The sequence below is a fragment of the Megasphaera hexanoica genome, from assembly GCF_043520715.1.
GTDB lineage: Bacteria > Bacillota > Negativicutes > Veillonellales > Megasphaeraceae > Megasphaera > Megasphaera hexanoica.
Genome location: NZ_CP171361.1, coordinates 2,476,087 through 2,591,429, shown reverse-complemented (window position 1 = coordinate 2,591,429; position 115,343 = coordinate 2,476,087). Strand labels below are relative to the sequence as shown.

The following is a 115,343-nucleotide window of genomic DNA, read 5'->3' as shown; positions in this document are numbered from 1 at the left end:
CAGCCGAAAAAGTGGCTGATTCGCTGACCATAACCTTGACAATGGATGCAGAACGTGTTTCACAGCAGTCCCGCCATACGGCTTTGTATCACCGCCCCTGGGAAGTGTATCAGAGTCTTCTCCGCATTTTTCCCCATTTGGAAACAGAGAACCTGCCCAATCCGCCATGCAAGGGAATACGACAGTTTACCAGGCATTTCTTTCAGTCCGTTCCGGATACACAGGACGTACCGGTTAAGGAACTCATTGTTTCAGAATGTTCTGATCGCGCGGCTGAAATGGACGCCATTGCCAGACGCATTGCCCGTCTCGTGCAATACGGATACCGGTACAGGGATTTTCTGATACTCACCCGGACTAGCAATATGTATGATGCGCTGGGAGAACGGATATGCAAGTCTTATGGTATACCGTGCTTTACTGATTATCGGCGTCCCATGGCATCTCACCCTGCCGCAGAGGCTGTTGCCGCTTTTCTGGCACTGCTACGGTCCCACTGGTCACACGAGACAGTGTTCCGCCTTCTCAAAACGGATTTATTTCCTCTGGACCGGCATGAAGTGGATATCCTGGAAAATTACTGTCTGGCCAGCGGTATCAGCAGCCGGCAGTGGCTGAGCAGCCGGGAATGGACCTATTACCCACAAAAATATATGAGCGATGATGTAAGTCAGCATCCGGAAATACAGGAACGACTGCATCAGGTCAATGAAGTGCGGCAGCGTGTTCAGCAGTATATACTTCCTTTCTGGCAGAAGGCACAGGGAGAAAAAAATTTGCGTGACTGGTGTACCCTTTTATTTACTTTTCTCCAGTCTATCCATGTTCCCGATACGCTGCGGCGTTGGAAGGAAGAAGATGAAGCAGTCCAGCGTATGACAGAAAGTAAAGAACATGAGCAGGTATGGAAAAAAATGCTGGCATTCATGGAAGAAATGACGGCCTTGTGCGGAGATGATGTGGTCAGTCTGGAAGAATTTTCCCAGATGGTGGAAGACGGCCTGAAGACGATGACGTTCAGCATTATTCCGCCGACACTGGATCATGTGACGATTACGTCAATCGAACGGGGGTATACCGGCAGTGGACGCATTGTGTTTTTATGTGGCATCAATGATGGGATTTTTCCTCAGCACAGCGGCGATGAGGGACTTCTAAGTGACGTAGAACGGCAAAGCCTGACAGAGGCCGGCGTGACGTTGGGGCCGGGGAGCCGGTTCCGTTCCCTGCAGGAAAAATTCCTGTTTTATCTGGCGGCCACCCGGGCCAGAGAACGGCTATATATCAGTTACGCGCTGGCTGATGAGCAGGGCGAGGAGCTGACGCCGTCTTTGTGGATCCAGCAGTTGATAGATAAAGGATATATTGCTGGCCTTCGAAAGGAAAGTGGAGAAGCTTCTCCGGCATCGGCTGCGGAGTATATCGTCTCTATGCCAGCAGCGTTGAAATATCTGCCAGTTATGCTGCGTCCGGCTGTAGAAAATAAAAAAATAGATTCCGTATGGTGGTCCTTGTATGACTGGGCGTTGCTCCATGGATGGAAACAGGTAACCGTACGGGCTGTGCAGGGCTTGTTTTATCATAACCGGCCGGATAGGCTTCCCTATGAAACCGTACGCCGCCTCTATGCTCCGGAAGGGAGGATTGTCGGTTCCGTTACCCGGTTTGAAAGTTACCGTCAGTGCCCGTTTGCGTATTTTTCGCAATATGGGCTGGGCCTTGCCGAACGGCCGGTGCAGCATTTTTCGGCACCAGATCTGGGAATGCTCGTCCATGAAGCACTGCGCCGTATTGGAGAAAAACTGCTCACCGAAGGACGGCAGTGGCAGCATTTGCAGGATGAGGAAATAGGGCCGCTGTGTACGTCCATTGTAGAAGAGTTATCGCCGAAGATACAAAACGATATTCTCATGTCCAATGCGTATTTTATTCAAATCCAGGGAAGACTGATCCAGGTTCTCATCCGGACAGTGCGGCGTTTGTGTGAATTCAATAAGTCTTCTGATTTTCATACGACTGCCGTGGAAAAGGGATTTGGACAGGGGAAAAATGCCTGGAAGGCTTTGCAATTTACGCTGGACAATGGGCTGGAGGTCATCGTGACCGGGCAGATTGACCGCATTGACACACTTCATGCAGACGATACGGATTTTGTCGTTGTCATCGATTATAAATCGGGCAGCACCGTACTGGATTTGCAGAAAATTTACATGGGACTGGAATTACAGCTCCTGACGTATATGGATATCGCCTTGAAAAACATAGGACCTCAGGCCGCCCCGGCAGCTGTACTGTATTGCTATGTGCGAAGCCGGAAACTTTCAGAAAATCATTTGCTCAGCCAGGAGGAAAAAATCCGGCTATACAATAAAGAAAACAAATTGAAGGGCTTTTATCTGGACAGTCCTGACGTTATCCGGTATATGGATACGGCTATGGACGCATCTTCGTCATTTCTTAATGTGCGGCTCAATAAGAACGGTAATCTGAGTACAGCCGGATATAATGTATTTCCCTATTCCTGGTGGCAGAAAGTGCTGAAAGTGGCTGAAAACAGGATTCATGCCATTGCTGAACAGATGGGAAGCGGCGATATTTCCATCCATCCGGTCCTCTTTGGAACGCAGAGCCATTGCCAGTATTGTCCGTATCATCCGTTCTGCGCCTTTGATCCTCATACGCAGGACAACGCCTATGATGCGGCCGGGAAATTGAAAAAAAGTGATATTATTGTCCGCATCAGCCAGGAAGGAGACGATACGCATGGCATGGACTCATGAACAGCAGGAAGCAATCGACAGCCGGGGACAGACACTTTTATTGTCGGCAGCTGCCGGGAGCGGCAAGACGGCTGTCCTTGTAGAACGTATCATACGCCGTCTTCTGGATCAGATAGCCCCGGTGGACATAACGGAAATGCTGGTCGTCACGTTTACCAAAGCAGCTGCTGCCGAAATGAGGGAACGGATTGCAGCGGCACTGGCCAGTAAGCTGACTGAAGAAGATTCAGAAAGGGCGGAACGGCAGCTGGCACTCATGCCTTCTGCCCATATTTCTACTCTTCATTCTTTTTGTCAGGCCGTTATCCGGAGATATTTTTATAAAATCGATATCGATCCCCGATTTACCATTGCCGGAACGGAAGAATTAATCCTGCTGCAGCATCAGGTATTGGAGGATGTCTTTTTGTCTTATTATGAAGATCCGGATAAGGCTCAAATCCTCTATCCACTGGCGGAAATGTTTGGCGATGAACACGGCGATGACATCCTGATGGAAGAAATCATCCGTATATATCACTTTTCCCGCAGCCTGCCCTGGCCGGATGCCTGGCTGGACAAGGCTGTGGCCGATTATGCCGTGGCCGATGATGCCAGACTGGATGATCTTCCCTGGTGCCAGCCCATCAAAAAAAAGGCCCATAGTCAGATCAGCAGCATCCTGGAACGGTTACGGCAGATTTTACCCGGACTGGAGGCCCGGCCGGCACTGGAAAAAGGATATCAGCAAATACAAAATGAATATGTTATGTTGCAGTCGATTCAGGATAAGACTTCGTGGGAAGAACTGCGGCAGGCTGTACGGGCTGTCAATTATGACCGCCTTGCCAGTCTGCGTAAGCTGGACGAAGACGATAAAGAATTTTGGGAACAATGCAAAAAGGTACGCACGTCATGCAAGAAGCAGTTTACGGCCATGCGGGATATGTGGTTTGTGCCATCGGGCAGAGACTGGCTGGATGGATTGCGCAGCATGGAGCCGTATATTACAGGGCTGGTGCAGCTGACAAAAGATTTTGCCGAAGCTTACGGACAGGCAAAGAAGGAAAAAAGCTGGGTCGATTTCAATGACCTGGAACATTTTTGCCTGCAGATACTCCTGGACCCGGTTTCAACGCCGGAACATATTATCCGGTCTGATGCGGCAGAGGAATTGCGCCACACGTTTAAAGAAATCCTCATGGATGAATACCAGGATACAAACGGCGTCCAGGAAATGATAGCACGGCTGATAGCCTGCCCGGATAACCGTTTTATGGTTGGGGATATCAAACAGAGTATATACCGGTTCCGCCTGGCAGATCCTACATTATTTCTGGAAAAATACCGGGCGTACAGTCGGGATGACCGGGCGGAGCAGCGCTGCATTGACCTGGCCCGTAATTTCCGTAGCGACAGGCATATCCTGGAAGCCATCAACGACGTATTCAGCCGCATTATGACGACAGAGACAGTCGGTATGCCTTATGGTGAACGGGAACGGCTGTACGCCGGTCGTAAGGAATGCATCGACGATTCCTGGCTGGGCGGTACGGTAGAAGTCCGGTTACTCGATACAGGAGGAAGTGATGATACCGGTGCAGAGGATGACCAGCCATCAGAATTGGTTTCTGATGAGCTGGCCGGGGACGGGGAGGACGAACGTACGGCATTTGAAAAAGAGTGCCAGATGGTGGCCCGATGCCTGATAGACATGAAACATTCCGGTCAGTGTATCCAACGTAAAGATAGTTCCATGGAGCCCGTTTCCTGGCGCCATATGGTTGTGCTGCTCCGTTCACTGAAAAATAAAGCACAAGTCATGGCCCGGATTTTTCAGGAAGCGGGCATCCCCGTATATGCCGATGAAAGCGGCGGGTATTTTGCCGCTATAGAAGTACAGGTCATGCTGGCTTTGCTGCGATGCATCGATAACCCGGAACAGGATCTTCCCATGGCGGCCGTCCTCCGGTCACCGCTGGTCAAAATGGATGAGTCGGCCCTGGCCTGCCTTCATCTGACAGGAGACGGAACATTGTGGCAGAAACTGCCTGCATATGTACAAACGTTATCCGATGAGGATGCCACTCCATTACGGGATTTTATGCGGCATCTGGAACAGTGGCGGACGTTCAGCCGGCGCGCCAGTGTTGCCGAATTATTGCAGCGGCTGTATGAGGACACGGGGTATATCCATTTTGTCGGAGGTATGCCCGGCGGTGCCGTCCGGCAGGCTAATCTCCGGGCTCTGTATGAACGGGCCCGGCAATATGAAGAAGCGGGATATCGCGGATTATTCCGCTATCTGCAGCTCATCGACAAGATGCAGGAAGACGAGCTCGATCTGGCTCCGGCCAAAGTACTGGGAGAAGGGGAAGATGTTGTACGCATCATTTCCATCCACAAAAGTAAAGGATTGGAATTTCCTGTTGTCGTCGTAGCCGATATGGGGAAACAGTTCAATGAAACAGACCTTTCCAAGGACATACTGCTCCATAAATCTTTAGGGATCGGCCTGCGGCAATTTGATACGGAATGGCGGATTTCTTATCCTGACTTCATTTGGAGCGGTCTGAGGGAACAACTAGCCTGGGAAGGACGGGCAGAAGAACAGCGCGTACTCTACGTTGCGATGACCCGGGCACGGGATAAACTGATCCTGACAGGTACTGTCAAAGATATGGGAAAAGCCTGGAAACACTGGCAAAAAGAAGGCAGTCCATCGGAAGGAAAGTCATATCTCGATTGGCTCATGCCTCTTTTTGCAGGGGCGGATCAGTGGAAACAGACCAATGAAAAGGTTATGGCGGGACTGGAAAGTGACGAAATGCACGGCCTTTGGCGCCTGGCTTTATATCACCAGATTCCGACTTTGGAAGAAGTGGCACCGGATATATCCCTTGATTCACCGTTGCAGCAGGTGCGCCGCGGTGAACCGGTAGGAGCCCTGATTCCCGGCTGGATGGAGCAAACCTTATCCTGGCACTATCCGTGGCCTAAAGCGACGGGGACAGCAGCCAAGTATTCTGTCTCTGAAATCAAAAGACAGTATCAGCTCCAACACCAGGATGAATGGGAAGAAGAACGGGAACTGGCAGCGACGGGGGCCGGGGCAGACCGTGAGGAAGACGTGTTTGGCCGGCTGCCGGCATGGATGGATGGAAGGGAAGAGGAAGAAACGGGCGCCCGCCGTGGTACGATTGTTCATAAAATCATGCAGTATCTGGATATCAGGGCTGACATGAACCGGAACGATATAGATGCACAGCTCCGGTCCTGGCAGGCTCAGGAATTATTTACAGCAGAAGAAGTATCAATGGCCTATCTGCCGCCAATCCTTGCGTTTTGTCATTCGCCGCTCAGCCGGCGCATGGCGTCGTCAGACCGCATACTCCGGGAATATCCGTTCAGCATCCTCCTTCCTGCCGGCGGTCTCCTGCCGGACGCAGAACCGGGAGAGGAAATACTGGTGCAGGGCGTTATCGACTGTTTATTCCGGGAGGGTGATGGATGGGTATTGATTGATTATAAGACAGACCGTCTCGATGATGCGGACGCCTTTATCAAACGGTATGGCGTACAGATTTCTCTCTACAGGCAGGCTGTAGAAAAGATCAGTGGCCGTCCCGTACGGGAGGCCTATATGTATAGTTTCCGCCTGGGAACGGCGATTCGTGTAGAATAGGAGTATATCATGAGTGTATTTGATATTGTAGGGCCTGTCATGATTGGCCCTTCCAGCTCGCATACGGCCGGTGCTGCGCGTATCGGTCTCATGGCGAGGAATATATTAAAGGACGAACCGGTAAAGGCCATGATTACCGTATATGGGTCGTTTGCCAAGACTTATAAAGGCCATGGGACAGATAAGGCGCTGGTCGCCGGCCTCCTGGGTTTTTCAGCGGATGATACCCGGCTCCGGGACTCCTTTTCCATAGCGGCCGGAAAAGGGCTGGAAATTACCCTGCGGCGATCTGATGAAGAAGTAGATCATCCGAATACAGTCCGCATTGCCATGACAGGCAAAAATGGCAATCAGGCAGAAATATTGGGCGTTTCCCTGGGTGGTGGTAAGATTGAAATCCGCGAAATCAATGGATTTGAGGTCTCTCTCAATGGGGAAGAACATACCCTGATTACGCTGCATCGTGATCAGCCGGGAATCATCGCCCAGGCGACGACGATTATGGCAATCGGGCATATCAATGTTTCGACGATGAAGGTGTTCCGCAGCGGCAAACACGCCAATGCGGTCATGATTGTCTGCACAGACAGTCCGGTACCGGCAGAAATGGTCAGCCTGATTGGCAATATTTCAGCTATCGAGAGCGTCATTACGCTGGCACCGTTATAGGAGGTACAGGAGAGATGTACGAATACGAATATAAAACGCTGGAAGAACTTTCTCACAGGGCAGCCCAGCATGATATACGGATAGCGGACGTCGTTATCCGCCACGAAATGGAAACCTCTGAACAGACGGAAAAGGTGGTGCGGCAGCGCATGGTTTCCCGGCTGGAGGTATTTCGTGAATCCATAGAGGCCGGTCTTACCGATACGGGAACTTCTGTAAGCGGACTCGTCGGGGGAGATGCAAATAAACTGTCCCATAGCAGTGGCCGGCTGCTGGGGAGCCTGCCACGCAAGGCAGAGATGTATGCGCTGGCTGTCAGTGAAGCCAATGCCAAGATGTTCAAAATCGTCGCTTGCCCGACGGCAGGTTCTTGTGGTATCGTTCCAGCTGTTCTTATGGCAGTCAGTGAAGAACTGGGAACGAGTCCGGATGAAAATGTAGAAGCTCTTTTTACGGCCGCAGGAATTGGGGCTGTCGTATCCCGCAATGCGTCAGTTGCCGGAGCTGTCGGCGGTTGTCAGGCCGAATGCGGGACAGCTGCTGCCATGGCTGCCGCGGCGGCTGCCCAACTGGCGGGTGGTTCTGATGATGCAATCCTGCAGGCTATGGCACTGTGCATGAAAAACACACTGGGGCTGGCCTGTGATCCCGTAGCCGGTCTGGTAGAAGTGCCCTGTGTCAAGCGGAATGCCTGCCTGGCTGTAATGGCTGTCGGTGCAGCTGAAATGGCCCTGGCCGGTATCCGCAGTGTCATTCCGCCTGATGAAGTCATCAGTGCTATGGCTGAAATCGGCCGTATGATGCCCGTTGCCCTTAAAGAAACATCCGATGGCGGCCTTGCCAGAACGGAAACGGGAAAGGCCGTTGCCCGGAGGCTGGAACAGGAAATGAACGAAGGCTGATGCTGGGACACGACATAGAAAAAGGACTTATGGCATAAAGATTTTTTATCTTTATGCCATAAGTCCTTTCTTTGTGTATCCGTATTTATTTTTCAGCAATAGCCGGGCGGATTACCGGGCCGCTTTGTTTGCTGTAAACTGTGACATTGTTTCTGGCAAAAGCCGGCTGGCCTTCCAGACGACGATAAATTGCACGGCACAACCCCGTCGAGACAGGTGCCGCTTTCGGTTGTCGTGAGAATGCGAGAATCAGATCGGATTCAAACTGGCTTAATTCGACGCATTTTATTTTCATCTGGTAATCATCCCTTTAAGTGTAAATTTACATACGCTGACCCGGAACAGTCAATTAATATATATATTCTACTATAAAGACCTATCTTTGACAAGAAGGGATGCGGCTAGTAAAATAAAAGATACGTTATGATGTGCAGGAAGGAGAAGCATATGGGCTGGCAACTGGAAAAAGCATTAAATGAACGACTGGCGAGGGAAACGGGGTATGTCGTGCATCCATTTGGCAGCCGTCATACGATGGCTGTCTGTTACCCTAATACCTATGAGACGGGTATGAGCAATCTGGGAATGCAGATTATTTACCGGGAGGTAAACAGTCGTAATGATTTTCAATGCGAACGGGCATTTCTGCCAGATAAGAAATTGAAGAAAATCTATGAAAAAGAACATTCCCCAATTCTGACACTGGAAAATAAGCGGCCACTGTGTGATTTTGAAATTCTTGGCTTTTCTGTCAATTTCGAGATGGACTATTTTAACATCCCGGATATTCTCGAAGCTGGTCATATTCCTGTCCGGGCTGCAGACCGGACAGAAACCGATCCGCTGGTAGTCATGGGTGGTCCTGTCGCTTTCTTTAATCCCGAGCCGCTGGCGTTGTTTATGGATGTCTGCCTGATTGGAGAAGGAGAAGAACTGATTCATGCATTTCTCGACGCCTGGCTTCAGGCAAAGGCCGACGGAGCCGGAAGGCAGGAGTTGCTGCGCCGTCTGGCAAGGGTTGAAGGCGTATACGTTCCTTCCCTGTATCATCACGTGTATGATGATAGGGGAAATTTGATGCGCATCGATGCCGAACCAGGTATACCCCATCGCGTACGCCGGCAATGGCATGAACTGACCCGGCCAGGGGAAACGGTCGTCGCTACGCCAGATACGGAATTTGGATCCATGTATCTCATTGAAATTGCCCGTGGATGTGGCCGTCACTGCCGGTTCTGCATGGCTGGGTATTGTTACCGCCGTCCCCGTGTGCGTCCGCTGGAATATGTCAAAGCTGCCGTTCTCCGGGGGAAGAAGCTGGGTAAAAAGATAGGCCTCATGGGTGCTGCCATTTCCGATTATCCGTACATTGACGAATTAGTCACATTCATCCGTCAGCAGGGACTGGCTTTTTCCTGTGCGTCTCTGCGTGCAGATTCCATTACGCCTGTTATTGTCAAAGGCATTGCGGAAAGCGGGCAGAAGACGATTACCCTGGCACCGGAAGCTGGCAGTGAGCATATGCGGAACATTATCAATAAAGGAATTACAGAAGAACATCTCCTCCAATCCATCGATTTATGTACAGCTGCGGGAATCCGTAAGGTGCGGATGTATATCATGATAGGTCTCCCCATGGAAACGGATGAAGATATACAGGGAATTGTGGATATGACACGCCGGGTACGGGAACACATGGACCGCATTGGCAACAAAAGCAGTATTACCCTGAGCATCAATCCTTTTATTCCAAAACCGATGACGCCCTTTCAGTGGATGGCCATGACGGAACAAAAAGTCGTGGAACGGAGACTGGCATATATAAAAAAAGAGGCAGGGCGCATACGGCAGACGGAAGTTTTGGCTGAACCACTGCGGCAGTGCTATATCCAGGGGGTCCTTTCCCGGGGGGACCGCCGCGTGGGGGAACTGCTTCTGAAAGCCCATTCTTACGGAGGTGTCAGGGGCTGGAAACGGGCTGTCCGGGAAACAGGATTTGATGTAGAATCATTTTTATATACGCCACGGCAGACCGACGAACTCCTTCCCTGGAGTGTACTCGATAATGGTCTGGCAGAGGATTACCTGATCCGGGAACGGGAGAAGGCTGAAAAAGGTGAGTTCACCATACCATGCTTTGAAGGATGCCGGCGATGTCATGTATGTGGAGGTACAAATGGGGACACAGTGGATTAAACATAAGGACGGGATTGCCTGGGAAGAAAGCGGGCAGCTGCATCGTGCCGGCCTGTGCCATGGCGTTACTGGCCGCACGGGCGGGGTAAGTCCGGCTCCGTATCATTCTCTAAACCTGGCACTGCACGTAGGAGATTCCGTATCATGCGTCCTGGAAAACCGGCGCCGTCTCTGTGCCCATCTGGGCTGCCGCCTCGATGTACTGACTACACCGCAGCAGACTCATGAAGATCACGTAATCGCCGTCGGAGACAGCGAGATAGGACGGGGGGCCGGCAGTTATCACGATGCCTTTCCCCATACGGATGCGCTTATGACCAGCCGGCCTGGAGTGCTGCTCCTGATCTGTATTGCCGACTGTGTGCCGGTTATCCTGTATGATCCGGTAAAAAAAGCCTGTGCAGTCATTCATGATGGCTGGCGTGGTACGGCTTCCCGGCTGGCTTCCAAGACGGTTTTTGCCATGCAGACCGTATATGGATCACAGCCACGGGATATTCTCGCCTTTATCGGGCCGTCTATTTCCCGGGAGCATTTCGAGGTCAGTGAAGCGACGTCAGATATCTTCCGCCATATGGGACCGGCCTATGACCAATGTGTCTATAAAACAGCGGATACGGTCTGCGTTGATTTATGGCAGGCAAATCAGCAGCTGTTGCTGCATGCGGGGCTGCTGCCACAGCACATCGATACGACAACCCATTGCGCGTATCAGGATGAACAAGCCTTTTATTCATATCGTCGCGATGGCGGTCATACCGGACGGATGGCAGCCTTCGCCATGATTCCGGCAATATGACGATTGGGGCAGATTTTTTCCAAAAATACTAGCATTTATAAGGCGTAATATATATAATAGAGTAAGTGCCAAGTTTTTTGTAGGTACCACGGAGGGATTTTATTTGATAAAGGAAAACATAGAGGCCATAGAAAAACGCATGGCTGATGCGGCAGCCCGTGCCGGCCGGAGTGATACGGTTACCCTGATTGCCGTCACGAAAAATCATCCTGTAGAATGCATGAAAGAAGCCGCAGCAGACGGCATTGTGAACGTTGGTGAAAACCGCGTACAGGAAGCGATGGAAAAGATAAAGGAATTTCCAGAAAACCACCTTGTCTGGCATTTAATCGGTCATCTCCAGACGAATAAGGCTAAACAGGCAGTGGCTCATTTTGACCTGATTCATTCCATTGATTCGGAACATCTCCTGAAAGCCGTCGATAAAGAAGCTGGCAAGATAGGAAAAGTACAGGATATTCTTCTGCAGGTCAACGTAGCGCGGGAAGAAAGCAAATTCGGCATGGAAGTAGAAGATTTTCCGCGCATCAGCGCGCTGGCAAAAGAACTGACTCATGTCCGCGTCTGCGGTCTTATGTGTATGGCTCCGAATTTTGATAACGTGGAAGACACGCGCCCAATCTTCCGGATTGCCCACGCTTTATATGAAGATATGAAACCTCAGTTTCCAGAAGGTCAAGTCCGTTACCTGTCTATGGGCATGACTCATGATTTTGAAATAGCCATTGAAGAAGGGGCAAATATGGTACGCGTCGGTACTGCCATATTTGGACCGCGCCAATACTAAGGAGGATAATAAAACCATGGGATTGAAAAAATTTTGGAACAATGTAGTAGGCAAGGTCAGCGGTGTAGATGAAGATGATATCTATGAAACAGACGAAGACTTTGAAGATGATGACGATGAAATAGAAGACGCACCGCGTCAGAACCAGCGTCCAGTGGCAGCTGCCCGCCGGCCTGCACTCGGAGCGGCCCAGGTAGACCGCCCGCTCAAAATGATGATCGTAGAACCAGAAAGCTTCGACGATTCTCAGAGCATTGCTGATTTTCTCCGGGACCGCAAACCGGTTGTCATCAATTTTGAAAACACGGAACCGGATATTTCCAAACGGGTTGTCGATTTTGTCAGTGGGGCAACGTATGCACTGGATGGCAATATTCAGAAAGTGGGCAAGGATATTTTCCTTTGCGTACCCAGCAATGTAACAGTGGACCGGAGTAAACACGATTACGGTGATTTCACGGCACAGCTGGCCTGGAAAAACGGCGAAGGTAATAAACAGCAGTAAGATAAATGAGGCATTTTTGTGAAAAACAGAGATAGAATTATACGTTATTATAAGGGAACGGATAACGGCGAGCTGGCTGCCCGGCTGATTGATCTGGCAGACAGTACGGCCAAAGGCCGTCCCTATGCCGTCAGTGAATTTGTATCACCCGGTGCCGTACAGATAGGCGAAACGATACAGGCGTCCGCCCCTGGCCTGATCCTGAAGACCTTTGGCGGGTATGAGGGAGCAGAACGGGTGCGTCTTGCCTTTGTCAAGGAAAGTTATGATGGACCTGTTGATTTTGCCATTACCGCCTGCCATGTGAGCTGGGATGCCCGTTATCGCCTTCTCAGTCATCGTGATGTGCTGGGATCGCTCATGGGACTGGGAATCGACCGCAGCCGCTTTGGCGATATCATCATGGAGGAAACGGGAGCAGTCATCCTGACCGATGCACCCCTTCTTGCCTATCTGAAGCAGAATTTTTTAAAGATTGCCATGGTTCATGTTACGGTAGAAGACATGGCCTTGTCGGATATTGCGCCTAAACAGGAAAAGGTGAAAGAAATCAAGACGACCGTAGCGTCCCTTCGCCTGGATGCCGTCGCTTCTTCCGGGTTTGGTATTTCCCGTACCAAAGCGGCGGAAGCAATCAAGGGTGACCGGGTACAAGTTAATTGGCAGCCGGCTAAAGGGCCGAGCCAGGAAGTACAGGAGGGCGATGTCATTTCTCTCCGGGGAAAGGGCCGGATGGAACTGGCCCAGATTACTGGTACTTCACGCAAAGGGCGTACAGGTGTTTTATTGAGACGATACATGTGAGAATTTTTGGAGGAATGTACCCATGCTTACACCAATGGATATACATAACAAAGAGTTTAAACGGGGCTTCCGCGGTTATAGTGAAGAAGATGTCGATGCCTTTATGGACAATATTGCCGATGACTATGAAAAAGTATACCGGGAATATTGTGAAATAAAGGAAAAATGCGAAAAGTTACAGGATAAGCTGTCGCAGTATGAAAAAATGGAATCTACCATGAATAGTACGCTTATGCTGGCCCAGCAGACGGCAGAAAATGTCAAGGTGTCTGCCCGCAAAGAAGCCGATCTCATCCTGCAGGAAGCAGAAAATAAAAAGAAAAAAATGCTCGATGAAACGACACTGAACATGCAGACGACACAGCAGAATATGGAAAAAATGAAAACCCAGGTTAGTGCTTTCCGGGCTAAATGCCGGGCGCTGCTTACCAGCCAGATGCGTCTGCTCGATGATATGGTCATCGATGAAGAAACGGCAGTCAGTGATGGCAATACTCCGGCAGAACAGCCGGAAGCTGGCGATAACACAGCGAAATAACAGAACGTACAGAGATATGCTCTCTTCCCGGTATGACTCATGGCTGCCGGATAGAGAGCGTATTTGTTTATAATGCGGTAATACAGAAAGGGAGCTGCTGCTATGAAACGACTGGGACTTATGCTGTTGACATTGGCCTTATTGGCCTGTGGTACGGCCTCTGCGTATAATCCGTACGCCCCGAATCCATTCGATGCGATTGAACAGAATAGCTGGGAATACAAGTATCTTCTGGATTTGACAAAGGCGGGCCTCACCGGTACAGATATGGCCAGATTTTCACCTTCTTATGCTCTGACCCGTGTGGAAATGCGTGATATGCTGGTTACGGCACTCAAAAACCGCAGCCGGGCAACGGCATCCCAGCAGAAAGAAATGGACCAACTGGCTTCGGAGTATGCCGAGGACCTGACCTACGCCAGGGATGGAGAGACATTAAAGACAGAGACGGAAAAGCCGGCTGGCGACCCGTTTGATTGGAAACAGGGGGATAAAACGAAATGATACAACAACCAGAATACCCGATAAAAATGATAGCGATAGATCTCGATGATACGCTCATCCGGGACGATACGACCGTCTCTGATTATACGAAAGATACGATACGCCGGGCACAACAGAAGGGAATCCACATCATGATTGCAACTGGCCGTATGTATGCGACGGCCAGTCCCTATGGCCGCATGCTCGGGCTGGGGGATATCCCCATGATGTTGTTTGGCGGCGGACTGATCCAGACGCTGGAATCGAAGAAGATACTGTACAGTCATCCTATTCCACAGGAAGATGCGGCACAACTGCTCTCGCTGGCCAAAGAAAAAGGATGGATGATGCAATCGTATATTGATGACGTGCTGCGTGTTGCCGAGTATAATCACTGGGTTGCCGATTACGAACGGATTACTCATTCCCACGCTGTCGTATGCGGTGATGATTTTTATACTCCCTGTGGTGCGCCAGATAAATTATTATCCTGTGATGAACATGAAGTCCTGTTGCAACGGGCAAAGGAAATAGAAGAAGCGATGCCGGGCAGATTCGATATCATGTGTTCCAAGCCGACATTCCTGGAAATTACGCCCAAAGGAATTTCAAAAGGTGTCTGCCTGAAACGTCTTTGTGATATTTATGGCATTTCGCTGCAGAACGTCATGAGCTTTGGAAACGGAATGAATGATTTATCCATGCTGAAAGCTGCCGGATTCGGCGTAGCTGTGGCCAACGCCGTACCCGAAGTAAGAGAACAGGTTCCGTATGTTACGGCATCCAATAATGAAGACGGAGTAGCCAGAGCTATTGAAAAATTTATCTTGTAAGGAGGGACCACGATGGATCAATTCCACTTGATCATTGTCACCGGCATGTCGGGTGCAGGTAAGAGCCAGGCTGTCAAAGTGTTGGAGGACATTGGTTATTTTTGTATAGACAATCTGCCGCCAGTGCTGATTCCAAAATTTGCCGAGCTTTGCGTCAAAGGCGGTGAACGGGTGCGTCATGTGGCCCTCATTGCCGATATCCGCGGCGGGCAGTTTTTTGATGCTATGAGCCAGGCTTTACAGGAATTGCGCAAGCAGGGCGTTTCCTATGAAATCGTCTTTATGGAAGCATCAGACAAGGTCCTTATAAACCGCTATAAAGAAACGAGGCGTGTCCATCCTCTGGCACTTCATGGGCGCATCAGTCAGGGAATCGCGGAAGAGCGGAAGCGGCTGGCCACGCTCCGGGAACAGGCTGATTTTATTATTGATACGAGCTCACTCAAGACGAGCCAGCTGCGGGATATCCTGCGCAAGCGCTATGCGCTGAATACAGGCCGCAAGGGACTGACCGTTACGGTCGTATCCTTTGGCTTCAAACATGGCATGCCCATTGATGCGGATATTGTCGATGATGTGCGTTTTCTGCCCAACCCGTATTATGTTGAGGAATACCGCCATAAGTCGGGCCGGGTTCCCGTAGTACGGGATTATGTCCAAAGTTTTCAGGTCACTCAGACGTTTAAAGAAAAATGGTTCGATATGATAGATTTTCTCCTTCCCAATTATGAGCGGGAAGGAAAAAGCCAGCTGGTCATTGCCGTAGGGTGTACCGGCGGGATGCACCGCAGTGTCTGCATGGCAGAAGAAATGTACCGTCATCTCAAAGAAACAGGTGTCGATGTATCTATTGAACACCGGGATCTTGCTAAAAATGATGTCGAAGAAGATGCTCCCGGTTATGAAGGAGAAGATGCATAAGGAGGGGGCAGAACATGCGCTTTTTTAAATGGCTTCATCCGGGATTGCACATCAAGCGATGGCTCTTCCTGTTTGGCCTGGGCATGATGTGTACCAGTTTTGGTATTGTCCTGACGTTTAATTACCAATGGATCGGCCAGGTAGAAGAATGGACCTTCCGCCTGCTCTATGAAGCGACAGGCCATTATAACTATACGGTCCTGGCTTCTCTTGGCATTGTCATTCTCCTGGCAGGCATCCTGATCATGGGATGGTCTACCCGGCGTCTGATCCGTACCATGCTGGGCGTTATCATGCCGAATGAGTCGGAAAATCTCAGTGAACTCATCTTATCTAATATGAAATTGTCCAAGGGTCCCAAAGTCGTCGTTATCGGCGGGGGGACAGGACTTTCGGTTATGCTCCGGGGATTGAAGACAAAAACATATAATCTGACGGCCGTCGTCACCGTTGCCGATGATGGCGGGTCGTCCGGGCGGATCCGTCAGGATCTGGACATTATAGCGCCGGGGGATTTGCGTAACTGTCTGGTTGCCCTGGCTGATAAAGAAGGGCTGATGGAAAAACTATTTGCCCACCGCTTTGGCGGATCGGGTAATTTGTCCGGGCACAGTTTTGGCAACCTGTTTATTGCCGCGCTGATTGAAGTCCTGGGAGACGTAGAAGGGGCTATGGATGCGACAAGCAAAGTCCTGAAAGTCCGTGGGAAAGTCATTCCCTCTTCGGCAGATAAAATCCTCCTCAATGCGGAAATGGTGGACGGGACTATCGTACAGGGGGAATCGCAGATCCCCAAGGCCCATGGCAAAATTAAGCGGGTCTTTACGACACCGGAACATCCCCGTGCCGTGCAATCTGCTGTAGATGCAATCCGCGATGCCGATGCCATCGTACTGGGGCCGGGCAGCCTCTATACGAGTATTATGCCTAATTTGTGCATTCCTGATATTGCGGCTGCCGTGCGCGACAGCAAGGCGAAAAAGATCTACATCTGTAACGTCATGACACAGCCGGGGGAAACGGACGGGTACAGCGTAGCCGATCATGTCAAGGCAATCGAACGACAGGCCGGAGCACCAGTCATTGATTTTGTCATGGCTAATAATGGCAATGTAGATCCGGCGATTTTACAGAAATATGCTGCTGCCGGCCAGTATCCTGTGCAGATTGACAAAAAAGAAATACATAAGACCGGCGCAACACTGATTCAGGCTGATCTGGTCAACAGAGAAACGGGAGCTACCCATGATACGAATAAACTGGCAGATGTCCTTTTTGATTTGATTAATGCGCTGCGGACGGATTTATCCCCTGAATTGCTGCATTATTATTTAAAGAGATATAATTTGAAACATCCCAGGAGGTGAGCTGTTTGTCGTTTGCAGAAGAAGTGAAAAACGAGGCCGCTCATATTCCCGTTGAAGACGCCGCCTGTCGCACTGCGGAACTGGCGGCGTTGCTGTGTATGGGAGGTTCGCTCCTTCCCGGTTCCGATGGATGCGCCGGATTGGAATTCAGTACGTCCAATAACGCCGTGGCAAGAAAAGCTCTGTCCATGTGGCGCCATTCTTTCTCCATACGGCCGGAAGTACTCGTGCGGCGGGGGCGCAGGCTGCGCAAAAAAAACTATTATATCCTCCGGATTCCGCCGGCAGTGGAAAGTACGGCCGCCTTACGTTCCCTGACGTTGTTTCCTGCAGAGGAAGCCTTTCAGGGGCTGGAACTACGCCGTGATGACTGCCGCCGGTCTTTTCTGCGTGGCGCCTTTATGGGCGGGGGATCGGTCAATCAGCCCCAGGGAGATTACCATCTGGAACTGATGACAGGGAATAAAGAATTTGCCCGCCTGCTTTTGAAATTAATGCACCATTTTCACTTGTCTGCCAAGATGACAGACCGTAAAGGAGACTATCTGGTCTATGTGAAGGAAGGAAATGGCGTATCTTCTTTTTTGCAGCAGATCGGGGCCGTACAAGCGTATCTGAAATTTGAAAGTGTGCGGGTCGTCAAAGACATGCGTAACAATGTGAACCGCGTGGTTAATTGCGAAACGGCCAACCTTCAAAAAACCGTTAATGCGGCAGTACGTCAGACTGCGGATATTGAACGCATACGTGATTCGGGCCGGTATCACCTCCTGAGTCCCAGACTGCAGGAAGCGGCCGAATTACGTCTGGCCCATCCGGAGGCGACAATGGGAGAAATCGCAGCTTTGTCAGGTATTACGAAATCGGGATTATCCCACCGGTTTAAAAAAATCGCGACGATAGCGAAGGAAATAGAAGGTATGGAACATCATGAAATTACGAATACTCAGTAAATGTCTGATTGCAGGTCTTTTATGTGTGCTGCCACTGGTGTCGCTGGAGGCAGCGGATACAGAATACGGGGCAGATAATCCCGAAGTCATGGATAAAATCGTACGCAGCCGGATGCTTCCCGTGGCGATGACAGCACCTCATGATACGGGAACGCTGCTGTTCTCGGATAGTCCGGAATATGCCGATAAAGACGGAATTTTATATGTCGATAAAGTAAAGGGTGATACGCGGCTATATTTTTATCATGTCAATCAGGCAAATTATCCGCGCAAGATTGTCGCCATGGCATACAACCCTTCAGACCATGAAGTTATGGCAGGGGTCAGCGGTGTCTATTATGCCAAGCCAAGTACGTCTTATTACGATGTGGGCAAGGATTTGTCTACCTTATATTATGAAGGAAATACGACCTATAACCGGGTCAGCGTTCCACCGCTCGGCTATGCCGTACTCAGCGATCGGCTGAACCGCGTCATCGTAGCTCCAGATCAGCTGTTTTCTGGTATTGTCAACATGAATCTGCCGGATGATATGTATGTTTCAGCCGTTATTATGCCAGCTGCGGCAGATCCGGTAGCTTTTATGAAAAAACAGCAGTATCTGGCCAGTGATGACGTTAAACTGCGGGGAACCTTCCCGGGGATGGACCGCTCTCTCAAAAATCTGATTCCCTTTACGGCAGATGAAGGTATTGGCTATATTCTTATCGCCGACGGCATACAAGACCGGTTTTTACGGGGTTATGACGTGATTGACGACCGCCTTTCGGAGGACGTGGGCAATTATGGCCTCGATTACCTTATACAGATAAAAACCAGAGGAACGGGACTTCTCCACTACTATTTCAACACCCAGGGAGGGGAATATGCCGGCGTGGCTGAAATCAGTTATGATGACGGAAAAGGCGGAACAGCCAGTAAAATTGTAGAGCTGCCCCGTAAAGGACTGAGCATGGGATTTGATAATGCCTATGCGATGGAATACCTCGATTCTGTGGCGGCGGGTACGACTGTCACGATACATCTTATGCCACCGGGAGCAGCCAACCTCCCTGTGCGGATTATCATCGTTCCCGATGCATCGGTGCAGCAGGCGGCTGATGCCGTACGTGAAGGAGCACAGCGCCGACTGGAAGAACAGAAGAAACAGCAGCAGGAGAGTATCGGAGACGATTGGGCCCGGATTGAAAAGAAATTACATGCGGGCCGTACTGAAGAACAGACGGAGCTTTCGGGGAAAAAGACAAAAAGTAATGCCAAAAAAGATAAGAAAACGAAAGCAAAAACAAATAAGAGACCTGTTCAGGAAGATTTGGGACAGGGAGCATAATATAAGAGAAAAGGGAGCACGATGCAAAAATCTGCATCGTGCTCCCTTTTTCCATATAGATGATGGATTATAAGTCTTGATCTTTCGGTTCTTCGCCAAACCACTTCTTGTAAATCTTGGCATACGTACCGTCTTTTTTAATCTGACTCAGTGCATCATTAAATTGTTTCAACAATTCCGGTTTATCCTTGCTGATAGCCATGGCTGTACCGCGGGACAGAATCGGATCGCCGACGATTTTTGCTTTTTCATTGCCACCGTGGGTCATGTAATCCTGGGCGACGGCTTTATCGATAGAAATTGCATCGACTGTACCGGCTTCCAGTTCCATCCAGCCCTGACTGTTGGTATCAAATTCCTTGACGGTTGCCCCATGTTCCTTTGCATGGTCGCCGGCTTTGGAAGCTACCTGTGCGCCGACTGTCTTGCCGGTAATGGTGTCATAGCCGGTAATGTCGGTATTATCCTTGCGGACGACGATTGTATAGCCGCCTTTGTAATAGACATCGGTAAAGGCTACCTGTTTCTTGCGTTCCGGTGTAGCGTCCATGCCGGCAGCGATGACGTCAATCTGACCGCTCTTGAGGGCAGGGATGAGGGCATCGAAGCCAATGTTTTTGATTTCCATCTTGTAGCCCAGTTTATCACAGATAGCCTGGGTGAGGTCCATATCAAACCCGACAACTTTATCATTTTCTACGGATTCAAAAGGCGGGAATGTGGCTTCTGTGCCGACGACGAGAGTTTTCTGTTCCTTGGCGGCATCTTTCTTGTCACCGCTCTGGGAACCACCGCAGCCGGTAATCAGCGTAACGGCTGCCAGGGAAGCAGCAAGCATAGTTACATATTTTTTGTTCATCATGAGTCACTCCTTCAAACGGAATTACTTTTTCCTCATATATAATTCACTCAGATCAGACATGATCCGGGTGTGAGGGCGTGTTGCAAACGCTGATGCCGGTGTGGCACCGGTGGTAACGGCAGCAAAATCGACGCCGCCATTTTGAGCAGTATCAGCATCGATAAGACTATCGCCAACGTACAGGATATCTGCCGGGACAAGATGAAAACAATCTTGTATGAGCCGGAGTCCATCGGGGGCAGGCTTGGCATGCTCTACATCTTCAATGCCGATAACGCGGTCGATAAGGGGCTCCATCTGTTCACGACGGATGGTTTCCATGATGCGGCTCCTCGTTTTGGTAGAAACGATGCAGCAAATGGCACCGGCTTCTTTCAGATAAGTAAGGGCCGGTTTCGTTTCCGGATACAGATGGGTATTGGGCGTCATGTAGAAATCGGAATACCGGACTTTATAGAGCCGGATGAGCCGGGCCAGTTTCCCTTTTTCTGTTTCTCCTGTAATAATCGACATGGCATCGTACATTGTCTTGCCGATGGTACTGCAGATGACATCCCGGGAAACGGGAGCATATCCTTCATCATGGAGAAGCATTTCAAAACACATGACGATGCCTTGTTCGGAATTTACCAGAGTATAATCAAAATCAAATACGTATGCTTTATACATTCTTATTCCTTATTATTCTTTCGGTTCCGTACCAAACCATTTTTTGTAGAGCTGGGCGTAGGTACCGTCTGCCTTTAATTCATCAATGGCTTTGTTGACTTTTTCCAGCATTTCCGGCTTGTCTTTGCTGACGGCCATGGCAATGCCATCGGGGGCCATCTGAGGTTCACCAGCCAGCTTCAGGTCATTTTCACCGCCGTGGCTGAGGTAATACATTGCTACGGACGTATTGATGATGACGGCGTCACTGTTATTGCTGTTCAGCTCCATCCAGCATTGGTTATTGGCGTCTACCTGTTTGATAACCGCGCCGGCCTGCTGTCCCAGTTCAACGCCTTTTGTACCGACCTGGGTGCAGACATTCTTACCGGATAAATCCTGGAATCCATTGATTGTCGTATTATCTTTGCGGACGACGACGGAATATCCGTCATGGAAATACGGTTTTGTAAACGATACCTGTTTTGCCCGTTCCGGTGTAGCATCCATGCCTGAGGCGATGAGATCAATCTGGCCACTTTTGAGAGCCGGAATCAGAGCGTCGAAGCCCAGACTTTTGACTTCGGCTTTCATTCCCAGTTTGTCAGCAACGGCTTTGGCAAAATCGATATCAAAGCCGACATACTGATCGTTTTCTGTGAATTCAAACGGGGGAAATGTCGGTTCCATACCGATGACCAGCGTATCACTGGATTTCTTGCTGCTTTCACTCTGAGAACCGCCGCAGCCGGTCAATACAGTCATGGCTGCCAATGAAACAGCCGTCAGTGTAGCCCATTTTTTTTTCATTCCTATATCTCCTTATATAGATAGTATGGTATAACGCATCCCAAAACGTTACCAAAAGATTACATTCATAATTATACATATTCAGAAAAAATAATACAAGCCATTTGATTACATATTCGTGCATACGTTGTATAATATATGATAAAAAAGAAAGTGGTGACCAATATGACAAATGAAACATTAAAAAAAGCAATAGAACAGACGGCAGTGGCAGTCAGGCAGATGAACCCGCTGGTTCCATCCATTACCAATACGGTAACCATTAATTTTGTAGCGAATGCCCAGCTGGCAGTGGGAGGATCGGCTGCCATGGTATATCTTCCCGACGAAGGGGAAGGGTTGGCGCATATTTGCCAGGCTATGTATATCAACGTGGGTACTTTATTCCCTGTTTATGCAGAAACACTGCCTCTTACGGCAAAGGTACTTCACGAAGAACGGAAACCCTGGGTCCTCGACCCTGTAGCTATCGGTCTTGGGAAGATGCGAACTGATTTGCTGACTCAGTTTAAAGAATACAAGCCATCTATTATCAGGGGAAATGCCTCGGAAATTATTGCGCTGGCAGGATTATGGAATTTATCTGGTGGCTCGGCCGTTTCGGAAGTACGTGGTGTCGATTCGACGGATACGGTGCGTGCTGCGAGAGATGCAGCTATGGCACTGGCTTCATGGACGGGTGGAGCCGTTGCCGTGTCCGGAGCGGAAGATTTGATTACCGATGGGAAACAGGTAATCATCTCAAAAGGAGGATCGCCTATGATGCCCTGTATTACCGGGACGGGATGCTCCCTCGGTGGAGTCATGGCCGTTTATGCAGCTGCAGCCGATCCGTTTGTAGCCGCAATTACTGGCGCTGCCGTATATAATCTGGCGGGAAGCCGGGCAGAAACCTATGTAAAGGGGACGGGTTCATTCCAGACGGCATTTATTGATGAATTGTATACGGCCCAGCCGTCAGATATTGCGGGAAATCCCTTTATATTAGAGTAAAGCAGAATCATTCATCGGCGTATATGAAAGGCAGGACTGTCATGATAGTATACGTATCAAAAGAGGGTTAACAAGCCTTAGAATAGAGACGTTTGTCGCAGACCGCAGGACGTTGGTCGAAGTGATTCGATAAACGGTTAACGAACTGTGATGAACGTCATTTTTTTTTAGCGGTGTAAAAAAATTCCTTGACAAGAAGGGAAGAGTGGGATATACTAAACAAGCTGTTGAGCGGACGGGAAGGTTCCCTTCCTCCTCTCAAAAGTATTTCAAAAAAAGTGCTTGACAAACTCCTGTGAGTTTGTTAAGATATACAAGTCGCCGCGATGAGCGATGAACTTCCTTCATCTCAATCATGCGGCTGGCAGATGACCTTTGAAAACTGAACAATGCAACATACGAATGAACGCCAGATAAGTAGAGAGCCATGTTTGAAGGAGCCGAAAGGCGACGCGCAAACATGAGCGAATCACTTATACCGAGATTAACTCGGTAGTGCGAGGTTCTAGAGATAGAACGTCAAACAATGAGTAACAAACCAACAATAGTAAGAATGAGCTAGCGCTCTTCACATATCATGGAGAGTTTGATCCTGGCTCAGGACGAACGCTGGCGGCGTGCTTAACACATGCAAGTCGAACGAGAGGACATGGAAAGCTTGCTTTTTGTGGAATCGAGTGGCAAACGGGTGAGTAACGCGTAAGCAACCTGCCCTGCAGATGGGGACAACAGCTGGAAACGGCTGCTAATACCGAATACGAAGCAGCTCCCGCATGGGGGCAGCTTGAAAGGATGGCCTCTGAATATGCTATCGCTGCAGGAGGGGCTTGCGTCTGATTAGCTGGTTGGAGGGGTAACGGCCCACCAAGGCGACGATCAGTAGCCGGTCTGAGAGGATGAACGGCCACATTGGGACTGAGACACGGCCCAGACTCCTACGGGAGGCAGCAGTGGGGAATCTTCCGCAATGGACGAAAGTCTGACGGAGCAACGCCGCGTGAGTGAAGACGGCCTTCGGGTTGTAAAGCTCTGTTATACGGGACGAACGGGCGGGATGCTAATACCATCCTGTTGTGACGGTACCGTAAGAGAAAGCCACGGCTAACTACGTGCCAGCAGCCGCGGTAATACGTAGGTGGCAAGCGTTGTCCGGAATTATTGGGCGTAAAGGGTGCGCAGGCGGTCTCTTAAGTCTGTCTTAAAAGTGCGGGGCTCAACCCCGTGAGGGGACGGAAACTGGGAGACTGGAGTATCGGAGAGGAAAGCAGAATTCCTAGTGTAGCGGTGAAATGCGTAGATATTAGGAGGAATACCAGTGGCGAAAGCGGCTTTCTGGACGACAACTGACGCTGAGGCACGAAAGCCAGGGGAGCGAACGGGATTAGATACCCCGGTAGTCCTGGCCGTAAACGATGGGTACTAGGTGTAGGAGGTATCGACCCCTTCTGTGCCGGAGTTAACGCAATAAGTACCCCGCCTGGGGAGTACGGCCGCAAGGCTGAAACTCAAAGGAATTGACGGGGGCCCGCACAAGCGGTGGAGTATGTGGTTTAATTCGACGCAACGCGAAGAACCTTACCAAGCCTTGACATTGATCGCAATGGATAGAGATATCCAGTTCCTCTTCGGAGGACGAGAAAACAGGTGGTGCACGGCTGTCGTCAGCTCGTGTCGTGAGATGTTGGGTTAAGTCCCGCAACGAGCGCAACCCCTATCTTCTGTTACCAGCACGTGATGGTGGGGACTCAGGAGAGACTGCCGCAGACAATGCGGAGGAAGGCGGGGATGACGTCAAGTCATCATGCCCCTTATGGCTTGGGCTACACACGTACTACAATGGCTCTTAATAGAGGGAAGCGAAAGGGCGACCTGGAGCAAACCCCAAAAACAGAGTCCCAGTTCGGATTGCAGGCTGCAACCCGCCTGCATGAAGGAGGAATCGCTAGTAATCGCAGGTCAGCATACTGCGGTGAATACGTTCCCGGGCCTTGTACACACCGCCCGTCACACCACGAAAGTCATTCACACCCGAAGCCGGTGAGGCAACCGCAAGGAACCAGCCGTCGAAGGTGGGGGCGATGATTGGGGTGAAGTCGTAACAAGGTAGCCGTATCGGAAGGTGCGGCTGGATCACCTCCTTTCTAGGGATAGAGGCCGGAAGGAAGACGAAAGTCAGACTTCTGACGATTCTTAGGTCGGCATTCTGGCAGAGTATGAAGCATTGTTTAGTTTTGAGAGGCCATCCTCTCAGACGTACCTTGACAACTGTATAGAAAACGAAGAAATACCTCTTTTTTGAAAAGAAAAGAGACTTAACGAACCTTAGAAAAAAGAGCAAGTCAAGTAAGTAAGGGCGTACGGCGGATGCCTTGGCTATATCAGCCGAAGAAGGACGCGATAAGCTGCGATAAGCTGCGGTGAGGTGCAAGTGACCATTGACCCGCAGATGTCCGAATGGGGAAACCCGGCGTGAGGAGTCACGTCATCCTCTCAGGAGGAAGGGCACCCGGTGAACTGAAACATCTAAGTAGCCGGAGGAAAAGGAATCAAAAGAGATACCCTGAGTAGCGGCGAGCGAAAGGGGCAGAGCCCAAACCGGGATGGGAAACCAATCCGGGGTTGCGGACTGCGGAAAACTGCACGAGCGAAGCAGAATGAGCTGGGAAGCTCAGCCAGAGAGAGTGAGAGCCTCGTAAGCGTAAGCAGATGCAGGGAGCAGGATCCAGAGTACCACGAGACACGAGGAACCTTGTGGGAAGCAGGGGGGACCACCCTCCAAGGCGAAACACTGATATAGACCGATAGCGCATAGTACCGTGAGGGAAAGGTGAAAAGAACCCCGGGAGGGGAATGAAAGAGAACCTGAAACCGTATGTCTACAAGCAGTCGGAGCACTATATACGTGCGACGGCGTGCCTATTGAAGAATGAACCGGCGAGTTACTTCGTCCAGCGAGGTTAAGCAGGAAATGCGGAGCCGCAGCGAAAGCGAGTCTGAAGAGGGCGATGAGTTGGAGGGAGTAGACCCGAAACCACAGTGATCTACCCATGTCCAGGTTGAAGCACAGGTAAAAATGTGTGGAGGACCGAACCAGTGAGCGTTGAAAAGCTTTTGGATGAGATGTGGGTAGGGGTGAAATGCCAATCGAACGTGGAGATAGCTGGTTCTCCCCGAAATAGCTTTAGGGCTAGCCTCATGGAGAGAGTACAGGCGGTAGAGCACTGAACAGGGTAGGGGCCTATCCGGCTACTGAACCTAATCAAACTGCGAATGGCTGTACTTATACATGGGAGTCAGACTGCGAGTAATAAGACCCGTAGTCAAGAGGGAAACAGCCCAGACCAACAGCTAAGGTCCCCAATGCCGTACTAAGTGGTGAAGGATGTGGAATTTCGAAAACAACCAGGATGTTGGCTCAGAAGCAGCCACCATTAAAAGAGTGCGTAATAGCTCACTGGTCGAGAGACTCTGCGCCGAAGATGACCGGGGCTGAAGTACGGAACCGAAGCTTTGGCATGTATGTAGATACATGGGTAGGGGAGCGTTCCTGCATGGGAGAAGCGGTACCGGAAGGAGCCGTGGACAGGCAGGAAGAGAGAATGCCGGTATGAGTAGCGAAAAGGAAGGTGAGAATCCTTTCCACCGAAAGCCTAAGGGTTCCTGGGCAACGCTCGTCGACCCAGGGTAAGTCGGGACCTAATCCGAGGCGGAGACGCGTAGGAGATGGACAACAGGTTGAGATTCCTGTACTGCAGCCGTTTGTTTGAGCGACGGAGTGACGCAAGAAGGAAAGCGCGCGTGCGACTGGAAGAGCACGTCCAAGCAGGTAGGTCGGGAGACAGGCAAATCCGTCTTCCATAAGGCCGAGATGTGATGGGGAGCTTCTGGAGACAGAAGCGAAGGGGCCGGCACTATATTGCCAAGAAAAGCTTCTAGTGAGAACGGCAGCACCCGTACCGAAACCGACACAGGTAGGCAGGAAGAGAATTCTAAGGTGCGCGGGACAACCCTCGTTAAGGAACTCGGCAAAATATATCCGTAACTTCGGGAAAAGGATAGCCTGTAGTCAGTGAAGTGCAGAAGCGCACGGAGCTAAGGCAGGCGGCAGAAGAGAGGCCCAAGCGACTGTTTACCACAAACACAGGCGTCTGCTAAAGGGAAACCTGACGTATAGATGCTGACACCTGCCCGGTGCTGGAAGGTTAAGAGGACTTGTTAGCGCAAGCGAAGCAGAGAATTGAAGCCCCAGTAAACGGCGGCCGTAACTATAACGGTCCTAAGGTAGCGAAATTCCTTGTCGGGTAAGTTCCGACCCGCACGAAAGGTGTAACGATTTGGGCACTGTCTCAACGAGGGACCCGGTGAAATTGAAGTACCTGTGAAGATGCAGGTTACCCGCGACTGGACAGAAAGACCCCATGGAGCTTTACTGTAACCTGAGATTGAATTCTGGTAGGAGATGTACAGGATAGTTGGGAGGCGGAGAAGCGAGTACGCCAGTATTCGCGGAGCCGATGGTGGGATACCAACCTTGTTTTATTGGAATTCTAACGAGAAGCGTAACGAGCTTGCGGACAGTCTCAGGCGGGCAGTTTGACTGGGGCGGTCGCCTCCGAAAGAGCAACGGAGGCGCCCAAAGGTTCCCTCAGTGCGGACGGAAACCGCACGAAGAGTGCAAAGGCAGAAGGGAGCTTGACTGCGAGACGGACAGGTCGAGCAGGGACGAAAGTCGGGCTTAGTGATCCGGTGGCATAGAGTGGAATAGCCATCGCTCAACGGATAAAAGCTACCCTGGGGATAACAGGCTTATCTCTCCCAAGAGTCCATATCGACGGGGAGGTTTGGCACCTCGATGTCGGCTCATCACATCCTGGGGCTGAAGTAGGTCCCAAGGGTTGGGCTGTTCGCCCATTAAAGTGGTACGCGAGCTGGGTTCAGAACGTCGTGAGACAGTTCGGTCCCTATCCATCGCGGGCGGAAGAAACTTGAAAGGGGCTGCTCCTAGTACGAGAGGACCGGAGTGGACCGACCAATGGTGTACCAGTCATGACGCCAGTTGTGCAGCTGGGTAGCTACGTCGGGGACGGATAAACGCTGAAAGCATCTAAGCGTGAAACCAGCCTAGAGATGAGGTTTCTCATTACGCAAGTAAGTAAGGTCCCACAGAGACGATGTGGTAGATAGGCCGGGAGTGGAAGTACAGTGATGTACGGAGCGGACCGGTACTAATAGACCGAGGACTTGACTTAAAAGGTAAGGTAAGGGATACGTTTTCTATACAGTTGTCAGGGCACGGCCCTGACAAGAGAATTCAGTGGCGACAGCTGCGGGGATCCACCTGTTCCCATGCCGAACACAGCAGTTAAGCCCGCAAACGCCGAAAGTACTTGGGGGGAAGCCCCCTGGGAGGATAGGAAGCCGCTGATTAGGGAAAAAAGCACTAGCTTATGCTAGTGCTTTTTTTGTGTGGTTAGTGATTAGTGGGAAGTGAAGAAAACAGGACACCAGCCCAATACGGCTGGTGTCCTGTTCATTAGATGGCTGCCTGCTAGTGGATAGACGCTGACTGCAATCTTCCTTTAGCGAAGCGGATTCCCAGGTCAACGGCACTGAACATGCTGTCTTCTTTGGCAATTCCCTTGCCGGCTATGTCAAAGGCCGTACCGTGGTCTACGGAAGTACGGATAATAGGCAGTCCCAGTGTGACGTTGACTCCCGTATCGAAAGCCATCATTTTCATGGGGATGTGACCCTGGTCATGGTACATGGCCACGACGATATCGTATATTCCTTTATACGCTTTCAGGAAGACCGTATCAGGCGGTACTGGTCCGTCAACGTACAGTCCTTCTGCCTGGGCTTCCCCGATAGCCGGGATGATTTCTTCTATTTCTTCCCGGCCAAACAGCCCATGTTCCCCACTGTGCGGATTGAGGCCGGCGACAGCGATATGAGGATTGTCCAGGCCCAGACGTTTCATGGCATTATGGGCGAGGTGGATACATTCCAGAACACGTACCTTTTTGGCACGGTCGCAGGCTTCACGAAGAGAACAGTGAGTAGAAACGTGTACGACAGACATATTCTGACTCCAGAGCATCATCGTATAGTGTTTCGTCCCCGTAAGGGTAGCGAAAATTTCCGTATGCCCGTCAAAATTGTGCCCTCCTTTATGCAGAGCTTCCTTATTAAGTGGTGCCGTCGTTACGACCTGTATCTGACTTTCCATTGCATCGTGAATGGCGCGGGCAATGTACTGATAGGCAGCATCACCAGCAACGGGCGATACTTTTCCAATTTCAATATCTTTTCCTATTTCCAGATCGACGACGGAAATAATATTGATATGGCCGGGCTGGAATTCGGATGGCGATGAAATGACAGATAGTGGTGTTTTGAGGTGAAGTAACTGATGATAATACTGAAGCACGCCGTAACTTCCGTAAATCAGGACGGATTCCTGATATTCCGGCCTGGCGTCAATGGCTTTCAACGATACTTCCGGGCCGATTCCGGCGGGATCCCCCATAGTAATACCGACAAATTGATTCATATGATTTCCTCCTGTTTCTCCGCCTATGCGTTGCGGGGAATTTTTTTCAAACACTGAAGTGCTTTCCATATATCCGGTGCAGCTCCAAAGGCTCCGGCTTTGGTCACTACAGGCAACTGTGGGCAGACCCCTTCGAGAAGGCGCCCTTGTACAAATCCGGGAAGGATTTCCCGTTCAATCTGGAATCCGCAGGCCTGGAGTTGTTCAACGACGGCGATGGCCGTGTCACCGCCTGTGAGAAAGAGCCCACAAAGGGAACTGTTGGCAGTGATAGCCATGGCGGTCTGGCTGAGAATACGTTTGGTAAATGCGGCCAGTTCGTCTGAAGAAATACTGCGTTCCTTTCCATAGTCCAGAAAGGTTTCATAGTCTTCCCGTGTTGCCGCTGCCGTAACCAGGACATCCGTTCCTTCGTCAAGGGAAGCAATGGCTGCGTGAATATACGGTGCAAGGGAAGCCCCTTCATAGAGCTGCTCCATGGGAAGCTTGTGGATGACAGCGCCCTGTTTCTGACAAAAGGCCAGCTGTTCCATCGTGCGGGTGCTGACACTGCCGACGATAGCCAGGGCCGGACAGGGGGCATAGCAGATTTGGAGAAGGGCATTGGCAAGGCCGGCCGAACCAATCCAGAGAATCTTCTGTTTCTGGGCCAGTCCCTGACGGGCAATGGCATACAGGTCGTCATCCGTTCTGGCATCAAAGATATAACCGCCCGGTTCCCAATCGGATTTTGGTATTTCTCTATGTATAGGCGTATCCAGACAGGGACTGAGTAGTTCGGATAACGTATCTGTTTTCAGCGGATTGCGGGGATCACAGGCAATTTCCGTTTCCATCAGAGGAACGCCGTGTACGTGGAGGCGTCCGTCCTGTACGGTCCGGCCCTGTGATGGTAGCGATGGAGCAAAGACGATAATATCCGGGTGGCAGGCGGCAATGACGGCTTTGATTTCTGCCGTGATATTACCGCGCAGTGTAGAATCCACTTTTTTATACAAAAAGCGGCAGCTGCCAGTCTGTTCTACTGCTGAGGCCATGGCATAAACCCGTTTATAGGCATCGGTTCCACTGATAACGCGGCTTTCACTATCAATGACAATGCTTTCAGATCCCGGTCGGATGTCTTCGGCACGGAGTATGACGGAAACGGGGAGTCCTCGTTTGGCAACCTGTACTCCTGTGTCGTTGGCTCCGGTAAAATCATCAGCCAGAATGACAAATTCGTGCATGTGTATTTCCTCCTTCAGACATGATAAAAAGTAACACCGTGTTTTTGTAATATATCCTGTTCCTGGCGGGTAGGAAGATAATCACTAATGATGGCAGCCATATCGAAAATACTGGCAATGGTATATATTTTATGCTTCCTGAACTTTGAATGGTCTGCCAGCAGGATGACTTTGTCCGAAACATTCATACAAATTTTTTTTATGGAAATTTTTTCGGCGTTAGCTGTCATGATATGCCAGTCGGGTGTGATGGCCTGCGTTCCCAGGAAAGAAATATCAAAATGAAACTGCCCGGCCATCTGGGCCGCCAGAGGCCCGCAGACGGCACAGGAAGATGCATCTATTTTCCCTCCTAACAGTATGACAGTAATGCCCTGGGCCGGTGTCAGTGTCTGGGCGATAGCCAGATCATTCGTAACGACGGTAAGAGAACTCCACCTTTTCCCGCTTATGAGGACAGCCAGCTCGTAATTGGTTGTTCCTGCATCCAGATAGAGGCACATGGCATCGTCTACTTTTGCCAGCGCGGCAGCGGCTATCTGCTGTTTTTCTTTCCGATGGACTTGCTGGCGGTTGTGGTAGGCCGCTTCCTGTACAGAAGACTCCGCCAGGACAGCTCCGCCATGACTCTTTTTTATCAGCCCTTGTTGTTCTAATAGATGTAAATCCCGGCGTATGGTCATGGGAGCGACTTGTAATTTTTCTGCCAGTGCCTGCACGGTTACGACCTGCTGGGCATACAATTCATCCATGATGCACTGACGGCGTTGAACCGGTACTATTTTTACACACCTCCTTGTTGTATTAACAAAAACAAACAATAAATATGGTAATTAATGTTCTTTTATGTTTGTATATTATAACAAAAGCAGAAAATATCGTCAATAATGAATCTATTAACACGTATTGAACTATTTATTATGCTATAAATATGAATAAATATAAAAACAGAAATAGAAATAATTTCGATTTGAAATAAAAAGAGAACATGAAGCGGATAGATTTTTTTACATGTCATTTGTGGAATAAAATGGTCAATATATCTATAGTATGATGAAATTATAAGTATATATGGCAGATTCTTGGTTTTAATGAAAAAATAATATTGATTTTTTATTGATAACATGTACAATAACATTAATGCGTATGCTACCTGCATATGTTGTATATATATGTTTGATTTACGAATAAATAAAACTGTTTGCTGTATAACAAGGGGGATTATGATGAATCGAGTATACAAAGTAATCTGGAATCGGACGAAGCAGTGTTATATGGTCGTTTCTGAATTTGCCAAGCAGGCTGGTAAAGTGAAGAGTACCCATCTTTTCGCTGCTATGGGCAAGACGACGGCTGCTGTAGGGTTAGGGGCTGTTTTATTATTGGGGCCCGGTTTAGATGTATCTGCGGCAACAGGAAAAGTTATTGGCGGCACTTCAACCAACCAGGCTCAAGGCACAGATGCGACCGTCAGTGGCGGTGGCGATAATGAAGCTATTGGCGAAGGATCCAGCGTTAGCGGCGGCTCTCAGGGAAAGGCTACCGGCCAGCGGTCCAGTGTAACTGGCGGCGCACAGAACCAGGCGGCCGGTCAGTATGCGACAGTTAATGGTGGTACCGGCAATAAAGCTTTTGGTTTTGGATCATCTGTCATTGGTGGTACCGGTAATGTCGTTGGTAAAATGGCTGTAGATGAAAATGGGAATCCCAAGTTTAAAGACAGCAAAGGAAATGAGGTTACTGGGACAATAACTATAGACAACCAGGGAAACCAAATTCTTGTAGACAGTAACGGAAAACAGATTAAGGATGCCAATCCGTATCCGGATCCTAATTCGTTTGCAGGTTCAGTTGCTGTAGCAATTGGGGGTTATTCCTCTTCTGTACAAGGAAGTTATTCTGTTGGTATTGCCGGCGGCAGTACCAGCGAACTTGCATCTAATAGCTTAGCGGCAGGCCGTCAGGCTACAGCTACCGTAGCTAATGGTGTCGCTATCGGTTATGAATCTACGGCCTCTGTCATCAACTCATCGCGCGCAGCGGATAAAGAAGGGCGAATTGTATCCTTTGGTCATCAAAAGGGTGATGCCTATTATGATGTAGATTATCAGAACCATACTGTTACAGAGCACAAATATGACTCTGCCGCCTACAATCGTCTCGTCAATGTCGCCGATGGTATTGATGACCACGATGTTGTTGTCATGGAACAGCTCAAGAACGCAAAAGCGGAAGCTGTGGCGGATGCCAAGACGAATATCAAAGTCAAGGGTGATGAAGTCAACGTCCATGCCGAAGATAGCACGGACAAAGATGGCGTGCGAACCACGACCATCAGCCTGAAGCCGAAGGTCACCTTGCAGGACAGCACAGATGCCACGGGCAGCCAAGCCGTAGTCCTGGATGGCACTGCCGGGACCATTTCCGCTGGTCTTAGCACGGATCAGGAACATTTCGTTTCTCTGGATGGGACTGCAGGTCTGGCCCAAATCGGGGCCGTTTCCATTGGCAAACAGAATGATTATACCTACACCTATCTGGCTCCTGCCTATGATGCCAAGGGAAATATGAGTCTGACCTCTGCGCGCGCTACGGAAAGCGGTACATACATCACCGGCCTGTCCAATAAAACCTGGACTCCGGGGAAATATGCCTCCGGCCGGGCGGCCACGGAAGACCAGCTGGAACAGGCAGGACGCCATTTCCTGAGCATCAAGGCAACTAATAATAGCGGAGCTGTGGCAGAAAATACACTGGCCAACTATTACAACGATGGAGCTACAGGGGCCAATTCCATGGCTTTTGGGGTCGCTGCCAAGGCCAGTGGAAATCTTTCTACGGCCATGGGTATCAATTCTACTGCCGGTGGTTTGGGGGCTTTGGCGGTAGGCTATGGCAACAAGGCTACAGGAACTGAATCTGTTTCCGTAGGGACGGAAAACATGGCTGCCGGGAATTTCTCTGTGGCTCTGGGGGTGAGTGCCAATGCCGGTACTGCCAATACAGATGCCTATTCTACGGCCAATGGGGCTGCGGTAGCTGTAGGGTTTGCCACCCAGGCTACCAGGACAGGAAGCTCTGCCTACGGCTACAATGCCAAGGCAACGGCTGATGAAGCCACGGCTCTTGGTGTCTCCTCCAAAGCCAGTGAAGAAGGCGCGGTGGCTCTGGGCGCCCATTCGGTAGCCAATACAGCTAAGGGGGCTGTGGGGTATCTTGCCGGAGACAGTGATACTTCCACCATCTGGAAATCGACGGCCGGTGCTGTTTCCTTAGGCGGCAGTACAAGAGATGAAAAGGGCAACGCCATTACCGTTTCCCGCCAGATCACCAACCTGGCGGCTGGTACCAATGATTCCGATGCCGTCAATGTGGCCCAGCTGAAGGCGGTGGAGAGCAAGGGCCTGAACTTCCAGGGAAACAATACGGATACCACCGTCCATGTCAATCAGGGCGGCACGCTTCAGATCCAGGGCAGTGGTGTCAAAGAGACCGCAGAATACTCTGGAGAAAATATCCGGGTTACGGGTGTCAGCACCACTGCTGATGACGGGAAAACCGTTACCACGAAACTGAATATCGGCCTGGACAAGAACATCCGGGTGGATAGTGTAACGGCTGGCTTGGCTACGACCGGTACAATCCAGGGCTATGCAGGCGCTGTGAAAATCGTAGGACCCAGTGCGGACAGCACCAAATATGAAACCACCTCTCTGACCACGGCCTATGATTCCAATGCCAAGGCAGTAGACGGGACGGCTGTGAATCGACTTCAGTATACCGATGGAAACGGCACCACCAAACATACTGTTGCCACGTTGGAAGATGGTTTGAAACTGGCCGGGGATACGGGCACGGGCATGGTGAAACTGGACAGCACCCTCAGTGTCACCGGCGGGGAAACGGATGGGGCCAAACTGGCTTCCGGGAACAACATCGGTGTCACAGCCAGTGATGGGAAGCTTCAGCTCCAGCTGGCCAAAGACGTCAAAGGGCTGAATTCCATTGCTGCCGGTACGGTGGTCATGGGAAGTCAGGCTGACGGTGCTGATGCCACAAAGACCGGGAATTATGTCACCGGTCTGGACAACAGGGCCTGGACCGTAGGGACTACCCAAGCCGTCAGCGGCCGGGCTGCCACGGAAGACCAGCTGCAAAGTGTGGCTGATGTGGTGGACACCAACCGGAGCGATATTGCTGCCAACAAAATCAATATTGCCAAAGGATTGAACTTCTCCACCAATACCGCCGATACCGGCAGCTCCACCGGCTACAAAGTGGTGAACAAGGCACTGGGGGATACGGTGTCTATTAAAGCCCATGATACCCAGAAAAACCATACCTACAAGACGGACAACCTGACCACCGCTTTTGATGAAAATGGGAACATTGTGGTGAAAATGGATACTCAGCTGACCGCGGATAAGGTCACCGTGGGTACGGGGAGCAATGCCCTGACCCTGGATGGATCCAACGGTAGCCTGACCACCGGTTCTTCCACATTAAACGGAAGCGGGCTCACAATCACCAATGGACCCAGTCTTACCACCAGCGGCATCAGCGGCGGCAGCCAACAGATTACCAGCGTAGCCAGTGGCGCCACCGGTGTGGACACAGCCAACAAACCGGTTTATGGAAAGACGGATAACGCTGCCAACATCGGAGATGTGAGGACCATTGCGGCCCAGATGGTGACGGTGAGCAAGGACAGCGCCAAGAACAATACGAAAGTCACCAAGACCACCAAGACGGATGGCACCGTGGATTATGAAGTGGCCCTGAACGATACCCTGACAGTAGGGGATCATGCCGTACTGAACGGCAACGCCGGGACCCTGTCTTTGGGGAACCTGCTGTTCATGGACGGAAGCAATGGATATGGCACCATCGGGAGCCTCCATCTGGGGAATTATACCGGGACGGACAGCGCCTGGACCCTGACGGACAATAAGAATGGAACAGTGGCTGCAGGGACCTATCTCACCGGTCTCACTAACACCGCATGGAACACCTCAGATCCCACCTATGTAAGCGGCCGGGCGGCTACGGAAGATGAACTGGCGGCTGTTTCCAATACGGTGAATACGGGATGGAATGCCCAAGTGGATGGGACTACCCTAAAAACCGTCACTCCTGCCAGCAATCTGAACTTTGCTGCCGGGGACAATATGGCACTGACCGGCAGCGGCAGCGGCAGCACCATCACCATCGCCACCCAGCCGGATGTCCAGTTCAATACGGTGGCAGTGAAAGGAAAAGACGGTACCTATACCGGAGGTATCAATATTGGTGTTCAGGCTGGTGGTGGTGCCAATGGGAGTGCTACGGATACCATTGCTTCTATTACCGGACTGAAAAATACAGAATGGACCACTAACAGTTATATGTCTGGCCGGGCGGCTACGGAAGATCAGTTGAATGCAGTCGCTCAGCAGATTAAAGGTGAAGTCAGTGCTTCGGATATTTATGCTACCGGAGCCAGTGTTTCTTATGCAGATAACGGCACTGGTACCGGTACACTCAAGATGTCCAACCCTAATAAAACGGGGACTATCAGTGGACTCCATGATTTCTACGTAAAGAGCGGCAGTGTCAGCGATGACGGAAAGACTATGACGTTAACCAGGAATGGAGGACCTGATAACAATTCTACGGTTACAGTAGACCTGACTCCTGTTTATAATAACGACGACCGTCTTGTTGCATCTGATGCGGCGGATGGGGTGTATGTCGTAGATGCTGATGGAAAAGTGACTCTCCACGTGACCAATGCTGCTGATGAAAGTACAGGAAAAGATCCCACAAACATCGTGATTTCCGGTTTGGCCAGCAAGGCAGAGCTGGATCAAGGCATTAATTTTACTGCCAGTGCTAAGGCAGATGGGGCGACCAAGGATAGTTATAATGCCAAATTAGGTAGCACTATTGGTGTTTTCGGTAAGAATCAGGATGGACATACGTACAACAGCAATAACATCAATACCACTATTGATGACAAGGGAAATATCCGGGTACTCCTGGATGATAACCTGACGGCCACCAGCCTCACCGCCGGGTCCAAGACCACGGCAGATGCCACCGGAGTGGATGGCATTGTCAAGGCTACCGGACAGGGTGGAGCCTACCTGCAGCTGAACGGGGCGGACGGTTCCCTGCGCATGGGGGATTCCAGTGGGAATTTTGCCGCTCTGGTCCAGAATTATGGAGGCCCCAAATTCTTGGACAGGACAACGGCTGGTTCTCCCCGGCTCCAGTACTGGGCGGCCAATTCCACCCAGACGGAAGGGGAAGCTTCCAAGACCCTCTATACTTTGGCCACCCTCAGCGACGGGCTCCAGCTGGCCGGGGACAGCGGTACCGGGTCTGTTGCTTTGAACAAGATTCTGACCGTAACCGGCGGAGCCAAGACTTCTTCTGACTTGGCTACCGACAGCAATATCGGAGTAACCGCCTCCGGCAGTACCCTTCAGCTCCAACTGGCAAAACAGCTGAAGGGCCTGACTTCCATTTCTTTGGGAAATGACATGGTACTGGGGAACCAGACCAGCAGCTCTGCCACCGGGGATTATCTCACCGGGCTGGATAACACTACCTGGAACGGGAACCCTGTCTCCGGCCGGGCGGCGACGGAGGACCAGCTGAAACAGGTCAGTGACAGCCTCAGTGATGGCACAAAAGCTACAGGCGGTTTTGGACTCACGGCGGACAGCGGTGATGCTTCGGTGAAACAGAGTCTGGGCAATACCATCAAGATCACCGCAAAAGACGATGACAATCTGACCACCACGGCCGATGCTGCCAATACAGCCATCAAACTGGCCCTAAGTAAAAACCTGAAACTGACTTCCACTACCTACACGGATGCAGCTGGAAACAATACGGTAGTCAACGGCAGTGGGATTACCGTGGCCAAACCGGGCGCCACCAATGAAGAAAAAGTGTCTCTGACCACTTCCGGACTGGACAACGGGGGCAACCAGATTGTGGATGTGGCCAGTGGTCTGGGGACTACGGAACTGGCTGCCGCCACCGGGGATACCCTGAACCATGCGGCTACCATCGGCGATTTGAAGACGGTGGCCAAAGGGGTAACGGACAGCTCCGATGCCAAGGGACTGAACTTCCTGGGAAACAGCAACCCCAAGGATGGGGCCGGCAACCCCACGGCTCTCCATGCCAACCTGGGCGGCACCATTTCCATCCTGGGTACCGGGAGTGATGCGGATGACAACTATTCCGGCCGGAATGTGAAGGTCATTCAAAAGAACAATGCCCTTTATGTGGAACTGGACAAGGATTTGGAAGCCCGGTCCATGCAGGTGGGCTATGGAGAAAATGGCAACAATGTCCAGGGGCAGCTCTTGCTCTACGGACCCAACAGCGACAACTCCTATTCCAACCTGATTGTGGAAAGCCAGTATATGGAAGGCAAGCCCTATCTGACCAACACCACCACGAATGGAAACAAGCGGCTGATTTACAAAAATGGGGAAAACGATGCGCCCCATACGGTAGCCACCATGAGTGATGGACTGAAATTCAGTGGCGACAAAGGCACAGCAGCCGTAACTCTGGGCAGTACCCTGGCGGTTACTGGCGGTGCTTCCAACGACAAGCTGGCTAAGGATGCCAACGGAAATCTGGTCAACGGAAACATCGGCGTGGTGGCCACGGAAAATTCCGACGGTACCAGCGGCAGCCTGACCCTGGCTCTGGCCAAGGACATCAACCTGGGCAGCCATGGCAGCCTGACGGCGGATAGTACCAAAATGGGATACCAGACTGTCACCACCAAAGTGGGCCAGACCAATGAAACCGGGAATTATGTTGCCGGTCTGACCAATACCCAATGGAACGGAACAGACTACGTTTCCGGCCGGGCGGCTACGGAAGACCAGCTGTACACCGTCAGCAAATCCATTCAGGATACCGTAAATGGCGCCACCTTCGCCATCACTGCCGGAGGCCAGGGAGAATCTACCGATGCCACCATTACCAAGAAGGTGGGTGAATCCATCCGAATCTTCGGCGATGCGCCTAAGGTATCCGGTGGAGGTGACGGAGACGGTTGGGATCGCAAACAGGCTAATATCCTGACGAAGGTGAAAAAAGACAATAATCAACAGGACTACATTTCCGTAGAACTCCAGGATCATCTGGAAGTGGGTGTCCATGCAGGGACTGATACGGACGGCAAAACCATCACCGGTGTAGACGGCAGCATGCAGTTCAAAGGGGCTACGTCGAAGGAAGTCAAGGTTACCGGTGATCATGGGGTTGTCCTGACGGATACGCAGAACAATCAGGCTGGTGCGTTCTACCAGAAAGATGGCGCAGGCTATCTGGACCTGACGGGAACCACGGGAACCCAGGCCACTGTGTCCGTCCAAACGGGAGCCAGGAACCTGGCCCAGCAGGACCAGACTCGTCTCGCCTATACGGATCAGGACAACAAGGTCCATAATGTGGCTACCATGGATGATGGCATGATCTTTGCCGGAGATACTGGGGACAATGTAAGCCGGACTTTGAACGGCACTGTGAAGATTTCCGGCGGTGTGACGGATAAAAACAGTCTGTCCACTGGTTCCAATATCGGCGTGGTGGCTTCTTCCGACGGTCTGCAGCTGAAACTGGCCAAGGATCTCACCGGCATCGACAGCATCACCGGTCTGACTAATACAACACTGGATGTGGCAGGGTTCGGCACCAGCCAGCGGGCGGCCACAGAAGAACAGTTGGTTCTGATGAAAGGGAGCATCATCAATTCCCAGCAGGGCGGCGGCTTCGGGCTCACCGCTGACGGCGACAGCACCAAAGCGGCCAAGGCCGACCTGGGCAGCACCATTGGCATCCATGGGGACAGCAATATTACTACTTCTGTGTCTGAAGATGGTAAATCTATTGATATCAAACTGAACAATCAGGTGAATCTGGGTGACAATGGTTCTATTTCTGCCGGCGGCGTGACCATCAGCAACTCTGGCATTGATGCGGGCAACAAGAACATCACCAATGTAAAGAGTGGTATCGTCAATGGGGATGATAGCGACAACACTAATGCCGCCAACATCGGCGATGTGAAGAAGCTGGCCGGAGATGCAGCTAAAGGGGCTGTGGACAGCCTGGGCAAACGGGAATTTGCCGGGGATGACGGAAAAACGGTCTCCAGAGGCTTGGGCGAAACCATGAAATTGTCTGGCGGTGCTGATACATCTAAACTTACAGATGGCAATATCGGTGTCGTGAAAAATGCTAATGGCGATGGACTGGACATCAAGCTGTCCCAGGAACTGTCCGGCCTTAGCAGCGTCACGACTGGCAACAGCACCTTGAATAATGATGGCCTCGCCATCAACAACAGTGACGGTACGGCAGGAACTACCGTAACCAGCAGCGGCATCAAGATTGCCGTTAACGGCGACAATACCCGCGCTGTGGAAATCACAGGCAGCAACGTTTCTATGGGCGGCCAGCAGGTTCATGATGTAGCTGCCGGGACGGCAGCTACGGATGCGGTCAATGTCAGTCAGCTCAGTATGTTTGCTAATAATGTTGGCAGTGCCATCAACAAGCTGGACAACCGTATGAACCGTGTCGGCGCCGGTGCATCGGCACTGGCGGCACTGCATCCGCTAGATTTCGATCCTGATGAAAAGTGGGATTTTGCAGCTGGATTCGGACATTATAAGAATGCTAACGCCGCAGCAGTCGGCGCATTCTACCGCCCCAATGAAGACACGATGGTCAGCATTGGTGGCAGCTTTGGTGGTGGAGAAAACATGCTTAATGCCGGAGTCAGCTTTAAACTCGGCCAGGGCAGCCACGTCACGACATCACGGGTAGCGATGGCAAAAGAAATAGAAAAATTAAAAGCCGTCGTTCAACAGCAGAATGAAAAACTGCAGGAAAATGATACCCTTCGTGCCCAAGTAGAAAAACAAGATAAAGAAATCGCTGAATTAAAGGCTATGGTGCAGCAATTAGCGGCAAAACAATAAGATAACCAAGTCTTAAACAGGGCTGTTGTACCTACGGGTGTGACAGCCCTGTTTTATATTTTTGCATACTATTGTCACCGTGATATAATACTAGGTGGAATAGTAATTAGCTATTACTAATCATGCATAACATGCATGTACACGTCACAACTTTTTGCGCCAGGTACTGGCGTGAAATAGAAAGATAGAAGGAGATACAAAATGGAAACAAATGGTTATTACAAGGGTGAGAAAAAAAATACCTGTCAGAAAGGAAGTATACTAGCTTTGCTCGTATGTCTGAGCCTGTCGGGGAGTGTATCTCTGGCGGCGGATCCTTCCGCCCAGACTGCTGAACACCACTATGAATGGGTAAACAAATGGAGCGGCGATGCCAAAGAAGGGGACCCCATCACGGTCCATTACCTCCAGGGCTGGGATCAGGATAAGGTAACGGTAGGAACGGATGAAACCAGTCAGGTGACCATCGCCGATTACGGCGGCAGCAACGGGGGAGAGGCCACCGTCAAGGGGAAAAATATTTCCTTTACCGGCAATTTCATCACCGGCGGCAAGATCACGGCCGGCAATGGTGCCACGGACCGCTTGACATTCCGGAGCATCCAGGCTGCCAGGATGGTGGGAGAAAAAGAAGCTGGGAGCATTGCCCTGGATGCCAGGGATATATCGGCTGCGTCGGTCAGTGCCACGGAAGGCGGGACCATCCATCTGGGGAACCAGCACATGAGGAGTGGACTGGACCTGAAGGATTTGAACGTATCCAACTCCAGCACTGTGGAAATCGGCAATGCCAAGGCAGGGAATCTGTCCATTGGCCGCTTCAGCGTGGGAGGAGCCATGTGGTCGGATGATGATGATGAGCGGATCCTGAATCATGTGACTCTCTCCGGGAACGATATCGACATTGAACAATTTGGAGGTGTATCGGCTGCGGACATCGGACTCAATGCCCGGGGCAGCGTGACAAGCCATTCCCAATGGATGGTGACTGGTGACGGCTACCACACCACAGAGGAACCCTATACGGCCCTGACGGTGAAGGCCGGGGGCGATGTCAGCGTGGGCGGTGACTATACTTCTATCGAAGCACACAACCATGCCAAGATCGATGTGACCGCCGGGGGAAAGATGACGGCTTCAGGGGATTTCCTGGCCGTGGGGGACGGCCATATCCATGTCAAAGCGGCCAATATTACCACAGGAGGGATACTCCATGCCACCGGGGAAAAGGCAGACATCACCCTGACCGCGGAAGACGCAGAAGGCAGCAAAGGGGATATCCAGGCCCAGGAACTGCAGCTGGACAGCCAGGGGACGGCATCCCTGACAGGGAAGACCATCACTCTGGCTCCCGATGGCAAGCACTATGGCGCCTACCGGTCCCTCCAGGTGCAGGACTGCCATTTGACCATGGATGCAGATGAGATCAACCTGCCTTCGGGCATCGGCTTCAACGGATCGGCAAGACTGGATCTGAAGGCCGCCCATCAGCTGACCATCGGGAATGTCCTGCACGAAAATGCCTATGATACCAGTGCAATCCGTCTAACCTTCGGCAGTTATGGGGAAACCCGTACCGGTCAATTATACGGTGGGAGCAGCCAGGCAGAGGTGACGGTAAACGGTTCCACCGCTGTGGTAGGAAGCTCCAATGAAGATGAAATGGTCTGGTTCAACGGGAAGAATCTGGAATACAATGCTTCAAAAACCCCGTTTCTCACCGATTCCTCTTCCGATATGTACAAAGCCGTTGCTTTGGATTTCACCGATTCCCAGTTCTGGTCCGGCAATCCTGATACCACGGAGACAACTACGGTAAACGGCCATATCCTCACCAACAGCTCCAATGCCTTTGTCTTGAACGGCAGCAAAGCGGTCACCCTGAACGGACTGAAAGGGGATTTCGAACACAACCAGAACGCTTTTTCCCTGATCGACCGGGGCAATTCTTCCATTCAGATCGGCGATGCAGATACCGCCCAGACCACGGTGAATGGGGAAATCCTGACGGGTGTGAATACAATCCTGTATGTGGGCGGAAAAAATATCCTCCTGGACAATGACGGCCATACGGCTCTCTATGCCAATGCCAACAGTAAGTCTGTGGAAATCGGCCGGACGACTCCCGAAGGAAGCACGTCTGATTCCGTTGCTATCAAAGGGCGGCTGCTGGTCAACGGTGTTTCCCGCATGGACGTAGTGGGGAAGAACGTTACCCTCAGTGACGGAGCTGCTCCCGACAGCGGGACTCTGGGGACCACGGTGAAGACCAATGAGGACGGCACTTCCACGGGCCCGGACAGTAATACTCACGATGCATTGGTAATCCAGAGTGCGGCAGATAATGCTCTGGTCATCGGGCAAGCCGATTCCAACGTGAACATCGACGGCCGGCTGGTTGGGCTGAACGGAGGGTACTCCGTGGATGGCGATATCATCCACATCTATGAAGGAACTAATAAAAATCAGAACCTGATCCTCACCACCGGCGGTGCCGTGAACCTGGGCCATGACGGGACCAGCCTGCTTCAGATTGATGGCGGAATCTGGGCATTGGGGGATAGTACCAATGCCGTGAACCTTCAGGGACGGAACATCATCATCGACCCGGCCAGCGGCATGCGGGCCGTACAGGCCAATGCCATGCCCGTGACCATCGGCGACAGTGCTACGGAAAATGCCGTAGTGAATGGAGAAATCTGGTCCGTTTCCAATAAGGCACCTATTACCTTGGATGCCAACCACTATGCCCTCTCGGCCAACGGCAGCACTTATGCGGCCCATTCTTCCGGAGGCGGTTCCATTACTATCGGTCATGACGGCAGCACCGGGGGTATCGATGGGGACCTGACCGCCGATGCCGGCAGCTCTCTGGGAGCGTATCTGAAAGGCAGCGGCTCTCGGCTGGATGGCAAAGTGTTGGATGAAAATCTCGATTATGGCATCAGTTCTGATGTAGGGATTACTCTTCATCTCAACGACGGTGCCGTCTGGAATCTGGATGGCGATTCCAAAGTTACCAGCCTTCAGGCCGATAAGGGGATTATCCATCTGAATCAGAATACGACTGATCAGAGCCTGTATACGGGGAATTTCGCCGGCGATGGGACGGCTGTCCTTATGGGCCACCAGGGGGATTCTCGGGTGAATGACCGTCTCTATGTAAAAGGGAACCATACAGGGACCACCCAGCTGCAGCTCCATGCCGTGAATGGCGTCTGGACCGACGGCGCTATCGGGTCCGTCCTAGCCAGTGTAGGGGACGAACAGGGGAGATTTTATGTGCCCGATACGGAAGATCGGTTGTTCTTCCACCGCACTCTCCTGGACACGCATGAAACGAGCCGGGGAGACGATGTGACGGATGGATATAACACCGACTGGTACATCAAAGGATTCCAGAAACTACCTACTGATGACAATGGAAATTATACTCATACCGTACGGGGAATTATGGGAGCCGACGGAATTAATTATCATATCTGGCGAACGGAGCAGGATACGCTCTTCCGCCGTTTGGGTGACCTGCGTAAAGGAGAACCGGGACAGGAAGGTATCTGGGCCCGGGTAAAAGGGACGTCTATCCGTCGTAATGGGCAATTCCCCTTTGAAGACCGGTATAAAACGTATGAAGTAGGATATGATCAGCTGGCAGGCCACAGCGATACACAGGACCACTATCAGGGTATCGGGTTTGGCTATACGGAAGGCAAGGCTTCCTATTTTGGCGGCCGCAGTGATACGAACAGTTATGCTCTGGGATGGTATGATACGCATATCCGCAAAGACGGGACCTATCTCGATCTGGCCCTGCGTCTGCACCGGCTGACCAACAAACTGATTGCCCATGATGGAATCAGCGGCCACGGCGATAATACAGGACTTTCCTTCGGGGCTGAATACGGATATAAAAAACAGTTGGGGCATGGCTGGTTTGTCGAACCACAAGTTCAGGGCACTCTTGGCTGGCTGAGTGGAGCATTGTGGACTATGGAAGATGGTGTGACCGTTGATGAACAAGATATCCGCAGCGCTGTCGGCCGGGTTGGATTCAAGGCTGGATACGAAGGGCGCAGGTCCCAGGTTTTCCTCAAGGCCAACTGGTACCATGAATTCGGTGGTTCCGGACAGGTACATCTCAGCGATGAGGAAGGCGATTTGTTCCTGAACCGGGATTATGGCGATACGTGGTTTGAATACGGAATGGGAATGTCTGCGCAGATTGGTTCGGCAACACAGTTCTATGCAGATGCAGAACGGAGCAGTGGCAGCCGGTTCCGTAAAGACTGGTCCTGGGATGTGGGCATCCGCTGGAATTTCTGATGCTGTTTTTTCATAGGTGATACATGTATTTGGGGCATACGGATAGACATTATCCGTATGCCTATTTTGGTATAGAGAAACGATATGGTAGCCCTTTAACAACAAAAAATTTGTTGATATACTGATTGTTGTAATCATGTCAGATTTTTTTACATTATATTTATTAGTTTTGCCCAGAGAGGAGCTTTTATGATTCAACGACGAAACAAAACACTTATCGCGGCTATCATCATGGCCTGTATCAGTGGGGGTATGCTATTTCCCGCCTATGGGGCGGAACGTCCGGCTGAAAGCTATACCCGGATGCACCGGGAGTCGTCGTCATCGACGGTGACAGTAGAAGAGACACATGAAAAAAGCAATCGCACGACAACTCATTCTGATATAAGTGTACAGACGCCGTCCGCTTCAGGGATGGGAGCGGTTCTTTTTCCCTATATGGCAAAAAATAAACTGCCTGCACCCGTACAGTCTTTGCGGAAAACCGTCCGCAGTGAATACAATGTCAATTATGAACAGGGCGTTCTGGCACTCTATAAAGAAAATGGAAAATGGGGGTTGTTAGGAACGGATGGTGCAGTATTGCTGCCTGCATCTTATAAGAAATTATCCTATGCCGGGCAGGGCGTTTTTTTATCGGTAAAAGGGAATAAAACAGCTTATATTGATAAGACGGGGACTGCCGTGACCTTGCCAGTATCAGAAAACGAAAGCGGTGGGTCCGTATTTTTTCAGGAAAAAGGCCGGTATGGTATCCGTGACGCCAATGGTATCGTGGTGTCTGAGCCGGTATATAAGGAAATTCTGACACCTTTTAGCGAAGGCATTGCCTTTGTACGGGATGAAAATGGCCGTAAGATTGCCATTGACCGCTCCGGTAAGGAACTATTTGCCGTGCCCTATGACAGGATATTCCCGTATCATGACGGACTAGCAGAATACCAGCGTAAAATCAATCATTTTAACTGGGGACTCCTGGCAGGAGCGCTCGTCGGCTCAGCCGTAAACCGTGGTTATTATGGTGGCGAAATAGAACCGCTGACCTATGACGGCGTGAAACGGGGATATATTGACCGGACCGGCCGGATAGTTATCGACAGCCGGTTAGATGAAGTTTATCCTATGACAGCCTGGGGGACATTTGTCAAAGATAAGGGACTGCTGGCTTTTATTGGCAGAGATGGAAAGTATATCATTGAACCGGGCCGGTACGAAGTAGGGCCAGGAATGATGGATGACTGGAATGGCATGGTGTCATTAAAAGATAAAGAATCAGGTGGACTAGGCGTATTCAGCCTGTCTGATGGACGACAAATCCTTCCTTTCCAATACGAAAAGGTTGATTTTTTAGGGGCTGACCGTATGTTTCTGCAGCGGGGGAATCAGTGTTTCCTGGTAAACCAGGAAACAGGTCAGGTAGTTCACTACTGGCAGGAAACGGTGAAAATCGTGCCGTATCTGGCGGAGCCCTATGCCTGGTGTCAGATAGGTAAGAAGTACGAAATTATTGATGCGGAAGGGAAGACGGTATATACGGCTCCTGAAGGGGGAATAAAGGTCGTTTCGTCCTTCCGCCATGGTGTCAGTGCCGTCAAGTCAGGTGATGTCTGGGGCATCATGAACAGTAAAGGAGAATGGCTGATCCGGCCGCAGTATAAAGAAATAGAAATTTTATAAGGTCATATATAAATAGCAGGGGCTGCCTTTTTAAGACAGCCCCTGCTGATTGTCAGGATGAAAATTATTTATCAGTGTCTTTTTTCGTTTCATAATGACGGGGAAAGATAGCCGTTACCGTCGTTCCTTTATGGAGCTCACTGGTCAGTTCCAGACGGGCATTGTTTCCCTTGGCAATGTATTTGGCGATAGAAAGGCCCAAACCGGAACCTCCCGTTTCTTTGGTACGAGAGGAATCAACCCGGTAGAATCGTTCAAAGACCCGTTCCAGATCTTTTTTGGGAATTCCGATACCCGTATCCTGGACTTTAAAACATACCTGCTTTTCATCGGCTTCGCAGGATAAATAGATATAGCCGCCGGACGGTGTATATTTTATGGCGTTGTCGATAAAGATACGGAGCATCTGCTTGACACTGCCCGGTTCGGCGTAGATGGAAGCCTTATCGTTGCGGCCGAGGAGAATTTCCCGCTCTTCGGCAATGAGCAGAACGCCGTTATACACTTCTTCCAGTAATTCCGATGCGTCGATGACCATGAAATGTGCTTCCAGGGTACCTGTCGTCGAACGGGCAAAAAACAGGAGCCGTTCAATGAGCTGACGCATATATTCCGTTTCAGACTGGATAGCCTGAATGCTTTCATCGAGGACTTTCGGGTCTTCTTTTCCCCAGCGGTCCAGGAGATTGATATAGCCGCTGATGACGGTAAGGGGAGTGCGAAGCTCATGTGATGCATTGCTGATGAATTGCTGCTGCTGCTTGTATCCGTATTCAATGCGGTCCAGCGCCTGGTTGATAGATTGGGCCAGGTTATGGATTTCGATGCCGTTTTCCGCTTCTTTCGGAATGACGATACGCTGGCTCAGTTTATGGACTTCAATACTTTTCAACGTTTCATTGATCAGCTTCAGGGGAGCCAGGGACTTGCGCATGAGATACATACCGGAAAAGATGGTCAGAATCAGACTGACAAGCACGGAAGCGACGAGCTGCTTGGATAATAAGGATATAAAAGCATTTTCCTTGTCGGGCACGCGGGAAAAGCGGAGATAGTACAGTTTATTGTCGGCACTGTACCATTTTTTATAATAGGCATAGGAACTCGTTTCGTTTCCCTGAATGGATTCGGGAAGGGGTATTTCGTTATTGCTCCGGACTGTATCATCAATGTACCGGTCACTCAGATTTTTGATGGTATGAGCCGGTCCGTTATCCAGAATCAACCGGCCGGCAGCATCATATACCTGGAGATTGACAAACGGCTGAAGGTTGGACCGGGTAAAGACTGAAGAGTCAATCTGTCCGCTCTTATCGAGATATTCCATAGCCGACTGGGCGCTGGAGTATAAATCCCGTTCAATGGAACGCCCCATGATAAAATGCACACTCGTGACGGTGATGACCGACACGATGAGCAGGATGATGAAGACGATAAACGAATAGAGGAGTACCATTTTTGCAAAAAGCGGCAGTGTAAATAGCGGCAGCCGGTGTATTTTTTCTTTAATCTTTTGCCACATAACCTACCCCACGTACGGTATGAATATATTTTTTGCTGTCCGTCTGCCCTATTTTACCGCGGATATACCGGATATAGACATCGACGACGTTGGTGTCACCGGCATAGTCATACCCCCAGACTTCTTCCAGTATTTTTTCCCGCGTCAGGACGATGTTTTTGTTGCGCAGGAGATACGTGAGCAGTTCAAATTCCTTTTTCGTCAATAGTAGTTTGCGGCCGGCAACTTCCACCTCATGGCGATCCAGATACAGAGTCATATCCTGGAGATGGAGGAAGTTTTCTGACGATTTGTCTGTGTTTCGGTCGCGGAGCAGGACGCGGATGCGGGCTAGTAGTTCTTTACTGTTGAAAGGCTTGGTCAGATAATCATTACCACCCATGTCGAGGCCGGCGACTTTGGTTTCCACATCGTCTTTGGCTGACAGGAACATGATGGGGACATTGGAGATTTCCCACGTACGCTGACACAGTGTCAGACCGTCTACATCGGGCAGCATGATATCTAGCAGGATGAGGTCGAAATGGTTCTGGCCGATGCGTTCCATGGCCTTGGTGCCATTATATTCGATATCACACTCATATCCTTCATGCTCCAGCTCCATCTGGATGAAGCGGGCGATTTGTTTTTCATCTTCAACGATTAATATATGAGATCTTCCGCTCATTCTATCAGCTCCTTTCAGGCGAACATCTCTGCTTTCTATATTATACATTACATATGCCGCTTTTTGTACTATAATTTGACATTAACTCATATATAGAATGTTTACAATTAGAATGGGAAATAAAAAAAGTAAAATTTAATCTAATTTTAATCTTATTTTCATTTACTTTTAAAAAATACTTGGTATTATATACATGTAGAAAGAATCTACGACTTGTTGAAGATATAAGTTGTTCATATACCCCTCGAACACCCCTATCTTATATCTTTGACCATAAAGTATCGTCTTCCCCCGATGATGCTTTACCAGAAGAGAACCGGCTCCCCTCGCCGGTTCTTTTTCTACATATGAGCGAAATAAGCAGAAAAAATTTTTAAATGCCTGCCAGGCTTAATCTGTCCGAAATGGCAGGAAACTGCACTGTTACGGTCTTGATTGACATTTTAAATCATTCGTGTAATAATGGACGAGATGAAGGGAGTTACTCCCTGCTCATAATTTTCTGGAGGTGAAAAACATGCATGTAATTTCTGATGAATGCGTAAAATGCGGTTCCTGCGCAGGCGCTTGCCCGACCGGTGCTATCGAAGAAGGCGAAACGAAGTACGTTGTTACTGACGCCTGCATCGACTGCGGTTCTTGCGAATCCGTATGTCCGACCGGTGCTATCTCCGCTGAATAAGCCGATAGCTCGTTTAAAAGACCGCCGCGCCCATGTGCGGCGGTCTTTTTCTGTACGGGGGAGGAGCGAAGCCGGAAAGCCGCTTCTTGCTAGCGGGACATTTCTATGATAGGATAATGTCGGTCAGATTTTATATATTGCCTGCAGTTTTGCGGCAGGAGGGTGTTTGTGTACGTTTTTGCTATTGCACTGCTGGTAACCCTGTTAGATCAGGGCAGCAAAGTATGGATCCGCCAGTGCATGGAACTTCACGAATCGATTCCGGTTCTGCCGGGATTTTTTCATATTACGTATATATTGAATAAAGGGGCAGCTTTTGGCATTTTAGAAAATCAGCGCTGGGTTTTTCTCGCTATTGCCCTGTTGTTATTTGTGCTGTATGGCCTGTTCCGGAAAAAACTGCCTCAAAATGGCTGGGTGTATACAGGCGCCGGCCTGCTGTTGGGCGGTGCCCTGGGAAATGCCCTGGACCGGTTTTTACGGGGGGCAGTCACTGATTTCTTTGATTTCCGTATCTGGCCTGTCTTTAATGTGGCAGATATAGGTATCGTTGCCGGAGTGGCTTTGTTATTGTGGTATTGCTGGACTCATCATTCAGATTGACGGAGGAACTCATGGAAACACGGTTGTTGGAAGCATCGGCTGCTGATGCGGGTAAGCGGTTTGATGCCTATTTGTCGAAAGAACTTTCTCTTTCCCGCAGCTTTTCCCGCCAGCTCATTGAAGACGGAGACGGGACCGTCAATGGTCGGCCGGTCAAACCGAATTACCGCCTCTGTCCCGGTGACGCCATAGCCGTGCGGCTAGTCGTTCAGGAAGAACTGAAAGCAGAGCCGCAGGATATTCCCCTCGATATTCTTTACGAAGATTCCCATATCATCGTCGTCAATAAAGCCCGGGGCATGGTTGTGCATCCGGCAGCGGGCAATCCGGATGGGACGCTGGTCAATGCGCTCCTGTTCCATTGCAAAGGGGAATTATCCGGTATTAACGGCGTCATCCGGCCGGGTATCGTACACCGGCTGGATAAGGACACGTCTGGTGTCATGGTAGCGGCCAAGACGGATGAAGCACATCGTGGACTGGCAGAGCAAATCAAAGCTCATACGGCACACCGGACATACTGGGCACTCGTGCATGGCAATATCGTAGAAGAACGGGGGACTATCGATGCGCCTATCGGGCGTCATCCCAAAGACCGGATTAAGATGGCCGTAATCGTTAAAGGCGGCCGGGAAGCGGTGACCCATTTCCGGGTATTGAAACGGTTTGGAGATTATACATGGGTAGAATGCAAATTGGAAACGGGGCGGACTCATCAGATCCGTGTCCACATGGCATATATCCATCATCCCGTAGTCAATGACCCGTTGTATGGATTTAAAAAAGACCATTTTCCCATTGAAGGGCAGGCACTGCATTCTCATTGTCTGGATCTGGTTCATCCGGTTACGGGAGAGACTATGCATTTTGAAGCACCGGCACCGGCTGATTTTATGGCCTGCCTGCAGCAGGCGGAACGTCGTTAAAGTGAGGGAATATCCATGTGGAAGGTAAAGACGATTTTAATGGACGAAAAGGCTATGAGCCGGGCCATCCGCCGCATAGCTCATGAAATCATTGAACGCAATAAGGGCCTGGATAATATGCTCCTCGTCGGAATCCATACGCGGGGCGTTCCGCTGGCCAAGCGGCTGGCGGTGGAACTGGCTGCTATTGAAGGAATTCCCGTTCCCGTCTATGATCTTGATATTTCCGCGTACCGGGATGATCACCGCAAGAACAGTATCAATACGGTCAGCAGCGGACAGAACCGGTTCGATGCCGATGGCAGGACGATTGTCCTCGTCGATGATGTCCTGTTTACAGGTCGGACCGTGCGTTCGGCCCTTAACGCCATCATGGAACTGGGGCGGCCCCGTTTTATCGAACTGGCGGTCCTGGTGGACCGGGGACACAGGGAACTTCCTATCCGGGCTGATTATGTAGGGAAAAATGTTCCTACGTCGCGTCATGAAGATATTTCGGTGCAGTTATCAGAGGTCGATGGCTGCAATCAGGTGGTATTGCGGGAAGAAGTGCGCAGCTGAGTCTGCGCCTTTTTTGACGACATGTCCTTGACCTGAAGTGAACTCCATGGCGTATGATAAAGGCCATAACGGAGGGGCGATGCCTCTGTCGTCAGAAGGAGGAATGACTCATGATACGCAGTATACTAAAAGGGATAGCCGGCCTGGCAGCTGTCCTTATCGTACTCGCCACTGCAGCCGGTGCCTATGCGGGCAATCTGGCATATAATGAATTCCGTGAAGCCCCCTGGGACCAGATTCTGGGAATACGGAATAATTCACGGCATGTAGCGCCCATACGCGTCCTGGAGAAAGAACGGCAATGGGAAGCTGTCCGTGTCAATGCCCCGGATGGGACCATTTTACGGGGAACCTACATTGCCAGCACCAGTCATTCTCATAAAACGGTTATCCTTCTCCATGGCCTGTATCAGAACCGTTCCATGTGTCTTGGGTATGTTCCCATATATCAGAACCTGGGATATAATGTCCTGCTCATTGACCAGCGGGGCCATGGAGAAAGTGAAGGAGCCCATACCGATTGGGGGTTGTCCGAACCGGAGGATATGGAAATGTGGATGCAGTGGCTCCGCAGAAAAGATCCTCAGGCTGTCATCGGCCTGCACGGCATTTCCCTGGGGGCGGCTATGGCGTTGTTGTATGCCGGCAGTGACCGTCAGCAGCAGGTGGCTTTTGTCATTGCCGACAGTTCCTATGGAAATATCATTTCTATGGGCAGAGAAAAGCTGATGGACTGGACAGGAGATAAAAACCTCGTACTCGGTTATGATCTGCTCGACCCTTTTTTCCAGGCAGCGATGCTCGTTCATACACATAAGCTCGTCTCTTCCATCGAACCGGCCCATGCCGTGCACTTTATAAAAGTACCGGTCCTGTTCCTTCATGGCAGTGCCGATACGCTGGTACCGGTCAAAACGGCGCAGAGCCTGTACGACCAGTGTGGCAGCGGACATAAATATCTTCATGTGTTCCGTGATTCGCCCCATGCGGCCGCTATTGAAACAGACCGCCGGGAATATGTGCGGACCGTGACAGATTTTTTGGAAGAAAATGTGTGACTGACTGGCAGAAAAGACGTGGCCAGTGTCCTATGAACAGTATGGTATATATTTTCTTTTTGTCTTGACGGTCGGCGGGGGCTCTGGTATCATAGAGTCAGATTTTTGCATACTACATATGGTATGCAAATTACCAACAAATGACAATATATCGGATCTTTGCGGCGTTCTATGGAGGAATCGTTATGGATGAAAAAGAATGGCTTGGCGCGGACAATCAGCTTGGCCTCGACATCTGGAAAAATAAGTACTGTAATAATGGGGAAAATTTTGATCACTGGCTGGATCGCGTCAGTGGGCATGATGCGGAAGTGGCAGAATTGCTGCAGCAGCAGAAATTCCTGTTCGGCGGGCGCATCCTGGCCAACAGGGGGTTGGAATACGAAGGGAAAAAAATCACCCTGTCCAACTGTTATGTCATGATGCCGCCAGAGGACAATATTGAAAGCATTTTTGACCGGGCAGGCAAACTGGCCCGGACTTACAGCTATGGCGGCGGCTGTGGCATCGATATTTCCAGTCTCAGTCCGAAAGGCGCGCGCATCAATAACGCAGCGAAGGAAACGAGCGGTTCCATCTCCTTTATGACCCTGTATTCGCTGGTTACGGAACTGATTGGACAGAATGGCCGCCGTGGCGCCCTCATGATTTCGATTGACTGCAGCCATCCCGATGTCATTGATTTCATCAAATTGAAAACCGATTTGAATAAAGTGACCAAAGCCAATATATCCGTCCGTCTGAGCGATGAATTTATGCAGGCCGTAAAAGAACATAAGACGTTCCGCCTTCATTTTACGCGTCAGGAAACGGGGCAGACTATCGAAACGATGGTCCAGGCCGCCGATGTCTTTCACTTGCTGGCAGAAACGAACTGGGACTATGCAGAACCGGGGGCTCTGTTCTGGGACCGCATCCGGAACTGGAACCTGCTGGCCAATACGAAGGAATTTTCTTTTTCCGGTGTCAATCCCTGTGCGGAAGAACCGCTGCCGGCGGGCGGATCCTGTCTCTTGGGCAGTATGAATCTGGCTCAGTTTGTCCAGCACCCGTTTACGCCCGATGCGGCGTTTGACTTTACGGAATTCAAACGGTGTGTCACTATTGCCGTCCGGGCCCTCAATGACGTGCTGGAAGAAGGACTGCCCCTGCATCCCCTTCAGGAACAGCGCGACAGTGTACAGCAGTGGCGCCAGATTGGTCTGGGAATCATGGGCCTGGGCGACATGCTGATTAAGATGGGTCTGACTTATGGCAGTCCCGAAGCCGTGGCATTTTGCCATGAAATAGGCTTTGCCATGGCTGATACGGCTATTGCTGCCTCGGCACAGCTTGCCAGCGAGCGGGGCGCATACGATATGTGTCATGTGGAAGAAATCATGAATACGCCTTATTTCCAGGCCAACACGACAGAAGAAACGGCGGCACTGGTCCGCCAGTACGGACTGCGCAATTCCCAGCTCCTGACTATTGCCCCTACGGGAACGCTTTCGACGATGCTGGGGATTTCTGGTGGCATCGAACCGATTTACGCTAATTATTATGAACGGAAAACGGAATCGCTCCACGGTTCAGATGTGTATTATAAAGTCTATACGCCTATTGTAGAAGCTTATATGAAAGAACATCATCTGACCGATGATGGACAGCTTCCGGATTATTTTGTCACGGCGCTGACTCTTCCCTATCAGGAACGGATTGCCATGCAGGCGGCCTGGCAGGAACATATCGATGCGTCTATCAGTTCTACCGTCAATGTGCCCAACAGCTTTACAGTAGAAGATACGGAACGCCTGTACCTGCTGGCCTATGAAAGCGGCTGTAAAGGCGTGACGATTTTCCGTGATGGCTGTAAACGGGCCGGCATCCTTACGACTCACGTCGATGAAAAAACAGTGCCCGTTGCCGGAGACGGATTAGGACGTGGTGAAATCGTTGCTATCGATGATGATGTCATTGGCAAGAAGCGCAAACTGGTTACGGGCTGCGGCAGTCTCCATTGTATTGCGTTTTTTGATACGGAAACAGGCGCTTTGCTGGAAACGTATCTCAGCAAAGGATCGACAGGCGGTTGCAATAATTTCATGATTGGCCTGTCCCGCATGATTTCTATCAGTGCCCGGGCAGGGATTGATATTTATACTATCATTGACCAGCTCAATTCGACGGGGAACTGCCCGAGCTATTCGGTCCGCCGTTCTACCCGGGGCGATACGAGCAAGGGATCCTGCTGCCCCATGGCAGTAGGCAATGCCCTCCTTGATATGTACAATGAGGTACAGAATGAGCTTCATGCCGGCAATGAAAAGCCGAAGAAGGTAAAACCAGTTAAACCGCGGGCGCGGGACAAGGTACGGGCCGAAAATATTTTCTGCCCCCAGTGCGGTGAACCCCTGGTCTTCGAAGGGGGCTGCAATACGTGCAAAAACTGTGGCTGGAGTAAGTGCTATTGATGATGCTTCCCAATAGCCGGCATCAGACTCTGGGCTGTGAGTTTAAAGGAGAAAACACCAGCCAGGAGATCGGTGGCCGGTGTGATGCATACGTTGGGGAAGTGCATGTTTAGATGAAAAATGTCTTGACAGGCAGGGCGTTTGTGTTTATAATGGACTCAATTTCACAGAGGCGATGATAGAGAAGCAAACTGTACAGGCTTTCAGAGAGCTGCCGGATGGTGTGAGGCAGCAGACTGGCAGGGCGTTCCGCTCTGGAGCTGCAAATGACGAATTTGACGGGTCCGCCCGGTACAGCGGTCAGAGTTGGCCGTATGGCAAGTTGGGTGGCAACGCGGGATTCAGACTCCCGTCCCTTGAGTGGGACGGGAGTTTTTTGTTTTCCAGCCGGCGGCAAATTGGGTGGTACCGCGAGAAAGGAGAAGCTCGTCCCAAAGAGAGAGCTTCTCCTTTTATGTCTTTTTCCATTGCCGTAAGGAGTGATTATTTTGGAACGAGTGTACAATTTTAATGCCGGGCCTTCGGCCATGCCGCTGGATGTATTGAAAGAAGTCCAGGCAGAATTTCTCGATTTTAACCATACGGGTATGAGTATTGTAGAAATCAGTCACCGCAGTGCGGCATATCAGGATATGCAGGATGATACCATAGCTGTCCTGAAACGGCTGATGCATATTCCTGAAGGATATCATGTCATTTTTATGCAGGGCGGCGGCAGCATGCAGTTTCTCATGCATGGTGCTAACTTCCTGAAGACGCGGGGAGGATATCTGAATACGGGCGTCTGGTCAGATAAAGCGATGAAAGCGGCATCGTATTACGGAGAAGTCTATGAAGTCGCTTCCAGCAAGGAAGACCATTTTTCCTATATTCCCGATGAAAGCACCTTTACGGTAAAAGATGGGACGGACTACGTCTATATGACCAGCAATAACACGATTCACGGCACGGAATGGAAGACCTTTCCTCACGTGGATGTGCCGCTGATCTGCGATATGTCCAGTGATTTTCTCTCACGCCCCGTAGATGTAAGCCAATTCGATTATATCTATGCGGGCGTACAGAAAAATGTCGGCCCGGCAGGCGTGGTCGTCGGCATCATAAAAGATGACATGCTGCAGAAAGCACGGGAAAATCTGCCGGCCATGCTTTCGTATCGCACGTTTGTAGAACACGACTCGACGTATAATACGCCGCCTGTATTTTGTATTTATTTTGTCAACCGTGTGTTGCACTGGATTGAAAATCAGGGTGGACTGCAGGCCATACAGAAACGCAATGAAAAAAAAGCGGCCATTGTCTATGATGCAATCGATCGTAGCCAGGGCTTTTATACAGGGCATGCAACGAAAGATTCGCGCAGTCTTATGAATGTTACGTTCAATCTAGGCAATGCAGATCTGGAAAAAGAATTCGTTGCTGCCGGGGCCAGGCAGAATCTCATAGGTATCAAGGGTCACCGGTCGTTGGGGGGCTGCCGGGCTTCGATTTACAATGCCGTCACGGAAGAAGCCTGCCAGGCACTGGCTGATTTCATGGATGAATTCAGAAAACAACATTAACTATATTGGGGTTATGGTATCAGACCAAGGAGGGTATATACAATGAAAATTCTCGTAAGCGATGACGTATCGGAAAAAGGGGTAGAACTGCTCCGTCAGCATGGGTATGAAGTGGATGTCAAAACGAATCTCGATGAACAGGGACTGATCGACTGCATCGGTGAATACGATGGCATGGTGACACGGTCTATGACGCACGTTACGGCAAAGGTCATTGCCGCCGGCAAGAAACTGAAAGTCATCGGCCGGGCCGGTGTCGGTGTTGACAGTATTGATATCAAGGCGGCAACTGCCCGGGGCATCATCGTCGTCAATGCGCCGACGGCCAATACGATTGCCGCAACGGAACACACCTGTGCCATGATTATGGCGATTACCCGTCATATTCCGCAGGCACATAATTCGCTTATGGCTGGCGAATGGGACCGGGAACGGTTTACGGGTATCCAGCTTCAGAATAAGACCATCGGCATCATCGGCGTCGGCCGTATCGGCTCGCGTATTGCCAAGCGGATGCAGGCCATGGAAATGCACACCATCGGATATGACCCGTATATTCCGGACGAACGGTTTGAACAGCTCGGCGTGGAACCGGTCGATCTTGATACGCTGCTCAAACGTTCCGATTATATTACGATGCATACTCCGCTGACGAAAGAAACACGGGGCATGATCGGCGCAGAAGAAATCGCCAAGATGAAAGACGGCGTGCGGGTCATCAATGTGTCCCGTGGGGCCGTGCTGGATATCAATGCCCTGGCCGATGCCATCAAGAGCGGTCATGTAGCCGGCGCTGCTATCGATGTATTTCCGACGGAACCGCTTACAGAAGATATCAATCCCTTCAAGGGATTGGACAACGTGGTCATCACGCCGCATCTTGGTGCTTCGACAGTAGAAGCGCAGATCGGTGTTTCTGTAGACGTGGCGGAAGGAGTCATTGCCGCTCTCAATGGAGAACCGGTACCGACGGCAGTCAATATGGCGCCACTGCCTAAAAATGTATATCTCACCATCCAGCCGTATTTCGACCTTATGGAACGCATGGGCATTATCGGCGTCTATCTGTCCGAAGGGCCTATGAAAGAAATCCGGGTGGAATATTCGGGCGAACTGGCCAAGACGGAAACAGGCCTTTTGACGACAGCGGTTCTCAAAGGAGCATTGAACCCGATTCTGCAGGAATCGGTCAATTTTGTCAATGCTCCTGATGTAGCACGGACGCGTCATATTTCGGTCAAAGAAATTAAGACACAGGACAAGGGATATTTTACAGATTCCGTCACCGTTACTATCAAGACGAATAAGGGGGAACATTCACTGGTGGGGACGTTATTCAATCATCAGGAAGCGAAAATCGTGCAGATTGATGAATATCGCCTGGATTTCACGCCCGAAGGATACCTGCTCCTGGCGCCTCACATCGATCAGCCGAATATGATCGGGCAGATTTCTACTATTCTGGGACAGGCTCATATCAATATTACGGGGATGCAGCTGGCCAAGATGACCAAAGAAGGAACGAATATTATGGCTATTGCCGTGCAGGATGATATCCCTAATGATATTATGCTGAAATTGCGCGGCATTGAAGGAATTCTGGACATGAAACTCATTCATGTCGATACCCACTAAGGAGGGCACTCATGATACGCATTATACTTGTACGCCATGGAGAAACGGAATGGAATATAGAAGGGCGCTATCAGGGGCAGGAAGATACCCATCTCAGTCCGCGGGGATTAGAGCAGGGACACATGCTGGCCGAAGGACTGCGCCATATTCCCATCGATCTGTGTATTTCCAGTCCGTTGGAACGGTCTTATCAGACCTGTTCTTTCTGTGCTGAACTTCATCATCTCCCCGTTGCCAAAGATGACCGGCTGCTGGAAATCAATCACGGAGACTGGGAAGGCCAGCTGGCTGATGAAATCGAAGCCCAGTATCCCGAAGCATTCCATCTCTGGCACACACAGCCGGAAAAAGTGACTATGCCGGGTGATGGCGGCGAAAATCTGGACGATGTACGGCGCCGCGCCCGCAGTGCCTTCGACGACTATGCCCGGAAATACGACGGCAAAACGGTTCTCGTCGCAGCCCATGATGCCGTCAATAAGGCCATCATCTGTGACCTTCTCGGTCTCGATATGAGTCATTTCTGGCAAATCAAACAGGATAATACATGCATCAATGTCCTGGAATACCAGAATGGCGTATGGCGTCTCGTGTTGCTCAATTCCACGAATCATATGGGGTATCTGTACAGCGGTATTGAACAAAAAGGACTTTAACGTGTATAATGAATAGGATGACTATACAGGAAGGAAGAAGATTACCATGTTAGATACGAAATTTATCCGTGAACATGCGGAAGAAGTTAAGGAAAACATCAAGAACCGTCATACGAAAGCGGCCGATGTCGATGCCTTTGTCGTTCTGGACGGACAGCGCCGTGATCTGCTGCAGCGCGTCGAAGCCATGAAGAATGAACGCAATACGGTCACGAAGGAAATCAGCCAGCTGAAACGGAATAAGGAAAATGCTGACGATAAAATCGCCGCTATGAAAAAACTCGGTGATGATATCGATGCTCTCGATAAAGAGGTAAAGAAAGTGGAAGCTGATATGCTTTCCATTCAGCTCATGATACCGAACATGTGCCATCCCTCTGTTCCCGTCGGCAAGGATGACAGTGAAAATCCGGAAGTCCGCAAATGGGGACAGCTGCCGACCTTTGATTTCCAGCCGCTCAATCACTGGGATGTAGGGGAAAACCTGGGCATCCTCGATTCGGAACGAGCTGCCAAAGTTACAGGCGCGCGTTTCTACTATTATATCGGTGCCGGTGCACGGTTGGAACGGGCCGTCTATAATTTCATGCTGGACCAGCATACACAGAAAGACGGCTATACAGAAGTCATCCCGCCGTATATCGTAAATCGTGAATCCATGACGGGTACAGGCCAGTTGCCGAAATTCTATGAAGATATGTACCGCCTGAATGTAGAAGGGGAAGAAATGTACATGATCCCAACGGCCGAAGTTCCCCTGACCAACTATTACCGCGGCGAAATCATCGATGGGGCCAAGCTGCCTGTATATTTCACGGCACTGACGCCGTGTTTCCGTGCCGAAGCTGGTTCTGCCGGTCGTGATACGCGGGGCCTCATCCGCCAGCATCAGTTCCATAAAGTTGAAATGGTTAAGTATACGACACCGGAAACAAGTTATGATGAATTGGAAAAACTGACCAATAACGCAGAAGATATCCTGAAAGCACTGGGTCTGCCCTATCATGTCGTTACATTGTGTACCGGCGATATCGGTTTCTCCGCTGCCAAGACTTACGACGTGGAAGTGTGGTTCCCGGCCCAGGGCAAATACCGCGAAATTTCTTCCTGCTCTAATACGGAAGATTTCCAGGCACGGCGCGCCAACATCCGCTTCCGCCGTTCGCCAAAAGCAAAACCGGAATACGTCCATACTCTGAATGGTTCCGGCCTGGCCGTAGGCCGTACAGTTGCAGCTATTCTGGAAAACTATCAGCAGGCCGATGGCTCTGTTGTCGTTCCGGAAGTGCTTCGCCCATACATGCATTGTGATGTCATCACTAAGCAGAAATAATTTCAAAAGACGGCCGGTGGCCGGGCTCTGATGCCGTGACCGGAAACTGCCTCATGAAGCAGCCTGTGCTTCATGAGGCAGTTTTTTTCGTCGTGACGCTTACTTTCAACGTCACGGGCCGGCAGGAATTTTCCCGATATTTGTCGAATTATTTATTATAATATAAAAACGTGTGCTGTGTATTTGGATACAGTGATTTCTTCGCATAGGAGGGATGAGGGATGGATAGAGTATTGACACTGGAATTAGTACGGGCTACGGAAGAAGCAGCCGTGCGGGCCGGACGTATGATGGGAATTGGCGATGGCGGGGCAGCTCATCACCTGGCAGTGGCGGGGATGCATCAGGAACTGACTGCTGCGCCGGTTAATGGCCACGTCGTCATTGGTGAAGGATATATGGCCGACGGGCAGGTGTTGTTTGACGGAGAAGAAATCGGCAGGGGAACGGTTCCTGTTGACATCGCCGTAGCGTCACTGGACGGACAGCGGCTGGTCGCGCAGGGACAGCCAGGTGCCGTATCCGTACTGGCCATGGCCGGCCGGGGAGATATTCTGCGCGTTCCCGATATGTATATGGAAAAAATCTGTGTCGGCCCGCGTGCCCTGGGTCGTATCGATCTGAATCAGTCCGTACAGGAAAATCTGCGCCATATTGCCGAAGGTCTGGAACGGAGCATTGACGATGTGACCGTAGCTATCCTCGACCGGCAGCGCCATCAGGACCTGATTCGTGAATGCCGGATTGCCGGGGCCCGCATCCGCCTGATTCATGATGGTGATGTGACAGCAGCGGCTGATGCGGCTATTGAAGGCTCGGGTACGCATGTACTGATGGGTATTGGCGGTGCCCGTGAAGGCGTGCTGGCTGCGGCGGCTCTGCGCTGCCTGGGCGGCGATATGCAGGCCCGTCTCATACCGTATACGGAACGGGAGCGGCAGAAGGGAGAAGAGCTGGGAATCCATGATTTCAAGCGGATCCTGACGCTATCGAATCTGGTGCGGGGAGATGACTGTTTCTTTGCCGCTACGGCAGTAACGCCTACGCCGCTTATGCAGGGCGTGCGGTATTTTGGGGGTGGCGCCCGCACGATGTCAGTCGTCATGCGTTACAAGACAGGTACCATCCGCTTCATTGATACGGTACACCGGCTCAACGCTTCTTCCCACTGGAGTGTAAGAAAGTAGTACAGAAATAGAAAAATGACAATCCCCGTGCTATAGGATAGAGCAGTTATATCTGATCAGCTCAGGTGTCAGACTGTCTTAATCAAAAGCAGCCGGCCTGAGCTGATGTGCTGCAGGAGACAGGTATATACGATAAAGACAGGTTTTATAAACAGTCTGCATATCCCCCCTTTCAGATTTATTCCTTTTATGATACAATATTTTGATAGTGAATCAACTAAAAATAGATGGCCCTGCCCGGCTGTCACGTCTATATACTTGCAATCTGTTTAGGAGGCACCAGAATTGGAGAAACTTGTTATTCATGGTGGAAAACCCTTAGAAGGGACTGTTCGCGTCAGCGGAGCTAAAAATGCTGTGCTGCCTATTATTGTCGCATCCATGCTGGGGACGACACAAAGTGTACTTACAGAAATACCGAAACTCGACGATGTTCATACGGTTTGTGAAGTTATTACTTCATTGGGCGTACACATAGACCAGTCCCAGGCGGGTACGCTGGTCATCGATGCCAGTCATCTGACTTCCACATCGGCTCCGTACGACCTCGTGCGGCGCATGCGCGCTTCGTTCCTCGTCATGGGACCACTGCTGGCACGCAAAGGACATGCTAAAATTTCTCTGCCCGGGGGCTGTTCCATCGGTGCCCGGCCGATTGACCTGCATCTGAAGGCCTTTGAAGCCATGGGGGCAGTCATTAACCTGGAAAATGGGGATATCGAAGCCAGTGTGGAAAATGGCCTGAAAGGGGCCCAGATCTATCTGGATTTCCCCAGTGTCGGTGCGACAGAAAACGTTTTAATGGCGGCATCCCTGGCCGAAGGCCGTACGGTACTGGAAAATGCGGCTGAAGAACCGGAAATCGTCGATCTGGCTACCTATCTGAACAGTATGGGAGCCAATATCCGCGGCGCCGGCACCAATGTCATCCGTATCGAAGGGGTAAAAGAATTGCACGGGGCAAATCATTCGGTTATTCCCGACCGCATTGAAGCGGGCACGTTTATGGTAGGGGCCGCTATGACCGGCGGCAATGTATATGTGGAAAATGCGCTGTCGGAACATCTTAAGCCTCTCGTAGCCAAGCTGAAAGAAGTAGGGGCCACGGTCGAAGAAGATATAGACGGCATCCGCGTCATTGGCCATAAACCGTTGCGGCCGGCCGATATCAAGACACTGCCGTATCCGGGATTTCCTACGGATATGCAGGCCCAGTTCATGGCACTTACGACTATTTGCCAGGGAACAAGTGTCATTACGGAAACGGTATTTGAAAACCGCTTTATGCATGTCGATGAATTCAAGCGCATGGGAGCCAAAATCCGCATAGAAGGCCGCAGTGCCATCGTCGAAGGCGTCCCGCATCTCAAAGGGGCTGATGTCAATGCGACGGATCTGCGCGCCGGTGCAGCACTGGTATTGGCTGGCCTGGTAGCAGAAGGGGAAACAAAAGTCGGATATTTATATCATATAGACCGGGGGTATGATAACCTGGTCCAGAAGTTACAAAGGTTAGGTGCAGACATTGTTCGGGTCAATATTGACTAAAAAAAAGAAGCGAAAAAAAGGAACGCCGGCTAAAGCGGGTCATTCATCCCATTCTTTTTTCCTGGCAAACTGGTTTGGCAGTGATATTGCCATTGATCTGGGTACGACCAATATCATTGTATACGTCAGGAAAAAAGGTATTGTCGTCAATGAACCGGCTGTCATTGCCCTTGATACGAACAGTCATCGTGTCGTAGCTATTGGCAAAGAAGCGCAGGCCATGCTGGGGCGGACACCAAAGCATATTCAGGCGTATCACCCCCTCAGCCGGGGCGTCATTGCTGATTACGATGCGACCGAATACATGCTGCGGTATTTTATCCGCAGAGCTATTGGCAAATCCTTGTTTTTTAAACCGCGGATCATTATCTGTGTTCCTTCAGGAGCGACTAATGTAGAAAAAAGAGCCGTTATCGAAGCGGCTATGCAGGCCGGTGCTCGTAAAACCGTCGTCATGGAAGAACCGCTGGCCGCTGCTATTGGGGCCGGACTGGATGTAGCCAGTTCCAATGGATCCATGGTGGTCGATATGGGCGGCGGCACGACCGACGTGGCTGTACTCAGTCTGAGCGGAATCGTTATCAGCGAATCTCTGCGTATTGGCAGCAATACTTTTGATGAAGCCATTATCCGCTATCTTGAAAAAATCAAGCATATTACCATCGGCCAGCATACGGCAGAAGAGCTGAAAATCCTCATCGGTACAGCTCTGCCGGACGGGCGGCAGCTGACTGCCGATGTGCGGGGACGCAGTACGGAAACGGGGCTCCCGGCCATGGTCGATATCGATTCCCAGGAAATACGAAAAGCACTGTCAGAACCGATTGAATCCATATTGCGTGCTATTGTTACCATCCTGGAAAAAACGCCTCCCGAACTGGCCGCCGATATTGCTGACCATGGCATCGTCCTCACCGGAGGCGGTCTCCTGCTGGATGGCATGGACCGGCTGATTTCCCAGACTACGGGCATGGCAGCGTTTCTCTGTGATGATCCGTTATTGTGCGTAGCAAACGGGGCTGGAAAATCGCTGAATGAAATGAGCCGCCTGAAAGATAGCTTTGATGATTTATAAAGGAGTGAGTGTCATGTTACTGAAGAAAAAAGTGCTGCTTCCCCTGTGCATTATGAGTACACTAATGGCAGCACCTGTACTGGCTGCAGATATTCCTTATACGGCCGTTATCGGAGGTACCGTGGCCAGTGTCGTTTCTGTGGGAACTGATGTCCGTGAAGGCGATGTCCTCCTGACCGTTGATTCCCTGGCTGGTCCCATGGCGGCTGCCCGGGCAGATAGCAGAGGCACCGTCAAGGAAGTAAAAGTCAAAACGGGCGGGACAGTAGCCACGGGTACGGTCGTCGTTGTAGTAGAAGAAAAATAAGAAGGAGACTATGAAACGATTACGTAAATTACGGCACCTGGCGGGAAAAGCCTGTTTGGCGGTTCTCTGTTGTGCCGTTTCCTTTTCTGTATATGCAGAACAATTTATGCCTGTCAGTGATGTCCGGCCGGGGATGACGGGATATGCCAAGACCGTAGCCAGAGGTACGCAAATCGAAACATTTCCTGTGGAAATCCTGGGTGTCATGAAAAACAGCGGCCCTTCCGGTGACCTGATCCTGGCTCGCTTTTCCGGTCCACTCATCGAACAGACCGGCGGTATTGCCCAGGGAATGAGCGGCAGCCCCGTGTACGTCGATGGCAGACTGCTGGGGGCAGTTGCATATGGCTGGTCTTTTACCAATTCCAAAGTGGGTATGATTACCCCGATAGAAGATATGGTCAAGCTCTGGAATGTGCCCGTGCGGGAAGAAATCCGGCCATTTAACGCCCGGGAATCGTCATTGATTCCCGTCAATACACCACTTATGGCCAGCGGATTCGATACGGCATCGATGGACTGGATGAAGAATAAACTGCCCCAGTACCAGTTTATGCCTGTCGATACGGCTACGGCGGCAGAAGACAGCCAGGCGATGCCCCTGGAAGCGGGAAGTTCCGTGGCGGCTGCGTTCGTCAATGGCGATATGAAACTCGGTGCTATCGGGACGGTTACCTATGTCGATAAAGATCATATCGTCGCCTTTGGTCATCCCTTCCTGAAAAAGGGCAGTATTAATTATTTCATGCATAATGCCTATATTTTTACGATTGTCAATAATATGGCCAGTTCGTTCAAGCTTGGATCGGTAGGAGCGGAAATCGGACGGATTGACCAGGACCGCGGTGCCGGCATCGCCGGGAATTACCGACTGGCACCGGGAATCCCCGTCGTCATTCACGTACGTGACCTTGACACGGCGGCAGCCAACTTGAAACGGGTCAAAATCGTAGAAGATAATGAACTGACACCGGTCCTGGCCGCGACGACCGTGTATAATACGGCCAATAAGACCATAGATCGTATGGGCGGCGGTACGGTGACCCTGAATTATACAATCCGGTCATCCAATGGCCGGGACAAGGATATTACCCGGCACAATATGTACTATTCGGAAGATAATATCAATGAAAAGAGTATTGATGAATTATATAATGTCCTCGACATTTTAAAGCATAACGAATTCATCGATTATCCCGTTCTGGATATTACGGTCAATGCCGATTACTCCCAGGCGCGTAAGCAGGCACGGATCATTGATGCCACGGCAGCACCGGTAGTGGCCAGTCCGGGTGATACGATTTATTTCAAAATTACTCTTCATCCCTACCGGGGGGCTGATGAAGTCAAAACCATGACTTTTACCGTTCCCAAGGACCAGCCGTATGGCGATATGGTGCTGGAAGTACGTGGCGGTGGCGTTATTCCCCTGCCCTATCTGATTGAAAAACAGCGCTATAATCTGACCGATGAAATTATTGATCGGCTGCGTCATTATAAAGATTTTGCTGATCTGAAAAAGGCTATAGAAAAGGAAGATGCCAATAATGATCTGGTCATTGAAATCCTTGACCAGAACGTCAGCATGATCGATGATGACAGCAAGAAGACGGCCAAAGTCAAACTGCAGGCCAAAGAACCCCGGGGAAATCCGAAAGATGTGCTTCAGCCCAAGAAAAAAGGACTACATGAAGACAACGACGAGGACAAAAAATCGTCGCTGCCAACACCGTATATCGTAAAAGGCGACGGCCAGATTACCATCAAAATCGTCAGTCCGGAAAAACGGGATAAATTCCTGGCCGGTCATCACACATTGCGTTCTGGCAAGGCTGTCATGAGTGCCGAAACGGAAGATGCTGCCCAGACAGCGGAGCACAGTGATAAGACGGTAGAACAGGATAAGGGGAATAATCAGGATAAAGATAAGTCATCAGGAGAAGATAAGAAAAGCATTTTCCTTTCCCGATGAACAGAAAAGCAGCTGTACTGTGTATAAGACATGCAGCTGCTTTTCTTGTTCATTCAGCGTAATAAAAATGATATTTGAACACGTTCAACCTTGATATTTGATGCATAACATGGTATTATCATACTTGTAGAAAACTGAAAAGGAAATCTGAGTTTTCTCACAGTTTTCTAACAATTGGCAGCCCGCGTGTAGCAGGCTCCCCACATTAATGGTATAGTAACAATACGTACGCTGACTGAAAAAGAGGAGGTGCGCCTGTGCAGGGAATATTAGAACGGATAGGATCGTTTACACTGCATATTTTTGAAAAAGTAGGCGTGCTGTCCCTCTTATTCCTGGAAACGCTGCGTCAGCTGCCTAAAATACAACGGAAGCTTACGATTGCCCAGATGGCTCATCTCGGTGTCAATTCCCTGCCAATTGTCAGCCTGACTTTGCTGTTTGCCGGCATGGTCATGACGTTGCAGATTGTCGATATCCTGTTGCGCTATGGTGCCCAGTCTACATTGGGAGGCATTATGTCTGTCGCTATGGGCCGCGAACTGGGGCCGATTCTGACCGGCGTTGTCGTAGCCGGCCGTGTAGGGGCAGCCATGACAGCCGAACTGGGAACTATGAAAGTTACGGAGCAGATTGATGCCCTGCGGTGCATGGCCGTCAATCCCGTTGCTTATCTGGTCGTACCCCGCTTTGCCGCCTGTATCACTATGGTACCGCTGCTGGCCTTTTATGGGTATATCATCGGCACGGCCGGTGGATATGCTGTCGCGATTCTCAGCGCCGGCCTGACACATTTTACGTACATGAACTCCATTGAAATGTTTACGGAAGTATCCGACGTTGTTTACGGCCTTATTAAAGCCATGTTCTTTGGAGGTATCATCGCCCTTGTGGCCTGTCATGAAGGCATGACGGCCAAAAGCGGGGCAGAAGGAGTCGGACAGGCGACAACGCGTTCGGTCGTTACATCGATTATTTTTATTTTTATCTGCAATTATCTGCTGTCTATTATTTTGTATTAGGAGTCTGGCATATGATCCGTTTACAGGATATTACCGTGGCGTATGGATCACGGGTCATTCTGAATCACATCAATCTGGATATCCGCGATGGAGAAACACTGGGGATACTGGGTGCCAGTGGTTCAGGCAAGAGTACTATACTTCGTCTGATTATCGGTCTTCAGAAACCGTCAGGCGGTCATATTTTTATAGACGGTCAGGATATTACAGGCTTTACGGAAGATGAGATGGATCAGGTACGGCTCCACATGGGCATGGTTTTTCAGTATTCAGCCTTATTTGATTCTATGAGTGTCGGGGAGAATGTGGCATTTGGCCTCCGGCAGCATCGTAAACTCCCGGAAGAAGAAATCCGGAAAATTGTCCGGGAAAAATTACATCTCGTCGGGCTGGATCACGTAGAAGATATGATGCCGAACGATTTGTCGGGCGGCATGAAAAAAAGAGTCAGTCTGGCACGGGCCATTGCACTGGAGCCCCGGGTCATATTGTATGATGAACCGACGGCAGGTCTGGATCCGCTGCGCAGTATGGATATCAACAGGCTGATTGTGACGACACAAAGCCAGCTTCATACGACATCTGTTATCGTTACCCATGATATGGAATCGGCTTTCTTCGTTGCAGACCGGCTGGCTTATCTGGAAAACGGCGTTTTCCGGCTTATTGCAGACAAGGATACGTTCCGGGATTCGCCGGATGAACACATTCAACGATTTATCAACGGCGGTCTGATGCGTCAGGAGGGGAGGTGTGCGCCATGAAATGGAGTGCAGAAGCAAAAGTCGGCCTGGTAACCATTATTGGCGTACTGGTCTTTACCTATGTGGTCATCAATCTGGCTCATGCAGAAATATTTGGCAAACCAGGCTATGTCATTCATGCCATGTTCCGCGATGCCAATGGCTTGCAGAAGGGAAATTCAGTCCGCTATGTCGGTGTTCATGTCGGTAAAGTTACCGATGTGACTCCTTCTAAAAACGGCGTAGACGTTGCCATGAAGATCGATAAGGGTACGGAAATTCCTAAAGGATCGAAACTGGCAATAACGACGGACGGCCTGCTGGGGGAAAAAATTATTTCCATTACGCCGGGCAAGGATTCGACACAGCTCATTGCTGACGGGGAATATCTGAACGGCAATGACGGCAAGACCATGGATGATATGATGGAAAGTACAGGTAAGTTAGTGGCTAGTGCCAATGATATGATTAATAACATTAATAGCGTCATCGGACACCCGGACACGCAAAAAGCGATGCGCGGGACATTTCAGAATATAGAAGGCATAACCGGACGGGTCAATGGCCTGATGGATGCCAATGCCGGCAATATCCAGGAAATGACAGCACATATGGCGTCGGTAACAGCTTCTCTGGATGCCGCTGCGGCCCAGCTGGCTGCTATGAACAGCGATGGAGCTATTTCGGCTAACGTCCGCGATACGGCGGCTAATATGAAGCGCATTACGGATAGTTTTGAGCAGACAGCGCTGGCCGTACAGAAAATTACGACTGATGAGCAGAGCCAGAAAGATTTGCAGAAAACGCTTCATAATACTGCGGAAATATCGGGGAAACTAAATAAGGTTCTCGGTGGGGGAAGCGGATTCAAAACAGAAGGCGATGCCAGTGTCTTATATAATGAGAGTAAAAGTGAAACGGGTGCCGCTGTAAATTTTAAGGTGTACCGGAACCATACATTCGGGCTTCTCGGGGCTGAGAATATAGGTAACGGTACGAAACTGGATTTGCAGTATGGGTTCAGACATCCCCGATTTGATGTCCGGGCCGGCCTCATCCGCGGCGAGCTCGGAATGGGGCTGGATTTTTTTCAGGATAAACCGTTCCAACTCAGCCTGGAGGGGTATGATCCCGATGACTGGCGGTATCGTTTGAAAGCGAAATACCGCCTGACAGACAACATGTTTCTTTTTGGCCAGTTCACGCGGCCCATGAACCGCAGTGACGGTGGCAATTATTATGGTATTGACTATGTCTTTTAAAAGACATTCTGCAATAGATAGCAATTCGATCAATGGGGGTACCCGTAATGGACAAAAACTTGTATAAAAAAATTGTTGTTGCCCTGATGATTTCAACCTTGGGGACGGTGTCTGCATGGGCAGCAGAAGAAGCCGTTGTTCCCGTCGATCTGGGACAGGCAGCTGTTACTGATTCAGCCCGGAATACGGCTGGCCAGAAGGTTTCCCGGACCGGCAAAAAGGCAGCACGTACGGTAAAGAACCAGGCTGCTGTGACACCGGCAGGAGCTATCGGTGCGTCCGATGTGACACCGCAGCTGCGGGAAGAGCTGGCACAAAAAATCCGTTCCGATATGGAAGCCAGTGCTAAAAGAGCTGCTGCCAGAGGAGAAGCGGATCCAGTCATTGTCGTCGGCCGGGTCGCTTCCGACCAGGCTGTCGATCTGACACTGCCCAAAACGGTGCAGATGGCTCTCGATTACAACCGGGATATCAAGGTGGCCCATTATGCCCTGAACAGTTCTGACTTTGATATCGCCATAGCCAAGGCCGGCAAGATGCCCCAGGTGGGCTATACCTGGAGTGGGGCCAGAGCTATGTCACAAAATATGGGACGAGATGTCATCGGTAATAGTTTTAAAAACAGTTTTAGTGTCAGCATCCCATTGTATACGGGCGGACTGGTAGAAAACGAAATTGCCAATGCCAAGTTGGGAAAGACTAATGCCCAGGAAGAAATGCTCCGCGTCCAGCAGGCGACGAAGTATTCTGCCGTAGAAGGGTATTATGCCCTTCTGGCTTATCAGGAACTGCGTGATGTATACCATGAAGCCGTCGATAATCTGCAGGGACATTTAGATAATGTAACAGCCCAGTACAATGTAGGTACCAAGGCGAAAGTAGATGTCTTGTCTTCTAATGTATCACTGGCCAACTCCAAGACGACGGCCGTAACGGCAGATAATAATGTCGCTATTGCTGAATCAAACCTGAATAACATCCTCGGCCTGCCGTTGCAGACCAAACTGAATCTGGCCGATCATCAGCTGCCTTTTGATACGTATGATATTTCCCTTCAGGAAGCCATTGACTATGCCATGAAATATCGTCCGGAAGTCCTCCAGGCAGCCGTTGCCGTACAGGAAGCAGAAAACAGTATCGGTATTGCCCAGGCTGGCAACAGGCCGACCGTATCTGTCGGTGCCGGCCGTGGCTGGTCGGATGATGATTTCCCCGGTATTGATGATCATAACTGGAGTGTAAGTGGCGGCGTTTCCTGGAGCTTATGGGATGGCGGCGCGACTAATGCCAAAATCAAGAAAGCAAGGGAAACACTCCTTTCCGCCCGGGAAACAGAACAGAAGGCACGGGAATCGGTCCAGCTGGAAGTCAAGCAGGCATACCTCAATATCCGCAGTGCGGCACAGCGCGTAGAAGAAACGACGGCTGTCGTCGATCAGGCGAAGGAAAATTACCGTATCCAGAACATCCGCTATCAGGCTGGTGTTGGCATCAACCTGGATGTCCTCGATGCCCAGCTGAGCCTCAACGAAGCCCAGGTCAACCATATCCAGGCATTGTATGATTATAATGTCGGTATTGCCAAACTGGAACAGGCAATGGGCGTCGATGTCCGCTCCGGTGTCATCCATCCGTCCCTGACAGGGAAATGATGGGAACCTCCTTTTGTTACAATTTAAAGTAAGTTTAAAAAAAGGAAACTGAATCTTTTTATCTGTTTCTTGATTTTAATGAATAGCTTATGTAAAATGAAGAGAGAATTGTAATCCTATGATTCTCTCTTCTTTTTTTATAGGAATGGAGGACGACCGTGCGAAAAAAATGGCTTGTATCCGGTGCAGTCTTTGTATTCCTCTTTGCCGCACTCTTTTCCCTGTGGATGGAAAAGCCGGCATTGATGCAAAAACTCTCTGAGACAGTGACGAGTACAGTGAATGATAAAATAAACGGAACACTAACCTTTAGTGCTATGGATGTTTCGTTGTCCGGCCGAGTCAGGCTGCAGGACCCGGTTATCCGGGATATGCAGGGACGTACTGTGCTTTCTGGTTCGGATATACAGATTTTTGTCAATCCCTGGAAAATAGTGGCATCCCTTCCTGATGGTAATCCGGCTGCGGCTATAGAGACGGTGGATATTTCCCAGCCGGTTGTCCATGTGTGGCAGAAACCGTCTGATAATACGTGGAATGTTGCGACGCTTATTAAGACATCGAAGGAAAAGGCGGACAGTGGATTCCGGGCAATTGTGCGGTTTCACGATGGAGCTGTCAGGGCACGGCTGGCCGATGGCACGCTGATTACGGGCAGCGGGGGTGACGGGACCCTCGATTTTACGGCCTACCCGGCTATCTATGGAGATATGACGCTGTATGTCGATGGAGAAAAGCTGACGGCTTCCGGTCATTATACTTCATCGCGGGAATTCGATGTCCTGCTTCGTGGCGATGCTGTTAAAGCATCTTATGCATCATCGTTCATTCCGTCTGGAACGGATGTGACTGTAGAAGAAGGTGCGCTCCGTGATATACGGGTCCGTTATGCCCGCTCGCATAACGGGGATTCTCTGTCGGGAACGGCTTCTGTAGATAATCTGTCCGGTACGGCATCGGGCCTTTCCTATGACCAGGTCAGCGGAACGGTGCGGCTGAATTCACAAAACGTCCGGATTGACCGGCTGAAAGGCCGCATTAATGGACAGGATATCAGCGCCTCAGGTGAAGTACGCATCAATGGGGATGTTCCCGTATTCAATCTGGATGTGGATGTACCCGGCGCCGATCTTGCTGCTTTTGCCGATAAGCTGCCAGCTGGCATTTCTGGTACGGCTGCCTTTAAGGGCAGCATCTGGGGAACGGCCAGTGAAATACGCGGCAGTGGAACACTGACTGTACCAGAACTGACCTATGATGGAACGACACTGTATCATGGCGAAGTTGTCTTTTCTTGCGATGGCAGTCAGGCTGATATATCCCATCTGTCTGCTGATGCAGCTGGAGGCCATCTGGAAGGTTCGGGAACATACAACCTGTCCAGTGGTGATTTTCAGGCCTCTCTCGATGCTGATTCCATCCACCTCGAAGAAATAAGCCAGCTGCCTGTTTCGGTTCTGGGCACGGTGTCGGCTTCCCTGACCGTTTCGGGCAATCAGAATCAGGGGACAGTCCAGGCTTCCGGTCATGCCAGCGCGGCAGGTTTTTCCTATAATGGCATCGAGGCAGATCAGGCGGAAGGTGACTTTATCTATGCTGATGGATTGCTGTCTCTGTCAGGGCTGACTGCTTCCGTGCAGGGAGGAACAGTCCGGGTCCATGGCGTGTATGATACGGAGGGGCCCCGTACGGATCTTTCCTTTACAGCAGACAATCTGCCACTTGATATGGCATCTGCATATGCAGCAGTACCTATGACCGGCACCTTTTCTGCTGCCGGACACCTATATGGTTCCGGACCGGACTGGAATTTGATTTTCCATGCCCGCGACGGCAGTATACAGGGGATGGACTTTGATAGTATCGACGGCTCTCTTTCCGGTAGTGGAAGCCGTATTCTGATACCGTCTGTCGTGTGGCGTTACAACGATGGGACTCATAGAGCCAGTGGTATGGCTGATCTGGATACCCGGCAGGTGAATCTGCAGGTTGTGACACAGCATATGCGTCTGGAACGGCTGCTGCCAGCATTGGGACGGGGAGATATTCCTCTTACAGGCTGGGCCGATAATACGATTACCGTGACGGGCAGTCTCGATCAGCCTTCGGCACAGGGATCGTTCCATCTGACCAGTGGCTCTGCTTATGGCTATTTGTACAAAAATGTCAGTGCCGATTATACATTGCGGGATGGCACTGTTTATATCACCAACGGCGATATTACAGCCTATGATGCATCTATCCGCGTCGCCGGTTACCTGGGACAGCATATGGATCTGACCCTGGACGGCAGCCATCTCGATATTGCCCGCCTGGTACCGCAAAAAGGGCCTCAGCGTTCCGGTATCATGAATGTCAGAGGGCATCTTGGCGGTACGATGAACAATCCTGTCTTTGAAGGGTCTCTCCAGTCAGACTCACTGACCTTTAATGGCATAGCCCTCAATGATATACAAGGCAACCTCGGTTATTACGGCGGTATTTTCCGGTTGACCGATTTTCATTTTAAACAGAACGGAGGGACTTATGAACTGCGTGGCGGGTATAATCCGGCGAATGGCTGGATTATGGCGCGGGCCCGCGTGCAGGCTGCGGATCTGGGCAGTATCCTGAAACTGTCGGGAGCACCCCTGCAGTCCATACAGGGGCGTCTGGAAGGACAGCTGGCTATCGATGGGACAACTGATGATCCCCGGGCACGTCTGACCGGGACTCTGACCCAGGGATATATTGATGATGCAGCTGTAGAACCTGCCCGTATTGATGTCCAATACGAAAACAATGCCGTACAGATTCATGAACTTACCCTGAAGTCCGGCGATGCCGTGCTGGCTGCCCAGGGATCGTATGCCCTTCATGGGCCGGTACAGATGCAGATTGCTGCCCACCATTTCCCGGCCCGGCTGCTGGCGGCGGTAACGGGACAGACGAATGTCCAGATTGATGCGCCTGTCGATTTTGCAGCTAATCTGAGCGGGACAGGAGATCATCCCAGTGCTGATGTGTCTCTGCAGCTCGGAAGTGGCATGGTCAATGGCATTTCCTTTACTGGCATGTATGCCCTGCTCAATCTGCGGGACCGCATGATTAAGGTCCATCAGGCATATATCCTGAAGGATCCGTATAAGGCGAGCGCCTCCGGGACGATTCCCGTAGCGGCTCTGACCGGTGAAAAAACAGACGAATCTATGGACGTTATGGTAAAACTGGATCATGCCGGCCTGGATATACTGACTTTTGTCACGCCTCTTATTACTGAAGCCCAGGGCGGACTGAATGGTTCGCTGCAGTTAAAAGGTACGGCTGCGGATCCACAGGTATACGGTACGTTGAGTGTCGATGACGGTTCTTTGTCCATCCGGACCGTGCGTAATCCGCTGACACGGATTACGGGGCAGCTTCAATTTACGGGACGCAAAGCAGCGTTTTCCGGTTCTGCCGTTATGGATAAGGCAAAGGCGAAAAATCCGGGAAAATTGCAGGTACAGGCAGATGCATCCTGGCAGGGATGGGAAGTCACGTCGTACAAAGGATTGCTTGCACTCGATCATCTGGGAGTCGTCTGTCCGTATTTTACCGGACCGCTGACGGGAAACCTGACTGTCTCGCCCGGTGATGGCATGCCATTGCTGTCCGGAACCATTACGATAGATGATACGACACTGGATCTGCCCCTGAGCCTGAGTGATACGGAAAGCAATTTTGATGCCGCTCTCGACATTATGGTCGCACTGGGAGATGATGTGCGGCTGTATAATGGGGCGCTTTACGACCTGATGGTGCATGGCAAGGCTCATTTTGGCGGCACGCTGGCTCATCCCCATGGAACGGGCGGCTTTGAAGCTTCCCGAGGGACTATTCACTATTTGGATACGAATTTCCGTGTATCCCGGGCAAAAGCTGAATTTAATCAGCCCGATACATTCCTCCCCTATCTGGACGTGGAAGGCCATACCCGTGTCGGTCAGTACAATGTCCTGCTCAATCTGCGCGGTCCTGCCGATGCGATGGACCTGATGCTGCGATCCAATCCGCCGCTTACGAAGGCCCAGATTCTTTCCCTGATTACGCTCAGGAACAGCAGTGGCAAAAAAGACAGTTCCCTTAATAGTGAAGATGTCAATACACTTATAGGGAGCGGCATCCGCATGACGCTCAACAGTCTGGGGATTACACAGGCGCTGGAAAAGGCACTGAATCTAGATATGCTCAACATTACGACAGGGTCACTGGATTACAACAGCAAGACAGCTGATGTGGAAAATAATTATTATAATATAGAAATGGGCAAGTATTTGTTCAATGATTTCATGCTGACAGCTGCTTTTGGCCTCAATCATGATGACAACCGCATAGGTATGCAGTATAATTTGGGAAGTAAGTTTGGTGTGGCCGCTTGGAAATCGGCAGATGATTCCTTTATTGGCGGCATGTATAAATACAGCTTCTATTAGGGGGGGACAGAAGTTGCTGGAGACATATTTAAAAGAATTACAACAGATAAAACTTCTGGCTCCGGAAGAAGAAAGAGAACTCTGGCGCGCATATAAAGACCGGGGGGACCAGGAGAGCCGGCGGCAGCTCATTGAACAGTACCAGCCGCTGGTTTTCCGGGAAGCGATGCGTTGGCACATTTCCGGGGATATTCTGCAGGACGCCCTGCAGGAAGGAACGCTGGGACTGATTGAAGCGGTGGAACGGTATGATTACGGGCGCAATGTGGCCTTTCCTATTTTTGCCGTCCATCGTATCCGTGGGGAAATCCTGGATTTTCTCCAAAAGGAAAATAAACGGTCTTCCCTGTCTCTCGACGAACCCGATGAAAACGGCGTTACCCTGCGGGATCAGTTGCCAGACGGGGCGGAGGATCTGGCAGACAGGACAGGCCGGCAGATTCTGTTTGAACACGTAGCCCAGACATTACAGCGTCTGCCTCAGAAGGAACAGATCGTCGTGGAAGGCGTCTATCTCAAAGATCAGCAGCAAAAATCCCTGGCCGAGGACCTGTCTGTCAGCCTGCCTTATGTATACCGGCTGCAGAAACGGGGAATCCGCCGTGTGAGAGGCATGCTGAGCCGGTTTATTCATGACAACAAAGAGAAGTAAAAAAGAAAATATGGTATAAACGGGAGAATACGGGAGAAACGATGAGTATTTCCAAGATAGATATAGGCTTCTTCCCATATTTACTTGTTTGTTGAGGCTGTCTTTTTCAGGATTTTATAAACATGCTGGGAAAGGAGCTTGCGCAGTATGGCAAAATCAGATAATGAACGGGCCGAGCGTGTCCGTTCTGCCAGAGCCTGGCTGGAACGGGCTGAAAAGTCTTTTGACAATAAAGCTGATGTCCGTGGGGAACTGAATCTCATGCTGGCAGAAGCGGAGATGAAAAATCTTCGAAAAAACCACGGTATGGGCTGTAAAATCCGCCGGCTGGCGGCAGTCCTGACTGCTTTGGCGCTGGCTCTGGGCATCTGGCAGTTTACACGTCCGGAAGGGCCGCCAGCTGATTTTACCCGGCCTGTCCGCGGCGAGACGGCAGCGGATACGTCACGGACGACGATGACAGCGCCGGATTCACAACCTGTAGCTGAGCCGGAATCAATCGTAACGGCAGAAGACAGGGCAGTAGAAGAAATACCGGCGGTGCAACCGGTTCCTGCAAGTACAGATGATACCGGTGTATTGCCGGCAGTACAACAGGGGGAAACAGGACAGGAGACGGAAAGAACGGAACCGCCACCTGCGACTGTACCATATACACAGCCTGTACAAAAAAAGGTTTTATCGGACCGGCAGATACAGGCTGCCGTACAAGATGCGCGTCATAGTTTGCGCGGTGCGGAAACCAAGAAATGACAACGGAGGGTCTTATGATAACACGGAATAAGAAATTTTTATTGATGATGATTACCAGTGCTATGGTGACAAGTCCCGTATGGGCTGCAGACACGGCAACAGGCTATGATGCAGATCCCGGACAGACCGTAGAAAAAAAGGTATCCGCTTCAGACATGACCGCAAAAGACGAAGGAAAGCCTATGGCACTCAATACCGTAGTGACCAGTGCTTCAACGCCGGAGACAGAAGCCGTCATGAAGAATGCAAAATCCGGCCTTACGGGGTACGAAACGGATGAAGAACTGGCAGCCATTGCCAAGGGGGAAAAGCCGGAAGACGTACGCAAGCCGGCTGAAAAAGAACAGGTAGAAAAAATTGAGCAGGCTGAACAGGAACGGAAGAGCCAGGTGGCAAAGTCCGTCATCAGCGGCAATACGGGATACGAACAGGGGACGGTCGGTACAGCAGAATCGGCTAAAGAAGAAGGCCTCCCCGGAGCCTCTGTGCCGTACATGGCCGGCCTCGGTGACGTACAAATCGATACGACGATTCCCAAGTATCCTATGGCGGTACTGGAGCCAGGGCAGGAAAGCACCATGCCCTATGGTAATGTTGTCACCGATGAATCCATCGCTCCTTATGCCAATAAAGTGACGACGGCAGTAAGCGTTGGCCCTGTACCGGACCCGGCCATTGAAGCCTACCTGCTGCCGAAATTAGCCATGCGCGTCGGTGATACGGTTAGTGCCGATTATGTCCGCCATGATGTCAATGTCATCGGTTCTACCGGTCTTTTCTCGACGGTCCATCCTTCCTTTACCAACGTGCCGGAAGGGGTGGCCCTGAATTATGCCGTACAGCTCAATCCCGTCATCAACGGTGTAGAAATTACCGGCAATAAAGTCTATAAGACGGAAGCGCTCCAGCAGATGATCCAGTTCGTACCGGGTTCACCGCTGAACAGCACCATCATCAGTAAAGACGTAGCCAACATCAATAATCTCTATGCGAAAGACGGTTATATGTACAGCCATGTATCCAATGCGACGCTGGACAGCAAGGGTATCCTCCATATCGGCATTACGGAATGCCATCTGGAAGATGTCGTCGTCCGCGGTAATACTAAGACAAAATCCCGTGTCGTGACCCGGGAAGTACGCATGAAGAAAGGCGATGTATTCAACCGTGCCGCCGCCAGCCGCAGTGTGGAACGGATTTACAATACGGGCTACTTTGAAGATATCAACGTCCGCATGCTGCCGGGCAAAAAGAATCCCAACGATGTCATCATGGAAATCGACGTCGTCGAAGCCAAGACCGGTCAGATTTCCATTGGCGGCGGTTATTCCCAGTCGAACGGTATGGTAGGCCTGTTGGGGCTTTCGGAAAGCAATTTCCGCGGTACTGGTGACAAGGTAGCCATTAACTGGGAATTTGGCGGTGAAACTGATTCCAATCACAATTACACGTTCTCCTACACCCATCCGTGGCTCAATGACCATGGCGATTCTATCGGCTTCAGCCTGTTCAACCGGGAATACGATTACGAAGATTACGATGAAAAAGGCAATTCCGTTGCCGATTACGACCGGGAAACAAAAGGCTTCAACCTGACCTATGGCCGCGTCCGCAGCGAATACGTCAGCGATTACGTTACGTTGGAAACGAAGCGGACGAAATACGACGAATGGAACAGTGGATTTGACTATAGCAAAGATGGACAGTGGCGTAATGGCAAGGAATATAACTTTAAAGAAATGCATTATCTCGACAAGAACTTTGGCCGGACGAACAGCCTGACCTGGTCCCACGTCTTCGATAACCGCGATAATGTCTACGATCCGACCCGTGGCAAGAGGATTTCCTACACGGCAGCTATTGCCGGCCATGGCCTGGGCGGTGACTTCGATTACTATAAACTGACTTTTGAAAACCGTCTGTACTACAAAGTAGGCCGCAAGCATGTCATTGCCCTGCGCTTTATGGGCGGCTATGCCAACGGCGATATGCCGTACTATGACCTCTTCACTTTGGGCGGCGCCGATAACCTGCGTGGCTATGAAGACGATGAATTCCGTGGCAACAAGATGTATGCGGCGACGGTAGAATACCGCTATCCGATTGCCAAGAAAATCCAAGGCGTCTTCTTTGTCGATGCCGGTTCTGCCTGGGATGGAACGGAAAATATCCCCTGGTATCAGAACGATGACAGTATCCACGTTTCCACCGGTCTCGGATTCCGCATCACGACGCCAATCGGGCCTATCCGCCTGGATTACGGCGTCGGCGACGATGGCGGCAAGTTCCACTTCAGCTTTGGTGGTAAGTTCTGATGTATGCAGACGATAGGTGGGATACGTCGTGTTTCGCACTTGTTTATTGACGATTCTCTTTGTCTGTGCTAGTCTAGGTAGTGCCATAGCGGCACCCGTAACTCATGTGGCGGTACGCGTCTCTTCTCTGGGAGAGGCCATACCGCCTCTTGTCGAGAAGAGGATATGTGCCAGCATTGAGACGATTGGGAACCACGTGTTCCTCGGTGCCGATGACCAGGCCGTGCTGAACCGGCAGGATGAGTATACCCGCATGGTTTACGACATTACGGACCGCGTGCTCATAGGGTATACGGTCGAACATATCGAACTCGTGCCGGGACCGGAAACGATGCTGTCTGTGCAGATCCGCCCCTGGGGAAGTACCATACGCCGGGTACATGTCCGCTTTGACTATGGATCTCTTCCGACATTGGGACAAGAAATGGCTGGCAGGGACCTGACCGGCGTTTCGGCTTTTATTGAAAATCTCCTGACCGGTCTTCCCGTCGATGCTCTGGACTGGGCAAATGGCACGGTCAAGGCTGTTATGGAGACGGAACTGGAGACAGAACTTCCAGAATTTTATCCGCACATTGTCATTACGCCCGGCGCGGATACGACGGTAGAAGTGTATTTTCTGCCGGTACTTCCCGTTGTGCGCAATGTCAACGTCCGCGTCGATGCGGAAAACCTGCCCAAGATCATCTTTCTCAGTACGCGCAAGCATATGGAAGACCGTTATGCAGGCCTGAATGGCCTGCCTGTTGCATTTGTGCGCCGCCATCAGCGCGATGTAGAGCGTGATTTGCAGCAGCATCTGAATGACCAGTGGGTCATAAAGAAATATAAGCTGCGCGTCCTTCCCAGTCTTTCCGTTGCTGAAAATATGGATATCCATTTGAAATCGGAAACGGATTTTTACGATGTCCGCGCACAGGCCTACATAGACGTCAGCAGGGACAGTGATGCCTATCATGATAAAGAAGATAATACGGTCCTGCGGGCCCATGTGGGCAGAAAAATCGGCGAACACCATGAGTTGTATACAGACGTGGAATTCATGCCTGCTTCTGTAGCCTGGAACTTCATTCCCGGTTACGGGTATCAGCCCCGCAAGGGAACTTGGATGGGATATAATTTTGAAAGCCAGGATGACAGCCATCATCTTTGGCTGCGGCAGGAATTAGGGGGCCGCTGGTCTTTCCGGTTCAATAAAGATTTGACAAACCATGATGAAGAGGCGGGACTCTTGTACCGTCTCCATGAATACGTCGGTTTGGAATATATCGTTTCCGGCCACGATACGTGGCTGCGGGTTATTGGCTATTTATAAGGAATTGCAAAGGAGTAATGTTACTATGATGTCAGAAATGGGTAAGAAAAAGAATGTCAAGATTTTTTCCGCTGTCATTGCAGCGATTTTTGTACTGAGTGTTGCCGGCATTGCCGTCATGCAGATGGGCAATCCCGTCAGTGCGGCGCCGTCCAGCAATATCGGCGTCGTCGATATGAGCAAGGTCATTCCGCCCGATAATCAGGATGTAGCCAATGCACAGAAAGAAATGCAGCAGGCCTCGGAAGATGCCAAGAAAAAATTTGAAGAACAGTCCCAGGGTATGACCGATGAACAGAAGAGTCAGCTCTATCAGCAGATTCAGGAAGAAATGACGAAAAAACAAGAAGACATCTATAAGGGCGTCAAAGATAAAGTCGATGAAGCCGTCGGCAGCGTTGCCAGCACGAAAGGCCTGAGCCTTGTCGTCGATAAACGGGCCGTTCTCTATGGTGGTCAGGATATTACAGAACAGGTTTCCAAGAAACTGAGTGAATCCCAGTCCAAGTAAGGATATTGCCATGAAGCGTAATTATGCGGCAGCTGCTGGCGCCGTAGTGCTGGCCTTTTGCCTGGCTGTGGCTTTCTGGATGATGCACAGCCGGACGCCGGCTGTGCCTGTTACAGAAAAAGGGCCGGTCATTGCCTGCGCCGATGTAGAACACATCATGATGAGCCATCCCTCGTACAGCCAGTACCATCGCCTGGAACTGGAATATAATGCGATGGTAGCCCAGTATCAGTTTGAACAGTGGCATTACTCGAAGCAGGCTGCATCCCAGGGGCAGGCGGCGAAAGACTTTTCTATGACCGATGCGTTGTCATCAGCGGCTCTGGATCAGGAATTACAGGCCCGGGTGGCCATTAAACAGAATGAATTGAATGCGGCACTGGAGCAGCGGTATCAGACTCTGATCCGGGAACGCCGGCAGACACAGCCGGCCCTTTCTGATGAAGAAAATCTGAAGATTGTCAATCTCCGGCTGAAACTGGCTGCATTGGCCCTGTCTCCGTCGGAACGTAAGGCAGCAGAACAGGAACTGCAGGCACTGTTGCGCAAAAACGGCGGCGACCATCAGACGGACGCGGCTGCAGCGGCGGATATTGCCGCTGCCATGGCTCCCGATAAGGAAAAAGCACAGAAAGAACTGCAGGCATATGCGCTTCAGGTAAAAGATGAACTGGCGGCCCGGCAGCAATCCAGTCGGGAATTGTTCGCGAAACAAATGGATTCTTTTGGGAAGCGTCCGGAACCGGCTGTCTGGAATGCGGCCTGGAAAGAGAAACTTGAAGCAAAAGAAAAAGAAATGAAGGATCAGAAAGAAGCCATCCTGGCAGATATCCGGGATAAAGCGGCGGCCGTTGCGGAAGAACAGGGAATCGATATCATATTCTCTGAATACGAAGGCATCGGCACGGCGCTGGATGTGACCGATGATATCATTGTCAAGCTGGCATAACAGGAGGCATTATACGAATGAAACGGATAGGTAAACGATTGGCTGCTGTTTTATGCATGATAGCGGCAGTTGCCGTACTCAGCGGCTGCGGTAGTGAAGATAAAGTAGGCTATGTAGATATGAGCCGCGTACAGAAAGAAGCACCGGCCGTACAGCAGTACCAACAGAAGATAGAAGAAAAGGGCAAATCTCTCGATGCCGAACTGCAGCAGGCCCAGCAGTCCATGTCAGCGGAAGATTTCCAGAAGAAACAGCAGCAGGCATTACAGGAAAAGCAGATATACGCAGCCAGTATGCAGCGTCAGTTCATGACCGATATCCAGAGCAAATTAGGGGATATCGCCAAGGATAAAAACGTCGGCATCATCGTCTATAAGGAAGTCGTTCCCAACGGCGGCGTCGATGTAACCGATGATTTGATTGCGAAATTACAATAAAGGGGTTGACTATGTTGAAGAAGACAGTACAGGAGTTGGCCGCCATACTGGGCGGTACGGTGATCGGTGATGGCACGCGGGAAATTGAAGATATCAAGGGGCTGCAGGAAGCAGGTCTGGAGGATATCACCTTTGCAGTAGATCCATATACGGAATATCTGCCTCAGGTTCATGCCGGTGCCGTCATTGTGGAAAAAGAAGTCCCGGCCGGGGATAATACACTCATACTGGTAAAAAATCCGCGCCTGGCTTTTTCCCAGCTCCTGGTGCTCTTCCATCCCCGGCAGACCGTGGCCCGGGGCATTCATCCTACGGCCGTCGTAGATGACAGTGCTGTCCTGGGGGACAATGCCGCTGTCATGGCCTATGCTGTCATTGGCAGGAATGTCAGCATAGGAAAGAACTGCATCATTTATCCCTATGTTTTCATTGGCGATAATGTCTCTATCGGTGACGATGCCGTCATTTATCCCGGTGCTGTCATCCACGAAAACTGCCAGCTCGGAGATCGTCTTGTCGTCCGTGCCCATGCGGTTATCGGCGGTGAAGGTTTTGGCTTTGCTACAAACGAAGGCCGTCATACGCGCATTCCCCAGATTGGCAATGTCAAAATCGGCGATGACGTAGAAATCGGGGCCTGTACGTGCATCGATAATGGAACTCTTGACAGCACCGTTGTCAAACGGGGTACTAAAATAGACAATCTTGTCCATCTCGGCCATAATGTGGAAATCGGGGAAGACTGCTTCATCATAGCCCAGGTAGGGATTGCCGGCAGTACCAAGGCGGGTAATCACTGCATCTTTGCCGGCCAGGTGGGCTGTACAGGCCATATTACCATCGGAGACAATGCTGTTTTTGCGGGAAAGACCGGGATAACCGGCAATGCGGAAGGCAACCAGGTCTATGCCGGATATCCGATGCAGCCTCATATGGAATGGAAACGGTCCCAGGTATATTTGAAACACTTGCCGGACATGGCGAAAAAAATCAAACAGCTGGAAAAGAAAATTGCTGAATTAGAAAAAAAGACAGCTGAATAAGAGGCAGCCTATGTATACATTTATGAAAATACTAAGCTGGATCATATGCCATCTGCCCGAAGGCGTGCGGCGTGCGCTGGGACATTTCCTGGGCTGGTTCTTCTGGACCTTTGTCCCCCGAAAAAGAAAGCGGCTGGCTCAGCAGCAGATATTGGATTGTGGCATTACCGATGATCCGGAAAGAGCCATGGAGATTGCCAAGGCGAGCAGCTGCCGCTTTGGACCTATGATCATCGAGGTGTTATCCTATCCGATTTATACGAAAGAAATATTGGATAAGAAGATTACCTGGCATGGGAAGGAATATCTGGACGAGCTGAAAGAAAGCGGTGAAGGCGCCGTTTTCATGGCTTCTCACGCGGGAAACTGGGAATTATTGGGAGCGGTTCTTGCCATGAACGGTTATCCGCTTATTTCCGTGGCCCAACAGCAGAACAGTCACAGCGCCGATGCTTTTATCAACGAATACCGGGCGATGATGAAACAGCATGTCACGTACAAGACGGGAATCCGCGATATGGTGCGTTTTCTCCAAAATGGCCATTATATCGGTCTCTTGATGGATCAGGATCCGGGATACACAGGCATTATGGTCCGGTTATTCGGCCGTGATACGCTGACGGCTGACGGACCGGCTAAAATGGCAGGAATCAAAAATTATCCGATTATTTCTACGTTTATTCATGAAGACAGACCTTATCATCACGTCATAGACGTGTTGCCGCCCATCCGGCCGTATACGGCGGATCACCGCCTGTCCAAAGAAGAAAAGGAACGCATCGTCTATGCGACGACGCAGGCATTAAATGACCGGCTGGAAGAACGGATCCGGAAATATCCGGAAGACTGGTTCTGGCTTCACAACCGTTGGAAATGGACAAAACGCTATAAAGAAAAGGTAGCAAATGGTGAAATGGCTGCCAGAGGATAATCTGGCCAGAAGGGATTTTTCCGGCAATTCTTTATCCGATGGCAGGTTATAGATGAAAAAATTGGCATACGAAGCAAGTCAGGCTTCGTATGCCAATTTTTTGGGGATTCGTCCATTTATATCCAGCCAAACCTGCGGCAGGCATGGAATATGCCGCCCTTGTCATTGTCATCGGTAATATAATCGGCCCGTTCCTTGAGCTGGGGACGGGCATTTCCCATAGCGATGCGGAAGAAGGGTGATACAAACATGGCGATGTCGTTGAGGCCGTCGCCGAATACGACTACGTCTTCCAGGGGAGCTCCGGCGTGTTCCATGAACCGGCGGATACCGGCACCTTTATCGGTCGGTTCCACGAGATACGTATTGGTAATGTACGGAAGCCGGGAGAGACCATATGTATCCAGAGGCGGATCACCTGCTGCCGGACGGACGTGGACGATTTTATAAATCGTCGTCAGGGAATCGATGTCCACAGGAGTTACATCGGTTTGGAATAATTGCGACTGTCCAAGATGGCGGAACGATTCATATGGCGTATGCCGGACCATTGTATTGTCTGTAAAGACGGCCCAGGGAAGATGGCGCCGTTCCAGTTCGTGGAGAAGGGCCCGGCAGTTGGCGATGGGCAGACCATTCATTTCTATTAGCGTATTATCTATGGTGAGACTATTGCCACCATCACTGACGAGCGATGTGATTCCATACCGACTGGCTGTACGGAAGCCATCACATTGTAATCTGCCCGTAGCAATAGCTACACTGTGTCCGAGCTGGCGCAGGCGGTTCAGACAGTATACCGTATCTGCCGGGATGATTTGTGATATATCAAGTCCCAGGGTACGGTCGATATCAAAAAAGAAATATTTTTTCCTCATGATACAATCCTTTCTATAAAAGAAATATCAAGTAACATTATACGGAGAAACAACGGAATATTCAATTAGTAATCCGTATCATGCACCCGTTTTGGTCAGATACATGGTAAATTATATGTCAAGTCTTGATTTTTTCTATGTATTTGATTATACTAAATGCAAGAGAAAACCCTACTGTGTTCGTAAAATGATCTCGTGTTTTGAACCAACATCTTTTACATTGGGAGTCCGGGCTCTATGGCTGCCAGGCAATGCCTTCACTGGACTGTCGAACTCCATAGGAGGACACCCACCTGCTCAGGCAGGCTCAAAACTTGGTTTATAAACGGCATGGTGGGGCTTCTTTTTCTGTATAATTCATTGTGAAGATTGAGTGCCGCTAAGTTATCTTGGCGGCTTTCTATTTACAGCAGGTGAGAACAAATGAACGGAGACGATTTATTTTCTCTGGCAGCGGAAGAACAGCAGTCTCTCCTGGCCCCTCTTGCCGTGCGTATGCGGCCGGAAACACTGGATGAAATCTGCGGGCAGGATACGCTGATCGGCCCGGGCAGTTTCCTCCGGGCCATGATTGAAAAAGATACGCTGCCCAGTCTTCTCTTTTACGGGCCTTCCGGTGTTGGAAAAACGACGCTGGCCCATGTGATAGCTCATGCGACGCATAGCCGGTTTGTCAAAGTCAATGCCGTTACGGCGGGGACGGCTGAATTGCGCAAGGTCATACAGGAAGCCAGAGATGCCATACAGATGTATCAGAAGCGGACTATCCTTTTCATTGATGAAATACACCGCTTCAATAAAAGCCAGCAGGACGTGCTTTTGCCATATGTAGAAGACGGCACGGTCATTCTTATCGGGGCTACGACAGAAAACCCGTATTTCGAAGTGAACCGGCCGCTTTTGTCGCGTCTGCGTGTCCTCACGTTTTCACCTTTGGGCAGAGAGGATATTGCCAGGATATTGATGCGGGCTCTGACGGACCAGGAAAAGGGCCTGGGCAGTCTGCATATACAGGCTGATGCAGGCGTCTTACAGCTTCTGGCGGATGGGGCAGACTGCGATGCCCGGGCCGGGCTGAATCTCCTGGAACAGGCCTGTATGCTCGTTCCCGAAGGTGGCAGACTAAAAAAAGAGACGGTAGAAAAAGTTATGGGTCATGCACTGTATACGTATGACAAACAAGGTGATGCCCATTATGATACGATTTCTGCCTTTATCAAGAGCATGCGCGGTTCTGACCCCGATGCGGCCCTTCATTATCTGGCCCGCATGATAGAAGCGGGAGAACAGCCTTCTTTTATTGCCCGGCGTCTGGTCATCTGTGCGGCTGAAGACGTAGGCCTGGCAGACCCGCAGGCACTAGTAGTAGCCAACGCGGCTGCCCAGGCGGTAGAACTTGTCGGCTGGCCGGAAGGACGGATTATTTTGTCAGAAGCTGTCATTTACGTAGCCTGCGCGCCCAAGAGCAATAGCGCTTATATGGCGATAGACCGGGCATTGCATGATGTGCGGCGGGGCGGATATGGAGAAATCCCGGCATGGCTCCGCGATGCTCATTATCAGGGAGCTTCTTCTCTGGGACATGGAGCGGGGTATAAATATCCCCATGATTATCCCGGTGGCTGGGTACGGCAGCAGTATCTGCCGGATCCACTCAAAGACCGGCAGTATTATGAAGCAACGAATCACGGAAAAGAAGATGTCATGGCGGAAAAATGGCATAAACGCCGTAGCTGTGATAAATAAGTCAGAATGCATATATGGTTTGGAAGGTGAAAGGTTTGGCACAAGGGAAAACAAGACGCGTGACAAAATCCCGGCCCCGTAAGGCATCGGGAAAGGGTGTGCGCCGTACAACGAAAAAAAAGGATACAGAACCGTCGCTGCTGAAATATGAGATTATTGGCATCGTCCTTTTGTGCTGCGGTATTTTTATGACCGTTGGTATTGTCGGTATTGATACAGGCAGTGCAGGCCATAGTATTGATGGTATCCTGTCCTATATATTTGGCATCGGACGGATTGTTTTTACCCTGTCGATGGTGATTCTGGGGTTGAAATATATCATTTTACGCAAGGCCTGGCCCCTTACGAAGAACTGGCTGGCAGGTACGGCACTCTTTGTGTTGTTCCTGGGCCTTATCCACCTGTTATTTATTCCCCAGGGGGCAGAATTCATGCCGGCCATGCTGCGCGTCGGAGGCGGTGCGGCCGGTGCTGCCGTCGCCTCACTGCTGCGTTCCTTTCTCGGCGAATTTGGCGCCGTTCTGGTCGTTGTGGCCTTAGGGATAGTGACTCTGCTCGTATGGAAAAAATGGTCTATTTCCCGCCCCGTAGCCATCGTTTCGGACAAGGCATCAGAAGAGGTGTCCCGCGTATCCGATAAGGCCGTAGAGGGATTGCAGGAAGCATCCCGTTCTATGCAGCAGTGGCATGAACATCATCATATCTTTGATCTGGAAAAAGAAGAGCAGGAAGAACAGGCGGAAGCGGTAGGAACGGCCCGGACTGACAGGGACGTTCCCGTGGCAGAGGCAGAACCGGTGCCGGCTTTGGAATCCCGTGAGGAAGATAGTCTGCTTCACGGCCCGCGTGTGGATTTTACATCGGAAAAAAGAGATGGATTACTAGAAAACGAAGAATGTATACCAGATCTGACAGAAGAACTGGATATATCACCTGTTTCGGCGGCTCCGGCCGTGCTGCCGCCGGAAGGACGACAGGATGACGACTATGATGACGGACTGCCAGATACGGAGAAACAGCAGGAAGAAGGACAGCCGATGGAACAGCCTGTCCGGGATGTACTGCAGGAAGAACTGGCCGACTTGAAGCCAGTCGAAATCGATGCCCAGTCTACGGCCGTCGATGTGGCGCCCCAGGGGCATTCGGCCGTACCGGTGGCCAAAGGAGAAAATACATACCGCCTGCCGCCGGTGAGCCTGCTCAAACCGGGAAAACCCCTGGCAGAAGGACTGAGTGAGGAAGCCCGTCAGAATGCCGTCATTTTGCAGGAAACACTGAAAAGTTTCAACATTGAAGCCAAAGTGACGAATGCCAGTCAGGGCCCTTCTGTCACCCGTTATGAACTGGAACCGGCAGCTGGGGTGCGCGTGAGCCGGATTGTCGGTCTGGCCGATGACATTGCCCTGAATCTGGCGGCGACACAAGTTTTTATCGAAGCGCCTATTCCCGGGAAGGCTGCCGTGGGCATTGAAGTGCCGAATAAGACCCGTACGGGGGTCAATCTGCGCGATGTCCTCGATACAGATGAATTTAAAAATGCTGCCAGCGGCGTGCCTGTAAGCCTGGGCAAGGATATTGCCGGGAATCCCGTCATTGCCGATCTGACCAAGATGCCTCATCTTCTGGTCGCCGGTACGACCGGGTCCGGCAAGAGTGTCTGCATCAACACGTTTATTGCCAGTATCCTGTTTAAGCAACGGCCGGAAGATGTCAAACTGGTACTGATTGACCCGAAGGTTGTCGAATTATCCGTATACAATGGCATTCCCCATTTGATGACTCCTGTCGTTACCGATCCTAAAAAAGCAGCTAATGCGCTGCGCTGGGCTGTACGGGAAATGGATGATCGTTATAAGCGGTTCTCCCAGGGATTTGCCCGGGATATCAAAAGCTTCAATGAAAAGTATCCTGATGAAGCCATGCCATATGTCGTCATTATCATTGACGAAATGGCCGATCTCATGATGGCGGCCTCCAGTGATGTAGAAGATTCTATCTGTCGTCTGGCGCAGAAGGCCCGTGCCTGCGGTATGCACCTGGTACTGGCTACGCAGCGTCCTTCTGTTGATGTCATTACCGGCCTCATTAAGGCTAATATTCCGAGCCGCATTGCTTTCCGCGTTTCCAGCCAGACCGACTCCCGTACTATCCTGGATATGGGTGGTGCCGAAAAGCTGATTGGCAACGGCGATATGTTTTATTTTCCGACGGGTGCCCCCAAACCCATCCGCGTACAGGGGGCATTTATCTCGGATGCGGAAATCGAACAGCTCGTTACGTTCATAAAAAATCAGAACACGACAGAACCGAAATACGATGAATCCATTCAGCAGTCCGCCGGTGAAAGCAGTGGAGATACGGCCGGATTTTTTGAAGATGAGCTGATGCCCCAGGCCATCGACATGGTCCTGGAAACGGGACAGGCATCTTCTTCCATGCTGCAGCGCCGGTTCCGTGTCGGATTTACCCGGGCGGCCCGCATGATTGATACAATGGAAGCCATGGGAATTGTCGGGCCGAATGAAGGAAATAAGAAACCGCGGGAAATCATCATGTCACCGGCGGAAGTACAGGCAAAATTCTTCCATAAGGACACGTGATATCATTTTTCCGGGGAATAGTATATAATTAACTATGTATGCATGGGCATATTCATATAAGGAGGCGGTTCTTTGTCTTCTATCGGCAGAGTATTACAACAGGAAAGGGAACAGCAGGGGCGTACGCTGAAAGAAGTGTCCGATGCTGTCAATATAAAAGAAGGCTATCTGGATGCCCTGGAAAAGGAAGATTTTGATGTCATCCCTGGTGCCGTATTTGTCAAGGGATTTATCCGGACGTATGCGGAATATCTGGGACTGGATGGAGCCGGACTGGTCACAGCGTATAAAGAAGAGGTCCTGGCGAGGAAACCCAGGCCGGAAGTGCGTCCTGTGGCACAGAGCCCGGAACGGGCAGGAAGGGAAAAGCGGCAGAAGGAACGGAACCGTCAGAGCAAGTGGCAGGGGATAACCATTTTGTCGGGAATTATTTTATTTCTGCTGCTCATTATCTGGTTACTTTTGTAAAAGAGGCAATATATGAACGAGAAATTTCTGGTGACCAGCAGGGCCGATATGGAACGGCGCGGCTGGGATCAATTGGATTTTGTATATATCAATGGCGATGCCTATGTGGATCATCCCGGTTTCGCCGCTGCTGTTATCGGCAGGGTACTGGAGAGCCGCGGGTATCGCGTAGGCATCATTTCCCAACCGGACTGGCATAGTGCAGAACCATTCAAGGCACTGGGACGGCCCCGGCTGGGAGCGCTGATTACGGCGGGCAATCTCGATTCCATGCTCAATGAAAAAACAGCGGCAAAAAAATTTCGCAGCACCGATAATTATTCACCGGGCGGTATAGCCGGGAAACGACCTGAACGGGCTACCATCGTATATGCCAACAGGATGCGCGAGGCTTATAAAGATGTCCCCATCATCATCGGAGGCATTGAGGCCAGTCTGCGACGGTTTGCCCACTACGATTACTGGTCGGATAAAGTACGTCATTCCATATTGCTGGACAGCAAAGCCGATATCCTGAGCTATGGCATGGGGGAACACTCTGTCGTAGAAATTGCCGATGCCCTGGCTGAGGGGAAAAACGTGGCGGAGATGTATCATATCCGGGGTATCTGCTATGTGACCAGCCGGCCGCCTATATCGGAAAAAACTGTACTTTGTCCATCCTATGAGGAGGTGAAGGCAGATAAAAAAGCCTTTGCCCGGGCCTTTAAAATACAGTATGAGGAACAGGATCCTTTCTATGGCCGGACGATTATCCAGCCGTCGGAAAACCGGTATGTCGTTCAGACGCCGCCGGCTCTGCCACTTACGACAGAAGAAATGGACGCCGTCTATGAACTGCCCTTTACACGGCGCTGGCATCCCGATTATGATGATTGTGGCGGTGTGCCGGCCCTGCATGAAGTGCAGTTCAGCCTGACCAGCCACAGGGGATGCTTTGGACATTGTCATTTTTGCGCTATTACCAGTCATCAGGGGCCGATTGTCCAGAACCGCAGCCATGAATCTCTGATCCGGGAGGCCGTGCATATGACACACCTTCCCGGTTTTAAAGGTTATATCCATGATGTAGGCGGCCCGACAGCTAATTTCCGCCATCCGGCCTGTAAAAAGCAACTGACGGCCGGAGTATGCAAAGACCGCCATTGTATCGGCAGTGAAATCTGTCCCAATCTGGACACGTCACATGACGATTATTTGAAGTTATTACAGGAAATCCGCCACATTCCCCACGTCAAAAAGGTGTTTGTCCGCTCCGGACTGCGCTACGATTATCTTTTAGCGGATCACAATAAGAAATTTGTAGAAGAATTATGCCGGTATCACGTCAGCGGACAGCTGAAAGTGGCACCGGAGCATGTCGTAAAGCATGTGACCGATTTAATGGGAAAGGCTGATGTACATGCCTTTCTGACGTTTAAGAAATGGTTTGACGAAGCCAACCGGAAACTGGGAAAAAAGCAGTACCTGGTGCCATATTTTATGTCCAGCCATCCGGGCTGTACTCTGGCCGACGCCATTACATTGGCGGAATTTTTGCGGGATATGCATATGCAGCCGGAACAGGTACAGGATTTCATCCCTACTCCGGGGAGTCTCTCGACGGCTATGTATTACACGGGCATGAATCCACTGACGGGGGAAAAAGTTTACGTAGCCCGGCGGCCGGAAGAAAAACAGATGCAGCGGGCTCTGATGCAGTACAAGAATCCGGCCAATTATGATATTGTCTACAAGGCGCTGTGCATAGCCGGACGGCGGGATCTTATCGGCTATGGCAGTCACTGCCTGATTCCGCCCCGCCGGCCGGGAAAAGCGCGGATGGAAAAGACTGCAGGAAGGGCAGGGAACCGCCGGCCCGGAAACCCGGGGCGGAAGGGCAGAACGCTTCAAGACCGGCAGCGCCATGGATTCAGGTGATTTCATGAAAAAATATGTACCGACACTGGCTATTGTACTGTTTGTACTGGCTGTGCTCGGATTCAGCAATATATTACTGGAAAAACAACAGGAAGAGAAAGCACAGGATGCATACCGGGCCGAACGGCATCTTGTCGTGTATTCCGATATGCCAGCCGACGTCAACAGTGCTCTGGCCAGGAAGTTTTACAGAGATACGGGACTGCGCGTACAGATTGAAACGCGTACCGATAGTGAACTGCAGTCGCTGGCTGACGATGCAGCGTCTGATGCCGGGCCGGACATGGTCATTGCTTCCGAACCGGTATTGAAGGATCTGCAACAGGCCTCGATATTCGTTCCCTATGCGTCACTGGCTACGGAAAGCGTTCCCTATTCGTTTAAAGATGCAGATGGATATTGGACAGGTGCCTGGTATGATCCTATGGTTTTCGTCGTGAGCAAGGCATATTACGAACGCCGTGGCAGTGAACTGGAAACCTGGGATGATCTGCTGACTGATCCGAATATGGTCCTGGCTTTTCCCGATCTGGCAGCGACGGATATGGCAGGAGACTTTCTCTGTTCGTATGTAGAAATTGCAGGGACAGCAGAAGCCAGCCGGTACTTTAAGGCTCTGCAGCCTCATATTGCATCGTATGCCAAGACGATGTCTCCCATCGTGCGCCGCGTTGCTGCCGGTGAAGCCGATATGGGTGTTGCCAGTGCTATGACTGTCCGTCAGTTCCTGCGGGATAAAGCGCCGGTTGTCATGCTGTATCCCCAGAATGGGACATCCTACTGGCTGTACGGCAGGGGAACGACGAAATGGTGTACCGATACGGAACTGGCTCCCGTCTTTGCCGACTGGCTGCTGTCGCGGAGCGCCCTGGCACTGCTGCATCAGAATACACTGTTTTTGACGACAGCCAGCGATGTGCTGCCGAAAGAATTAGATGGACGCAACCGGTATCCTGTGCTTTTCCCTGTCCGCAAATTGTATACGGATCAGGGACGGAAAAATGTACAGGATTGGTGGATTAAAACTATTCGATTTGGAAAGGAACCATAAGTTACATGGAAAAAATAGGATTTGTCAGTCTGGGTTGTTCAAAAAATCTCATTGATACAGAAGTGATGCTGGGCATTTTGCGGGACCGCCATATGGAAATCACCGATGACCTTGAAGAGGCGGATATCATCATTGTAAATACGTGCACGTTTATTGAAAAAGCAAAGCAGGAATCAATTGATACGATTCTCCAGGCAGCCAGATATAAGACAGAAGGCCGTTGTCAGATACTGATTGTAACAGGCTGTCTCAGCCAGCAGTATAAAGAAGAACTGATGAAAGAAATGCCTGAGATCGATGCTTTGCTGGGAACGGGATCATGGGACCGGATCTGGGATGCCATCGATACCGTCAAAAAAGGAAGAAAAGCCTGTTTTATGGATAATGTCAGCCATTTGTATAATCAGAATACGAGCCGGCTGCGTACGACACCATCTTACAGTGCTTACGTCAAGATCGGGGAAGGCTGCAATAACGGTTGTTCCTTCTGCATCATTCCCCATGTCCGGGGACGCTTATACAGCCGTCCTGTCGATTCGGTCGTGGCAGAAGTCCGGCAGCTGGCTGATGACGGAGTGAAAGAAATCAATCTCATTGCACAGGATACGACTAGTTATGGCGTCGATCTGGCCGGTCATTCCCTGCTGCCGGAACTGTTGCGCCGCCTGGTAAAAATAGATGGCATCCGCTGGATCCGCCTGTTTTATCTCTATCCGCATTACTTTACAGACGAACTGATGGAACTGATCGTCAAGGAAGATAAAATCTGCCCGTATGTCGATCTGCCGCTGCAGCATATTTCCCAGTCTGTGCTGGAACGCATGAACCGCCGCGATTCGGAAGAAGATGTGCGCCATCTCATGAAAAAGTTATGCAGTCATGGCCGTAAACTGACATTGCGGTCCACGTTCATTGTAGGTTTTCCCGGTGAAACAGAAGAAGAGTTCCGCCAGCTTTGCGATTTCGTCAGAGAAACGGAATTCGATGATGTAGGCGTCTTTACCTACAGCCGTGAAGACGGGACGCCGGCAGCTCGGATGGATAATCAGATTCCTGAAGAAGTCAAAGAGGAACGTTATCATCAGCTCATGGCTATCCAGGCAAAAGTGTCGGAACATCGCAATCAGGAACTGGAAGGTTCCCTTCATACGATGCTCGTCGAACGGGTGGAAGAGGAACAGGGAATCTGTCAGGCTGTGGGGCGTATTGAAATTCAGGCTCCCGATGTAGATGGTCTGACGTATCTGGAAAACGCCGAAGGCGTACAGCCGGGAGATATGATTCCCGTGCGGATTTCCCAGGGATTCGCCTACGATTTGGTAGCCGAACGAGCTGAATGATGAGGTGACACTATGTTTGTCGAAGTGGTGACGACGGGCTCGGAACTTCTCCTGGGTGAAATCGTCAATGAAAATTCCCGCTACCTTTCGCGGGAACTGAATGCTCTTGGGTATTCTGTCATATATCATACGACAGTCGGTGATAATCCGGAACGCATGGAAGGGGTACTGCGCACGGCTCTGCAACGGGCTGATATCGTTATAACGACAGGCGGTCTTGGCCCGACACAGGGCGATATGACAAAAATCATCGGTGCCAGGGTAATGGGGGTCCCCCTCGTGTATCATGAAGAAATTGCGGAAGCCATCGGGGAGTGGGTTACGGCTCATCACCCGGACCGGGAGTTGACGGAAAACCAGAAACGGCAGGCTATGATACCGGAAGGCGCTGTCGTTTTTTCCAATGGTGCCGGAACAGCTCCGGGAACGGCCCTGAAAAAAGGTGAAAAACTGCTGGTCCATCTTCCTGGGCCGCCGCTGGAAATGCGCTGGATGTACGAACACCGCCTGAAGCCGTATCTGATCCGGACATTCGGTTCCCAGGGACACATCGAGTCATTGTATATGAAAATATATGACATGGGAGAGGCCTTTATTGAAGACAAGCTGATGGATCTTATTAAAGGGCAGTCCAATCCGACACTGGCCATGTATGCACGGCCCGGTTTTGTGGAAGTACGGATAACGGCCAGGGCACAGACGGAAGAAGAAGCGAGGGCATTGATGGAACCCGTTCGGCAGGAATTGCAGAAACGGCTCCACCGGGCCGCTGTAACCTATAATCAGGAAACGATGGCAGCCCTTCTGGGACGGATCCTGAAAGAAAAAAAAATGACGGTCAGCGCGGCAGAGTCCTGTACGGGAGGCCTTGTAGGATCCCTTATCACCGACGTCGCCGGCAGCTCGGCTTATTTTCTTGGGTCGGCTGGCACGTATTGCAATGCCATGAAGGAACACATTCTCGGTGTATCGGCGGATACGCTGGCTGCCTATACGGAAGTCAGCTCCCAGACGGCTGCTGAAATGGCCGATGGCAGCCGTCGGTTATATGGTTCGGATCTGGCCATCAGCACGACGGGAATTGCCGGTCCATCCGGCGGCAGCAGAGAAAAACCTGTTGGCCTGGTCTATACGGGGATTTCCGGTCCGCGGGGGACCGTAACCCATAAGGATATCTATCCCGGCGACCGGACAGAAGTAAAGCGCCGTGCCGCGACACGGGCTGTCTATTATGCCGTTCAATATCTTTTGGAACATACAGAACAGGAGTAGACTATGGAAGAAAAACAAACAGCACTGGAAAATGCTATGCGCAAAATTGAAAAAGATTTTGGCAAAGGAGCTATCATGCGCCTTGGCGACATAGCGGACAAAATGAATATCGAAGTAATTTCATCAGGGTCCCTTGCCGTCGATCTGGCTGTCGGTGTCGGAGGATATCCCCGCGGCAGGGTCATCGAAATTTATGGACCGGAATCTTCCGGGAAAACGACGCTGGCTCTCCATGCCATTGCCTCGGCACAAAAAGGAGGCGGCATTGCCGCGTTTATCGATGCGGAACATGCGCTCGATCCGGTATATGCCCGTCATCTTGGCGTCGATACGGCCAATCTGCTCGTTTCCCAGCCGGATAACGGGGAACAGGCCCTGGAAATCACGGAAGAACTCGTACGCAGCGGTGCCGTCGATATTATCGTCGTGGACTCTGTCGCAGCCCTGGTACCTAAAGCCGAAATTGAAGGAGAAATGGGCGATTCCCACGTGGGCCTTCAGGCGCGCCTCATGAGCCAGGCCCTGCGTAAATTGACGGGTATTATTTCAAAATCCAAGGCTATCGTTATTTTCATTAACCAGCTCCGTGAAAAAGTCGGCGTCATGTTTGGCAATCCTGAAACGACGACCGGCGGCAGGGCACTCAAATTCTATGCTTCTATCCGCATGGAAATCCGCAAGGGGGAAGCCATCAAGCAGGGCGGTGAAGTCATTGGCAACCGTGCACGGGTAAAAGTCGTCAAAAATAAGGTGGCGCCGCCATTCCGCAACTGTGAATTCGATATTATGTACGGGACGGGGATTTCCCGGGAAGGGACTATCCTCGACCTGGGGACATCAATGGACATTATCGAAAAAAGCGGGACCTGGTATTCCTACAAGGGCGAACGACTGGGACAGGGGAAGGAAAATGTCAAACTGTTCTTGAAAGATCATCCTGAAATCGCCGACGAAGTGGAACATATCATCCGCGATACACTGGCGGCAGAACCAGAAAAATTCGATGCTGTCGTCGAAGAAGTCCATGAAGCAGAAGAAGCCGGCGCGGCTGAAAGCCTGGCAGAACCTTCCGGAGAAGCCTGATAATGGATTATAATGAAGCCTATGCCAGGGCACTGCGGCTGCTGAATATCCGTTTTCTCAGTGAAGGCGAACTGCGCCGCAAACTGCAGGTCCGTGGCACGGGAAATGAAGTCATTGACGACGTTCTGGAGACACTGCGGCAGGAACATTTTGTGGACGACCAGCGCCTGGCAGAGGCCGTGTATGCTTACTATGCCCGTAAAGGACAATACGGCCACCGCTACATTGTCAGCCGGTTGCAGAAGCGGCAGCTGCCAGTGCCGGAGAACACACCCTGCGTCGATGAAATGACCGTGGCGGAACAACTGGTATCCCGGCGTTTCAAAGAAGGAACAGAGCCGCGCAAGATTGCCCGGTTTCTTCAGTACCGTGGTTTTTCTCCCTCTGTCATCAGGGAAATCCTCAGTGGCTTTGGCTGGTAAAACGTGGTCATTATGCTATTGGCTGGCGTATAAATTATTCATATGGTCTATGAGTTTACCTTGACATCAGTATAAAAAAAATTTACAATTATAAGAGCCGGTTTTCTATACTGGTCATATATTTTGCATAATTGCAGGTTTTTTGAAAATGATGTAAATGAAATAATTACACATATAAAAAGCCGGACGCATGTTCGGCTTTTTATGGTGAAAAGGGGGTGAAAACTGAATATGTTAGCTATCATTGCTGCAGCCGTAGCTTGTGGAATCATTGGTGTCGGGACGGGCTATTTTTACCGCATGAAAATTGCCGAAGGCAAAATTGGCAAGGCGGAAGTAGAAGCGGAACGCATTATCTCTACGGCACGGCAGAATGCAGAATCACGGAAAAAGGAATTGGTCCTCGAAGGAAAGGAAGAGGTCCATAAGCTGCGCAGTGATGCGGAACGGGAAAATAAGGAACGCAGAAATGAATTGCAGCGCATGGAACGACGCCTGTTGCAGAAGGAAGAACATCTGGATAAGAAATCCGATTCCATGGAAAAACGCGATGAAGCTTTGCAGCGCAAAGAAGAAGAAATCACCAGGACACAGGAAAAGATTGAGTTGCTGCACAGCCAGCAGATGGAAGAACTGGAACGTATTTCCAGCCTTACCTATGATGAAGCCAAGGAACTCTTGCTGAACAACGTAAAAACGGAAGTTAAGCATGAAACGGCGATGCTCATCAAAAGCCTGGAAGAACAAGCTAAGGAAGAAGCGGAAGGAAAAGCCCGCGAAATCATTTCTACAGCTATTCAGCGCTGCGCTGCTGACCATGTAGCCGAAACGACCGTCTCTGTCGTAGCACTGCCGAATGATGAAATGAAAGGCCGCATCATTGGCCGTGAAGGCCGCAATATCCGGGCTATTGAAACGCTGACCGGTGTGGACCTGATCATTGACGATACGCCGGAAGCCGTTATCTTATCTTGTTTTGATCCTATTCGTCGTGAAGTAGCCCGCATTGCACTGGAAAAGCTGATTGCTGATGGGCGTATTCATCCGGCACGGATAGAAGAAATGGTAGAAAAAGCCCGTAAAGAGGTCAACCAGAAAATACGGGAAGCCGGTGAACAGGCGACGTATGAAACGGGTGTACATGGGCTGCATCCGGAACTGGTTAAAATACTGGGCCGTCTCCGGTACCGTACGAGTTATGGACAGAATGTCCTGCGCCATTCCATTGAAGTGTCCCAGCTGGCAGGTGTTATGGCAGCTGAACTGGGCGTTGATGAAAACCTCGCTAAGCGGGCAGGCCTTATTCATGATATTGGCAAGGCGCTGGATCATGAAATGGAAGGAACTCATGTGTCTATCGGCACAGAAGTTGCCAAGAAATATGGCGAATCAAAACTGGTAGTCAACTGCATTGCATCGCATCATGGTGATGAAGAACCGAAGAGCGTAGAAGCCGTCCTCGTTTCGGCAGCTGATGCTGTTTCGGCGGCACGGCCGGGAGCAAGACGGGAAACACTGGAAAATTATCTGAAGCGCCTCACAAAACTCGAAGAGATTGCCGAATCCTTCGATGGAGTAGAAGATTGCTTTGCTATACAGGCTGGCCGCGAAATCCGCGTAATGGTCAAGCCTGAAAAACTGGATGAAGCCGATTGTGTGCTCCTCGTTCACAACATTGTGAAACGTATTGAAGCAGAACTGGAATATCCGGGACAGATTAAAGTGGTAGTCATCCGGGAAACCCGGATGATTGATTATGCAAAATAAGAGGAAATACAGCCCCCGCCGCTGCCGACGGGGGTATTTTTTTAGAAACGGACTGATTTAAAAAGTTTTTTGAAAAAAGACTTGCCAAACCACAATGCACATGGTATAATTGTTTTCGTTCGAGGCACTAAGCCTTGGATATATGAAACGGCCTCGTGGTGTAGCGGTTTAACATGTCGCCCTGTCACGGCGAAGATCGTCGGTTCAAATCCGATCGAGGTCGCCATATTTGCTCAGGTAGCTCAGTCGGTAGAGCAGGGGACTGAAAATCCCCGTGTCGGCGGTTCAATTCCGTCCCTGAGCACCAATTATAAGCGGAAGTAGCTCAGTGGTAGAGCACCACCTTGCCAAGGTGGGGGTCGCGAGTTCGAGCCTCGTTTTCCGCTCCATATTATGGCGGCATAGCCAAGCGGTAAGGCAGAGGTCTGCAAAACCTTCATCCCCAGTTCGATTCTGGGTGCCGCCTCCATAATTTTCTTTTTACGTCATGCCGAGGTGGCGGAACTGGCAGACGCAACGGACTTAAAATCCGTCGGATAGAAATATCCGTACCGGTTCGATTCCGGTCCCCGGCACCATTTAAACAACACATTGCACTGAGCATAATGGGTTTCGGCTGATGGCTCTGGCAACTTAAAGGTTTGGATGTAAATCCAAGCCTTTTTTGTAATTATGCTTTATGAGTGTTCTTTCATGACGGGATTGGCGGTATTTATGGAAGAATATCGATACAAAGTATCGGATTTTGAAGGTCCTCTGGACCTGCTGCTGTATTTGATTGAAAAAAACAAGGTCGATATTTATAATATCCCCATCGTCACGATTACGGACCAGTTCAATGAATATGTCCGGCAGATCGATACATTCGATGTCAATTATGCCAGCAAATTTTTTGTCATGGCAGCTACGCTGCTGCAGATAAAATCCCGGCTCCTGCTTCCTAAACCACCCAGACGGGAAGAAGAGGAAGAAGATCCGCAGGAAGTCCTCATCCGGCAGCTGGTAGAATATAAACGGATGAAGCAGATTGCTTCTGTCGTAGCTGATTTATGGGATAAGAGACAACTGATGGAAAGCCGGGAGCGGACACCGATGCCGTTCGAGAAACAGTTTTCCGGCCATATTGATAAAAAAGCACTCTATGCAGCTTTTCAGGCGGTCTATGAGGCTCTTCCCGGTAAAAAGACGGTGGAAATTCATTTGCAGCAGGAAATATACAGTGTCAGCGAATGTATGCAGCGCGTAGAATATGTACTGCACCAGGCACTGCGGCCTGTCCCTGTGCGGCGGATTTTTCAGAGCTGCCGTACGCGGACGGAACTGATTGTTGTCTTTTTAGCTGTGTTGGAATTGCTGAAAATCGGCCGGTGCTGTACGCTGTCAGAAGGAGAGGATGGAAATGCAGCATCCCTGCGATATATCCCGCATGGAGCATCATGAACCGACGGCGGTGCTGGAAGCGCTGCTGTTTCTCAGTGGCCAGCCATTGAGCCTGCCGGATTTGTGTGCCCATACCGGCTGGGGCAAAGACAAGGCAGAGCAGACTGCTCGTACGCTGGCAGCTATTCTGCGGGATGAAAAACGCGGCCTGACTCTCATCCAGGTGGCTGGCGGATATCAGCTGGTTACACGTCCGGAACTGCATGATGAATTGCAGTGGGTCCATAAGACGACAACCGAATTATCTCCTATGGCGCTGGAAGTGCTGGCAATCGTTGCCTTCAGGCAGCCTGTGACCCGGGCTGATATTGAAAAAATACGGGGCGTTTCCTCAGAACGCCTGGTAGCGTCACTGCTGCAACAGGGGCTGATCCGTGATCTGGGGCGGAAAGATACGCCGGGACGGCCTATTATATACGGTACCAGCGCTTATTTTCTGGAATGCATCGGCATGGATTCCCTGTCTGATCTGGCCCGGCAGGTACCGAAAGAATTATTGCAGGATCAGGAAACAGATGGGGAGACAATAGAGACAGTGAAAGAGAACGTATCTACGGAGGCAGAACATGAAGGAACGCTTACAAAAAGTAATGAGTAACTGTGGCGTCGCCTCGCGGCGGGCATCGGAACAGATGATTCTCGATGGCCGTGTGCGGGTCAATGGCGTTATCGTCCGGGAGCTGGGAACGAAGGCAGACCCTGAAACCGATATTATACTGGTAGATGGAAAACGGTTGGAAGCAGAAAAGAAATTGTATTATCTGTTCAACAAGCCCAAAGGAGTCATTACGACTGCCCACGATGACCAGGGCCGCGAAACCGTCATGGATTATTTCAAGAAGATTACCGAACGGATTTATCCTGTAGGCCGTCTGGACCAGAATACAGAAGGGCTGCTGCTCATGACAAATGACGGGGAATTGGCTAATATCCTCATGCACCCCAGCAAGCTCGTCGATAAGACGTATGAAGTGAAAATTAAAGGGCATATCGCCGATACGGTACTCCAGCAGCTGGCTGATGGTGTGGAATTAGAAGATGGCATGACAGCACCGGCTATCGTCTGCTATAATGGATACGATAATCATACGGGCATCACGAATGTGGAAATTACTATTCATGAAGGCCGGAACCGTCAGGTACGCCGTATGTTTGAACACTTTGGCTTTAAAGTACATAATCTCCGGCGTGTCCAGTATGCGTTCCTGACATTGAGCGGGGTCAAGCGGGGATCTTACCGGTCTCTTACAGCAGAGGAAATAAAGGAATTATACAAGTATAAATAAGGTGTTAATAGCGATGAAACAGGTTATAGTTGTCGGTGCAGGCGCAGCAGGTATCTTTGCTGCCTTGGCGGCCTCTTCCAGAGGGGCCGGGGTGCAGCTTTTTGAAAAAAATGATATTGTGGGAAAAAAGATGGGGATTACTGGCAAGGGCCGCTGCAATCTGACGAATACGGCGCCTATGACAGATTTCATCGCCCGGACGCCAGGACATGGGAAATTTCTTTTCAGTGCCTACCGTGCTTTCAGTAATGAAGACCTCCTCCGGTGTGTGCATCAATGGGGGCTGGCTACGAAAGAAGAAAGGGGCGGCCGTGTCTTCCCCCGTTCCGACAGCGCTATTGAAGTGCGTAAACTCCTGTATCATCGCCTGCAGAAACAGCATGTGGAACTTCACCTGAATGAAGGTGTACTGACTGTGAACCATACGGACGGGGGCTTTTCCGTCCGGACAGAACAGGGAAGTTATACGGCGGATGCCTGTATCATTACGACAGGCGGTCTTTCGTATCCCGTTACCGGTTCCAGCGGCGATGGATTCCACTTTGCCAAAAAACTGGGACATACCGTAACTCCCTTAAAGCCGTCCCTGATTCCGTTTACGACAGAAGAAACGTGGGTAAGGGATCTTGCGGGATTGTCTCTGCGGAATGTCGATGTTTCGTTATGGAAACATGGGAAAAAGCTGGCGAGCCAGTTTGGTGAAATGCTGTTTACCCATACGGGCGTTTCCGGGCCGGTCATTCTCATGCTGAGCAGCCAGGCGGCGCACAAACCGAAATGGGAATTCCCCATGCAGCTGCGCATTAACCTGAAGCCGGCCCTGACAGCGGAAACACTTGACTCCCGGATCCAGCGGGATTTTCAGAAGTATCTGCGCAAGCAGGCTGGTAATGGTCTGCAGGATCTCCTGCCACGACGCCTCATCCCATATGTGCTCGAACAGGCAGAAATTCCGGAACAGACACTGATCAATCAGATTACCCGTACCCAGCGCCAGGACCTGGTGACAGTGCTCCAGGCCTTTTCTCTGACTCTGACAGGTACCCGCCCCATTGAAGAAGCCATTGTGACGGCCGGCGGCGTATCTGTACGGGAAATTAATCCTGGAACGATGGAATCTAAAAAAGTCCAGGGTCTTTATTTCGCCGGTGAAGTGATTGACATCGACGCTTTTACGGGAGGATATAACTTGCAGGCAGCCTTTTCGACGGGGTATGTGGCCGGCTGTTCTGCAGCAGAGGAGGAAGCTGACCAATGAGAAAAATTACGGTTGCTATCGACGGGCCGGCCGGTGCAGGAAAAAGCAGTGTTGCGAAAATGGTAGCAAATAGGTTACACTATCTGTATATTGATACCGGAGCCATGTATCGCGCTTTTACCTGGGCCATGCTGGAACGGCATATCAATATACGAGATGAAAAAGCAGTGCAGCAGCTGACCGGCTCCATACAGATCCGTCTGGAACCGGGTGAAGAGGTATGCCGCGTATATGCAGACGGACAGGACATAACGGAAGAAATCCGCACGCCTTTTATATCGTCTCATGTTTCACAGGTAGCAGCCCTTGCAGTGGTGCGTACAAAACTGGTACAATTGCAGAGAGATATGGCAAAAGGCGGAGGCGTCATTTTAGACGGCCGCGATATTGGCACGGTAGTCCTGCCCCGGGCCGATCTCAAAATTTATCTGACGGCGTCGGTTACGGCGCGGGCCAGACGGCGGTTTCTGGAGTTAAAGGAAAAAGGCAGTACGGAAACACTGGAAGCCATTGAAGCCAGCATTGCTGCTCGCGACGATATGGATTCACACCGGGCTGTCAGCCCCCTGAAACGGGCTGATGATGCCGTGCTGGTAGATAACAGTGACCTTACACTGGAAGAAACGGCAGACTGTATCTGCCGTATGATTGAAGAAAAACAGTAAGGAAGCGGAGCGATGAAAAATTTTTTCTATGCTATTATCCGATTTCTCTTTAATCTGGTCACCTATACCTGGCTGGGAATGCAGGTCGTGGGAGAAGGTCATATCCCGGAAAAGGGCGCATTTATTGTGGCATCGAACCATGCCAGTTATTTTGACCCGCCTCTGGTAGGGACGGCGATGCGCCATCATCTGATTCACTTTATGGCGAAGGAAGAGCTATTTCATAATCCGTTCATGGGCTGGTTCCTGAGGTATGTCGGTACTTTTCCCGTTCACCGGGGCCGTGTGGACCGCAAAGCGCTGATAGAAGCACTGCGGGTATTGAAGCAAGGTGAGGTATTGGGTATCTTTCCGGAAGGAACGAGCCGCGACCAGGGAAAACTGGGAAAATTCCATGAAGGCATGGCTGCCATTGCTATCCGCGCCCAAGTCCCGGTCCTGCCGACGGCCATCATTAATTCCCGCCATCTTCCACACAAGATGGGGCCGGTGCGGGTCGTATTCGGTGATCCGGTCCTGCCGCCCGTTATAAGCCGGCAGGATAAAGAAAAAGAACGGGACATCATCCATGAGTTTTCAGAAGATATCCGGAGCCGGATTCTGGACCTCATCAATCAGCACGGAGGAGAAAATATGTCATGAATGTATATGTAGCTGATGCCTGCGGCTTCTGCTATGGCGTCCGCCGGGCCGTAGAAATGGCGTCTTCCGCCGCCAGCGGCACTCACACACTGGGGCCGATTATCCATAATCCCCAGGTAGTAGCCCGGCTGGCTGAACGGGGAGTATCACCGGTAGATTCTCTGGAATCACTTCGGGAAGGAGACACGATTCTCATCCGTTCCCATGGAGTCGGTCCTGATGTGTACCGGGAAGCGGAGAAAAAAAGACTCAACGTTGTCGATGCGACGTGTCCTCATGTGAAAAAAGCACAGCAGGATGCGAAAAAAATCATCGAAAAAGAAAAAAATCTTATAATTATTGGCGAAAAAGCCCATCCAGAAGTAATTAGTATTTCACAATGGGGGGCAAATCGTGCTATTATATTAGATAGGGAAGAAATGGCCCGGGCTCTGCCCCCTATGGAGCAGGCCGGGGTGGTCGTACAGACGACCTTTTCCCAGGAGCAATTTAAACGCATTGAACAGATACTGGCAGATAAAATTCCGGACCTTACGGTGTACATGACAATATGTACAGCGACGCAGCAGCGTCAGCAGGCGGCGATTGATCTGGCAGGGAAAATGGATGTGATGATCGTGATTGGCGGGAAAAACAGTGCCAATACCGGTCGCCTTGCACAGGTGTGCAGAGAACAGGGTTGCCCGACATACCATATTGAAACAGCAGCTGAATTAGATACGGCCTGGTTCAAAGGTATGAAAAATATAGGCATTACAGCCGGCGCTTCCACGCCGGATTGGATAATACAGGAGGTTGTTAATATTATGGAAAATTTGCAAGCAGAAGCCACAGAAGTAATGAGTGAAGAATTGTTGGACAAGTATGATTATGAAGAAAATCCAAAGAAAGGCGACGTAGTAAAAGGCACGGTTATTTCTGTGAACGATGATGCTGCCTATGTTTCCATCGGCACGAAAGCAGAAGCAATCCTGCCGAAAAAGGAAATGGCTGTACCGGCACCGGAAAAAGCTAGTGATTTTGTCAAAGTCGGTGATGAACTGACTGTTGAAATCGCCAACAACATCAAAGAAGAAGGTGCGATTGTCGTTTCCCTCGTCAAGATGAAGAAAGTTGAAGACTGGAAAGAAGTACGCGAAGCATTCGAAAATGACCAGCTCGTCGAATGTACCGGTAAAGAAACGAATAAAGCCGGCCTCGTCGTATCCATCAAATCTCTGCGCGGGTTCATCCCCCTGTCCCAGGGCGATATCCGCTTTGTCAAATCGCTGGACTATCTCGTAGGCCAGACATTCCAGGTAAAAGTCATCGATATTGACGAACATAAAAACCGCCTTGTCCTGTCCCGTAAAGCTGTTCTTGAAGCAGAACGGGAAGCAAAACGCGAAGAAGCCCTGAAACACATTGAAGAAGGCGCTGTCCTTGAAGGAACGGTCGTCAAGATTATGCCTTATGGTGCGTTCATCGATCTCGGTGGCGTAGAAGGACTGCTTCACATTTCTGATATTTCCTGGAAACGGATCAGCTCCGTTGATGCCGTACTCAAACAGGGTGATAAACTGCAGGTCCTCGTACAGAAATTCGATAAAGAACGCGATCGTATTTCCCTGTCCCTGAAAGCACTGCAGAAGAACCCCTGGATTGCCGCTATCGAAAAATTCGAAGTTGGCGATGTCGTCAAGGGCGAAGTCAAAAAGCTGCTGCCTTTCGGTGCTATCCTCGCTATCGATCCGGAATTGCAGGGGCTCCTCCACGTTTCCGAACTGACGGAAAAACGCGGTGCTTCTGTAAAAGACCTTTTGAATATTGGCGATATTTTAAATGTCAAGATCATCGGTATTGATACAGATAAGAAGAAGATTTCTCTCAGCGTACTCGCTCTGCAGAAAGATGACGAAGAACGGGAAGTCCGCAATTATCTCGAAACAGCAAATCAGCAGGAAGAATCGGCCACAATTGGCGACGCTGTAGAAGATAAATAAGTATTCCTGGAAAAAGGATAGCCGGCGTGTACCGGTTATCCTTTTTTTTGGACAGGAATGGATCATAAGGTGTTTCAGGAAAGGATATACATATGTCGGATACGTTACATGCAGTCATAGCCAGTGTGCAGGAGGGCAGCCGGGCTCAGAAAGAAGGTCTGAAAGCTGGTGATACTATCGTTTCGGTCAATGGCCAGCCTGTAGAGGACCTGATCGATCTGAATTTTGCCCTTGCTGACGAAAAAGTGCATCTGGTCGTACAAAACGGCGACAGCCTGCGGGACTGCTATTTTCAGAAGCGGTTTGGCGAAGACGTGGGCATTACTATGGAAAATGCCGTTTTTGACCATATACGCCAGTGCTGGAACAATTGCATATTCTGCTTTATTGCGCAGATGCCCCAGGGGATGCGCCCATCTTTGTATGTCAAGGATGACGACTATCGTATGTCTTTCCTGACGGGAAGTTTCATTACCTTATCTAACCTGTCTGAAGAAGATCTCCGGAGAATTACCCAGTACCATCTGTCACCGCTCCATATTTCCGTCCACACGACGAATGGCATGCTCCGCCGGCGCATGATGCGGCAGGAACGGACAGAGGATATTATGGATCATCTCCGCAATCTGGTGCGGCATGACATTGATATGTACTGCCAGATCGTCCTCGTGCCGGGATATAATGATGGCGAAGAATTCAGCCGCACCGTACGGGATCTGGAATCGCTCCGGCCTAACGTACTGGGAATAGCTGTCGTGCCACTGGGAATGACGAAATTCCGTTCTGAATGCATGCCTCTGAATCCGGTTACGCCGGAACTAGCCCGTGACATTATAAACCGTTCCCGTCCTTTTACAGAGCGCAGCCGCCGGGAAGGCAGGGGAAGCTTTGTCTATCTGGCTGACGAATTTTATCTGAAAGCCGGAATGCCGCTGCCGGACAATGCGTATTATGATAACTACGAACAGATTGAAGATGGCATCGGGATGCTGCGTCTGTTTGAACAACAATGGCATAGCTGGGATGGCAAGGTCCGTACGGCCTATGACAAGCCGAAACGGCTGGCTCTTCTGACCGGCACGCTGGCAGCTCCTTTTATCAGCCAGCTCGTACAGGAAGTACAGGTTGCCAATCTGGAGGTAAATGTTGTCCCCGTAGAAAATCACTATTTTGGCAGGCAGATTAATGTGGCTGGTCTCCTCACAGCCCAGGATATGCTTCATGCCTGGCAGCAGCTGGCCGGTGACTGGGATGGCCTGATTGTTCCCGGCACGGCATTGCGCAAGGGTGAAAACATCTTTCTTGACGATATGACACTTAGTGAATTTGAAGCCCGGGCCGGCGTACCTGTCGGCGTCAGTGAATTTGCGCCGGAACTGAAGCAGCTTTTATATCATTGGCAGGAGAATAAGGAGTAGAATTATGTATAAACCATTAGTTGCCGTTGTAGGCCGGCCGAATGTCGGTAAATCGACACTGTTCAACGCCGTCGTAAAGAAACGGATTTCCATTGTCGAAGACATCCCCGGCGTCACCAGAGACCGCATTTATTTTGATGCTGAATGGCTGGGCCAGGAATTTACCATGATTGACACGGGCGGCATTGAATTTGTCGATCAGGACAATCACTTTTTTACGAGTATGCGCTATCAGGCTGAACTTGCCATTCGTGAAGCCGATGTCATCATTTATGTAGTAGATGGAAAGACGGGAATCCAGCCTCAGGACGAGGAAATCGCCCATATTCTCCGTTCCTGTGGCAAGCCGGTAATCCTGGCTGTCAATAAAATCGATAGTGTAGAGCAGGAAATCAACATTTACGAATTTTATAATCTGGGGTTGGGCGATCCTATCGGCATTTCTGCGGTCAATCTCATGAACCTCGGTGACCTTCTCGATGAAGTGCTGAAATATATCAAAAAAGTACCTGTTGACGAAGAAAGTGAAGATGCAATTCATGTAGCACTGGTAGGCCGCCCGAACGTAGGAAAATCTTCCCTGACCAATGCCCTGTTGGGACAGGACCGGGTCATCGTCAGCAATATTCCCGGCACGACCCGCGATTCCATTGATACACACTGGACCTATAATGGAAATGAATTTATCCTCATCGATACGGCAGGGATGCGGCGCAAGGGAAAAATCGACCTGCCCGTGGAACGGTATAGTGTGGTACGGGCACTGCGGGCTGTCGATCGTTCCGATATAGCTGTCCTCGTACTGGATGGCGTAGAAGGCGTAACCGAGCAGGATAAGAAAATAGCCGGTTACATCCATGAAGCCGGCAAGGGCTGCATCATTGTCGTCAACAAATGGGATCTGGTGACCAAAGATAGCAAGACCAGCCTGAAATATACCGATGATATCCGCCGGGAACTGGCCTTCATGCAGTATGCCCCGATTCTATATGCTTCGGCCCTTACCAAACAGCGCGTTAACCGTCTGGCCGATCTGGTACAGTACGTATCGGAACAGCAGCATATGCGTGTTTCGACGAGTGTCCTCAATGAACTCATCGAAGACGCGCAGCTTACTAATCCGGCACCGGCTAAAAACGGACGTCCCTTAAAGATTTACTATATGACCCAGGCTTCGGTGGAACCGCCTACGTTCGTCTTATTCGTTAATGATCCCCAGCTTATTCATTTTTCCTATACCCGTTTCCTGGAAAACAAACTGCGGGAAACATTTGGTTTTGAAGGAACTCCTATCCGTCTTATCCTGCGAGGTAAAAAGGGAGATGAAGACGCGTGATAGAAGGTATACTCTGTCTGTTCCTGGCCTATGCCGCTGGTTCCTTCCCGAGCGGCCTGGTCATTGGCAATGTCTTTTATCATACCGATATCCGCACTGAAGGAAGTCATAATACAGGCGCGACCAATGCCTATCGTGTACTGGGAAAAGCCGGCGGCCTGGCAGTTCTTATCCTCGATACGGCGAAAGGGATTCTCGGCGTCTGGCTTGGCCAGCAGGCGGGAATCCTCCTGGCACCGGATCAGATAGAATTATGTATGATCGGCGGCGGCCTTCTGGCTATTCTGGGCCATTCTTGCTCTTTGTTCATGAAATTCAAAGGAGGGAAAGGCGTGGCCACCGGCCTGGGAGTCATTCTTTATCTGGCACCGTGGGAAACACTTATCGTCTTTGCTGTCTGGTGTATTGTCGTCGCTTTTTCGCGGATCGTTTCGCTCGGTTCTATTGTAGCAGCGATTTTGGTGCCGGTGACGATGTACCTGTTCCATGAACCTTTGGAAATCGTAGTATTCGGTATTCTGGCAGCTGCGTTTGTCATTATCAGGCACCGCGCCAATATCGTGCGGTTGCTTCATGGCAATGAATTGAAAGTAGAACGGATACACAAAAAATAACTGTTCCGGTTTCAGGATTTATATTTGATATGTAAGGAAAAACGTGTATAATTAACATGTACGAGCAGGTGATGATGTGAGAATCATAGGCGGAAGCGCCAGAGGCAGACAATTGAAATCTCCAAAGGGTATGCTGACCCGGCCTACACTGGACAGTACGCGGGAAAGTTTGTTTAATATTCTGACTAATTACGGTCTGGAAGGAGCATCCGTACTGGATATTTTTGCCGGAACAGGCGCTCTCGGGCTGGAAGCCCTCAGCCGCGGTGCTGCCCATTGTGTGTTTATCGATCATTATACCCAGCGCCTTATTCAGGAAAACGCAGCGATGTGCGGCTTTTCCGGGAAATATGAGGTACTGCGTATGGAGATGGGGCGTGCGCTGGCGCGGTTGCGCGGACGGACGTTCCAGTATATTTTTGCCGACCCGCCGTACGATAAAAATCTGGTGAATGATACAATTTCTTTTATCTTTCAATATCAGCTGCTGGCTGCTGACGGCCTGGTCATCATGGAGCACAGCCGTCATGAAGATATATCGGAGAACCCGTTGTATAGCATTATCAGAGAAAAATCCTATGGAAAAGAAACGCGCGTCAGCTTTATCTGCCGCCGTCAGGAAGGGGAATAATTGTGCGTATCGGAATCTGTCCGGGCAGTTTTGATCCCGTGACGAACGGACATATCGATATATTTGAACGAGGCAGCAAACTGGTTGACAAGCTGATTGTTGCCGTCTTCAGCAATCCGACGAAACAGCCTGTCTTTACGATGGCTGAACGGGAAGAAATGCTGCGGGAAACGACTAAACATATTCCGAATATTGAAGTGGCCAGTGCTGAAGGCCTGCTCAATGAATATGCCATGTCTCATGGGGCTACGATTATCATCCGCGGGCTCCGGGCACTCAGTGATTTTGAATATGAGTTTCAGCGGGCTCTTCTCATGAAACAGATCGAACCGGCTATTGAAACGGTATTCATCATGGCCAATACAAAATATTCGTATGTAAGTTCTACGGGAATCCGGGAACTGGCCTGCTTTGGAGGCAAGCTGGATGGCATGGTGCCGGATTATGTAGAACAACGCTTGAAAACTAAATTTAAAGATAAATATAAGGTATAGGGGTGGACAACATGAACTCTGATAAGTTGTTGGAAGATTTGGAAAGTTTAGTACTGAATGCGTCAAAGATGCCCTTTACGAACAAAAAGATGATCGAAGAGGAAGAACTTCTCCAGATTATCGATGATTTGAAAGCATCCATGCCGGCGGAATTAGATGAATCAAAAAAAGTTCTCGCTGAAAAGGATAAAATTATTGCCGATGCCCAGCGTCATGCTGACAGCATGGTTGCCCAGGCCAAAGATTACATTGCCAAACTGACGGAAGAAAGCGAACTGGTACGGCAGGCGCAAGAACATGCCAATCAGATTGTCATGAGTGCTACGAAGTCCTCTGATGAACTCAAGAGCAGTTCTATTACGTATGCCGGCGACGTACTGAAGTATGTAGAATCGACATTGGAAAAGACGCTGACCAGTATCCGCCAGAACCGGGAAAGCCTTCTTCAGTCCAATCGTCAGGATAATAGTAAACAGTAATGCCGTAAGTCAGACTACAAGAGACGGTCATACGAAGAGAAATACTTTGTACGACAGTCTCTTTTTGCGTTAAGACGTAAGAGGGCCGGCGGGCCCGGACTGTGGATTGTATTTATCAGGATGCAGGGAGAAGACGATGAAAGAAATAACTTCACGGGAGAACCAGTGGGTCAGGATGGCCCATTCACTTAAAAAGAAAAAAGGACGGCAGGAACAAAGCCGGTTTTTGGCAGAGGGATTCCGCTTATTGTCAGACGCCATCCAGGTAGGTGTCATGGATGGCATCTGCTTTGTTACAGAAAAGGGAATGCATCATGAAGGATTTGATACATTCCTGTCCCGGGGGGAAACATTGGGATGGACATTTTTTCATGTAACTGACAGCGTGTATGATAAAATAAAAGATACGGGAAATCCACAGGGAATGGCGGCTATGCTGCCGCTTTTTCCATATACGCTCCAGGCGCTGGATACACTGAAGGCTGACCGGCCCGTCCTCTATCTGGAAGATATCCAGGATCCGGGTAATCTGGGTACGATTCTGCGTACGGCCGCGGCCAGCAATGGGGCTGCCGTCCTTTTGAGCGAGGACAGTGTCGATGTGTACAATGACAAGGCAATCCGCAGTGCCATGGGTGCTATATTCAAGGTCCCGGTTATACAGCACGTCACCCTGGACGACCTGATGGCCTTTCGTAAGAAAAGTGGACGCCTCCTGTTGGGGACAGCCCCTCTGGGAACGGTGCGGTATACCGATGCACCGTACGACAAACCAGTTATTTTAGCTTTTGGAAATGAAGGAAATGGCCTGTCCCACGAGTTGCAGCAGCAATGTGATGCCCTGATTACGATACCGATGAAACAGGATACCGAATCACTCAACCTATCGCTCTCGGCAGGCATCATCCTGTATAAAGCATGGGAAATCAATGGATTTAAGGAGTAATGCCGTATGGATATAACCAGTATTTTGGAAGAGTATAAAAAGGGAACACTCTCGCTAGAAGCAGCACAGGCCGCCCTGGCGGAAAGGGGCCGTTCTCATACAGCGCAGACGGCAGATCTTGGGTTTGCCCATATCGATCTGGCGCGTCAGGAACGGTGCGGTTTTCCGGAAGTCGTATATTGTGCCGGAAAGACTGTGGAACAGTCCGTCACGATTTTAACACTCTTAATGAAGAAGTACGATAACATCATTGGCACGCGTGCGTCTAAAGAAGTGTATGAACGGCTGCTCCCCGATTTTCCCGATGTACAGTATGATGACCTGGCACGCATGGTTTATCAGCGCAAGGACACGACCATCGTCAATGGCGACAGGACCATTGCTGTTGTAACTGCCGGTACGAGTGATATCCCTGTTTCAGAAGAAGCCGCTCTTACGGCTGAAATCATGGGAAATAAAGTCATGCGCATTTACGACGTGGGAGTCGCCGGTATTCACCGTCTGCTCAGCCGGGCGGATGACATACGCAAAGCCAACGTGGTCATCGTTGTCGCCGGTATGGAAGGTGCCCTGGCCAGCGTCGTCGGCGGTCTGGTGAGCCAGCCCGTCATAGCCGTACCGACCAGTATCGGGTACGGTGCCAATTTCCATGGACTGTCTGCTCTGCTGGCCATGCTCAACAGTTGTGCAGCCGGTGTCTCTGTCGTCAATATCGATAACGGGTTCGGTGCCGGCCGTCTGGCAGATATATTGAACCGGATGAGGTGACACGTATGGAAACGCTATGGCAGATGGAAGCAAATATAGACGACATGAATCCCCAGAATATGGAATACATTTTCCGCCGTCTTCTGGACCTGGGCGTCAATGATGTGTGGGCCATGCCGATGCTCATGAAAAAATGCCGGATGGCGTCCATGCTCTGCGTGTTATGCCGGGAAGAACTCCTGGAAAAGGCAGCCGATCTTATTTTTAAAGAAACGACTTCCGTAGGTGTCCGCTACTTTCCTGTCAGCCGCATCGCCTGCAGGCGGTCTATACAGACGGTGACGGTGTCAGGCGAAACGATTCATTGTAAAATCTGCTGGTCCGGTGATATAGTGACCAATATTTCTGCAGAATACGATGATTGCCGGGCTGCAGCCGTAAAGACAGGTATTCCGCTGAAAGAGTGGCAGCGCCGTGTTCTGGAAGCCGCCTGGCAGCGTTACGGCGGGAAAAAGTATGAAGAGCTGGCAGACTGAACTGTTCGTTTCCTGAAGCGTCTCTCAGAGAAAAACAAGTTGTCTCTTGCAAATAAACAATTGTCCGTGTATAATAATGAATGAGTTCAAAAAAGGCGATTCTGATTATGAATAGATTAATTATCAATGCAGATGATTTCGGCATCCATCAGGAAGTGAACCGAGCTGTAGCCATAGGCTTTGATACAGGTATCCTGAGGAGCACATCCCTTCTGGCATCCGGTCCGGCTTTTCCTGAAGCCGTAACGGTTGCAAAAAAAAGGCCGGGCCTGGGAATTGGTATCCACCTCTGTCTGGTCGGGGGACTGTCACCGGTTTTATCACCGCAGGAAGTCCCAAGTCTTGTCGATGGGCGGGGGCTATTCCCCGATAGTTATGGCGAATTTATGAAACGGATATATACTGGCCGGATTCAATATCAGGAGCTGTATCGTGAACTGGATGCGCAGATGGAAAAAATCATGTCTCAGGGGCTTATTATTACCCATGTGGACAGCCACCAGCACCTGCACGTATTACCCCAGGTCTGGGTGATCGTACAGGCCCTGATGAAAAAATATGGGCTTCACCGGCTGCGTATCCCTGACGAATCGTATTTCTTCAAGTTGTGGACAGCAAATCCGGTCCGTGCCCTGGGCCGGGATGGGCTGACTTTTTTTTCGAGGAAGGCCCGTCGCGATGCGCGCAATCTCGGATTTACCATGCCGGATTATTTCTGGGGCATGGCTGATGGCGGAAATATGAATGAAACGAATCTGCGGTATATCATTGGCCAGATGCCTTTTGGCGTGCATGAAGTGATGATGCATCCCGGCTGCCATACGGCTGTTTTGAGCCAGATATTCCATTGGGGATATCATTGGCAGGATGAATTGGCTGCTATTGTTTCACCGGGCATCCGTAAGCTCATTGAAGAACGTCATATTGAACTCATCCATTACGGCAACCTGCCGTAATCTACCGGAACAGGGAGTGGTATGTATTGAATATATTGGTTACAGGCGGTGCCGGTTTCATCGGTTCACACCTCGTTGACACCTTAATAGAAGCCGGTCATGATGTAACGGTATTTGATAATCTGAACAGTGGAAGGAAAGAGTATATCCATAAGGAAGCCCGGTTCTGTCAGGGAGACATCCGTGATACGGAAGCTCTGGACCGTCTGTTTGCCGGAACGGTTTTTGATGTAGTGTTTCATGAAGCTGCCCAGACGCAGGTATCTTATTCCATGCTCCATCCCCGGGAAGATGCCGATGTCAATGTACTGGGACTGATTAATGTGTTAGAACACTGCTGCAGACATGACGTAAAGAAAATACTTCTTTCTTCATCAGCCGCTGTATATGGAAATCAGGAAACAGGACTGGCTGATGAAACGATACCGGTACAGCCACAATCTTTTTACGGACTGACCAAGGCGGCAGGAGAAGCATATGCCGCTTTGTATTACCGTATGTATGGCCTTCCGTATGCCGTCCTTCGCTACGCCAATGTGTATGGCGAACGGCAGGAAAGCAGCCGGGAAGCCGGTGTAGTCAGTCTGTTTTCCCGGGCATTGGCCTCGGGAACCGCTATGACCATCTATGGCGATGGGAATCAGTCACGGGATTTTATTTACGTCAAGGATGCGGCGGCTGCCAGCATGGCTGCCATGGATGCCGGCGTTCCCAGCGGCATTTACAATATCAGTACGAAAATCGAAACGACCATCAATGCCTTGAAAGAAATATTGATGTATTTTGCCCAGATACGGTCTGACGTAATCTACGAAGACGCACGGCACGGCGATATTTACCGGTCCGTACTCGATAATGGAAAGGCTGTGCAGACGCTGAACTGGCGGCCGAAGACAAAACTTCTGCCAGGATTGATGACGACGTTTTCTTATTTTTTAGGGAGGGATGAACGATGAAAAAGGACACGAACCATAACTTCTATCTGGTCCGGG

At 50.6% G+C, this 115,343-nt stretch carries 88 protein-coding genes, 5 tRNA genes, 3 rRNA genes and 1 other RNA gene (2 of these 97 only partly in view); 87 read left to right on the top strand and 10 right to left on the bottom strand.

Annotated features, from left to right (window positions below):
* The 4 genes in view from addB to sdaAA are tightly spaced (at most 14 nt apart) and all read left to right on the top strand, a layout consistent with a single transcriptional unit that may run on beyond the window.
* A protein-coding gene (addB, locus tag ACGTIC_RS12585) for a helicase-exonuclease AddAB subunit AddB (RefSeq protein WP_113855077.1) crosses the window boundary here: on the top strand, positions 1–2,780 show its 3' portion. Its footprint begins 637 nt before the window's first position; only the last 2,780 of its 3,417 coding nucleotides appear in the window; the start codon falls outside the window, past its left edge; it ends in the stop codon at positions 2,778–2,780.
* Positions 2,764–6,444 (top strand): helicase-exonuclease AddAB subunit AddA, encoded by a 3,681-nt coding sequence (gene addA / locus ACGTIC_RS12580; RefSeq protein ID WP_113855076.1) that lies wholly within the window; start codon positions 2,764–2,766, stop codon positions 6,442–6,444. The genes addB and addA overlap by 17 nt, the downstream gene beginning before the upstream one ends.
* A 9-nt stretch (positions 6,445–6,453) precedes the next feature.
* Positions 6,454–7,113 (top strand): L-serine ammonia-lyase, iron-sulfur-dependent subunit beta, encoded by a 660-nt coding sequence (gene sdaAB / locus ACGTIC_RS12575; RefSeq protein ID WP_113855075.1) that lies wholly within the window; start codon positions 6,454–6,456, stop codon positions 7,111–7,113.
* Positions 7,114–7,127: 14 nt separating this feature from the next.
* On the top strand, positions 7,128–8,015 hold the full coding sequence (gene sdaAA / locus ACGTIC_RS12570; protein ID WP_059076169.1) for an L-serine ammonia-lyase, iron-sulfur-dependent, subunit alpha: 888 nt from the start codon (positions 7,128–7,130) through the stop codon (positions 8,013–8,015).
* An 85-nt stretch (positions 8,016–8,100) separates the two neighbouring features.
* On the opposite strand, the gene ACGTIC_RS12565 is transcribed toward sdaAA, so the two are convergent.
* On the bottom strand, positions 8,101–8,310 hold the full coding sequence (locus tag ACGTIC_RS12565; protein ID WP_059076168.1) for a hypothetical protein: 210 nt from the start codon (positions 8,308–8,310) through the stop codon (positions 8,101–8,103).
* Positions 8,311–8,462: 152 nt separating this feature from the next.
* Between ACGTIC_RS12565 and ACGTIC_RS12560 the strand changes: the two genes are divergently transcribed.
* The 12 genes from ACGTIC_RS12560 (at position 8,463) to ACGTIC_RS12505 (ending at position 19,531) form a co-directional block, all read left to right on the top strand.
* A complete protein-coding gene (locus ACGTIC_RS12560) occupies positions 8,463–10,211 on the top strand; it encodes a radical SAM protein (protein WP_113855074.1) in 1,749 nt (582 codons plus the stop codon).
* Positions 10,132–11,010, top strand: a complete 879-nt coding sequence (gene pgeF, locus ACGTIC_RS12555) for a peptidoglycan editing factor PgeF (RefSeq protein ID WP_234995381.1) — start codon at positions 10,132–10,134, stop codon at positions 11,008–11,010. The genes ACGTIC_RS12560 and pgeF overlap by 80 nt, the downstream gene beginning before the upstream one ends.
* 103 nt (positions 11,011–11,113) lie before the next feature.
* The gene (locus tag ACGTIC_RS12550; RefSeq protein WP_059076165.1) at positions 11,114–11,797 is read left to right on the top strand and encodes a YggS family pyridoxal phosphate-dependent enzyme; all 684 of its coding nucleotides are present in this window, start codon (positions 11,114–11,116) and stop codon (positions 11,795–11,797) included.
* Positions 11,798–11,813: 16 nt separating this feature from the next.
* Positions 11,814–12,302, top strand: coding sequence for a cell division protein SepF (locus tag ACGTIC_RS12545; protein WP_059076164.1), 489 nt, complete (start codon positions 11,814–11,816; stop codon positions 12,300–12,302).
* Positions 12,303–12,320: 18 nt separating this feature from the next.
* A complete protein-coding gene (locus tag ACGTIC_RS12540) occupies positions 12,321–13,106 on the top strand; it encodes an RNA-binding protein (protein WP_075581488.1) in 786 nt (261 codons plus the stop codon).
* 22 nt (positions 13,107–13,128) lie between these two features.
* Entirely contained in the window at positions 13,129–13,644 is a 516-nt protein-coding gene (locus tag ACGTIC_RS12535) for a DivIVA domain-containing protein (protein ID WP_059076162.1), read from the top strand.
* Positions 13,645–13,746: 102 nt separating this feature from the next.
* Positions 13,747–14,148, top strand: coding sequence for a hypothetical protein (locus ACGTIC_RS12530; protein WP_059076161.1), 402 nt, complete (start codon positions 13,747–13,749; stop codon positions 14,146–14,148).
* Positions 14,145–14,960 (top strand): Cof-type HAD-IIB family hydrolase, encoded by an 816-nt coding sequence (locus ACGTIC_RS12525; protein WP_059076160.1) that lies wholly within the window; start codon positions 14,145–14,147, stop codon positions 14,958–14,960. Before ACGTIC_RS12530 ends, ACGTIC_RS12525 begins: the two co-directional genes overlap by 4 nt.
* A 12-nt stretch (positions 14,961–14,972) precedes the next feature.
* Positions 14,973–15,881 carry an RNase adapter RapZ gene (rapZ, locus tag ACGTIC_RS12520; protein ID WP_059076159.1) on the top strand — a complete coding sequence of 303 codons (909 nt, stop codon included), beginning with the start codon at positions 14,973–14,975 and terminating at the stop codon, positions 15,879–15,881.
* 14 nt (positions 15,882–15,895) lie between these two features.
* Complete coding sequence (gene yvcK, locus ACGTIC_RS12515; RefSeq protein WP_113855073.1) at positions 15,896–17,248, top strand: uridine diphosphate-N-acetylglucosamine-binding protein YvcK; 1,353 nt, start codon at positions 15,896–15,898, stop codon at positions 17,246–17,248.
* 5 nt (positions 17,249–17,253) lie between these two features.
* Positions 17,254–18,201, top strand: coding sequence for a DNA-binding protein WhiA (whiA, locus tag ACGTIC_RS12510; protein ID WP_059076157.1), 948 nt, complete (start codon positions 17,254–17,256; stop codon positions 18,199–18,201).
* Positions 18,179–19,531, top strand: coding sequence for a hypothetical protein (locus ACGTIC_RS12505; protein WP_113855072.1), 1,353 nt, complete (start codon positions 18,179–18,181; stop codon positions 19,529–19,531). Before whiA ends, ACGTIC_RS12505 begins: the two co-directional genes overlap by 23 nt.
* 67 nt (positions 19,532–19,598) lie before the next feature.
* Here the strand turns inward: ACGTIC_RS12505 and ACGTIC_RS12500 are convergent, their stop codons facing one another.
* Genes ACGTIC_RS12500 through ACGTIC_RS12490 form a run of 3 tightly spaced genes read right to left on the bottom strand, consistent with a single transcriptional unit; the run spans position 19,599 to position 21,851 of the window.
* On the bottom strand, positions 19,599–20,393 hold the full coding sequence (locus ACGTIC_RS12500; protein WP_059076155.1) for a basic amino acid ABC transporter substrate-binding protein: 795 nt from the start codon (positions 20,391–20,393) through the stop codon (positions 19,599–19,601).
* Between the two features lie 21 nt (positions 20,394–20,414).
* The gene (locus ACGTIC_RS12495) at positions 20,415–21,062 is read right to left on the bottom strand and encodes an HAD family hydrolase (RefSeq protein WP_113855071.1); all 648 of its coding nucleotides are present in this window, start codon (positions 21,060–21,062) and stop codon (positions 20,415–20,417) included.
* 12 nt (positions 21,063–21,074) lie between these two features.
* On the bottom strand, positions 21,075–21,851 hold the full coding sequence (locus ACGTIC_RS12490) for a basic amino acid ABC transporter substrate-binding protein (protein WP_059076153.1): 777 nt from the start codon (positions 21,849–21,851) through the stop codon (positions 21,075–21,077).
* Positions 21,852–22,016: 165 nt separating this feature from the next.
* Here ACGTIC_RS12490 and thiM point away from each other — a divergent pair, with 165 nt between their 5' ends.
* The 4 genes from thiM (at position 22,017) to rrf (ending at position 28,271) form a co-directional block, all read left to right on the top strand.
* Positions 22,017–22,844, top strand: a complete 828-nt coding sequence (gene thiM, locus ACGTIC_RS12485) for a hydroxyethylthiazole kinase (protein WP_113855070.1) — start codon at positions 22,017–22,019, stop codon at positions 22,842–22,844.
* 574 nt (positions 22,845–23,418) lie between these two features.
* A 16S ribosomal RNA gene (locus tag ACGTIC_RS12480) occupies positions 23,419–24,985 on the top strand.
* A gap of 196 nt (positions 24,986–25,181) precedes the next feature.
* Positions 25,182–28,093 (top strand): 23S ribosomal RNA (locus ACGTIC_RS12475).
* Positions 28,094–28,154: 61 nt separating this feature from the next.
* Positions 28,155–28,271: ribosomal RNA gene (rrf, locus tag ACGTIC_RS12470) — 5S ribosomal RNA — on the top strand.
* The 16S, 23S and 5S rRNA genes sit together here, the layout of an rRNA operon.
* Positions 28,272–28,392: 121 nt before the next feature.
* Here the strand turns inward: rrf and pdxA are convergent.
* Genes pdxA through ACGTIC_RS12455 form a run of 3 tightly spaced genes read right to left on the bottom strand, consistent with a single transcriptional unit; the run spans position 28,393 to position 31,447 of the window.
* Entirely contained in the window at positions 28,393–29,397 is a 1,005-nt protein-coding gene (gene pdxA, locus ACGTIC_RS12465) for a 4-hydroxythreonine-4-phosphate dehydrogenase PdxA (protein ID WP_113855119.1), read from the bottom strand.
* 23 nt (positions 29,398–29,420) lie between these two features.
* A complete protein-coding gene (locus tag ACGTIC_RS12460) occupies positions 29,421–30,626 on the bottom strand; it encodes a four-carbon acid sugar kinase family protein (RefSeq protein WP_113855118.1) in 1,206 nt (401 codons plus the stop codon).
* Between the two features lie 14 nt (positions 30,627–30,640).
* Complete coding sequence (locus tag ACGTIC_RS12455) at positions 30,641–31,447, bottom strand: DeoR/GlpR family DNA-binding transcription regulator (protein ID WP_257536606.1); 807 nt, start codon at positions 31,445–31,447, stop codon at positions 30,641–30,643.
* Between the two features lie 402 nt (positions 31,448–31,849).
* Between ACGTIC_RS12455 and ACGTIC_RS12450 the strand changes: the two genes are divergently transcribed.
* The 3 genes from ACGTIC_RS12450 to ACGTIC_RS12440 all read left to right on the top strand — a co-directional run bounded on the left by ACGTIC_RS12450 (position 31,850) and on the right by ACGTIC_RS12440 (position 46,627).
* The gene (locus ACGTIC_RS12450) at positions 31,850–40,627 is read left to right on the top strand and encodes an ESPR-type extended signal peptide-containing protein (protein WP_257536605.1); all 8,778 of its coding nucleotides are present in this window, start codon (positions 31,850–31,852) and stop codon (positions 40,625–40,627) included.
* Positions 40,628–40,828: 201 nt separating this feature from the next.
* Positions 40,829–44,950, top strand: coding sequence for an autotransporter outer membrane beta-barrel domain-containing protein (locus ACGTIC_RS12445; protein ID WP_113855117.1), 4,122 nt, complete (start codon positions 40,829–40,831; stop codon positions 44,948–44,950).
* Positions 44,951–45,139: 189 nt separating this feature from the next.
* The gene (locus tag ACGTIC_RS12440; protein ID WP_113855116.1) at positions 45,140–46,627 is read left to right on the top strand and encodes a WG repeat-containing protein; all 1,488 of its coding nucleotides are present in this window, start codon (positions 45,140–45,142) and stop codon (positions 46,625–46,627) included.
* A gap of 64 nt (positions 46,628–46,691) precedes the next feature.
* On the opposite strand, the gene ACGTIC_RS12435 is transcribed toward ACGTIC_RS12440, so the two are convergent.
* The gene (locus ACGTIC_RS12435) at positions 46,692–48,149 is read right to left on the bottom strand and encodes a cell wall metabolism sensor histidine kinase WalK (RefSeq protein ID WP_059075520.1); all 1,458 of its coding nucleotides are present in this window, start codon (positions 48,147–48,149) and stop codon (positions 46,692–46,694) included.
* A complete protein-coding gene (locus tag ACGTIC_RS12430) occupies positions 48,133–48,816 on the bottom strand; it encodes a response regulator transcription factor (RefSeq protein ID WP_394522706.1) in 684 nt (227 codons plus the stop codon). The genes ACGTIC_RS12435 and ACGTIC_RS12430 overlap by 17 nt, the downstream gene beginning before the upstream one ends.
* A 517-nt stretch (positions 48,817–49,333) precedes the next feature.
* Here ACGTIC_RS12430 and ACGTIC_RS12425 point away from each other — a divergent pair.
* The 29 genes from ACGTIC_RS12425 to ACGTIC_RS12285 all read left to right on the top strand — a co-directional run bounded on the left by ACGTIC_RS12425 (position 49,334) and on the right by ACGTIC_RS12285 (position 84,413).
* A complete protein-coding gene (locus ACGTIC_RS12425; RefSeq protein ID WP_059075522.1) occupies positions 49,334–49,498 on the top strand; it encodes a DUF362 domain-containing protein in 165 nt (54 codons plus the stop codon).
* A 168-nt stretch (positions 49,499–49,666) separates the two neighbouring features.
* The gene (gene lspA, locus ACGTIC_RS12420; protein ID WP_075581475.1) at positions 49,667–50,101 is read left to right on the top strand and encodes a signal peptidase II; all 435 of its coding nucleotides are present in this window, start codon (positions 49,667–49,669) and stop codon (positions 50,099–50,101) included.
* 11 nt (positions 50,102–50,112) lie between these two features.
* A complete protein-coding gene (locus ACGTIC_RS12415) occupies positions 50,113–51,027 on the top strand; it encodes an RluA family pseudouridine synthase (RefSeq protein ID WP_059075524.1) in 915 nt (304 codons plus the stop codon).
* Between the two features lie 15 nt (positions 51,028–51,042).
* The gene (gene pyrR / locus ACGTIC_RS12410; RefSeq protein ID WP_059075525.1) at positions 51,043–51,588 is read left to right on the top strand and encodes a bifunctional pyr operon transcriptional regulator/uracil phosphoribosyltransferase PyrR; all 546 of its coding nucleotides are present in this window, start codon (positions 51,043–51,045) and stop codon (positions 51,586–51,588) included.
* 110 nt (positions 51,589–51,698) lie between these two features.
* Complete coding sequence (locus tag ACGTIC_RS12405; protein ID WP_075581473.1) at positions 51,699–52,646, top strand: alpha/beta hydrolase; 948 nt, start codon at positions 51,699–51,701, stop codon at positions 52,644–52,646.
* A gap of 185 nt (positions 52,647–52,831) precedes the next feature.
* A complete protein-coding gene (locus ACGTIC_RS12400; protein ID WP_059075527.1) occupies positions 52,832–55,099 on the top strand; it encodes an adenosylcobalamin-dependent ribonucleoside-diphosphate reductase in 2,268 nt (755 codons plus the stop codon).
* A 488-nt stretch (positions 55,100–55,587) separates the two neighbouring features.
* The gene (serC, locus tag ACGTIC_RS12395; RefSeq protein WP_257536604.1) at positions 55,588–56,661 is read left to right on the top strand and encodes a 3-phosphoserine/phosphohydroxythreonine transaminase; all 1,074 of its coding nucleotides are present in this window, start codon (positions 55,588–55,590) and stop codon (positions 56,659–56,661) included.
* A gap of 42 nt (positions 56,662–56,703) precedes the next feature.
* A complete protein-coding gene (gene serA, locus ACGTIC_RS12390) occupies positions 56,704–58,296 on the top strand; it encodes a phosphoglycerate dehydrogenase (protein ID WP_059075529.1) in 1,593 nt (530 codons plus the stop codon).
* A gap of 11 nt (positions 58,297–58,307) precedes the next feature.
* Positions 58,308–58,952 (top strand): histidine phosphatase family protein, encoded by a 645-nt coding sequence (locus ACGTIC_RS12385; RefSeq protein WP_113855114.1) that lies wholly within the window; start codon positions 58,308–58,310, stop codon positions 58,950–58,952.
* A gap of 46 nt (positions 58,953–58,998) precedes the next feature.
* The gene (gene serS, locus ACGTIC_RS12380) at positions 58,999–60,285 is read left to right on the top strand and encodes a serine--tRNA ligase (RefSeq protein ID WP_059075531.1); all 1,287 of its coding nucleotides are present in this window, start codon (positions 58,999–59,001) and stop codon (positions 60,283–60,285) included.
* 221 nt (positions 60,286–60,506) lie between these two features.
* Entirely contained in the window at positions 60,507–61,472 is a 966-nt protein-coding gene (gene glpX, locus ACGTIC_RS12375) for a class II fructose-bisphosphatase (protein WP_113855113.1), read from the top strand.
* A gap of 285 nt (positions 61,473–61,757) precedes the next feature.
* Positions 61,758–63,020 (top strand): UDP-N-acetylglucosamine 1-carboxyvinyltransferase, encoded by a 1,263-nt coding sequence (murA, locus tag ACGTIC_RS12370; protein ID WP_059075533.1) that lies wholly within the window; start codon positions 61,758–61,760, stop codon positions 63,018–63,020.
* Positions 63,013–64,095, top strand: a complete 1,083-nt coding sequence (locus tag ACGTIC_RS12365) for a rod shape-determining protein (RefSeq protein ID WP_369814255.1) — start codon at positions 63,013–63,015, stop codon at positions 64,093–64,095. The genes murA and ACGTIC_RS12365 overlap by 8 nt, the downstream gene beginning before the upstream one ends.
* A gap of 13 nt (positions 64,096–64,108) precedes the next feature.
* Positions 64,109–64,402, top strand: coding sequence for a biotin/lipoyl-containing protein (locus tag ACGTIC_RS12360; RefSeq protein ID WP_113855112.1), 294 nt, complete (start codon positions 64,109–64,111; stop codon positions 64,400–64,402).
* A gap of 10 nt (positions 64,403–64,412) precedes the next feature.
* Positions 64,413–66,374, top strand: coding sequence for a SpoIVB peptidase S55 domain-containing protein (locus ACGTIC_RS12355; RefSeq protein ID WP_113855111.1), 1,962 nt, complete (start codon positions 64,413–64,415; stop codon positions 66,372–66,374).
* Positions 66,375–66,631: 257 nt separating this feature from the next.
* A complete protein-coding gene (locus ACGTIC_RS12350) occupies positions 66,632–67,396 on the top strand; it encodes an ABC transporter permease (protein ID WP_075581467.1) in 765 nt (254 codons plus the stop codon).
* A gap of 11 nt (positions 67,397–67,407) precedes the next feature.
* Positions 67,408–68,160, top strand: coding sequence for an ABC transporter ATP-binding protein (locus tag ACGTIC_RS12345; RefSeq protein WP_059075537.1), 753 nt, complete (start codon positions 67,408–67,410; stop codon positions 68,158–68,160).
* Positions 68,157–69,401, top strand: a complete 1,245-nt coding sequence (locus ACGTIC_RS12340; protein ID WP_059075538.1) for an MlaD family protein — start codon at positions 68,157–68,159, stop codon at positions 69,399–69,401. Before ACGTIC_RS12345 ends, ACGTIC_RS12340 begins: the two co-directional genes overlap by 4 nt.
* Positions 69,402–69,448: 47 nt before the next feature.
* Positions 69,449–71,053 (top strand): TolC family protein, encoded by a 1,605-nt coding sequence (locus tag ACGTIC_RS12335; protein WP_257536603.1) that lies wholly within the window; start codon positions 69,449–69,451, stop codon positions 71,051–71,053.
* Between the two features lie 158 nt (positions 71,054–71,211).
* The gene (locus ACGTIC_RS12330; protein WP_113855110.1) at positions 71,212–75,507 is read left to right on the top strand and encodes a translocation/assembly module TamB domain-containing protein; all 4,296 of its coding nucleotides are present in this window, start codon (positions 71,212–71,214) and stop codon (positions 75,505–75,507) included.
* A 13-nt stretch (positions 75,508–75,520) separates the two neighbouring features.
* Positions 75,521–76,159 (top strand): sigma-70 family RNA polymerase sigma factor, encoded by a 639-nt coding sequence (locus ACGTIC_RS12325; protein ID WP_150825001.1) that lies wholly within the window; start codon positions 75,521–75,523, stop codon positions 76,157–76,159.
* A gap of 147 nt (positions 76,160–76,306) precedes the next feature.
* Positions 76,307–76,912, top strand: coding sequence for a hypothetical protein (locus tag ACGTIC_RS12320; protein WP_059075541.1), 606 nt, complete (start codon positions 76,307–76,309; stop codon positions 76,910–76,912).
* A 14-nt stretch (positions 76,913–76,926) separates the two neighbouring features.
* Positions 76,927–79,227 carry an outer membrane protein assembly factor gene (locus ACGTIC_RS12315; protein WP_113855108.1) on the top strand — a complete coding sequence of 767 codons (2,301 nt, stop codon included), beginning with the start codon at positions 76,927–76,929 and terminating at the stop codon, positions 79,225–79,227.
* Positions 79,228–79,255: 28 nt separating this feature from the next.
* On the top strand, positions 79,256–80,542 hold the full coding sequence (locus ACGTIC_RS12310; RefSeq protein WP_257536602.1) for a hypothetical protein: 1,287 nt from the start codon (positions 79,256–79,258) through the stop codon (positions 80,540–80,542).
* Between the two features lie 25 nt (positions 80,543–80,567).
* Positions 80,568–81,053 (top strand): OmpH family outer membrane protein, encoded by a 486-nt coding sequence (locus ACGTIC_RS12305; protein ID WP_059075544.1) that lies wholly within the window; start codon positions 80,568–80,570, stop codon positions 81,051–81,053.
* A gap of 10 nt (positions 81,054–81,063) precedes the next feature.
* Positions 81,064–82,002: an OmpH family outer membrane protein gene (locus tag ACGTIC_RS12300; protein ID WP_113855106.1), complete on the top strand. Its 939-nt coding sequence runs from the start codon at positions 81,064–81,066 to the stop codon at positions 82,000–82,002.
* Positions 82,003–82,019: 17 nt separating this feature from the next.
* Entirely contained in the window at positions 82,020–82,439 is a 420-nt protein-coding gene (locus tag ACGTIC_RS12295) for an OmpH family outer membrane protein (protein WP_113855105.1), read from the top strand.
* A 14-nt stretch (positions 82,440–82,453) separates the two neighbouring features.
* Positions 82,454–83,482 (top strand): UDP-3-O-(3-hydroxymyristoyl)glucosamine N-acyltransferase, encoded by a 1,029-nt coding sequence (gene lpxD / locus ACGTIC_RS12290; protein ID WP_113856483.1) that lies wholly within the window; start codon positions 82,454–82,456, stop codon positions 83,480–83,482.
* 10 nt (positions 83,483–83,492) lie between these two features.
* A complete protein-coding gene (locus tag ACGTIC_RS12285) occupies positions 83,493–84,413 on the top strand; it encodes a lysophospholipid acyltransferase family protein (RefSeq protein ID WP_113855104.1) in 921 nt (306 codons plus the stop codon).
* A 116-nt stretch (positions 84,414–84,529) separates the two neighbouring features.
* On the opposite strand, the gene ACGTIC_RS12280 is transcribed toward ACGTIC_RS12285, so the two are convergent.
* Positions 84,530–85,291, bottom strand: a complete 762-nt coding sequence (locus tag ACGTIC_RS12280) for an HAD hydrolase family protein (RefSeq protein WP_059075549.1) — start codon at positions 85,289–85,291, stop codon at positions 84,530–84,532.
* A gap of 165 nt (positions 85,292–85,456) precedes the next feature.
* Here ACGTIC_RS12280 and ssrS point away from each other — a divergent pair.
* The 35 genes from ssrS to ACGTIC_RS12105 form a co-directional block, all read left to right on the top strand.
* A non-coding RNA gene (gene ssrS, locus ACGTIC_RS12275) (6S RNA) lies at positions 85,457–85,635 on the top strand.
* Between the two features lie 79 nt (positions 85,636–85,714).
* Complete coding sequence (locus tag ACGTIC_RS12270; RefSeq protein ID WP_113855103.1) at positions 85,715–87,037, top strand: replication-associated recombination protein A; 1,323 nt, start codon at positions 85,715–85,717, stop codon at positions 87,035–87,037.
* Between the two features lie 35 nt (positions 87,038–87,072).
* On the top strand, positions 87,073–89,637 hold the full coding sequence (locus tag ACGTIC_RS12265) for a DNA translocase FtsK (RefSeq protein WP_257536601.1): 2,565 nt from the start codon (positions 87,073–87,075) through the stop codon (positions 89,635–89,637).
* Between the two features lie 72 nt (positions 89,638–89,709).
* On the top strand, positions 89,710–90,105 hold the full coding sequence (locus ACGTIC_RS12260; RefSeq protein WP_257536600.1) for a RodZ family helix-turn-helix domain-containing protein: 396 nt from the start codon (positions 89,710–89,712) through the stop codon (positions 90,103–90,105).
* Positions 90,106–90,117: 12 nt separating this feature from the next.
* A complete protein-coding gene (locus ACGTIC_RS12255) occupies positions 90,118–92,025 on the top strand; it encodes a YgiQ family radical SAM protein (RefSeq protein ID WP_113855101.1) in 1,908 nt (635 codons plus the stop codon).
* 4 nt (positions 92,026–92,029) lie between these two features.
* A complete protein-coding gene (locus ACGTIC_RS12250) occupies positions 92,030–93,076 on the top strand; it encodes an ABC transporter substrate-binding protein (RefSeq protein WP_075581457.1) in 1,047 nt (348 codons plus the stop codon).
* Between the two features lie 5 nt (positions 93,077–93,081).
* Positions 93,082–94,416 (top strand): 30S ribosomal protein S12 methylthiotransferase RimO, encoded by a 1,335-nt coding sequence (gene rimO / locus ACGTIC_RS12245; RefSeq protein WP_113855100.1) that lies wholly within the window; start codon positions 93,082–93,084, stop codon positions 94,414–94,416.
* A 12-nt stretch (positions 94,417–94,428) separates the two neighbouring features.
* On the top strand, positions 94,429–95,688 hold the full coding sequence (locus ACGTIC_RS12240; RefSeq protein ID WP_059075553.1) for a competence/damage-inducible protein A: 1,260 nt from the start codon (positions 94,429–94,431) through the stop codon (positions 95,686–95,688).
* A 3-nt stretch (positions 95,689–95,691) separates the two neighbouring features.
* Positions 95,692–96,771: a recombinase RecA gene (recA, locus tag ACGTIC_RS12235; RefSeq protein ID WP_075581456.1), complete on the top strand. Its 1,080-nt coding sequence runs from the start codon at positions 95,692–95,694 to the stop codon at positions 96,769–96,771.
* Between the two features lie 2 nt (positions 96,772–96,773).
* Positions 96,774–97,193 (top strand): regulatory protein RecX, encoded by a 420-nt coding sequence (locus ACGTIC_RS12230; RefSeq protein ID WP_059075555.1) that lies wholly within the window; start codon positions 96,774–96,776, stop codon positions 97,191–97,193.
* Between the two features lie 231 nt (positions 97,194–97,424).
* Entirely contained in the window at positions 97,425–98,960 is a 1,536-nt protein-coding gene (rny, locus tag ACGTIC_RS12225; protein ID WP_113855099.1) for a ribonuclease Y, read from the top strand.
* Positions 98,961–99,109: 149 nt separating this feature from the next.
* Positions 99,110–99,186 (top strand) — tRNA-Asp (locus tag ACGTIC_RS12220).
* A 5-nt stretch (positions 99,187–99,191) separates the two neighbouring features.
* Positions 99,192–99,267, top strand: a tRNA-Phe gene (locus tag ACGTIC_RS12215).
* Positions 99,268–99,274: 7 nt separating this feature from the next.
* Positions 99,275–99,349, top strand: a tRNA-Gly gene (locus tag ACGTIC_RS12210).
* A 6-nt stretch (positions 99,350–99,355) separates the two neighbouring features.
* Positions 99,356–99,429: transfer RNA gene (locus tag ACGTIC_RS12205), tRNA-Cys, on the top strand.
* A gap of 20 nt (positions 99,430–99,449) precedes the next feature.
* A tRNA-Leu gene (locus ACGTIC_RS12200) sits at positions 99,450–99,538 on the top strand.
* Between the two features lie 115 nt (positions 99,539–99,653).
* The gene (locus ACGTIC_RS12195) at positions 99,654–100,400 is read left to right on the top strand and encodes a ScpA family protein (protein WP_236699619.1); all 747 of its coding nucleotides are present in this window, start codon (positions 99,654–99,656) and stop codon (positions 100,398–100,400) included.
* The gene (gene scpB / locus ACGTIC_RS12190) at positions 100,354–100,998 is read left to right on the top strand and encodes an SMC-Scp complex subunit ScpB (RefSeq protein WP_083237050.1); all 645 of its coding nucleotides are present in this window, start codon (positions 100,354–100,356) and stop codon (positions 100,996–100,998) included. The genes ACGTIC_RS12195 and scpB overlap by 47 nt, the downstream gene beginning before the upstream one ends.
* Positions 100,967–101,686, top strand: coding sequence for a pseudouridine synthase (locus tag ACGTIC_RS12185; protein WP_075581453.1), 720 nt, complete (start codon positions 100,967–100,969; stop codon positions 101,684–101,686). The genes scpB and ACGTIC_RS12185 overlap by 32 nt, the downstream gene beginning before the upstream one ends.
* Before the next feature lie 13 nt (positions 101,687–101,699).
* Entirely contained in the window at positions 101,700–102,944 is a 1,245-nt protein-coding gene (locus ACGTIC_RS12180) for an NAD(P)/FAD-dependent oxidoreductase (protein WP_113855098.1), read from the top strand.
* The gene (gene cmk / locus ACGTIC_RS12175) at positions 102,941–103,609 is read left to right on the top strand and encodes a (d)CMP kinase (protein ID WP_059075559.1); all 669 of its coding nucleotides are present in this window, start codon (positions 102,941–102,943) and stop codon (positions 103,607–103,609) included. Before ACGTIC_RS12180 ends, cmk begins: the two co-directional genes overlap by 4 nt.
* A 12-nt stretch (positions 103,610–103,621) precedes the next feature.
* Positions 103,622–104,251: a 1-acyl-sn-glycerol-3-phosphate acyltransferase gene (locus ACGTIC_RS12170; protein WP_075581451.1), complete on the top strand. Its 630-nt coding sequence runs from the start codon at positions 103,622–103,624 to the stop codon at positions 104,249–104,251.
* The gene (locus ACGTIC_RS12165) at positions 104,248–106,233 is read left to right on the top strand and encodes a bifunctional 4-hydroxy-3-methylbut-2-enyl diphosphate reductase/30S ribosomal protein S1 (RefSeq protein WP_113855097.1); all 1,986 of its coding nucleotides are present in this window, start codon (positions 104,248–104,250) and stop codon (positions 106,231–106,233) included. Before ACGTIC_RS12170 ends, ACGTIC_RS12165 begins: the two co-directional genes overlap by 4 nt.
* Before the next feature lie 92 nt (positions 106,234–106,325).
* The gene (locus ACGTIC_RS12160; protein WP_113855096.1) at positions 106,326–107,651 is read left to right on the top strand and encodes a DUF512 domain-containing protein; all 1,326 of its coding nucleotides are present in this window, start codon (positions 106,326–106,328) and stop codon (positions 107,649–107,651) included.
* Between the two features lie 4 nt (positions 107,652–107,655).
* Entirely contained in the window at positions 107,656–108,987 is a 1,332-nt protein-coding gene (gene der, locus ACGTIC_RS12155) for a ribosome biogenesis GTPase Der (protein ID WP_059075563.1), read from the top strand.
* Entirely contained in the window at positions 108,984–109,601 is a 618-nt protein-coding gene (gene plsY, locus ACGTIC_RS12150) for a glycerol-3-phosphate 1-O-acyltransferase PlsY (RefSeq protein WP_059075564.1), read from the top strand. Before der ends, plsY begins: the two co-directional genes overlap by 4 nt.
* A gap of 76 nt (positions 109,602–109,677) precedes the next feature.
* Positions 109,678–110,232: a 16S rRNA (guanine(966)-N(2))-methyltransferase RsmD gene (gene rsmD / locus ACGTIC_RS12145; RefSeq protein ID WP_059075565.1), complete on the top strand. Its 555-nt coding sequence runs from the start codon at positions 109,678–109,680 to the stop codon at positions 110,230–110,232.
* Positions 110,233–110,234: 2 nt separating this feature from the next.
* Positions 110,235–110,726: a pantetheine-phosphate adenylyltransferase gene (gene coaD, locus ACGTIC_RS12140; protein ID WP_059075566.1), complete on the top strand. Its 492-nt coding sequence runs from the start codon at positions 110,235–110,237 to the stop codon at positions 110,724–110,726.
* An 11-nt stretch (positions 110,727–110,737) separates the two neighbouring features.
* Positions 110,738–111,205 carry a hypothetical protein gene (locus ACGTIC_RS12135; RefSeq protein WP_059075567.1) on the top strand — a complete coding sequence of 156 codons (468 nt, stop codon included), beginning with the start codon at positions 110,738–110,740 and terminating at the stop codon, positions 111,203–111,205.
* 136 nt (positions 111,206–111,341) lie between these two features.
* Complete coding sequence (locus ACGTIC_RS12130) at positions 111,342–112,151, top strand: RNA methyltransferase (RefSeq protein WP_113855095.1); 810 nt, start codon at positions 111,342–111,344, stop codon at positions 112,149–112,151.
* A gap of 6 nt (positions 112,152–112,157) precedes the next feature.
* Positions 112,158–112,919 (top strand): nickel pincer cofactor biosynthesis protein LarB, encoded by a 762-nt coding sequence (gene larB, locus ACGTIC_RS12125; RefSeq protein WP_113855094.1) that lies wholly within the window; start codon positions 112,158–112,160, stop codon positions 112,917–112,919.
* A gap of 5 nt (positions 112,920–112,924) precedes the next feature.
* Positions 112,925–113,395 carry a nickel insertion protein gene (gene larC, locus ACGTIC_RS12120; RefSeq protein WP_075581446.1) on the top strand — a complete coding sequence of 157 codons (471 nt, stop codon included), beginning with the start codon at positions 112,925–112,927 and terminating at the stop codon, positions 113,393–113,395.
* Positions 113,396–113,502: 107 nt separating this feature from the next.
* Positions 113,503–114,351 (top strand): ChbG/HpnK family deacetylase, encoded by an 849-nt coding sequence (locus ACGTIC_RS12115; RefSeq protein ID WP_113855093.1) that lies wholly within the window; start codon positions 113,503–113,505, stop codon positions 114,349–114,351.
* Between the two features lie 26 nt (positions 114,352–114,377).
* A complete protein-coding gene (locus tag ACGTIC_RS12110) occupies positions 114,378–115,307 on the top strand; it encodes an NAD-dependent epimerase/dehydratase family protein (RefSeq protein WP_113855092.1) in 930 nt (309 codons plus the stop codon).
* Positions 115,304–115,343, top strand: the 5' portion of a protein-coding gene (locus tag ACGTIC_RS12105) for an ACT domain-containing protein (RefSeq protein ID WP_059075573.1). It continues 410 nt past the right edge of the window; the window shows 40 of its 450 coding nt (coding positions 1–40); the start codon lies at positions 115,304–115,306; its stop codon lies beyond the right edge, outside the window. The genes ACGTIC_RS12110 and ACGTIC_RS12105 overlap by 4 nt, the downstream gene beginning before the upstream one ends.

Bases quoted from the DNA above. Each gene is read 5' to 3' on its own strand.
- addA (WP_113855076.1), top strand. From the start codon at position 2,764: ATGGCATGGACTCATGAACAGCAGGAAGCAATCGACAGCCGGGGACAG.
- sdaAB (WP_113855075.1), top strand. From the start codon at position 6,454: ATGAGTGTATTTGATATTGTAGGGCCTGTCATGATTGGCCCTTCCAGC.
- sdaAA (WP_059076169.1), top strand. From the start codon at position 7,128: ATGTACGAATACGAATATAAAACGCTGGAAGAACTTTCTCACAGGGCA.
- ACGTIC_RS12565 (WP_059076168.1), bottom strand. From the start codon at position 8,310: ATGAAAATAAAATGCGTCGAATTAAGCCAGTTTGAATCCGATCTGATT.
- ACGTIC_RS12560 (WP_113855074.1), top strand. From the start codon at position 8,463: ATGGGCTGGCAACTGGAAAAAGCATTAAATGAACGACTGGCGAGGGAA.
- ACGTIC_RS12545 (WP_059076164.1), top strand. From the start codon at position 11,814: ATGGGATTGAAAAAATTTTGGAACAATGTAGTAGGCAAGGTCAGCGGT.
- ACGTIC_RS12535 (WP_059076162.1), top strand. From the start codon at position 13,129: ATGCTTACACCAATGGATATACATAACAAAGAGTTTAAACGGGGCTTC.
- ACGTIC_RS12530 (WP_059076161.1), top strand. From the start codon at position 13,747: ATGAAACGACTGGGACTTATGCTGTTGACATTGGCCTTATTGGCCTGT.
- ACGTIC_RS12525 (WP_059076160.1), top strand. From the start codon at position 14,145: ATGATACAACAACCAGAATACCCGATAAAAATGATAGCGATAGATCTC.
- rapZ (WP_059076159.1), top strand. From the start codon at position 14,973: ATGGATCAATTCCACTTGATCATTGTCACCGGCATGTCGGGTGCAGGT.
- yvcK (WP_113855073.1), top strand. From the start codon at position 15,896: ATGCGCTTTTTTAAATGGCTTCATCCGGGATTGCACATCAAGCGATGG.
- ACGTIC_RS12505 (WP_113855072.1), top strand. From the start codon at position 18,179: ATGAAATTACGAATACTCAGTAAATGTCTGATTGCAGGTCTTTTATGT.
- ACGTIC_RS12500 (WP_059076155.1), bottom strand. From the start codon at position 20,393: ATGATGAACAAAAAATATGTAACTATGCTTGCTGCTTCCCTGGCAGCC.
- ACGTIC_RS12495 (WP_113855071.1), bottom strand. From the start codon at position 21,062: ATGTATAAAGCATACGTATTTGATTTTGATTATACTCTGGTAAATTCC.
- ACGTIC_RS12490 (WP_059076153.1), bottom strand. From the start codon at position 21,851: ATGAAAAAAAAATGGGCTACACTGACGGCTGTTTCATTGGCAGCCATG.
- thiM (WP_113855070.1), top strand. From the start codon at position 22,017: ATGACAAATGAAACATTAAAAAAAGCAATAGAACAGACGGCAGTGGCA.
- pdxA (WP_113855119.1), bottom strand. From the start codon at position 29,397: ATGAATCAATTTGTCGGTATTACTATGGGGGATCCCGCCGGAATCGGC.
- ACGTIC_RS12460 (WP_113855118.1), bottom strand. From the start codon at position 30,626: ATGCACGAATTTGTCATTCTGGCTGATGATTTTACCGGAGCCAACGAC.
- ACGTIC_RS12450 (WP_257536605.1), top strand. From the start codon at position 31,850: ATGATGAATCGAGTATACAAAGTAATCTGGAATCGGACGAAGCAGTGT.
- ACGTIC_RS12445 (WP_113855117.1), top strand. From the start codon at position 40,829: ATGGAAACAAATGGTTATTACAAGGGTGAGAAAAAAAATACCTGTCAG.
- ACGTIC_RS12440 (WP_113855116.1), top strand. From the start codon at position 45,140: ATGATTCAACGACGAAACAAAACACTTATCGCGGCTATCATCATGGCC.
- ACGTIC_RS12435 (WP_059075520.1), bottom strand. From the start codon at position 48,149: ATGTGGCAAAAGATTAAAGAAAAAATACACCGGCTGCCGCTATTTACA.
- ACGTIC_RS12430 (WP_394522706.1), bottom strand. From the start codon at position 48,816: ATGAGCGGAAGATCTCATATATTAATCGTTGAAGATGAAAAACAAATC.
- ACGTIC_RS12425 (WP_059075522.1), top strand. From the start codon at position 49,334: ATGCATGTAATTTCTGATGAATGCGTAAAATGCGGTTCCTGCGCAGGC.
- ACGTIC_RS12415 (WP_059075524.1), top strand. From the start codon at position 50,113: ATGGAAACACGGTTGTTGGAAGCATCGGCTGCTGATGCGGGTAAGCGG.
- pyrR (WP_059075525.1), top strand. From the start codon at position 51,043: ATGTGGAAGGTAAAGACGATTTTAATGGACGAAAAGGCTATGAGCCGG.
- ACGTIC_RS12405 (WP_075581473.1), top strand. From the start codon at position 51,699: ATGATACGCAGTATACTAAAAGGGATAGCCGGCCTGGCAGCTGTCCTT.
- ACGTIC_RS12400 (WP_059075527.1), top strand. From the start codon at position 52,832: ATGGATGAAAAAGAATGGCTTGGCGCGGACAATCAGCTTGGCCTCGAC.
- serA (WP_059075529.1), top strand. From the start codon at position 56,704: ATGAAAATTCTCGTAAGCGATGACGTATCGGAAAAAGGGGTAGAACTG.
- ACGTIC_RS12385 (WP_113855114.1), top strand. From the start codon at position 58,308: ATGATACGCATTATACTTGTACGCCATGGAGAAACGGAATGGAATATA.
- serS (WP_059075531.1), top strand. From the start codon at position 58,999: ATGTTAGATACGAAATTTATCCGTGAACATGCGGAAGAAGTTAAGGAA.
- glpX (WP_113855113.1), top strand. From the start codon at position 60,507: ATGGATAGAGTATTGACACTGGAATTAGTACGGGCTACGGAAGAAGCA.
- ACGTIC_RS12360 (WP_113855112.1), top strand. From the start codon at position 64,109: ATGTTACTGAAGAAAAAAGTGCTGCTTCCCCTGTGCATTATGAGTACA.
- ACGTIC_RS12355 (WP_113855111.1), top strand. From the start codon at position 64,413: ATGAAACGATTACGTAAATTACGGCACCTGGCGGGAAAAGCCTGTTTG.
- ACGTIC_RS12345 (WP_059075537.1), top strand. From the start codon at position 67,408: ATGATCCGTTTACAGGATATTACCGTGGCGTATGGATCACGGGTCATT.
- ACGTIC_RS12340 (WP_059075538.1), top strand. From the start codon at position 68,157: ATGAAATGGAGTGCAGAAGCAAAAGTCGGCCTGGTAACCATTATTGGC.
- ACGTIC_RS12335 (WP_257536603.1), top strand. From the start codon at position 69,449: ATGGACAAAAACTTGTATAAAAAAATTGTTGTTGCCCTGATGATTTCA.
- ACGTIC_RS12320 (WP_059075541.1), top strand. From the start codon at position 76,307: ATGGCAAAATCAGATAATGAACGGGCCGAGCGTGTCCGTTCTGCCAGA.
- ACGTIC_RS12315 (WP_113855108.1), top strand. From the start codon at position 76,927: ATGATAACACGGAATAAGAAATTTTTATTGATGATGATTACCAGTGCT.
- ACGTIC_RS12305 (WP_059075544.1), top strand. From the start codon at position 80,568: ATGATGTCAGAAATGGGTAAGAAAAAGAATGTCAAGATTTTTTCCGCT.
- ACGTIC_RS12300 (WP_113855106.1), top strand. From the start codon at position 81,064: ATGAAGCGTAATTATGCGGCAGCTGCTGGCGCCGTAGTGCTGGCCTTT.
- ACGTIC_RS12295 (WP_113855105.1), top strand. From the start codon at position 82,020: ATGAAACGGATAGGTAAACGATTGGCTGCTGTTTTATGCATGATAGCG.
- ACGTIC_RS12285 (WP_113855104.1), top strand. From the start codon at position 83,493: ATGTATACATTTATGAAAATACTAAGCTGGATCATATGCCATCTGCCC.
- ACGTIC_RS12280 (WP_059075549.1), bottom strand. From the start codon at position 85,291: ATGAGGAAAAAATATTTCTTTTTTGATATCGACCGTACCCTGGGACTT.
- ACGTIC_RS12270 (WP_113855103.1), top strand. From the start codon at position 85,715: ATGAACGGAGACGATTTATTTTCTCTGGCAGCGGAAGAACAGCAGTCT.
- ACGTIC_RS12255 (WP_113855101.1), top strand. From the start codon at position 90,118: ATGAACGAGAAATTTCTGGTGACCAGCAGGGCCGATATGGAACGGCGC.
- ACGTIC_RS12250 (WP_075581457.1), top strand. From the start codon at position 92,030: ATGAAAAAATATGTACCGACACTGGCTATTGTACTGTTTGTACTGGCT.
- rimO (WP_113855100.1), top strand. From the start codon at position 93,082: ATGGAAAAAATAGGATTTGTCAGTCTGGGTTGTTCAAAAAATCTCATT.
- ACGTIC_RS12240 (WP_059075553.1), top strand. From the start codon at position 94,429: ATGTTTGTCGAAGTGGTGACGACGGGCTCGGAACTTCTCCTGGGTGAA.
- recA (WP_075581456.1), top strand. From the start codon at position 95,692: ATGGAAGAAAAACAAACAGCACTGGAAAATGCTATGCGCAAAATTGAA.
- ACGTIC_RS12230 (WP_059075555.1), top strand. From the start codon at position 96,774: ATGGATTATAATGAAGCCTATGCCAGGGCACTGCGGCTGCTGAATATC.
- rny (WP_113855099.1), top strand. From the start codon at position 97,425: ATGTTAGCTATCATTGCTGCAGCCGTAGCTTGTGGAATCATTGGTGTC.
- ACGTIC_RS12195 (WP_236699619.1), top strand. From the start codon at position 99,654: ATGACGGGATTGGCGGTATTTATGGAAGAATATCGATACAAAGTATCG.
- scpB (WP_083237050.1), top strand. From the start codon at position 100,354: ATGGAAATGCAGCATCCCTGCGATATATCCCGCATGGAGCATCATGAA.
- ACGTIC_RS12185 (WP_075581453.1), top strand. From the start codon at position 100,967: ATGAAGGAACGCTTACAAAAAGTAATGAGTAACTGTGGCGTCGCCTCG.
- ACGTIC_RS12180 (WP_113855098.1), top strand. From the start codon at position 101,700: ATGAAACAGGTTATAGTTGTCGGTGCAGGCGCAGCAGGTATCTTTGCT.
- cmk (WP_059075559.1), top strand. From the start codon at position 102,941: ATGAGAAAAATTACGGTTGCTATCGACGGGCCGGCCGGTGCAGGAAAA.
- ACGTIC_RS12170 (WP_075581451.1), top strand. From the start codon at position 103,622: ATGAAAAATTTTTTCTATGCTATTATCCGATTTCTCTTTAATCTGGTC.
- ACGTIC_RS12165 (WP_113855097.1), top strand. From the start codon at position 104,248: ATGAATGTATATGTAGCTGATGCCTGCGGCTTCTGCTATGGCGTCCGC.
- ACGTIC_RS12160 (WP_113855096.1), top strand. From the start codon at position 106,326: ATGTCGGATACGTTACATGCAGTCATAGCCAGTGTGCAGGAGGGCAGC.
- der (WP_059075563.1), top strand. From the start codon at position 107,656: ATGTATAAACCATTAGTTGCCGTTGTAGGCCGGCCGAATGTCGGTAAA.
- ACGTIC_RS12135 (WP_059075567.1), top strand. From the start codon at position 110,738: ATGAACTCTGATAAGTTGTTGGAAGATTTGGAAAGTTTAGTACTGAAT.
- ACGTIC_RS12130 (WP_113855095.1), top strand. From the start codon at position 111,342: ATGAAAGAAATAACTTCACGGGAGAACCAGTGGGTCAGGATGGCCCAT.
- larB (WP_113855094.1), top strand. From the start codon at position 112,158: ATGGATATAACCAGTATTTTGGAAGAGTATAAAAAGGGAACACTCTCG.
- larC (WP_075581446.1), top strand. From the start codon at position 112,925: ATGGAAACGCTATGGCAGATGGAAGCAAATATAGACGACATGAATCCC.
- ACGTIC_RS12115 (WP_113855093.1), top strand. From the start codon at position 113,503: ATGAATAGATTAATTATCAATGCAGATGATTTCGGCATCCATCAGGAA.